Here is a 112,953-nt window from a genome sequence, read left to right on the forward strand (position 1 = left end):
CTGCCCGTCCACGAGCGTGACGTTGTTGATGCCGAAGGAATCTTCCATGGGCGAGTAGCGGTAGAGCTGCTGGAGCACGGCGTTCGGATTGAACCCGTTCTTCAGTTCGATCACCAGGCGCAGGCCGTGCTTGCGGTCGGTGAGGTCAACGATGTCGCTGATTCCCGTGAGCTTCTTGCCGTTGACGGCGTCCTTGATCTTCTCGATCACCTTCTCCGGCCCCACCATGTAGGGGAGTTCGGTGATTACAAGACCGGTCCGCCGGGCAGAGAGCTGTTCCACCTCCACCTTGGCGCGGGTCTTGAATGATCCCCGGCCGATGGCGTAGGCGTCGCGGATGCCGTCCAGGCCGACGATCCGCCCGCCGGTGGGAAGGTCCGGGCCCGGGATGAACTGCATGATGTCATCCAGCGTGGCGTCCGGGTTGGCGATCAGATGCCGGGCTGCCGAGATGACCTCCACCAGGTTGTGCGGGGCCATGTTGGTGGCCATGCCCACCGCAATGCCGGTGGCGCCGTTGACCAGCAGGTTGGGGAACGCGGCCGGCAGGACATCCGGCTGCGTGAGCTGGTTGTCGTAGTTCGGGACAAAGTCGACCACGTCTTCATCGAGGTGGTCGGTCAGCGTGAGGGCAGCCGCTGCGAGCCGGGCCTCCGTATACCGCGGCGCCGCGGGACCGTCGTCGAGCGATCCGAAGTTGCCGTGCCCGTCAATCAGCGGTAGCCGCAGGGAGAAATCCTGGGCCATGCGGACCATCGCATCGTAGATGGCGGTGTCGCCGTGCGGGTGGAGCTTACCCATGACCTCGCCCACCACACGGGCGCTCTTGACATGGCCCCGGTCCGGGCGCAGGCCCATCTCGCTCATCATGTACAGAATGCGCCGTTGCACCGGTTTGAGGCCGTCGCGGGCATCGGGCAGGGCCCGGGAGTAGATGACCGAGTAGGCGTACTCCAGGAAGGAGCCTTCCATCTCGGAAGTGACGTCGATATCTACGATGTTTTCGGTGTAGTCCTGGGCGGATTCCCCTGACGGGGCTGAAGTTTGGCGGCGGGCCATGGGGCTGGTGGATCCTTTTTGGGGTGCACTTCGGGAGTCTTAGCTAGGCTAAGCCTATGGTGGAACAGCCCGCGGACGGCATTTATCCGGAATATTGGGAAGCCGATGTCGTCCTGCGGGATGGCGGGACGGCCCACCTGCGTCCGATTCATCCTACCGATGCGGACGCTGTACAGGCCTTCCACACCGGACAGTCGCAGAACTCAATTTACATGCGGTTCTTCGCATTCAAGGCACGCCTGTCCAACAAGGAGCTCAAGAGGTTCACGGAGGTGGACTACCGCGACCGGGTCGCCTTCGTGATCACCATCGGCGGTGAAATCATCGGGATCGGCCGCTACGACCGGCTGGACGATCCGGCCGAAGCCGAGGTGGCCTTCAACATCGCCGATGCGCACCAGGGCCGCGGCATCGGTTCCATCCTGCTCGAGCATCTTGCTGCAGCCGCCCGCGAAAACGGCATCCGGCGGTTCACCGCCGAGGTCCTGCCGGAAAACCGCAAAATGCTGATGGTCTTTTCCGACGCCGGCTATGACGTCAAACGACATTTCGACGACGGCGTCGTCAGCCTTGAGTTCAACATTGACCCCACCGACAAATCGAGGGCCGTGATGGAAGCCCGGGAACACCGCGCGGAGGCGAGGAGTGTGCAGGACCTGCTGGCGCCGTCGTCGGTTGCGGTGATCGGGGCGAGCCGCAAGTGGGGCACGGTGGGTTACCAGCTTCTCGAACACATCGTCGAGGGCGGCTTCACCGGTCCGGTTTATGCCATCAATCCGGAAGCGCTGGAGCTGGCCGGGATGCTGTCCTTTGGCAGTCTTTCTGAGGTCCCCGGGCCGGTGCAGCTGGCCATCGTGGCAGTGCCCTACGAGGAAGTCCCCACGGTGGTGGACGAGTGCGCGGCGGCGGGCGTCAAGGGGATCCTGGTGGCTTCGGCCGGATTCGCCGAAGACGGTGACCGCGGCCTGGTGCGCCAGCGGGCTTTGGTCCGCCAGGCCAGGGCCAACGGCATGAGGGTGATCGGCCCCGCATCGCTGGGCATGGTGAACACGCATCCCGCAGTGTCGCTGAACGCCTCCATGGCACCGAGCCTGGCCCGGCGCGGGGGACTGGGGCTCTTCAGCCAGTCCGCCGCGATCGGCGTAGCCCTGTATGCCGCATCCAGCCGGCGGCGCATCGGCATTTCCACATTCCTCTCGGCCGGCAACCGCGCCGACGTTTCCGGCAACGACTTGATGCAGTTCTGGGAGGACGACGCCGATACCACCGCCGTGGGTCTCTATCTGGAATCGATCGGCAATCCGCGCAAGTTCTCCCGGCTCGCCCGCCGCCTCGCCCTCAGTAAGCCCGTCATCGTGGCGAAGTCCAACTCCATGGGCTTGCAGCTGCCGCCCGGTCATGCGGTGCGGACAACCCAGGCGCCGGCCGGCGCCCTGGACGCGATGATGCGCCAGGCCGGGGTGATCCGGGTGGAGACAATTGAGCAGCTCATGGACGTCGCCCAGATCGTCTCCGGCCAGCCGCTTCCCAAAGGCGCCGGGGTGGCAGTGTTCAGCAACTCACGGGCGCTGGGAAAGGTGGTGGCGGACAGCGCGGCGGCGCACGGCCTGGGCGTGGAGGAGACCGTGACTGACCTGGACCTGGACGCCGGCATGTCGCAGGCGCTGCCTGCACTGCAGCACCGGCTGCGCGAGGCACTGGCCCAGGCGACCGTTCACGCAGGGGTGGTGGCTTTCCTGCCGGCCAGGGGACTGACAGTCGAGAACATCGCCGCTGCGCTCGCCGACTGCTCGGCGGAAGCCGGCAAACCCGTGGTCGCGGCCTTCACCGGCATCCTGGACCCTTCCGTTTACGTGGAAGGCATGGTGGGGGAGGAAGCCCCCGCACCGCCGGTCCCGTGCTACTCGAATCCGGGAGCCGCCGTCGCCGCGCTCGCCGCGGTGGTGCGTTATGCCGAGTGGGTGAACCGTGACCAGGGGCTCTTCGCAGATCCGGAGGGCTGCGATGCCGATGCCGCCGCCGATGACCTGGAGGTGCTGCTCAAGGACGTCCCGGGCGAGCAGCTGAAGGAACTCGGCCCCGCGGACGCCTCCCGGGTGCTGGGCCACTACGGAATCCAGGTGATGCCCTCCGCCGGTTTCGAGACAGCGGATGAAGCCGTGGCGGCCGCAGACCGGCTGGGCTGGCCCGTGGCCCTGAAGACGACGGACCCGACCCTGCGGCACCGGCTCGACCTCGGCGGTGTGCGGCTGGATATCCAGGATCCGGAATCCCTTCGGCTGAACATCCTGCAGATGCGGCGTGCGCTTGAGCCCTACGGTTCGTCGTCGCTGGAGGTACAGGCCATGGCCCCGGTGGGCCAGGCATGCACTTTCCGCGCGATTGAGGACCCGCTGCTCGGGCCGGTGGTCTCGTTCGGGCTGGCGGGTGACGCTGTGAACCTGCTCGATGACTGGGCGCACCGGGTGCCGCCCCTGTCCGGCGCCGACCTCCGGGATTTCATCCGGAGCCCCCGGGCGTCCCGAAAGCTGTTCGGCTACCAGGGGCTCCCCGCCGTCGACGTTGCCGCGCTCGAAGACCTGGCGGCGCGCCTGGCCCGGCTGAAGGACAGCCATCCGGAAATCGCGCTCGTGGAGTTCAACCCGGTCCTGGCCACGCCCCAGGGCGCGTTCATCCTGGCTGCGGAAGTCCGGATTGGCAACGCCGCCCAGCGCACGGACAGCGCTCGCAGGGCCATGCGCAGTTGACGCCTGGTTAGCATGTGCCAAGACGATCTGTGAAAATGGGGAAATGAGCTCCCAGCCTCCCACCTCGAAGCCTCAAGCGCCCGACCACAGCCCTCACGCTTCCATTCACCACAGCTCACACAATCACACCGCCCAGGGCCAGAGCCTGGACGGCGCCCTTCAGCAGGCCGCCTTCTACCCGCGGCTCGTGGCCGACGTCGTGGATGACGCACTCGACGGCCGGGACTGCGTGGCGCACCTCGTGCACCTCGAAACTCATTTTGACCGGGCCGAAGTCCGGCGCCACATCACCGTCCTGGTGCTGACCGAAGACATGCTGGTGATCACGCACGTGGATGACCAGCAGCTCGACGAGGCCGGCGAACAGATCGTGGCGCAGATTTCCACGGAGTCAGTGCCCGTGGCGCAGATCCGCTCCGTGGTCCTGAGCTACATGTATTCGCAGCCGCAGAACTACAAGCCGTCCGACCCTGTACGCGAGGTCACGCTATCCATCGCCTGGTCCGGCGGCCAGAGGCTCGAGATGGGCCCGGCAAGCTGCGGTGACCCCCAGTGCGAGGCGGACCACGGCTACAGTGGCACCATCGCCCAGGAGGACATCGTCCTGCGCATCAGCGCAGAGGCCGACGGACTGCAGGCGGTCCAGGACGCCAAGCTCTTTGCACGCGCACTGCGCGCCGTCAACACCGGTTCCGCCGCTCCCGTTCTACACGGCGCCCCGGCACAGCAGCCGCGTCCCCGCATGGGCGTTTTCTCGAACCGCCTGAGCCGCGGGCACCAGCGCTGAGATGGGTCCGGAACACGACTTTTCCTTTCCCGCAGCCCCGTCAGCGCCTGCCACGCCGTCAGCTCCTTCTACCCCTTCTACCCAGTCCAACCACTTCACGGCAACCGTGATGCCGCCGGCACCGGCCTATGGACAGCGTTCCATTGCCGAAGTGTTGAGCAGTGCCGCAGCGAGCATCGGAGTTGACGGCTTCGACAACAGGCTCGGTTTGCCGCAGGCCAAACGGATCTGTGTTGTCCTGGCTGACGGCCTGGGACGCAGCCTGCTGAAGCAGAAGTCCGCGCACACGCCCTTCCTTCGCGGCGTCATGCAGCAGGGGCAGGGCGGCGTGCCTGTGTGGCTCGATTCGGCATTCCCCTCCACGACTGCCGCCTCCCTTGCCAGCCTTGGCACAGGCCTCGCACCAGGCCAGCACGGACTCGTGGGCTACGACGTCCTCGATCCGTCCCAGGACAAAGTGGTCAACATGCTGGGTAACTGGGATACCGGCGTTGACCCGTACGACTGGCAGCCTTTCCCGACGGTTTTTGAACGCGCCGCAGAGCACGTTGACGTCACAACCGTCAGCCTTCCCCAATTCACTGATTCGCCCATGACGCGCGCTGCCCTGCGCGGCGGAAACTTCGTGTCCGCGATCACCTCGCACGCCCGGACCGCTGCTGCTGCTGAAGCGATGGCGGGTTCCGACGCGGCCCTGATGTACTTTTACGTGAACGACCTCGACAAGGCCGGTCACCGCTACGGATCCCAGTCGCCGCAGTGGGAACACCAGCTCGAAGAGCTGGACGCCACAGTCAAACGCCTGGACTCATCACTTCCGGCGGGAACCACCGTGCTTGTCACCGCCGATCACGGCATGCTCGATGTGCCCGAGCCGCAGCGGATCGACTACTCCGCCGATCCGGCGCTCGTCGCAGGTGTCCGGCACACCGCCGGTGAGCCCAGGATGCTGCACCTGTACCTTGAGGAGGACCCCCGGGGCGCGGATGGCGCCGCGGCCCGGCAGCGCCTGCTCGACGCCTGGCGGGGCCGGTTCGGTGACCGGATCTGGGCTTTTACCCGGGAACAAGCCATTGATGCCGGCCTCTTCGGGCCGGTTCGACCCGGCGTGGAGCGGCGGGCAGGCGACGTCATGATCGCAGCCCGCGATGCGCTGGCGTTCTACGACACGCGCCGCCAGCGGACCACCGCCATGGAGGTGGTGGGGCAGCACGGCTCCCTCACCAAGGCGGAGCGGGAAGTTCCGCTGCTCTGCTTCCAGGCTGCGGGCAAACCCGCACGACGCAGGGGAGCCCGTGGCTGAGCTCGTCTTTTTCTCGGGCACCATGGATTGCGGGAAGTCGACGCTTGCGCTTCAGATGGACTACAACCACCGTGCCCGCGGGCGCGGCGGAGTCCGCTTCAGCTGCAATGACCGTGCCGGCGGCTACCGGATCTCAAGCCGCCTCGGGCTCGAGACAGACGCCGTAGAGGTCCTGGACACCACTGATTTCTGGGACGAAGTGGTGCACCGGCGCACGCAAGGCATTCGCGTCGACTACCTCATCTGCGACGAAGCCCAGTTCTATTCGCCGGCCCAGGTGGAGCAACTGGCACGGGTCGTGGACGAAATCGATGTTGACGTCTTCGCGTTTGGCATCACGGCGGACTTCCGGACACGCCTGTTTCCCGGTTCGCAGCGGCTCATTGAGTTGGCGGACCGCGTGCAGGTGCTCCAGGTGGAGGCGCTGTGCTGGTGCGGCCGGCGTGCCACGCATAACGCCAGGACTGTGGACGGCGTCATGGTGACGGAGGGCGCCCAAGTTGTGGTGGGGGACGTCGAGATGGCCGGGGATGCGGCTCCAGGCGGCGCCGATTCAGCCGGACATGTGCCCGCTGTGGGCTATGAAACGCTGTGCCGTCGGCACTTCATGCGCCGCGTGACGGCCCACGGCGCAAACATCATGGCCCAGCAGGATCAGTTGCTTCCGTTCGAGGTTGACGCCTGCCTGTGGCAAGGAGCCGGCAGCCGCACCGGTGACGCGGCAGACACGGTTGACACCGAGGGCTAATCGCCCCTGGTGCCGAAGACGATTTCGTCCCAGCTCGGGACGCTGGACCGTTTGGGCCTGGATGGCTGGCGCTCAGGTTCGTCCCGGTCTGGGTCCTGGCGCGCCTGGTCTTGGCGTGACTGGTCCTGGCGCAGGGGTGCTCCCGGGTCCGTTATGGCCCTTCCGGTGTCCGGGCGCCGGCGGGTAGTTCCCCGTCCGAGCAGTTCGTCCAGCCCTGCATTGCCGGCGGCAGGACGGTCGGAACCCTCTGCCGGGCGGTTGACAGGCTTGTCGCCGGCGGCCGGGCCGGCGGTACCCTCCCTGCCCGCATTCCCAACCGGGCGCAGCGGGGACGGGACAATGGTGATTTCCCGCGTGTCTGTGCTGACGCCGTCGTGGAGCTTGAGCGAATCGTCGGCCGGCTCCTGGTGCTGGGGCGCGAGGCTGAGGCGGGACAGCATCGCAGGCCGGCCCTCGCGCCGGCGCATCAGCGGGCCGAACTCGGCAGCAGGGGAATCTGGCGCCTCCGTTTCGGTCGCTTCGTCTTCCGGCTCTTCCGTCTCCGCTTCGGAAGCGGCGGGAACTTCCGCAGGCCGGGGGTGCGCCGCCGGGACACCGTTGGTCAGCAGGAGCGCCAGAGCCTCGTCGCTGTCCTCGTCCAGGCCCAGCCGCTGGCCCCGCCGGGAGCGCAACATATCGAGCAGGCCGTCCGCTTCCTTCTGCTGTTCGGCACCGTGCTGGTCGGCGCCCTTCCGGGCCTTGGCCTCGGCGTCGGTTTCAAAGTCGAAGGGGCGGTCCGAAACGGCCGACAGCCGGCGCGCGGGCACGGGCCCGTCCAAAGGTTCCAGCTCGCTGAGCTGCTGGGCCCAACGGTTGGCATTCTGCAGAGACTTACGCGACGGATTGAACGTCCACATGGCCGGAGGCTCTTCGCCGATGCTGGCGTGGCCGCCGGGCTGGATTTCGAACCTGGCCACAACCGTCCAGGTCCCATCCGGGCGCCGCCAGGAATCCCATTCAAGCGTGGAGGATGCGATGCCGTGGGCGGTCAGGCGGTGGGCCACCATGTCGCCTAGCGTGGCAGGATTGTCGCCGAAAGCGGACCGGTAGATGTCATGGCCGGGGGCAGGAGATGCGACTTCCACTTTTCGAGCCTGCTGGGCCACGTACTCGCGTTCGGCCAGGACCGGGCCCTCATACCGTTCCACCTTTTCCAGCGGCATGCCGGACGCGGCGGCGACCTCGGCGGCCGTCGAGCCGCTGCGGATCCTTGCCTGAATATCGCGCGGCGACATGGCGACTACCGGCGCGGCCGAAGCCCGCACAGCAGGCCGGCTTGCCGCCAGCCGTAAAGCCTCGTTGATCGGCAGCTGGAACATCTCGCCGCCGGTGCCGCTCAACAGGAGATGCTCCCCGTCGTCGTGGACGCCTACAAGCCGTAGATCCTGCATACAATCCTCCACCCTGGCATTACTATCAATCGAAACTCTGCCACCGAAGCCCGACTTTTCGGGTTAGGACGAAGGGCGCGCCGCGAAATTCCGGGACTTTCGGGCGTCTGGACATGATGCCCACCGGCTGGGGCGGGACGTGCCCGTGAAGGTCAAGGCGTTCCTTCCCGCTTGAGCCGGGGCTATGGCTTTTCCTTGCGTCTTAGGGCAAAATGTGCCCCTAATCGGGCACTAACTGACCGGGTTCGGCGTTGTGCACGTTGGATTATCCACGCGAGTCGATGGAGTGAGAGCAGCAGACCATGGCGACAGACTATGACGCCCCGAGGAAGTCGGAAGAGGACCTCAGCGAGGATTCGATCGAGGAACTCAAGACCCGCCGCGCCGAAAAACCGACGGCGGTGATTGAGGAGGACGAAACCGACCTCGCCGAGGGATACGAGCTGCCCGGTGCAGACCTGTCGGGTGAGGAACTGCTGGTCCGCGTTCTGCCTGCCCAGGCCGACGAATTCACGTGTTCCTCCTGCTTCCTGGTCCGGCACCGTTCCCAGATCGCCCGCGAAAAGGACGGCCGACTCTACTGCCGGGACTGCGAAGGCTAAGGCTTATCCGCTGACTACTCCGTGGTGAGCACGGCGACCAGCTCATCCGGACGGCGGCTCGACGTCAGCCAGTACGGTGTGGGATCCGACGGGTCTTTGAGCTCGATGCGGACCACCGGATCGATCCAGCCGCGGATGCAGAGGTAGGCAAGCCCGTTGAGGCGTGTGCCGCGTTCGGCCGTTGCTTCCTTGTCGCGGAAGGCCTCCACCTTGCCGATGAGCCCGCGTTCAATGCTTGCCCGGCCCACCTGGAGTGTCCGGGTGGTGACGGTCACGGCCGGCGTGGACAGGATCAGCAGGGCAGCCTCAACGGCGAAGAGGACGGCCGCGGCCGTGAAGCCGGCCGCCGTACTGATGGGGGCGAACACCAGGATGCCGGCTCCCGCCAGGCCCGCGGCTACCAGCCAGATCCAGAATCCCGGCCACAGTTTTTCGGTGAATAGTACGGTGTCATCCTGTGACGGCTGATGGTGGGCAGGCATGGCTGCGCTTGATTCGGGCATGCACCCAGCTTTCCATCTTTGCCGTGGCATTTCATCCCGGTTGGTTCAGGCCCTGCAGGCCTCCTGCAAGCAGGACTGGGCAATAGGTTTGCACCGCTGCCGGGCGATAGAGTGAGGAACTGTGACTGAGGAAAAAACAGCCCTTAAGCCAACGCTGCAGCCTGCGGCCGCTGGAGCCGCGCCGCCCGCGGCAGAGTATGGAGCGCCAACTGTGCAGGTGCAACTGAAGATGCTCGACGACGGCCTGGAAGCGCCGTCGTACGCCCACCCCGGTGACGCGGGCGCCGATCTGCGCGCCCGCGAGGACGTAGTCCTCGAACCGGGCGAGCGGCGGCTCGTTCCCACGGGCGTCTCGATCGCCCTTCCGGACGGGTTCGTGGCGCTGATCCACCCGCGTTCAGGCCTTGCAACGAAACACGGCCTGACCGTGGTCAACGCCCCGGGAACAGTCGACGCGGGGTACCGCGGCGAAATCGCCGTGACGCTGCTGAATACGGACAGGGACAAGGCCATCGAGCTCCGCCGCGGCGATAGAATTGCACAAATGGTCATCCAGCGCGTGGAGTACGCGCAGTTCGTAGCGGTGGGGGAGCTGAGCGACTCCGTCCGCGGCGCCGGCGGCTTCGGCTCAACCGGCGGCTTTGCCGTTCCGGAGCTTAGGTAGTTACGCGCCCGCCGGGCCGACGCGACAAGATCACAACTAAGGAGACAAACCCCATGGTTTTTGGGCGTGGCAGGAAAGCCAAGAAGCAAGAGGCCGCAGAGCCGGAGGAAATCCGGGAGGGCATCGCGGCCGATTCAGCTGATGGCGCCACGGAAGCATCGGGCCGGAGCGTCACCGGCCCCTTCGACGTCTCCGAGATCAGCAGCAGGGACGGCTACGTGGACCTCGGCGCCCTGCTCATTGCGCCCCGCGACGGTCTTCAGCTTCGGCTTGAGGTCGAGGAGGCAACACAGCGGGTGGTGGCAGTGACCATGGACCTGGACGGGTCCAGCCTGCAACTGCAGGCTTTCGCCGCGCCGCGTTCGGAAGGTCTGTGGGACGAAATCCGCGAGCAGATCGGCCAGTCAGTGGGCAGCCAGGGCGGTCAGGTGGAAGAGATCCAAGGCGGCTTCGGCACAGAGCTCGTGGCCAAACTGCCCTCGGGAGCCAGCGACGGCAGCCAGGGATACCGTGTCGCCCGCTTCATCGGTGTCGACGGTCCGCGCTGGTTCCTCCGTGGCGTGTTCGGCGGGGAGGCGGCGCTGAACCGCGACGCCGCTGCCGGTCTTGAGGAGCTTTTCCGCCGGATCGTGGTGATCCGCGGTGACAACCCCATGCCGCCAAGGGATCTCCTGCAGCTGCGCCTACCCAAGGATGCAGCAGGACCTGCACCGCAGGGGAACCCGGAGTTCCAGCAGCCTGAGCGCGGCCCGGAGATTACGCAGATTGGTTAGTGCCGGCAGTCACCCGAACAACGCGCCGGTACCCATCAGCGGGCTGCCGGAGCGGGGGCGAGTTCTATGCCAGGGCTTCATCGAATCAGTGACTTACGTTCCCGCGAACCAGGTGGCGGCCTTCACCGCCATGGTGGTGGGGCACGACCGCCCGGCGCGGGAGGCGTCAGTCAGCGAGCGGCTGCGCGTTATCTGGCTGGGCCGCCGCCGAGTTCCCGGCATTGACCCGGGAACCGAAGTCCGTCTGGAAGGCATGCTGACGGTGCGGGACGGTGTGCCCACGATGTTCAATCCCCGCTACGAAATACTGTCCCGTCAGGAGCATCTATGACATTGCCTGAAAACCCCGAACCGGGAAGGGAAAAGCCGGAACCCAAGTCCGCCCCGGATGCTCCGGATTTTGCGGGACTCGCGGAGGGCTATGCCTCCAAGGCGGGGCTGCACCGCACGGACGACGGGCGTATTGACGTCCTCAAGAGCGCCGGCGGCTACCAGGGGATCGCCGAGAGCATCCTGCCCGGCCTCGTCTTCCTCGTTTCCTTCACCATCACGGCGGCTTTGACCCCGTCGCTCATCGCAGCGCTGGCCACAGCCGCCGTATTTACCGTGGTGCGGCTTGTCCAGCGCCGGCCCCTGACGCAGGCGCTGGCTGGCGTTGTGGGCGTCGGCATTTCCGCCTGGCTCGCCAACAGCACGGGCAAGGCGGAGGACTTCTACCTTCCCGGCTTCCTGACCAACGCGGCCTACATCATCGCGATGGTCATCTCGATTGCCACCAAGTGGCCCATCGCAGGGCTGCTTTTCGGATTCATCCGCAACGAAGGCCTGGAGTGGCGGCAAAGCCCGGCACGGGTGCGCGCGTATCAGCTGGGCACGTGGATCATCGTCGGCGTCCTGTGCCTTCGCCTTGTCGTGCAGGTGCCGCTGTACCTTATGGGCCCCGACGGCCTCGCCGCGCTGGCCACCACCAGGCTCGTCATGGGCGCGCCGCTGTACATCCTGGGCGTGTGGCTTGCCTGGCTCGTCACCCGGCCGGCAACCGTGCCCCTGGCTCAGCCTTCGAAGCCGTCGTCCTCGGGGGACTGATCCAGCCTCGTCTGCTGAGGGGCAAGCTCTGCCTCCCCCTCGCCCTGGTCTGATTCCTGTGCCGATCCGGGGGACAGCAGCTCCCGCAACTGGTCTTCAGCGGCAATGGTGGTGACGAAGAACAGCTCGTCGCCGCCGTCGATGACGTCGTCCCTGCTGGGGGTGATCGGCGCCTGGTCGCGAAGGATAGCCACCAGCGTTGAGTCCTCCGGCCAGTCGATCCCTCCCACGGTCAGCCCGATGGCATGCGAGTCGTGCGGCACCGTGAACTCGACGAGGGATGACACCCCGGTCTGAAGCGTGAGCAGGCGGACGAGGTCGCCAATCTCCACGGCTTCCTCGACCAGTGCCGTCATGAGCTGCGGCGTGTTGACCGCGACGTCGACGCCCCAGGAGTCATTGAACATCCAGTCATTCTTCGGGTTGTTGACCCGGCCCACCGTGCGCCCGACGCCAAATTCGGTCTTGGCCAGCAGCGAAACGACGAGGTTGACTTTGTCATCGCCGGTGGCCGAGACCACCACATCTGCGTCTTCGAGCTTCGCGTCCTGCAGCGTGCTCAGTTCACACGCGTCGCCGACCAGCCAGTGCGCCCCCCGCAGACCGCTGCGGCCGATGACCTCCGGCTTGAGATCGATGAGCAGGATCTCGTGCTTGTGTGCCAGCAGTTCACGGGCGATCGAGGAACCGACGCTTCCGGCTCCGACGATGACGACTTTCACTTAGGACTCCTTGGCAGGTGCTTTGGCGAGAAGGTGGGCTACTTCGGCGCTGCGGTCCAGATGCATCATGGCGTGGACCGTGTCGCCGTCCTGGTAAGAGGTGCCCGGCGCCGGAAGCATTCCTTCGCCGAACCGTGTGAGGTACGCGATGCGTACGTCGGCGGCCTTTTCGATCGAGGACACCGAGTGACCAATCCAGCCTGGATCGAGGTCGAGTTCGGCGAGGACGAGCCGGCCGGAGGGTTCACGGAAATCTCCCGCGAGGTGCTGTTCGGGGAGGATGCGGCGCAGCACCTGGTCGGCGCTCCAACGCACCGCCGCCACGGTGGGGATGCCCAGGCGCTGGTAGATCTCGGCGCGGCCTGGATCGTAGATGCGGGCCACGACGTGGGGAACGTGGAAGGTCTCCCGTGCGACGCGGGTGGCAAGGATGTTCGAGTTGTCGCCGCTGGAGACTGCGGCGAAGGCGTAGGCCTCGGCGACGCCAGCCTGCATCAGGGTGTCCCGGTCGAAACCGACGCCGGTGACCTTACGGCCCGTGAAGCCGGAGCGGAGCCGGCGGAAGGCCCGGTCGTCCTGGTCGATGATGGCCACCGAATGGCCTGCATCCTCGAGCGTATGAGCGAGGGTAGCCCCGACGCGTCCACAACCCATGATCACGAAGTGCGCCACCCGTGTCTCCTCCAGTTATCGCCTGCTGCTCCGTAAGACTCTACCGCCGGTTACCCGCCATGACATCGCGCGGGAATCAGACTAACTTTGTGTGGTGCTGACAATTCTGAATGCGGTGAAGCGGGTGCTGGTGGGGAGGCCCTTCCGGAACGACCGGCTGCCCCACACGCTCCTGCCGAAGCGGATTGCGCTGCCGGTCTTTGCCTCGGATGCGTTGTCGTCCGTCGCGTATGCGCCGGACGAGATCCTGCTGACGCTCGCATTGGCCGGTGTCAGTGCCGTGGCCTTCTCTCCGCTGGTGGGTCTGGCGGTCATGGTGGTACTGCTGACGGTTGTCGCCTCCTACCGTCAGAACGTCCATGCCTATCCTTCGGGCGGCGGGGACTACGAAATCGCCAACGTCAACCTCGGGAAGCATGCCGGACTGACCGTGGCGTCAGCCCTGCTCGTGGACTACGTCCTCACGGTGGCCGTTTCCATGTCATCCGCGGCCACCTACCTGACCGCCGCGATTCCGTCGCTCCACGGGCAGCAGGCCATGTGGGCCAGCGTGGGCGTCGCGGGGCTGGCCCTGGTGAACCTTCGCGGCATCAAGGAAGCCGGAACAGCCTTTGCCGTTCCCACCTACATCTTCATGGCGTCGATTCTGGGCATGACCGCCGTCGGGATCTTCCAGGCCGCAACGGGCCAGCTCGGCGAGGCGCCGTCAGCCGCCTTCACGATTGTTCCGGCGCCGGGCTTCGATGAAGGCCTGGTGGGCCTGGCCGGTGCATTCCTGCTCCTGCGCGCCTTCTCCTCGGGAGCTGCGGCGCTGACCGGCGTGGAAGCCATCAGCAACGGAGTGCCCAACTTCCAAAAGCCCAAGAGCAAGAACGCAGCCACCACGCTGCTGCTGCTCGGAGTCATTGCCTCGGCCATGCTGGCCGGCATCATCTACCTTGCCAATGCGACAAAAGTGCACATCGTGCTGGATCCCGCCCGGGAGTTCCTCGTGAATGGCCAGCCCCTCCCGGAGGGCTACATCCAGAGCCCGGCCATCAGCCAGATTGCACAGACGATCTTCGGGCCCGGGTCCATCCCGTTTTATCTGGTAGTCGCCGCCACTGGAGTGATCCTGGTCTTCGCCTCCAACACCGCTTTCAACGGCTTCCCGGTTCTCGGCTCCATCCTTGCCCAGGACGGCTACCTGCCCCGCCAGCTGCGTACCCGCGGTGACCGGCTCGCGTTCAGCAACGGCGTGCTGGCGCTGGCCGCCGGCGCACTCGTGCTCATCATTGCCTTCAATGCCGACGTCACCAAGCTCATCCAGCTCTACATTGTTGGCGTCTTCATCTCCTTCACCGCCAGCCAGCTGGGAATGGTGCGGCACTGGGGCCGGGAGCTCAAACTGGCCAGGAACAAGGCCGTGCGCCTCCGGATGATCAAATCCCGCACCATCAACATGATCGGCTTCGGCATGACAGCGCTGGTCCTGGCGATCGTGCTCATCACGAAGTTCGAACAGGGCGCGTGGATCGCGCTCCTGGCAATGTTCGTCCTGTACCTGATCATGTGGAGCATCCGGGCGCACTACGACACCGTGGCCAAGGAACTCGCCGTGGACGAGGACTCCTCGCCGCGGGCGCTGCCCACCAGGGTCCACGCCGTGCTGCTCGTCTCGCACGTCCGCAAGCCCGTCCTCCGTGCCCTGGCATATGCGCGTGCCTCACGGCCATCCCGGTTGGACGCGATCACCGTGGACATCAACGAGGAGGAAACCGCACACACGCTCGCCGACTGGGAAAAACTGGATATCCCGGTGCCGCTGACCGTGCTCGCCAGCCCATACCGCGAGACCGTCACGCCCATCATGGAGTACATCAAGAACATGCGCCGCGATTCTCCCCGCGACCTGATCGTGGTCTACATACCGGAATATGTCGTGGGCAAATGGTGGGAGCAGCTGGTCCACAACCAGACGGCGTTGCGGATCAAGACCAGGCTCCACTTTGAACCCGGCGTCATGGTGGCCAGCGTTCCCTGGCAGCTCAAATCCTCCGAAGAAGCAAAGAAACTGCAGGACATCCAATGAAACCCGACACCCAGGCCACCTCAACCGGAGTTGAACTCGTGGTGGACATCGGCCCCGTCGCCCACGGCGGCCACTGCGTCGCCCGGCATGAGGGCCGAGTTGTTTTCGTCCGCCACGGCATCCCCGGTGAAAAGGCCAGGGTGCGCCTGACGGACGCGGGGGAGTCGGCCAAATTCTGGCGCGGCGATGTCGTCGAGGTCCTGGAACCGTCGCCCGACCGTGTCTCGCACTTCTGGCAGGTGGCTGATTCACTCGCTTCATGGGAGCACGGACGCCCGCCGGTCGGAGGCGCAGAACTGGGGCACATCGCCCTGTCCCGCCAACGGAGCCTCAAGTCCGAGGTGCTGGCCGAACAGCTTAAGCGGCTCGCCGGCGTCGAACTCTCACCGGACGTGGAACCGGTGGGCGCCGTCGCGGCCAGCGCGGAAACGAACGACGGCGGCGCGGGTCTCGCGTGGCGGACGCGGGCCGGATTTGCGGTCACCACCGGCGGCAAGCTGGGCATGCACGCCCACCGTTCGGACCAGGTCATTCCGGTCCGGGAAATGCCGCTGGCAGTCGCGGCAATCAATGATCTGCGCCTGTGGGACATCGACCTGCAGGGCATTGACCGGGTGGAAGTGGCGGCACCGGCCAACGGTTCGCGGCCTCTCGTGCTCCTGGTGCCAACGCCGGGAACCAAGGCCAAACGGCTCAGCGCCATCCTGGCCCAGCTTCCCGCGGACGTATCCGTGGCAAGCTACGATCCCCTGAAAGACGAAACACTGCAGTTGCGGGGCCGCACTTGGGTGCAGGAATCGGCTGCCGGCCACGACTACCGGGTCACCGGCGCCGGATTCTGGCAGATCCACCGCGATGCCCCGGAAACTTTGGTGGGCGCCGTCGCCGGCTTCCTGCACGACGGCGGGTTCCTGGCACAGGGCGCGGCGGTGGCCGATCTCTATGCCGGTGCCGGGCTGTTTACCGCACCGCTTGCCGACGCTGTCGGCGAGACCGGTTCGGTGCTTTCGGTGGAAGGCGCGCCGGGGACAAGCAGGGACGCGCGGAAAAACCTCCATGGCGCACCACAGGTGGAGATCGTCCAGGGCCGGGTGGAGCGGGTGCTGCGCCAGCGGCCGCGGAACTTTGATGCAGTGCTGCTGGACCCGCCCCGCGCCGGCGCCGGCAAGGCCGTCGTCGACCAGCTCATGACCGCCAACCCACGCGCCATCGCCTACGTTTCCTGCGATCCGGCGTCATTTGCCCGGGATGTCGGATACTTCCAGCAGGGCGGCTGGCAACTGGCGAAGCTCAGGGCGTTCGATCTGTACCCGCACACACACCACCTGGAGACGGTGGCCCTGCTGACTCCCCGTGATTGATGCCACTAGGATGGGCTGGTAGTCTCACGTCGCGCATCGTATTCACCGCGGACCCCATGCAATTTGTACAGACTGCAATTTGTACAGTCCTGGACTAGTTAGGCAGGCCTAACTAGTAAGCGGTCTACCGCGCGACAAAGATGAAACTGTTGCGAGAGGAGTCCTGCGATGAGCACTGTGGACAGCTTCGGTTCAAAAGGCAAACTTAATGTAGCCGGAACCGAATACGAAATTTTCCGGTTGAACTCCGTTGAAGGGTCAGAAAACCTTCCGTTCAGCCTCAAGGTATTGCTTGAAAACCTGTTGAGGACCGAGGACGGCGCGAACATCACTGCCGATCACGTTCGCGCCCTGGCAGGCTGGGATCCTAACGCCCAGCCCGACACCGAAATCCAGTTCACGCCCGCACGCGTGATCATGCAGGATTTCACCGGCGTTCCCTGCGTGGTGGACCTTGCCACCATGCGCGAGGCCGTGAAGGAGCTTGGCGGCGATCCGAAGAGGGTGAACCCGCTGGCACCCGCGGAGATGGTCATTGACCACTCCGTGCAGATCGATGCTTTCGGAAACTCCGGCGCGCTGGAGCGCAACATGGAGATTGAATACCAGCGCAATGGTGAGCGCTACCAGTTCCTGCGCTGGGGACAGACTGCCTTCGATGACTTCAAGGTCGTCCCGCCGGGAACCGGCATCGTGCACCAGGTCAACATCGAATACCTCGCCCGCACGGTAATGACCCGTGAAGTCGACGGAGCGCTGCGCGCCTACCCGGACACCTGCGTCGGCACCGACTCGCACACCACCATGGTCAACGGCCTGGGCGTGCTTGGCTGGGGCGTTGGCGGCATCGAAGCCGAAGCGGCCATGCTGGGCCAGCCGGTATCCATGCTTATCCCGCGCGTTGTCGGCTTCAAGCTGACCGGATCCATCCCCGCTGGTGCCACCGCCACGGACGTGGTCCTGACCATCACCGAACAGCTGCGCAAGCACGGCGTTGTGGGCAAGTTCGTTGAATTCTATGGCGAGGGTGTGGCCGAAGTTCCGCTGGCCAACCGCGCCACCATCGGCAACATGAGCCCGGAGTTCGGCTCCACGGCCGCAATGTTCCCGATCGACGACGTCACACTCGAGTACCTGCGCCTCACCGGCCGCTCGGACGAGAACGTGGCCCTGGTTGAGGCGTACGCCAAGGAGCAGGGCCTCTGGCACGATCCCTCCAAGGAGATTAAGTTCTCGGAGTACCTCGAGCTTGACCTGTCCACCGTCGTTCCGTCCATCTCCGGCCCGAAGCGTCCCCAGGACCGCATCGAGCTTACGGACGCCAAGGAGCAGTTCCGCAAGGACATCCACAACTACGTCACGCTCGAAGACGGCAGCGTGGACGAGTCCCTGGACGAGTCCTTCCCCGCGTCGGACGCGCCGTCGTTCACCCACGCCGACTCCCACCCGACTGAGTCGGCACGCGTTGTTTCCGCTGCCAACGGTTCCGAGGGCCGCCCGTCCAGCCCCGTCCACATCGCGATGGAAGACGGCCGGGAGTTCGAGCTGGACCACGGCGCAGTGTCGATCGCTTCGATCACGTCCTGCACCAACACGTCCAACCCCTCGGTGATGCTGGCGGCCGCGCTGCTGGCCCGCAACGCCGTCAACAAGGGCCTTGCCGCCAAGCCGTGGGTCAAGACCTCCGTCGCCCCGGGCTCCAAGGTTGTCACCGACTACTACGAGAAGTCGGGCCTGACCCCCTACCTGGAGAAGCTCGGCTTCTACATCGTGGGTTACGGCTGCGCCACCTGCATCGGCAACTCCGGACCGCTGGACGCTGAAATCTCCGAGGCCATCCAGGCCAACGACCTTTCCGTAACCGCTGTCCTGTCGGGTAACCGCAACTTCGAAGGCCGGATCAACCCGGACGTGAAGATGAACTACCTGGCCTCCCCGCCGCTGGTCATCGCCTACGCCCTCGCCGGTTCCATGGACTTCGACTTCGACACCGATGCCCTCGGCCAGGATGAGGCCGGCAACGACGTCTTCCTGAAGGACATCTGGCCGAACCCGGTCGAGGTCCAGCAGGTCATCGATTCCTCGATCGACAAGGAAATGTTCGCGCGCGGCTACGAGGGTGTCTTCGACGGCGACGACCGCTGGAAGGCCCTTGACACGCCCGCAGGTGACACCTTCGCCTGGGATCCGAACTCGACGTATGTCCGGAAGCCCCCGTACTTCGAGGGCATGAAGGCACAGCCGGAGCCGGTCAAGGACATCACCGGAGCCCGTGTGCTGCTCAAGCTGGGCGATTCGGTCACCACCGACCACATCTCCCCGGCCGGCTCCTTCAAGTCGGACACCCCGGCGGGCCAGTACCTGCTGGCCAACGGTGTGGAGCGCAAGGACTTCAACTCCTACGGCTCGCGCCGTGGTAACCACGAGGTCATGATCCGCGGTACCTTCGCCAACATCCGCATCAAGAACCAGCTGCTGGACGGCGTGGAGGGCGGCTTCACCCGCGACTTCACCCAGGCTGATGGCCCGCAGGCCTTCGTCTACGACGCCGCTCAGAACTACCAGGCTGCCGGCACCCCGCTCGTGGTCCTGGCCGGCAAGGAGTACGGCTCCGGCTCATCCCGTGACTGGGCTGCCAAGGGCACCGCGCTCCTGGGCGTCAAGGCCGTCATCGCAGAGAGCTACGAGCGCATCCACCGCTCCAACCTCATCGGCATGGGTGTCCTTCCGCTGCAGTTCCCGGCCGGCGAGTCCGCTGCCACGCTCGGACTGACAGGGACGGAGACCTTTGCTGTTGAGGGCGTCACCGCCCTGAACGAAGGCACCACGCCCAAGACCCTCAAGGTCACCGCAACCGCCGAAGACGGCACCGCCAAGTCGTTCGATGCCGTACTTCGCATCGACACGCCGGGCGAAGCCGACTACTACCGCAACGGCGGCATCCTGCAGTACGTGCTTCGGCAAATTAGCGGTTCCTGAGCTGATCGGCTCGGACCCCAGAGGATCTGGTCGCTGACTCGCTGCCATCGGCGGTCACACTAGAGTCTCGCACATGCGCCCCGTCAGGCTTCGGCCTGGCGGGGCGCTTGCTGTTTCATATTGATCGAGTAGCCCGGGGGAGAGGGGCTCGCGACCCCAGCCCCACGCGGCACCAACACGAATGAACGCGGCGAAGTTCTTAGTCCGGTGCCGCTCAATGCCAGACCTGGCCGCACCAGCAGCGGCCATCCTTGTGCTCCTAGATGACGAGGATGCGTTCCTTACCGAGCAGGATTTTGTCTTCGTGGCTAGACATGGGTCCAGTGCTGTATCAGCGCGGCTGCCGGTAGGGGCGCTCTCGTCGCCGACTATCGAGCCCTCGCTCCTGCACCCACTGGTGTGGGCCGCTGCTCAGCGACTCTGGAACGACGGCCATCTTCGGCAAGCGGTTGCTGCTTCCGCGGAAGCAGTCAGCGGCCAAATGAAGCAGCTCACGGGCCGGAACAACACAAGCGATACGTCACCGGCCTCCACGACCCGGCCGGCAACCATCGGCTGTTCGGCGCCCTGCGGGATCACCAGCATCGGAACGCCGGCATACATCGCCTCGTTGACGCTGTTCATCCCGCCATGGGTGACGAACAGTGCCGCGCGGGCCAGCACCTCCAGTTGTGGCACGAAGCGGCTGGCCACGACGTTGGCAGGCAACGGTCCCAGCAGTGCGGGATCGGTCTGCCCGGTGGAGACGACCACCGTCCCGCCCAGCGGGGCTAACGCGTTTGCGAAGGTGCGAAGCAGTTGCGGGTCCGCCTTGAAAATCGTGCCCAGTGAGGCGAACAGCACCGGGTCCTGCAGGAGATCGGGCGTGAACAACGGATCGATTGGACGGGCCCCGAGGCTCGGGCGGACGAACCGGTACGACTCGTCGAAGTTCTCGACGTCAGGCTGGAACGCACGGGATGTATAGACGAGATTGAGCGGCTGCCGGATGTTTCCCAGGTCAAACAGCGGTAACCCGCGCGTGTTGAAGCGGCGGAGCAGTCGCCAGCGCGACCAGAGATATCCGATGAGGCGTCCTGGCCGGTTCATCGCCCCGGCCAGCAGTGACCAGGAGCCTCGAGTAGGACTGGGGACATGCCGGTTGAATGCGAACGTGGTGAAGGACGACGCCGCCGGCACGCCGAGTTCGTTGGCGGCCACTGCGCCCCGCAGACAAGCGGAGTCATGGACGATAAGGTCCGGCCGCATGCCTCGAAGATCAGCGAGCACAGCCGGCAGCACGCGGACGGCAGTACGGGCAAGCCCCTCCAACAGCGCGGCTGGAACGGGCGGATCGGGGAGCAGCTGGTCGCCCCCTGGGTAAAGGCGCACCGTCGCACCAGTGGCGGCAATCGCCTCGCTGAACGCGGGCGAGGTGTGATACGTAACGGAGTGACCGCGACGAACAAGCTCGGCCACAATCGGCAGCGTCGGGTCGACGCGTCCGTGCATAGCGATGTTCAGGAATGCGATGGTACTCGGGCCGCCCGATGCGGGATCCGGTGTATCGCCCGGGCCTGCGCCCTGGTCGCCCGTCATGGTCCGACACCTGTCCTGGCCACAAGCAGAGTCGCTCCCGCTGACGCGGAAGCGTCACCATCAGGTTGGCCTCCGGCACGTGACCTCATGATCCACGGTCCCCACCACGTGTTGGAGTGGTTCACTGACGACTCCCCGAGCCGAGCCTCGGCATGCCCGAGGTCAGTTGCGGACATCGTAGTGGCTGGAGATTGCCACCCGGTTGAACGCGTTGATTGTGATGGCCACCCATTCCACTGCGGCTATCTGGTCGTCGTTGAGGGCTGCCACTTCGTCTTGAGGCAGGGTCAGCCGGTCGGAGATCAGGGTGGTGCTCTCGGCGATGGCAAGGGCATGTCGCTCTTCTGGGGTGAAGTACTGGGTATCCCGCCAGGCGGGCAGGACGGCGAGTCGGTCCTGGGTTTCGCCGTGGGAGATGGCGTCGCGGATGTGCATTCTCAGGCAAAACGCGCAGCCGTTGATTTGGGAGCAGCGAATCTTGACGAGCTCGATGAGGAGGGGTTCCAGGCCTGCCACGCCGGCCGCGGTAGAGGACTCGTCGTTAAGAAGCAGCAAGGTCTTGTATGCCGCTGGTACGGCCTGGTTCAAGCGAATGTGATTGCCCATTGCGGTCTGCTTTCAGAAAGTATTGTCTTGCATCGAAAATGCTGGGGAGTGGGGAGCGGAGTGCCCTTCAGCGTCCTCTGTGAAGGGCACCCCGCGCAGCCCGGCTACTGCTGATTCAGCCAGTCTTCGAAGCGGGTGTTATAAATGGTCGCTTCGTTGCCGGGTAGCAGTTCGCGCTCCTGGAGCAGGGCGTTGAAGTAGCGTGCGTTGGGGTCGGTGACGACCTCGCGGGGGTCGCCTTGGAAGCTGAGGCCCTTGCGGATGAGCTCGTCGAGACCGAATTGCTCGGGGCCGGCGACCTCGATGGTGGCATTTTGTGGACTTCCGACGGTGGTACGGGCAACAGCGGTGGCTACGTCCTCAGCGGCCATGGGCTGAATCAGCGCGGGTGACAGACGAACGGTGTTTCCGTCGGTCGCGGCCTGTGCGATGCTCTTGACGAACTCGAAAAACTGCGTCGCATGGACAATGGAGTACGGGACACCTGATTCCTTGATGAGCTTCTCCTGGGCGATTTTCGCCCGGAAGTAGCCGCTCTCGGCCAAACGCTCGGTGCCGACGACCGACAGTGCGACGTGGTGGCCGACGCCGGCTTCCTTCTCTGCGGCGAGCTGGTTGCGGGTGGAGGTGGTAAAGAAGTCCAGCACAGCAGCATCTTCAAACGAGGGCGAGTTCGACACGTCGACTACCGTGTCGGCTCCCTGCAGCACGTCCGCGAGGCCCTCGCCGGTGAGCGTGTTCACCCCCGAGTCAGGCGAAGCGGCCACCGCTTCATGGCCTTGTTTGCCAAGCTTGTTGACCAATTTTGACCCGATGAGTCCGGTTCCGCCGATGACTACGATCTTCATGATCTTTCCTTTCCGTTAGTGGCATTAGGAACGTGGTGATTCCGTACAGCAGCTATGACCCGATACCAACACAATCTGTGACAGCCTGAGGAAGATTGCCTCATCCGCGTCCGGGTACTGCGTCATAGTCGGCGCCGTTGACAGGCTCACAATGGCACGCCATAGGTCAGCTGCCAACCCTTGTGATGCCGGAGAGACGGTCCGGGTTCAATGCGGTGAATTCCAGCCCGCAGTCCTGCGGCCGGGCTAGCCGATGTCCTGGCTATGGCGTCCGGAGCTGGGTAGCGCTGCTGGCGAAATCTCCTATAGTCGCGGAGACGTAGCTAGAGACCGTGCTATGACGTCAGGTTCAGCCAGTCCTTGAGAGAGATGTCCCCGACGCGTGCTTCGCCGAGGGGAACGATGCTCGTCTCTTCAATTGGCATGCCGAAGTACCCCGCCTCGGTATCAATGACCACTGGGCGGGGATCATTGCGGGCCGCGAGAACCCGGGACACGAATTCGTTGATCCCTGCACGCTCAGGGCCTGCCATTTCAAGAACGCCGTTAATCGGCGCCGAGACCGCCGTCTCGGCCACAATGCGGGCAACGTCGGCAGCAGCCAACGGCTGCATCAGGTGACTTGTCACATACACCGACCCGTCGCGTGTTCCGGCGTCAGCGATCATCGGGATGAACTCAAAGAACTGGGTAGCCCGCAGAATGGTGTACGGCACTCCGCCTTCTCTAATTGCCTTCTCCTGGGCAGTTTTTCCGGCAAAGTAGCCGACAGCCCCGATACGGTCGGTTCCAACGACGGACAGAGCCACATGATGTCGCACACCTGCCTTTTTCTCAGCGGCGAGAAGATTGCGGGATGAAGTGGAGAAGAAGGGAACGACTACCTTCTCATCGAAATCGGCAGTGTTTGTCAGGTCGACAACTACGTCCGCCCCCGCCATCGCCTCATCCAATCCCTGGCCGGTCACCGAATCCACCCCGGTGGAAGGGGACGCCGCTTTCGCCTCATGGCCCTGACTGCTCAGGATCTCCACAACCTGCTTGCCGATCAGGCCAGTGCCGCCGATAACAACGATCTTCATGATCTTCCCTTCGATAATGGCTTAGCGGAATGCAGTGACATTCCGTCCACCAGCTATGACCGGGTACCGGATCAATCTGTGACAGCCTTTGGAAAATTGTTCAGCGCCAAAGTTCCTAACTCCGGGGAGCTTGTCTGGGCCACCTTTCGGAACAGCCGAAACGTGGCAGGCGGCAGGATCCGTGATCGATCAGCTTGCTTCCCGCTTGTGTCCGGGCTGCAATACCGTCACCGCGACGACCAGTGCACACACAACCGCGATTCCGCCCACCACTCCGACAACCCCGATCGCACTGACGCTCGCTGGAATCGCGAGCACCGTCGCCACCGCTGGCAATATCACCGACGGACGAATGACTGACCCGGCCGTGAGCGGCGAGTGAATCGCCCACAGCAATCCCATGAAAACAGCGGTCGGAATCGCGACGCAGTATCCGGTGATAAACGCCTGCGCCAGGGGCTGAGGTCCGGTCAGCGGGAGCGTGATCGCAACTTCGAGGCCTGCTCCGAGGGCGGCCAACGCCGCGAAAATGGCGTAGTGCCAGTATCCCCATTGGTACGATTTCTCACGATTTGCCGACAATGCCTCACCCGCCGGAGGTAGGAAGTACAGCCACCACAGGGAGAACAACAGCGCGAGACTGGCGGCCGAGACGGCAATCAGGTACGCGCTCACGCCGCCGGTGGTTAATGCAGTTGCCACGCCATTCGATGCGGCCAGCACGCTCTCGCCCAGCAGAATGATCGCGAACAGGCCATAGCGCTCGGCAATATGATGCGGATGCCAGCTGCTGTGACCCGTTCGTTCGGCCCACAACGGAACGGTGAGCTCCAAAATTGCGAGCATCACGAACGCGACGAGCTGCAGCTGCCCCGGCAACAACCCCGCCTGCTGCAACACCAACCGCAGGACCCACCCCAGTTGAAGGACCGCGAACCCGACTGCGTATCGTAACGCCGTCCGGCGGCTGGCCGGATCCTCAATCGCGGCGCGTAGCCATTGGGCAATCAAACCGACGCGCATCACAATAAAGCCGAGGGTGACCGCCAGATAGTCACCGTCGTTGAAGGCGGCGGGCACACCGGCGCCCAGCAGCAGCACGCCTCCCATCTGCACCATCGTCAGCAGCCGGTAAAGCGCATCGTCCGTGTCGAACGCGGACGCAAACCAGGTGAAGTTCATCCACGCCCACCAGATCGCGAAGAACACCTGCAGAAACGGCAGGACCGACTCGGCTAAATGATTTTCAGCGATGCCGTGTGCCAGTTGCGCTGTAAGGCTGGCGACAGCTACCACGAAAGTGAGATCGAACAGCAGTTCCAGCTGGCTTGCACGGCGGTGCGGTTCGTCCGCCGCACGGGCTCTCATACGTACTCGCGGACCACGCCGGGCCGGGCTGATCTCAGACATTAGCGGCGCCACATGACGGCTCAGGATGAAAGCCAACGGTCAGCCGCCAATCCTCGTCACGCCAGCGAGCTTGTCCGGGTTCATCGTCCACAACAGCCGATCAATACCATCGGAAGTCGCCGTAACCGTCACCACCGCAAACACCACCCCGTCCCGTGTAAGCCGTGCAGAGGGCCGGCCGTTAGCCATGAACGGCTCGGTATCGACACCATCCCAGAAGCGGGTCGCGAAGGCCCGATGGTACTTCGCGACCCGTTCCCGTCCTACTACAGGGAACTTGGAAGCCCGAACCTTACCGCCGCCGTCGGAGTAGCTGACGACGTCAGCGGCGAACAGTTCTTCCAGCGCGGCCAGGTTCCCGGTTCGCGCAGCAGCCAGGAATGCTTCCAGCAGCTGCCGCTGCTCGCTCACGCTCACCGCTGCGCGTTTCTCCTCGGCAAGGTGTTTGCGTGCCCGGCTGACCAACTGACGGGCATTCTCTTGTGTCTGTTGGATGATCTCCGCGATCTCCTCATAGGGGTAGTCAAACGCTTGCCGCAGCACATACGCGGCCCGTTCGGTCGGCGTCAACTTTTCCAGTATCAGCAACACGGCCAGCTCGAGCGCTTCACCACGTACGGCGCCCAGTTCAGGGTCGGCGCTTGTGTCCACAGGCTCCGGCAGCCACGGAGCGACATACGTCTCACGACGGGCATGTGCCGACTGCCCGACATTGATGGCAAGACGGGTGGCGGTGGTCGCCAGGAACCGGCGCATTCCGAACCATGCTGCGATCGCATGTCTGCCATCGAACCCACGTCTCTTGGACGATGTCCTCCGCCTCGCTGACACTGCCGAGCATCCGGTAGGCAATCCCGAACAAGCGAGAACGGACCTCCGCGAATACCGTTGACGCAGTCTCTAATTCGGCGGCAGACCCGCCATCGGCACCCATGTCGCCCATGTTACTGCTCCACCAGGCGGATCGTGCCACGAAAATGTGGCCCGAATACGGCGATGGAACCGTGGATCTCTCCAAAAGGAACGAGTCACGTTCGATTATCCGGTTCTGCGACTGGGCAGCCTGAATATCGTCCAGCATCTCCCGGAGACCCACAACGCCGAGCTCGGACAGGAATGCAGGGCATGGATCTTTCGGCCGAAATCCCTGTGCATCCTCCTCAAGGTATGCAAATTCATGATTAGTTTCCCCAGGTTCCGCAGGTTGTTCCTGGCTGTCCCTCCTCCCCGGCCGCGCCGCCACCGGCGGAGCGAGATGGGCGGGTGTCTTGATTGATGGACCAGACAAACTCATTCGTTCACTCGACCAGTTTGTCCGCGGTTGTGACCGGTCGACGCATAAGCGTCGCAATCTCGTGCGATACAGACGCGATGCCTTCGTGCTCGACGCCACGAGCAGGAGACCAGACAAGATTCACCTGCAAGCTTGAATCAAGATCCGGATAGTCGCTGCGGTTATGACAGCCGCGCGTTTCACGACGTTCACGGGCAGCTTCGAGCGTCGCACGCGCCGCAAGAGCGGCCGCCTTCAGATCGAAGGCGTGTGCAAGATTCTGATATCCGGCGATGTCGGGATGCACCCCCACCTCGGTGATGCGGGCTTCAATCCCGTCGAGTTCGGCGAGGCCCTGCGTAAGACCCTCTTCGTTCCGCACGACACCCGCATGCTCGGTCATGGTGTCACGGATGGCACGCTGCAATACGCGGACGTTCTCGCGGCCATTGGCGTAGAGCAGATCATCTATCTCTTTTCGAGCCTCATCCACCGCTTCCGCTGAGCGTACGTGCGCGGTGAGGGATTCCGAGTACTCGGCGGCGGCGTTGCCGACGATCCTTCCGAAGACGAGCAGTTCGATCAGCGAGTTGCCTCCCAAACGGTTAGCGCCGTGCAGGCCACTTGACGCCTCCCCGATTGCGTAGAGACCCGCGACATCAGTGCTGTGATCGTCGGGACGGACCCAGACGCCGCCCATGGAGTAATGCGCGGTCGGCGCGATTTCTATCGGAGTGGTCGTGATATCGAGCATCTGCAGTTCGAGCATGGTCTGGTACACACGCGGCAGACGACGCATGATGATCTCCCGCGGCAGGTGCGAAACATCCAGCCACACTCCGCCGTTGGGTGTGCCGCGACCCTCTTGAATCTCGGTGTAACAGGCCAGAGCGACCCGATCGCGGGTCGAGAGCTCCATGCGCTCTGCATCGTATTTCGCCATGAACCGCTCACCGAGGGCGTTGGTGAGAATACCGCCCTCGCCGCGTGCCGCTTCCGAGATGAGCGTGCCGGCGGCATTCTCTGGCTCAAGAATGCCTGACGGATGGAACTGGACCAGCTCCGGATCGCGGATGCGGCCGCCCGCGAGCACTGCCAGGCGGAATGAATCACCCGTGTTCTCGTCACGCCGACTGGACGTGCGCCGCCAGATGCGGGTGTGTCCGCCGGCGGCGAGCACCACGGCGTCTGCATGGATCAGATAGCGCGTCCCGTCCGAGAGCCGGAAGCCGTAGGCACCGAAGACCCGACCGTCGGTGACGAGAATGCGGGTGATGTAAACATCGTCCAATATCGGAATTTCGAGCTGGGCGGCGCGATTAACAAGCGTGCGCTGAATTTCAAGCCCCGTGTAGTCGCCGCTGAAAGCGGTCCGGCGGAACGTATGAGCACCGAAGAAACGCTGGCTGATCCGGCCGTCTTCCTCGCGGGCGAACGGCATGCCGTAGCGTTCCAGGTCGCTGATACCCTGTGAGGCCCCTTTTGTGACGATCTCGACGATTTCCGGGTTCGCGAGATGATAGCTTTCGAGGATTGTGTCGGCGGCGTGCTGCTGCCAACTGTCATCGGCATCCATTGTGCCGAGAGCGGCGTTGATGCCGCCCGCCGCGAGAGAGGTATGGGCGTCGCTTCTGGGCCTTTTGCCGACAGCGAGCACATCTACCCCCCGCTCCGCCAGCTCTATAGCAGCCCGGAGGCCGGCGCCTCCGGTGCCAATGACGAGCACGGACGTCGACACCTGCAGTTCTTGAGACTTCATCACTACATTCCATTCACTCGAGATACCTAAATTGAAGATTCCTTGAGGTGCGCCCGTATGTCATCTTGGATTCCATCGGCGCAACTTGTCCTCCGGTCTCGTCACCAACTAAGACCGGACAGCCCTCAAACTTGTGACAGAAGAAACGACATCTCGTTCTGAGAAGTTGATGCCGATGCGGCAAGTAGAAGTGTCCAGCAGGCTGCCGGGCAGAACAACTGCCAACGACGGAATCTGCGGCCGAGAAGTGGCTCGATATCGGTTGCGACGAAGCCTCAATATTCGAACGGCTCGTGCCCAGCACGGCGACATGAACGCGCCGCCGCACCGAGCGGCCTCTCCGAGAAGCAGGACTATGGTGGCGTTGAAGCATTGCCCTCGGATGCGCCACGCCAATGAGGACCGGTTAGGGTTCGATAAGTAGAAGTTCTGGAGGCCACTTTTTCATGCAATACCTTTCGCAGGTCTTTCACCGCAGGCCATCGGGTGACAGCCAGTACATCAAGACTGTAACCGTGAGCCCTCGCCGAAGAATCTCGCGATCGTACAAGGCAGCTATGACTTTGGTTTCCTTGGCCCTCACACTCTATTTCGCGCTCTCGCTCAGCCGAGAGCTGGGCGGGGGAAGCGACGTTTGGCCCATCTACCTGCCAGGTGTCTTGGCCGGGGTAGCCATGACCGTCTTCATCCAGCGAACGAAAACCCGAGAATCAGACGATTCAGGGCCGGAGGAAGGCTAACAGATTGCGAGCTGCAGCAAGCACCGAAGCAATAGTCGTTCGCTCGACTCCGTCAGCAGCGGAGTTGTCACCCGGAGCCCACACGACGACACCGATAACTTCGTCTCCGCCGGCTCCGTCAATCGGCAAAAGCCCCGCATCCTGCCGGCGCTGTCCCTCGCGACAATAAGCAGCATCGGGATGTTCAGGAAAACTTCGACAAATACTGGGCGACGATCTTGGCCAACCAGTCCCACGGGCCGGCTGCCAATCATCTCCCGAACCGCCACAGGGACGTTCCCGCCTGCTCACTCTCTTGCATGGACCGGTGACGGTCCTGATAACCGTCGGCGTCCTCGTCAGCGCGTCCGCCGCACCCTGGTGGGGAACAATCAGCCTTGGCAACCTCCAAGAGCTTTCGCAGCTGCACCGCTCACGGCCGTCACAGACTATCGCCGGCGCGCAGTTCATCTGGCTGGCTGTGCCTACCGGGGCGGTTGATCTGTGACATCAGGGAGCGGTTGACTCTGTGTGCGGCTTGGAGGTCTGACGTTAGTCCCGCAAGTTCTTGCTGCAAACGCCCTGCTTCCTGGGTCGCCTCGCTCGCTTTCCGGGAGAGGGCAATGTTCTGGTCCGTCAATTCCTGAACGCACAGGCTTTGGGTGTGCGCGTCCGTGCCGTCGATCTGGTCCCGAGAAGTTCATAGATGCGATCCTGGCTTCTTCTGATCTCATGGCGGAGCCGCTGGTTCTCCTGGCGCAGGAGGTCACGTTCAACCCGGAGCGACGCATCAGATGAGTCTGGCCCGGATGGTAGAGGTGCCCTGCGAGAGTGCTTTGAGCTTTCCTGACAGCTGTCATCAGGGGCTCCTGCCGCACACGCCAAGGGCTGACACGGGCGCGGCGGGCGACCTCCGCGACCGTGATGGGCGTGCGCGTGCGTTCCATTGCCGCAATAGTGGCGAGGACTGCTTGTCGTTTGGCTTGCTGTCCTTCCTCCGTTGTTGCACCATGGCCGCTGACTTCGGCTCTGAACCGGTGATCATGCGTCGTCCTCGTTTCGCCCGGGTCGGATCCGCAGGGTTCCGACCGGAATGAAGGGCTTTTCCATGGCCGTCGGTATGGCGGTGCGGAGCCGACGCAGCACGGCGGAGGCTTCCCCCAGGAGCCCTGTTCGCTGTCGGGCAGGCCGGCCAGCCGTGACTCCTGCTCCCGGATGAGGGTTGCGAAGGCCGCGATCTCGTTCTTCGTGTCCGTGATCAGCGACGGGCGGAGGTTTTGGGCGATCTGCCATTTCGCTGGTCGCGCGGTCTGATCCCGCGAAGGTGGAAGAGTCGCAGCAACACGCCGGTCGCCACGATGGCTACGGAACACTCGCGTGGCACCCCGCATTTGAGGGGGCTGGGCGTTCCGGCTCCAAGGCTTTTCCAAGGTCGGGTTGGAATCGTTGATAGAGGACTCTTTTTCCAAAACACGGTCTGTTCAGGGTTGAGCATAGGCGCACGTTTATCAACGGGCCGCTGGCAGGGGTGGAAGTTGTCGTGACAAGCAATGGTGGCTGGCGTCTTCTTTTCGTCCTGGCCGCGGCGGCGTCTGTTGGCCTTTCGGGATGCGCGCAGGTCAAGACAGAGGCAACACCCACAGTGGCCGCGGCCACGATGGAGAAGGCCGGTCCCAACCTCAACCGACTGACGCTGACAGATAAAGCGGTAACGAGACTGGGATTGACTACGGCGAAGGTCACCCAGGGCACAGGAAGGTCCTTGGAAATCCCTTACGGGGCATTGGTCTATGAAGCCTCGGGCAAGACCTGGGTCTACACCAACCCGGAGCCCCGGACGTACATCCGGGCTGCCGTAACAGTGGATCGGATCACGGCCAACGTAGTTCATCTCCGGTCCGGCCCTCCGGCAGGCACCGATGTTGTCACAGTAGGTGCCGCGGAACTGTTCGGGGCAGAGTTCGGTACCAAGGGCCACTGACATGCGCTGAGTCTCATGTTCAGACTGAAGCCTCCACTCTTGCCGCGTGCCTGTTCCGTGTCCTTCGGCAGGCGTCGCAGGGCTCCGGATGCCCTGAACCTGTTGTGTTTACGACGTTTTTGTGGCTATAGGCGTCAAATCAGTGTACGTATCTGTGGTCAGGTTCTTGGAGATTTCTTGGCAGCCGCCTTTCACGCTTGGATCAGGCAGGCATGATCGCTGCCGCGGCAACAGAAGGGCTGGCCAGTGGGCAGGGCGGAAACGGTTAGTGAGAGCATGGCGGCGCGCACGCGGTTGGCGAGGTTGCCCGCACTGCGCCACTGGGTCGCGCTGCCGCTGGTCTTCGCCGTGCTGATTGTGGCCGCGGGGCTGACCATGCGATCCGTCCCCGCTTTCACCGACGCTGACTTCTCGGTCGACGCCGCGTTGAGCCACGGCCATATGCCGCCGCTGACCGTGATCGCCCTCTCTATAAACGTGGTGTTCAGTCCTGCGGCCGGCGTGGTGATGATCGCAGGGATCTGCCTGTTCCTGCTGTTGGTGCGCCGGAGCCCTGTGAACGCCGTCGCTACGGGGCTGGTGGCCGCCGGCTCGTGGGTCAGCAGCGAGTTGTTCAAGCTGGTAGTCGCACGGAACCGGCCAGTCTCCACCGCGGTCTTTGACTCCCTCACACCGGAACCCGGCACCGACAGCTTCCCGAGCGGGCATACCGCCCTCGCCGTGGCTCTCGTCATCGCCCTGTTCCTGCTGGCTCGCGGCACCCGCTGGCAGTGGCCCGTCCTGGTCTTGGGAGCGGCGGTGGCCGTTACGGTTGCCCTGTCCCGCGTCTACCTTGGCGTCCACTACCCCACGGACGTGGCGGCGTCGTTCCTTACCTCCCTGACCGGGGCCTCCTTCATCACGGGCCTGTGGAACAAATACGGGCTGGCGGTGCTGGCACGTCTGCCGTTCCTGGCCAGGCTGGGACCGGTTCCGGCCCCGCGACCAACGGCCTACTAACCGCACCTTTAGGAACAGCGCCGCCTCAGCCGTGTTGGGACACAATGGCAGTGAGCGAACCGGAAGAAGCGCGTGTTGCTGGTGTCTTTTCCCGGGCCGGGCTCCTTGGCAAGGTCTTCTCGGCGGCGGATCAACCGGGTGCGGTCGACATTTACGTGCACTACATCCGCCGGAGGGCGGGCCGTGGCATTATCCGAACCGTGCATGGCGCGGGATACCAGTTGGAAGATCTGTTGTGGATCCGTCCGACGCCGACCGGCTGAGTCTGCGGATCGCCGCCCGCAAGGTGAGGGCCCAGATTGCCCTCGTATGCGCGGCGGGGTCGCCGTCGTGATCCTGGCGCTCGTGCTGTTTGCGCTCTACCGCTCCCAGCCGGCCGAATTCGTGCTGCACCCGGCCGGCCAGGGCATCCGCACACGGAATCGACTCCACAGCTCATGAGTGGCGGATACCTGTCCTTGTGCGTGCCCGGCTACTCATCTGCGCAGGTGACACCTCCCGCAGCTCAGCCGTACGCCGTCTACGCTGTTTCCGGACATGAACACCAATACGGCCAGCAAGTCTCCAACGTCGCCGGGTGTCTATACGCTGGGGCTGGTCGCCTGCGCCTCGCAGAAGCTGCATCACCCGGCGCCGGCCCAGGAACTCTACGTCTCCCAGCTGTCATAAGGCTTCGGCGTATGCGGGGCTGACGTGCGACCGGTGGTATGTCCTGTCCGCCAAACACGGGTTTGAGATCCCTATGAGAGGGCTCGGCATCGGACAGCAACTAGGCTGGCTCACCAGGGAACTGGCATCGGCATGACGATCGATCGGGTTGATTCCATGGGGCAACCGACCGCGTGCGGGGACCGCTCTGGCACGAAGAGGGTCGGTCTATGGCGTGAGGGGACCGCGCATGACCCGCTGGGCAAGGTCGATGTCGCCGTGAACGAGGGCGGTGTCTGAAAGCTTGGAGCGTCCCCAGAGGCCAAGGTACATGTCGTGTGGTGATGCGGTGACTGATGCCGCGATGTCCCCGTTGCCGAAAGTCCAGGTCTTGCCGTCGGGCAGGCTGAAGGTCACCGCCTTTCCTGGGTCGGTCACTCGTCGCAGCCGGAGCTGCCGTGGGGCGAACATTGCCAGGGCCTCGTCGATGCCATCGAGCAGGAAATCTTCGGTGAACACGGGATCCGCCAGGCCGGATGCCTGGTGAGCGTCGACGAGGTGGATGGCGTGTTCGTGTGCCTGGCGGCGAAGCCAGAAACCGGCCGTGTGCGGGGGAGGGCCGAAGGTCCAGCACGGCGCCGCGGGGTTCAGGGCGGTCATCGTGGCCAGGAACGCAGTCGTCCCTTCGAGGAACCAGGTTGCTGCCCCGTTCGAGGGCGGGGCCGGTTCCTGGACGTACTTGCCGGCGCGAACCACGGCGGCAGCCCATCGCTCTATCGAACCGAGATGCCCGAAAAGATCACCAAGGGCCCATCCCGGACAGGCCGGAACGGGACGACCCAAGACATTCTCCGACTGGCACGCCAGCTTGCCGAGGGTGCCGAGGGCAAGAGAGAGTTCGGCAAGGTGGCGTTCGGGCAACATAGGTCGAGCATACAGACAGGCTCTGCTTGAATCCGGACAGGCCGTGGAGCGGGTCATCATCGCTCAGGAAGATGACCTGCGGATCGTTCGGGCCCTGTCCATGGCCCGGAACATCCGGTTCATGAAGTACCGCGTTGAATTCCATTTGGAGTCAGTCCCAGGCCTGTGACGTGAAGAGCCGGCGGGCCGGTGGCCGCGTAATGTTCAGTAGCGAGGCGACTTCTCCTTGGAGGCAGCATTGGGACCAGCGGTCTAGCCATGGCCCAGCCGGAACTCGGTCCAGAGGGGGTAGTGGTCGGATATCCGCCAGGAGACTTCATTCTTCGTCAGCCCGGTCAACACGTGGGGATAAAGTCGAAGGAGCCGGCCCGCTGGTTGTAGGCGATGCCGTGTAGGAGCGGGGTGCCGTCGGGTTCGGAGAACCAGGCGATCTGGTCGTAGAAGTGGCTGGCGCCGCTGTCGTCGAAGATGGTCCGTGGCACAGTGTTCAGTTCCGTTGGTGGCCACAGGCCGTGGCGACGAAGGCCTCGTACAGGGGATCTCCGATCCGGTCCAGGTTGAAGTCACCCAGGACCATTAAGTTGTGGTTCCAGTCGTTGGGACGATCCGCCCACGCCCGCATCCATTGGGCGAAGGCGGTCACTTCCGGCAGCCGCTCGACCGCATTCTTGCCCCACAGCACGTGCACCGAGGCGAGGGTGAATTCCGTGCCGGCCCGGCTGAAGCCGGCGAAGTACGGGGTGCGGGCGAACTGCCGGGCCGGATCGTTCCCGATGGGCGGAAGCACGATTTCGCCGACCAGGCCGGAGGGCTGGACCCGGCCGCTGTCGTAGAGGAAGGCAAGGCGTTCCCCAATGCCGGCAGAGCTCTCGGCGACGTCGGAGGCGATGACCCGCCAGTTCGGGCCGAGACGCTCGAGCAGGAAGCGGAGGGCTTTGGTGCTGCGGCGTGCCTCCTGCAGGGCGATGACGTCGAAGCGGGAGATGACCTCGGCGATTCACGCCACGGCGTGCCAGTCGCGTTTGGGCAAGTCACTCGGCCCGGCCGCCCACTTTGCGGTGACATCGCCGAAAGCCCGGAGGTTCCAAGTTGCGACCAGACACATGCCAGGCGCGGGGCGACAGACCGTCAGGATGGCTGGTGACGATCTGCTCGACGCGGTCGCGGCCGGAGGCGAGTAGCCCGGCGCATCGTGGGAATGGCTGCTCGGCCGAGCCGACGCGGCGGGAGGCGCTACGCCACACGGTAGTGCATGTGCGTGACGCCGGGTGCGTCGATTACACGCGTCAGCTCCAGTTCGGCGCGTTCTGCGCCGAACAGTCGCCGTCCCCCACCGAGCAGCACCGGGATCAGATGGATCTCCAGCTCATCGAGCAGGCCCTCGCGGAGAAGGGACTGGGCGAGTCCGGCCCCGTGCACCATCACGTCCCGGTTGCCGGCGGCTGCCTTGGCCTCGCGGATCGCCGTGGCCGGTTCGTGCACGTAGTGGACCCAGCCGCTCTGCGGCTCGGGCAAGGGGCCACGGGTGGGCACGAAGATGGGCACGCCGTGGTGGTCGCCGCCCCAGTGGCCGGCGTAGTCAAAGGTCTTGCGGCCGACGACGACCGCGCCGGTCGCCATTGCCTCGGCGAGGACCTGCCCGCTGATCCCCGGCGGGTCGAAGTGGGGGTAGTCGGAGACGGGCTCGCCCAGCCACTCGTGAAGTCGGAGACCGCCGGTTCCGAGCCCGTTGTCCGGGCCGTCGTCGGGACCTGCGATGTAGCCGTCGAGGGACATCGACATGTACAGGATGGCCTTGCTCATGGTGATTCTCCTCGCGGTGTTCTGTCAGTGATGCCGAGTGGGAAGGTAGAGGAGTTCCTGGGTGCGGCCGTCGAGCGTGCGACTCTCGATCAGCTCCAGGTCGAAGTCGGCGGCACCGGCGAAGATCGGTGCGTCTCCGGTCTGGCCGCTGATCACCGGGAAGATGGTCACCTGGAGCCGGTCGACGAGGCCGGCGGCCATGAGGGTCCGGTTCAGCGAGAGGCTGCCGTGCGAGCGAAGCGGGAGCTCGGATTCATCTTTGAGCCGTGCGACGATATCGGCGGCGTCGCCGCGTGCCAGAGTCGCATCGGGCCAGTCGAGAGGCTCTTCCAGTGTGGACGAGAGCACGGTCGTGGGCTGGTGCTTCATTCTGGTGTTCACGGGGTCGATGGCCTCTGAATCCCGGGTGAGCGTTCCGAGGAACCGCTGGAACATCCGGAAGGTGTTCGCTCCGAGGACCAGCCGCAGTTCCTCGCCGTACTGCGCGGCGCGGCGATCCAGGAACTCGGGACCTTGTTTGCCCCAGTAACCACCCCAGTCGCCGTGGGCGTTGTAGGAGCCGAAGCCGTCGAGCGTGGTGAACACGTCCCAGGTGTAGGTGGCAGTCATGATGGTCTCCTGATTCTCACTTGGTGGGGTCGGAGGCGTACCGGGGGAGTCCGGCGGGCCGGTACGTCTGCAGGATGATTCCCTTCGGGAAGGCCCGCGTCGCTACCAGTTCGAGCGCCAGATCGGGGCCGTGTTCGGGGAACAGCCGCGCGCCCTGGCCGACGATCACGGGGCAGACGAGCAGGGTGAGCTCGTCGACGAGGTCGTTTGCCAGCAGCCAGCGGGCGAGTGCGCCGCTGCCGTGCACCTGCAGTTCGCCGCCGGGCGGGGTCTTGAGCTCGCGGATCGCGCTGGCGAGGTCCCTGGAGAGCACGGTCGTGTTCGCCCAGGCCGGGTCGGTGAGGGTGGTGGATGCAACGTACTTGGGCCTGGTGTTCAAGGCCGTGGAGATCGGGTTGTCGCCCTGGTCGGAGCCCCAGGTGCCGGTTCCCCAGGACCAGGCGAACATCTCGTACGTGCGTCGGCCGAACAGGAACGCGTCGGCGCGCTGGTAGTAGTCGCCGACGTAGGCCAGCGACTCGTCGTCGAACAGCGGCCTGGCCCAGCCGCCTCTCTCCATGCCCGGGTCGAAGTCGGGATGACGTCCGCCGTTGGACTGGTAGACGCCGTCGACGGACACCTGGATGTTGACCTTCAGCTCCATGGCAGTTGTTCCTCGTCTCATGGTGGCGGTCGCGTTGGGATGCGCGCCGGCTGACTGCTCGATGTGTACCTTAAGAAGTGAAGCACGCTTGACCTTAACTGAGTATGCAAGGAACTGCGGCTGACTTGCCGCAAGTAGGCGCTCGTCCTCGAGCCCTCCCTGACCTGATGTGCACCCCTGAGCTAAGAGTTGGTGCGGACTCTGGCTGTCCTCAGGCCGTGCCTATGCATCGCGGGGGAGAGGCGCCCTTGATTCCCGGGGAGTTCTGAAGGAATCATGGCGCTGGTCGCTGGAGGAGCAGGCTACGCCCTGTCGTGGACTCCAATGATGGGATCAAACATCAGAGACTGCGTGTTGCGCCCGATCCTTCCCTCTCTGGGACGCCCATTATCCTGTCCCACCGCACTGGCGTCCTCTCTCCAGCCACGGAGGCCTTCCTGGAAATCGTGACGCCGGGAAATGACGGTAAACGAACCAGCAGCCCCGTCTGTTGTTGAGAATTGCAGCCGAACCCGTGACACCGGCCTGAGACAGGCTGCCAAGTTCAATTTGAGCCCCATAGGAGCATCATCGTGGACACAACAGGTGCGAGCCCTGCGAGCATGCCCTTCGTCTAGCTTGGGACTACAGCCAAACGTTCGAAAGTGACAAACTTCCAGGCCTGCACCCGCACGGGCCAACCTTGGACGGATGACCCGGCGGCGGTCAGAGCCGTAGCGGCCACACTCCGTGAATTCCCGGACACAGACAGCCGGCGGACGACACAGCGGCCCGCGTAGCTGAGGCAGCGGACGGTTGAAGATTGCGCCACCTGGCCGCCGTCGTGGCGTGGCTAGCTGCTCGCCCTCAGTAAACATCCGGTTGCGAAGCAAGGCCGTCGGCAAAGGGACGTTACCGATTCGGCTCGATCCACACCCCATAGGATGGTCCAGTGACAGATCAACCCTTATAGCGCCGCTTCCTGACACTCGAGCAGGCAGCCGAAGAGCTCAACGTGAAGTCGAGCCTTATCCGGGGGCTGATCAGCAGTGGAGAGCTGCGCGCCATCCAGGTTGGTGGCCGCGGCCTGTGGCGCATCGGCCTCCAGGATCTGGAAGATTACATCGCCGCAGCGTACCGGCGCACAGCTGCCCACATCGCTTCCGGCGAGCTCCTGGACGGCGGGGAACAGGACAGCCAGTAGCCATTCGCTGGTGCGGCCTGGCGATCAGGGTGACGATTTGGGGTGCGTTCAGGTCCGGACTGGTGACGTTTCAGGAGATAGTCATACTCGCAGTCTGTTCCTTCCGAGTTGCAGACAGTCGTGACGCAATCCTTTCACTACTCCAGGGCCGTCCCGTCCGATAGCCGGTCCGTTAGGGGAAACGTCCTGCGGGCCCCGCGTGCGAAAATGCTGGCACGCCATCCCCGCAGTCACTAAGCGAAGCTGATCGCCGCCTCGTAGCAACATGGGCGGCGGACTGTGCTGAACGGGTCCTGGTCTTGTTCGAGACGGAGGCTCCGACCGGCGGTCGACCACGTGATGCCATCGCTCGTACTCGGGCGTTTGCTCAAGGTGAACTTGATGCCGCCGGTGAGATTCGGCGGCGCTTCCTTGCTGGTCGGGCGGCGCAGGCAGTGAGCTCACCCGCGGCTGTGGCGGCTGCCCGGGCTGCTGGACAAGCTTCCGGGGTCGCTCACATGGGCGCACACGCTCTTGGCGCAGCCGCCTATGCCGCGAAAGCGGCCGGGCTGGCCGCTCCGGATCAGCCCACGGCCATCTCCGAGGAGATCTCATGGCAACTCGAGCACATGAATGCTGGAGTGAGGGCGGCGCTTCAGCAGTTGCCACCACTTGGTGAGGACTCCGCGGGTCCGCTCGGTTTGGGACTTCTCGCGTCGGGCCTTCTTGGGTCAATCATTCGGAAGATTCAGGCCGCTATGGACAATACCTCGCCACAGGAGGGTGCTCTGTAGGCGATCCGCCTCCGGGCGTTAGAGTTCACGTCGTGGACAGGCCGCGTTGCCTGCGGCGGCCAGGCTGCGCTCTACTGCTTCGTCCATGGCGAGCCTGCCGAATCGACGATGTCGCGCTCACAGTCCCACGCGTCATACTCTCCAATGGTGATCTGCTTCTAATTGCGAGTTGAGCGTCCCCGGTTGTGAGCGCATCTTCGTCGACCACGACGAGCCCAGCCGGATCGCAGATTGCCTCGCTTGGGTCGTATGCCTCGACTACCTCCGCCCCGGCGACGTAGGCTTGGCGCCGTCGCCGGTCGCAGACGCCCTCGGTGGTCCACGGGCGGCATGAGGCCGGCTACAACGTTTGCCTTACGACTATTTGAAGGAGGCTTGAACACGATGTTCACGAAGAAGGGTGCCGCGGCCGTTCTCACCAAACTCAGCGAAGCCCCCGCACAGTACCGGGAGATTGGAGAACGCCTGCATCGCATCATCCGGGAGAGCGGTGAAACTGCTCTTTCCATGGCTACAACACGACCTCGAAGCACCCAACGATGAGAACCCGAAGCTAAGGGTTCGCCCGTAAGATACCGTCTCGCCACCGGTGCCGAACGCGCGCACAATGGAGGGTACCTATCCACCCGGAAGGAGTGCTGATGAGTGCACGGTTCGTGTACTGGATGAACGTCTCCCTCGATCTCATGATCGAGCAGCATGCTGGCGATCACAACAACCTGAGCGGTCCCGACTGGATCCGCCTCGGCGCACCGCTGCACCGGGAGTTCAACGCCCGAGCCCGCGCGATGTCGGCGATGGTCGAGGGTCGTGTGATCTACGAGATGATGGACCCCTTCTGGCCGGATGCTCGTGGCGACGGATCGCTTCCCGATTTTCTACGCGAGTACGCCGAGATCTGGACATCGATGCCTAAGATGCTGGTGTCGCACACACGCACGCTTACACCGGAGCTGGCATCCCACAACACGCGCATCATCGGCGGGGACGACGCGATCGACCAGCTGGCTGCGCTGCGACAGGATGCGGAAGGCGACATCGCCGTAGGCGGCGCCACGCTCGCCACGCAGCTGCTGCGCGCGGGCTTACTCGATGAACTAATGCTGTTCACGCATCCCGTCATCTTGGGCTCGGGACGACGGCTCTTCGATGATCCGCGCCCTCGCGTCAACCTCGACCTGATCGAGGAGCAGACATACGATCAAGGCGTCACGCTTCACCGCTACGCTGTGCGCGGCGTGGTCTGATCAGCACGACCCGTAGAGGATGCTCAAACGGGACAGCAGAGAGCCGTTATAGAGCCGGATCGCAGGCACATCATCGTCGTTCAGGCGCGTGCACAAGTTTTCGCTCATCCTTGTCGCGGAACAGCCCCTTCCTGCGGGATGCTGGCGCCCGGGGCCCTGCAGTAACGCGACTGCGGCACCGCCGCGGCGCGTGCCATCCTTGGGGTATGGCACGAACCTGGTTGTCGCTGACGGTGGAACTGCTTGGCGGTCGTGGCGAGGAGCTGTGGCCGTGGCCCGGGCGCATCTTCGCGGTCGGACCCTCGCACACCTTCATGGATCTCGCCAACGCCATCAACGATGCCTTCGCCCAAAGGAACCGCTCGCACCTGTCAATGTTCACCCTGGCCGACGGCCGGGTAATCGACGAAGAGACGGGAGCCGAGATGGCCGGTCGATCGACGGGCCGATCATCGCACCAATCGACATCGCTGCTGCAAGGTCGCCGGACGCTGGAGCCGGGGGCTGAGTTTCAGTTCACGTTCGACCTCGGTGACGCCTGGACGCACCGATGAGTGGTCGGGGAGGTGAAGTTCGACCCGCTGGAGGTATTGGGTATCCGTCCTGATGCCCCCTGCCGTACTGGGGCTGGGGCAGCATCCCGGACCAGTACGGGCGCCGGTGGGCTACCGACGACGGGGAGAGCCGGGCGCCGGGGAAACCGAGCCGGCCGCACCCGATGCTGCTGCACGCGTGGCCCGCACAGGTGCAGGTGCCTGGGCTCGACCTGTCCGAGCTGCGTGAAGCCATCGCGGCAGGAGATGCGGCTCGCTTCCTGGCAGCGGTGACAGGGCGCGACATCGATGACACTCTGCAACAGGTCGGGGCCGGCATACCGATGGCGCTGGAGCAGAGACGCCAAGAGGCTGAGTCGGTGGCAATGTCGGTCATCAACCGACTGACTTGGCGCGGCGGCGCTGGTGACCGGCTGCTGGCCGAGGACGTGCTGGCGGGTCTGGGCCGCATGCCGCTGACAGGCCGAGTGGTGCCGGTAGACCTCGACATGCTCAGCACCGTGCTGGAAGGGGATCTCGACCTGTCGACCGGTGGCTACGTCGACCTGCGCACCAGGCAGGTGTACGACGACAGCCCCACTGACCCGAGGATGGTCGGGGAGGACGCCGCCGACGTGGAGGAGCCGGACCGTTGGCTTCGGCTCAACCGCACCGGTTCGCGGAACGGCTGGCGGGACATGGCGGCCTTCGCCGAGCGGCAGCACGATGAGGCCCTCCGAGGAGGCCTCGCTGGACCTCGAGATGGATGGCCTGGCCATCGATCAGAAGCGGGGCGGGTTAATCAGAATCTCCGCGCAGCGCGGATGGAGCTGGCCGGGCCGTTCGTCGACTAGTCGCGGTCGCCCGCGGACAGTGCGCCGGAGTGTCCCGGCTACGACCGGATGGTCAAGGACTACGCGGCGGGCCGAAATCCGCGCAGGCCCAGCACTTCATGGCCGACGTCCAGGCCTAGGTCGACGTCCATATCCGACGGAAGAGCAGCGGCCGCAAGTACCGCAATCGAAGCATGTCAACGTAGGTGCTTCATCAACTGCGGGTTAGTGCCCTTTCGCCCCTTCCGGCGCGCCTCTGACCTGGTGTTTTGTGCTGTCGGTGGGGTGGAGCCGAGGGCGAACCTGCGAACAGCGCGGAAAAGAGCCAATGAAGCATGCCTCAGTACGTGCTTCGGCAAATTAGCGGTTCCTGAGCTGATCGGCTCGGACACCAGAGGATCTGGTCGCTGACTCGCTGCCATCGGCGGTCACACTAGAGTCTCGCACAAGTGCCCCGTCAGGCTTCGGCCTGGCGGGGCACTTGCTGTTTCAAGCTGATCGAGTAGTGGCCGGTACGTGTCTCGTCGACGCTGATCCGCCCTTTGCCATGAACTGCCTGGGGCGGGCTCACCGTCTCACGAGGGAGTAGAAGTTGGCTGACTCCTGCGGAAGGTTTGATGGCGTCGCAGGAGGTCTGCGCGATCGTGTTGGGTTCATGCTTCTTCTCGTTCTGCTTTCGTGGATTTGCCCCGTGCGACGGGAGGATTGAGCCAGCGGAACAGCGGATCGACTTCTCGCGCGCCCGGCGCATGCCGTGCGGGGCGTGCGGTCATGGTTGGCGCGTCTATCTGGACTGGCTCGATCGATAGGAGCAGGCGAAGGAGAATTGTATTGAAATTTATATGGGTTTCAAATTAGGACAATATCGCACGTTTCTGCAGGTCAAAGCAGTTCTTAGTACCCATCTCCGCTTAATAGTTAGTGGCCCACCAAAGTTGAGTCTAGATGTGCTCGGTGAACACCGCTGAGACTTCCCCGGCGCGAAATTCTAAGACCACCAGCGGGCCACGGCACTTGCGAGTCGCACCATCGACCTGGCGGCAGACGCCTGCTGATCTGTCTTCCTGCCCGACACATGATGGGTACAGATCACCCCCACGATTTCCCGTAAGGGGGACCGGCCATCGCGGGGAAGGCAATCCGGCGCAGGATGCTCTGCGATGCGTCGGCGAAGGCCGCGTGGCTTGTGGGTAGGAAAATTCTTTCCCATTGTCGGCTTACGCGCCCGGAGGGATTCTTTATACGGGATGCGGAGTCTGCAGTACGAGCCATGGCGTGCCGCTGCCAGTTGGGGCAGCGAGGCTCTCTCCGTATCGCACAAAGTATCGTTCACAAAGGAAAATCTTGAAGCACAAAATTCATTTCGACCGTGACGGCCTAACCCTGGCCGGCGACCTGTTCACCCCCGATGGTTTCAACGAGGACGGGCGCTGGGCCGCGGTCATCGTGCAGGGCTCGTTCACCTCTGTGAAGGAGCAGATGCCTGACGCCTATGCGCAAAAGTTTGCCGATCAGGGCTTCGTCGCCCTCGCGTTCGATTACGCACACTACGGCGAGAGCGCCGGCGAGCCACGTCAGTTCGAGTCCCCGGCCGAGAAACTCGCGGATCTCAGGGCCGCCGTCACCTACCTCAGCGGACAGCAGTACGTGAATGCCGTCGGCATGGTCGGCATCTGCACCTCGGCCAGCAACGGCGCTTACCTCGCCGCAGAAGACCTGCGGATCAAGGGCTTCGCGACGATCGCCGGGTTCCTCACAAACAGAGACACGTTCACGCTCACGTACGGTGAGGACGGCATCGCCCAGCGTCTCGCAGATGCCGCTGCCGCCCGGCGCAAGTCCGAAGAAAAGGGCAAATCGACGACCATCACGGTCTACAGCGAAACCGACGAGCAGGCCGTCAATTACAACCCGACGCCCGGCGCTTATGACTACTACACCAACCCGGAACGCGGAAACGTCCCGGATTACAAAAACGAGTTCGATGTCACGTCCTGGGACACCTGGGTCAGCCTCGACGCCCTCAGCCGCGCTCCGAAGATCACGACGCCGACAATCGTGGTGCACTCTGACGGCTCAGCATTCCCGGACCAGGCGAAGACACTCTACGACAGCGTACAAGGCGAGAAGGAACTCGTGTGGGCTGACGGGAACCACTTCGACTACTACGACTCGCCGGAGCAAATGGACAACGCCGTCGCGAACGTGGCCCGGTTCTTCCGCACCCATCTGGTCTAAGCCCTCGACACAAGCCCCAGCCAGTTCCGATTCACCACCGGTGTGACAATGAAAGACGTGACCGCTAAGAACCCCCATCTGGAGGAACTGGGCCAGTTTCTAAAGGCCCGGCGCAGTGAACTCAGCCCCGCCGCACTTGGCCTGCCTCCGGGGGACCCAGGGACGCGACGCGTCAGCGGCCTGCGACGGGAAGAAGTCGCCGCGCAGGCCGCAATCAGCCACGACTACTACAGCCGCATCGAACAGGGACGTCTTGCGCCCGCCGAACCGGTACTCAACGCCCTCGCCCGCATACTGCGCCTGACACCGGTCCAGCGCACCTACGTCGAAGGGCTCGCAAAACAAGCCGATCGACGCAGACCCCCACGCCGTCGGCCCGCCCCCGTGCGCCCGCAGATCCAGCGGCTCCTGAACCAACTGACCATGACCCCCGCTTTTGTGGTCGGAAAATACCTCGACTTCATCGCTTGGAACCCTCTCGCCGCGGCGCTGCTCCTGGACATCGACAAAATGGCCCCGCACGAACGTAACTACGTCCGTATGCTGTTCGCCGACCCTCGAATGAAGGACTTTTACGACGATTGGGAGGGCATGGCCCGCACGGGCGTCGCGCTACTGCGCATGCAGGCCGTCGACAATCCCAACGACCCACGGCTGGCGGAGCTGGTCGGGGAACTCTCCCTCGGCTTTCCGCTCTTCCGGCAATGGTGGGCGAGCCGACACGTCGCCAGTCAGGACTTCGGCAGTAAGACCATCCACCACCCCGAACTCGGCGAGCTCACCTTCGACTGGGACAGCTTCCACTGGGCCGGAGACCCCGACCAACACATCACCGTCTGGTCACCGGTTCCCGGCTCCCCAAGTGAAGAAAAGCTCCGAATTCTCAGCTCGTGGATCCAACAAACTGCTACAACCCAAGGCGAAACCGCGAAACGACCCGATTAGGGAAAACCCCAAGCCATCTGCCTCAGCGCTCGACAAGAACCACGAGGAACCCCCGCTGCGGGCCCCGGGCAATACATGCGTCAACGAATGATCACAGAGCGCCGTCATCAGGGGATCAAATCCACACTCCGACGGGCGAGGTCGGCGACCCGTTCGACCAGGGGAGTGAGGCGGTCGCGGCCCCTGTCGTACTCCTGCAGCCCCGTGTAGCTGCGAACACCTCGCGCCCGGTGGCCAGCAGGCGATCACGGTTGCGGGCGGCGTCCTTGCGCAGTCTCGGCTCATCCCTGCCGTCATCCCAACAAGCGGATGCGTCGTATCCATATTTCTGATAAACTGTAAATTCGGATGCCAAGTATCCGGTTGGTGCGGTTCGGCTGGCTGCCCTCATACGGCGCGGGTCCAGGCCTAGAAGCGGGGCGCGCGAACGGATGCCTTCCGGGGGTCCGTCTAGAACCGGGCATTCCAAATGTGTGGCAGTCAGTGTTCTGACGCCCAATGCGAAGGCGGCAGTTGTACTGCCGATGAGAAATTGAGGGAAATATGCTGACATCTGAGCAGCGTCGCGATGCCGAATCGGCGATAACACGTTTGATCTACACCTATTGCCACCGCCTGGACGGTGCAGACCTGGCCGGTGCCGCCGCATTGTTCGAGCACGCGCGCTGGCAGCTGTCGCCTGAGGTGATTTGCCAAGGTGCCGCGGAACATCTTGCTGCTCTCGAGGTTATCCGTGTCTACGGTGACCGGCTTGGCACCCGGCATGTAGTGAGCAACCTGATCATCGATGTCGCGGAGGATGGTGCAACCGCTCGAAGTGTTTCGTACGTGGACTCGATCCAGGTGACAGAAGACTTCCCTTTGCAGCTGATCTTCCAGGGACGCTACATCGACTCGTTCGTGTTCGAAGAGGGATCGTGGCGCTTCCACGAGCGTGTTGTCGATGCTGACGGCGTCGGCGACATGCGAGCCCACCACAAGACCGCACCGGCTACCCGGGAGGAAGCCTCCTGAGCTGGGCACCAGCCATCGCGCGGTCATGCAAACCCACAAAGCGCCATTGCCGCAAGGGGGCCCAGGAGCTTCCCGAGGTGACTGGATCCTTGCCGACGGAACCTGCACTCCTTGGACGGTGAACCGATATATGGAAAGAGAAGAGATGTCCTCAACAATCACGTTCAACAACGGCGTCACCATGCCTGCGATCGGCCTGGGGGTGTTCCAGACTCCTCCGGAGGAGACGGTCGCCGCAGTGCAGACCGCGCTGGAGATGGGCTATCGGCACATCGACACCGCTGCCGGCTACTTCAACGAGCGGGAGGTCGGCGAGGGCCTGCGTCGCTCCGGGATTCCGCGAGAAGAAGTCTTTATCGAGACCAAGATCTGGGTCTCCGACTACGGCTACGAAGAGACGCTGCATGCGTTCGAGAAGAGCGCCAAGAAGCTCGGTGTCGAACAGCTGGATCTGCTGCTCCTGCACCAACCGCTGACCACGAACTTCGAGCGGAACGTCCAGGCGTACAAGGCGCTGGAGAAGCTCCTGGCCGACGGAGCGGTCCGAGCCATCGGCGTGAGCAACCTCGTGCCTGCCCGACTTGATGCTCTGCTCGCGGAGACGGATATCGTGCCTGCGGTCAACCAGATCGAGCTGCACCCGTACAACACGCGGGTCGAGTTGCGGGCGAAGCACGCCGCCCATGGCATCCTCACCCAGGCGTGGTCCCCGATTGGCGGCATCAGGAGCTACAACGGCGAGGATGCCAACCCGCTGAACGATCCCATGATCCGCGTCGTCGGAGAGGGTTACGGCAAGTCGAACGCGCAGGTCATCCTGCGCTGGCACCTGCAGCAGGGCCGCTCCGCGATCCCTAAGTCCGTCAACCCCGCACGCATCGCCGAGAACCTCGACGTATTTGACTTCGAGCTGACCGACGATGAGCTGGCGAGGATCGACGCTCTGAACACGGGTGACACCATCGATTTCGAAAGTCTCGACTTCGAGGCCTTCGGCTTCGTCATCGACGAGGCCTGAGGTCTGCCAGACCCTGGGTGGGCCGAATCCGACGGCCCGCCCAGGTCTGCTTGGTTGATCACCGTCAGTGCCGTGCAATTATCAAGAACGGAACTCATGACAATTCTCGCCACCCATAGCATGACGCGCACGCGAACATTCATCTTCGCGATCGCCTGCGCGCTGGCCGTCGGCAACCTGTACTGGGCTCAGCCTCTCATCGAGGAGATCGCCAGCTCGCTCGATGTGTCCTCCTCCGTCGCCGCCTCGCTGGTGACGGTGACTCAGATCGGCTACGCACTGGGGATCTTCCTGGTGGTTCCCCTCGGCGACGTCCTCAACCGCAAGCGAATGATCCCCGTGGTTCTCGGCCTGTCGACGATCGCGCTCCTCGGCGCAGCATTCGCGCCGACCTTCTCTCTGCTGCTCGCTGCACTCGCCGGTGTGGGATTGACGACGGTCTCGGCGCAGCTCCTGGTCCCTCTCGCGAGCGAACTCGCAGCACCCGAGCAGCGCGGCCAAGTCCTGGGCACCATCGCGTCGGGAGCGCTCATCGGCGTGCTCCTCTCCCGCACAATCAGCGGAGCTGTCGCGGAGTTCGCAGGCTGGCGCGCCGTCTACGTCCTCGCGGCGATCCTCACGATCGCCCTCGCCATCGTGCTAGCGTTCCTGATCCCGCAGCTGGAGAAGCGCCCGGCAGTGAACTACTTCCGTCTACTCGGCTCCGTGTTCACTGCCGTCGCCCAGCATCGTGCGGCGGGCCCTACACTCCTTATCAGCGCCGCCGTATTTTCTGTGTTCTCCTTGTTCTGGACCTCGTTGACCTTCCTGCTGTCCGCCCCGCCGTTCTCCTACAGCGTCGGCCAGATCGGCCTGTTCGGGCTTGCGGGCCTCGCGGGCGCGGTAGCGGCACGACGCGCCGGCATGCTTCACGACCGCGGCTGGTCCGTGCCCGCATCCGGCATCGCCCTCGGCCTCCTGGCCGTGTCCTTCGTCGGAGCCTGGCTCGCACAGTCCTCGGTGATCGCACTGATCGTGGTGGTCGTGCTGCTGGATCTCGCCGCCCAGGCCACCCTCGTCTTGGGTCAGACCCGCCTCCTGTCCCTACCAGGCCAGAACCGCAGCCGCCTGAACACCGCCTTCGTCGTCAGCAACTTCATCGGCGGCGCTGTCGGCTCGGCGATCGCGGGGCCACTGTGGAGCGCCGACGGGTGGACCGCGATCACCGGCACCGCACTGGCCATCATCGCGGCCGCCATCGCAGTCTGGGTGGTCGCCCGCCGCGGCGCGTTCATCGACCAGAACTGACAACAGCCTGGATGCAGAAAGGAATCACCGCATGGCCCGCATCTTCATCACCGGCTCCTCCGAAGGACTCGGTCGGAACGCCGCCCTCGACCTCCTCGACGACGGGCACGAGCTTGTTCTCCACGCCCGCAATCCGCGCCGCGCCGACGCCTTGAGCGACCTGGCCGCAAGTGGGGTTCGGATCGTCGTCGGGGATCTCGCCCACCCCGACGAGATTCGTGCTTTAGCGGATCAGGCAAACCGTATCGGCCGCATGGACGCCGTCATCCACAACGCCGGTGTCTCCGACGGGGCACCGATCCTGCCGGTGAACGTCGTCGCCCCCTACCTGCTCACTGCTTTGATCGAGCGCCCGGATCGGCTGGTATACATCAGCAGTGGCATGCACCGCAGTGGCCGGGCCGACCTCATCGGCGCGGACTGGTCCGGGAGCCGGGCTACGAAGTCGTACTCTGACTCGAAGCTGTTCATTACAGCATTCACGATGTTCGTCGGCCGCACCTGGCCCGACACCTTCAGCAACGCCGTCGACCCCGGCTGGGTGCCCACTCGCATGGGTGGGCGCGGAGCGTCGGACGACCTGCGCGAAGGCCACCTCACCCAGGCGTGGCTGGCCGGGAGCGACCACGCGGGAACCGAAGTCACCGGCGGGTACTGGCACCACATGCGCCAGCAGGCACCCCACCCTGCCGCGCTGGAGCAGGGTTTCCAGGACGAACTGGTCGCGCAGCTCGCCGATCAAACCGGCGTCGTCCTGCCGAGTGTTCGCTGACGAACCGGATCGATCCATCCACCCCCTACGAAGGAGAACCCTCATGAATGATCAGCCCAAGCAGATCGGTGGCGGACGCCGCCTGTTCGACGACTTCGCTCCGAAGCTCGCCGCCCTCACCGACGACGTGCTCTTCGAAGACGTCTGGAACCGCCCCGAACTTTCCGCCCGCGACCGCAGCCTGATCACTGTCGCGGTGCTCGCCGCCGGCGGAGACCACCCGCAGCTTGAATTTCACCTCGGACGTGCCGTGGAGAACGGCGTGACTCAGGAAGAACTCATCGAAGCCCTGACCCACCTCACCTTCTACGCGGGTTGGCCCAAGGGCATGGGTGCGATGGGCATCGCAAAGAAGGTGTTCATCAAATAGCGGCGAAGGCCGCGGACGGGTTCCCACGCGGTCAGCGCGTCGCCGAGGCCGGGCAGGACGCGGACTCGGCGTAGGCGCTCTCACCGAGGTCTCACCTCGTGCCGCCGCGCTTTACAGCGCGGCGGCACTCGTTCGATATCACCGTCATCGGGCGCAAACACGCCGCGATTGACAGAATCCGGTCGACTCGTTGCGAGACTTTACCGGCGCTGCGCAGGGCAGCAGATCATGCGACGACCGATCAGGCAGAAGCCTCCTCGCCCTCCGGCGCGAGGGGGGAGCGGAGCAGGGCGTGCGTCTGCTCGGTGGTCAGGGCGGCCACCGGGAGTGGTGCGATGCCTTCACGGTGCGGACGGAGTCCGTCAAGCATGATCCACAAGTACCGCCGGTACAGCTCCTCGACGTCGCTGCGCCCTTCGACGTCGGGCCCGTCCTGCACGACGGTGGCCACGGAGGTGCAGGCGATCTGGATGAACACGAGGTCGGTGCCTGTGATTTCCTCCCGGATCGCACCCGCCAGACGCGCACGGCCCGCGATCTCATTGACCAGGGGAGCGATCCGGTCGCGGCTCGCATCGTACAGCTCGGCGCGGGTGCGCCGGCCGGCCAGGATCTGCGCCATGCCCCTGTCGCTGGTGTTCAGTGCAAGGGCCTTCTCCATGTAGAGGACGAGCCCCTCCCACGGGTCCTCGACAGCCAGGGCTTGGTGGAGGATCTCCTCGATCTCGTCGACCTGCTGGACGCGGATGGCATCGAGCAGTTCCTCCTTATTGGCGAAGCGCCGGTAGGCGGTGCCGACGCCGACACCGGCGTAGTGGGCGACGTCGTTGAGGGTAGCGTCCAGCCCGTGGCGGGCGAATACCTCGCGTCCGGCCTTGAGGAGGAGTTCGCGGTTGCGCGCCGCATCTTTGCGAAGTTTCTGTCCTGCCATGTCTTCACCTTAGCAGAAGCGGTTGCGGCATATCCGCTTAGCTGCTAGCTTTTGTGAGACGGATATCACGTATCCGCTTACAACTTCGGACCCTATCCATCGATGCGCACGGGAGCGCAGCGGGCCTGGATAACCAAAGAAAGGGCAAAGACGCCATGTCTGAACCAGTCGCCCCTGGCGCACCTCAGCCGCCGGTCACAAGTGATTCCGCCGTCGGAACGGCCACCGCGATGCTCCAAGCCATGCCAGTCTCACGCGCCGGAGTTTTCCGATACGGCATCGGATTCGTGGTGTTCGGCTTCCTCTGGATCGCGGGCCTTATGGTCGTCGCCGCTGTCGTGCTCCCTCAACAGCTCACGGACCTGGGAGTGGAGAACCCTGCGGGACTGCTGGGTGCGGTCAACGCGTTTGGAACGGCGTTCGCGCTCGTGTCGAACTTTGTATGGGGCAACCTCTCCGACCGGACGCGCAGCCGCCTTGGCCGCCGGACGCCGTGGATCCTGGCCGGGACGGCGCTCTCCGGCCTGTCGCTGGCGTCGCTTGGATGGCTGCATGAACCAGTCGCCATTATCGCCGCGTTCTGCGTCTTCCAAGTCTCGCTGAACATGCTGCTCGCCCCGGCCGTCGCTGTGCTCTCTGACCGGGTTCCACAGTCGGCGCGGGGTACAGTTTCCGCTGCCTACGGCACCGGCGTCGCCGTTGGCGTCTCGGTAGGCGTGCTGATCGGAGCGCTGTTCATCAGCAACCTGACGGCGGGCTTCCTCGTCGGCGGTGGCCTCGTGCTCATCAGCGGCGTCGTGGCAGTCATCCTCTGGCCCCGGGAACCCTCGGCGCGGGACCTTCCGGCGACAAGCAGGAACCTCAAGGACGTGCTGATCTCCATGGCCCCGCCCCGGAAAGCACCTGACTTCTACTGGGCGTTCGGATCGCGCTTCTTCATGCTCATCAGCTACCAGATGATCATGGCCTACCAGCTGTACATCATCCAGGACTACGTCGGCCAGACGAAGGAGCAATCCGCAGCCACGATTGCCACGATGGCGATCATCACCCTCGTCGCCTCACTCATCGGCTCGACGGTTTCCGGCCCCATCTCCGACCTGATCAAGCGGCGAAAACTCCCGGTGATCCTCTCAAGCCTCCTGTTCGCCGTCGGCATCGCGATGCCGTGGATCATGCCGAACACGATGGGCTTGTACCTCTTCGCGGGTATCGCTGGACTCGGCTATGGCATCTACATGTCCGTGGACCAGGCACTTCTCGTCGATGTGCTGCCCGACAAGGAGAAGGCAGGAAAGGACCTCGCGATCCTGAACATGTCCACGACCGCTGGCCAGACCGTCGGCCCCATCGTGACTTCGATCGTCGTGACGGCTACGGGCGCATACGCCCTGGCCTTCCCGGTTTCAATCGCCGCCGCCGTAGTTGGGCTGTTGCTGGTGACGAAGATCAGGGGAGTCCGCTGATGAGCCAGGACAGTCACCCACACCTCCGTACCATCACGTACGCCGAATACCACACGCCGCAGCCGCAGTGCCAAGCACTGGGAAGGACGTCACCATGACCGACATCAACCAGCTCACCCTCGAAGAGAAGGCCTCACTCACAAGCGGCGGCAGCTTCTGGGCAACCACGGCGATCGAGCGCGCCGACGTCCCCGCGATCACGGTTGTCGACGGCCCGCACGGCGTCCGCAAGCCACGGGGCCAGGGCGATCACCTAGGCCTGACGGGGAGCGTGCCCGCGACCTGCTTCCCTCCGGCCGTCGCCCTGGGTTCCTCCTGGGACGCGGAACTGGCGGAGCGGGTGGGACGTGCCCTCGGAATGGAGGCCGCGCTGCACGACGTGGCCGTGCTGCTGGGCCCGGGCATCAACATCAAGCGGTCCCCGCTGTGCGGGCGCAACTTCGAATACTTCTCGGAGGACCCGATCGTCTCCGGCGTGATGGGAACCGCGATCGTCCGCGGTCTCCAGTCCCAGGGCGTGGGCGCGTCGCTAAAGCACTTCGCCGCCAACAACCAGGAGACAGACCGGCTCCGCGTCTCCAGCGACGTGGACCCGCGCCCGCTGCGGGAGATCTACCTGCGTGCTTTTGAGCGTGTCGTGAAAGACGCGCAGCCCTGGACAGTCATGGCGGCGTACAACGCGATCAACGGCACCTTCTGCTCGCAGAACCACTGGCTGCTCACCGAGGTGCTCCGGGGCGAGTGGGGCTTCAAGGGCCTGGTCGTTTCCGACTGGGGAGCGGTTAACGACCGCGTTGCCGGCGTCGCCGCCGGCATGGACCTCGAGATGCCTGCGAGCGGCGGCCGGACAAACGCGCAGATCGTCCAGGCCGTGCGGGACGGCTCGCTCCACGAGGCAGCGCTTGATGCCGTGGCGCAGCGCGTCCTGGACCTTGTCCGGAAGGCCGGAGAGCGTCCGAGGCAGACCGGCCCGCTCGACGCCGACGCCCATCACGCCCTGGCCCGGGAGGCTGCAGGGCGCAGCATGGTGCTGCTGAAGAACGACGGCGGACTGCTCCCCTTGGCGAAGGACGCGAGGATCGCCGTGATCGGCGAGTTCGCCCGCACACCGCGCTATCAGGGCGGCGGTTCCTCGCAGGTTAACCCCACCCGCGTCGACTGCGCCCTGGACGCGATCCGCGCTGCATCGGACCGGGAGGTTGTCTTCGCCCCCGGATTCGCCTTCGAAGGCTCCAGTGACGAGGCCGGGCTGCGGGAGGAAGCCGTCGCTGCAGCCGCGGCTGCGGAGGTGGCTGTGGTTTTCCTCGGTGTTCCGCTCTCCGAAGAATCCGAGGGCTTCGACCGGACGTCACTTGACTTGCCGCCAGTCCAGAACAAGCTGCTCGACGCCGTGCTTGCGGCGAACCCGCGCACCGTGGTCGTCCTCTCCAACGGCGGCGTCGTGACGCTGCCGTTTGCCGAGGACGCCCCGGCGATCCTGGAGGGCTGGCTGCTCGGTCAGGCCGGCGGCCCCGCCACCGCCGACGTCCTCTTCGGCGCGGTGAATCCGTCCGGGCGCCTGGCTGAGACCATCCCGCTGCGGCTGGAGGACGCTCCCTCGCATGGGAACTTCCCCGGCGAACTGCGCCACGTCCGCTACGGCGAAGGGGTCCTGGTTGGCTACCGCGGCTACGACGCAGCCAACCGCGAAGTCGCCTATCCCTTCGGTCACGGACTCTCCTACACGGCGTTCGCCTACGGGGAACCGACAGCCACGGTCCAAGACGACGGTGACACATTGGTGACGGTCCCGGTGACCAATACCGGTGACGTCGCAGGCCGCGAGGTGGTGCAGGTCTACACCTCGCTCGACTCCTCCGTGGTGCAGCGCGCCCCGCGCGAGCTCAAAGGATTCGCGCTACTGGACCTCGCGCCGGGGGAGACCGCCGCCGCCGAGATCGTGCTGCGCCGCAGTGAGCTGGCGTACTGGGACGTCCGCGTTGATGGCTGGGTCCTTGAGAGCGGCGAATACCTTGTCGAGGCCGGAGCGTCGAGCAGGGACATCCGCTCGTCCACCACAGTCCGGATCGAGGGCCATCCGGTCGAGCTGCCGATCTCCATGGACTCCGGCGTCGACGAGGTCCTCGCGCACCCGGTCGCCGGACCCCTCCTGCTCGATGCTCTCGTCGAGCATGGCCTCGCAGTTGATCCGCAGGCACTGCGCGTGCTCGGCATGTTTCCCATCGGCCGCGTAGACGGCTTCCCACTACCGTATGAAAAGGCCCTGAACATCATTGAGAAGGTAACCTCATGAAGCTCTCGGTGCCGCACTGGGAAGCATCGTGGACCTAAGCAACCCGGAGCGGACTGTCGTGGGGGCTCTGGATGAGTCTGCGCCTTATGGAGCAGCACTCCAGGGAGGTCTGGGACACGGTCCGCAGGAACTCCTGGCCCCTGCCAGTGAGCAGTTCGAGCTATTGCTTGCCAGTTCGGCGGCACGATGATGCCCAGTTATGGGCAGACTTCACCGCCATTCCGGCATCATGAAGGGCAGCGCCGTGACAAGCGAAAATCCCAAGTGGGTTCCTATTGAAAGTAGTCACATGGACGGGCCAGCAGCTCCGGCCGGAGTGCCTGGTGACCCCGACGTCCGCACGACGGAGGCCGGAAAGATTCAGTTCATCCTCAGGGTGACGACAGCTACGCAATCACGGACGTTTGCACTCATCCGGGAATAGGAGCTGGAGCCTCAATGCCACATCAGTACCGTCTTGATACCAGACCGCTCCGCTCCTGACTCCCTCGATTTCGAGGGACGTGGGGCTTCCGCAGCGCGTTGACCCGTCGGCGTTGGATTGCCTCGGCCGGATCTGGGGGTGTCTCGCTGGTTGGCCCGATGGTCGAACCTGCGCCCGCCTCCTGGAGGGCCTCGAGTAGCACTGCAGAGATCGGATGGCTCGGCCTGCGTTTCCGCCAGTGTTCTGGTCGCCGGTGTGCGCTGCGCTTGTACTCGCGTGCGTCCGTATCCAAGGGAGGAGCAGCGGTCGAATACAGCAACCGAAGCATGTGAACTGAGGTGCTTCATCAGCTACGCGGTAGTGCCCTTCGCGCCTCGTGAAGCGCCTCTGACCAGGTGTTTTGTGCTGTCGGTGTGGTGGAGCCGAGGGCGAACCTGCGAACAGCGCGGAAAAGAGCCAATGAAGCATGCCTCAGTACGTACTGCGCCAGATCTCCGCAAACTAGCGGAACCTGCCCCTGGCAGATCAGGCAAGGGAGCCCCGGCCGGCCAATGACCGGCCGGGGCTCTTTTGTTTAGCGCGGGGCTCTTTCGTGTAGCTCCATGGCGCTTTCGCCTTGGCTCGGTGGCGCACGGCCGGGCCGGCCGACTCTGACAACGCGCCCAGTCCGGAGGCGTTAGAGTTAATAGGCATGTCTACCACCCGAAGGAGGGGCCGTTGGGAATCTTGGAGACTATCCGGAATCCGCAGGACCTTAGCAAGTTGTCCGCAGCGCAGCTGGATCAGCTGGCCGCTGAAATCAGGGAATTCCTGATTGGCAACGTCTCCCAGACGGGCGGTCACCTGGGCCCCAACCTCGGGGTCGTCGAGCTCACCATGGCGGTGCACCGGATCTTCGATTCACCCCGGGACAGTATCGTCTTCGACACCGGACACCAGTCCTACGTGCACAAGCTCCTCACCGGTCGCCATGATTTCAGCACCCTCCGGCAGCAGGGCGGCCTGTCCGGATACCCTGACCGCGCTGAGTCCGAGCACGACATCGTCGAAAGTTCGCACGCCTCCTCCTCGTTGTCGTGGGCAGACGGAATCTCCCGGGCCCGGCAGCTGACCGGCGGAGGCGACCGCTATGTCATCGCCGTCGTGGGCGACGGCGCACTGACCGGCGGCATGGCGTGGGAAGCCATCAATAACATTGCGGCCGACAAGAACCGCCGCGTGGTCATTGTCGTCAACGACAATGGCCGGTCCTATGCCCCCACCGTGGGCGGCTTTGCCGATTACCTGGCGTCCCTGCGCCCCACCATCGATTCGCTCCGCACCACCCCCGCCTACGAACGGGCCCTGGACTGGTGGAAGAAGAAGCTCCAGGACGGCGGCCCTGTGGGTCAGTTCACGTACAAGAGCCTGCATGCGATGAAAAAAGGCATCAAGGACTGGTGGGCTCCCCAGGGCATGTTTGAGGACCTGGGCATGAAGTACATCGGTCCGGTGGACGGGCACAATCTGCAGGCAATGGAACACGCCCTCTCCACTGCCAAGAACTACGCCGGCCCCGTCATCGTGCACGCCATGACGGAGAAGGGCCACGGCTACGCACCCGCAAGGGCGCACGAGGCGGACCAGTTCCACGCCGTCGGGATTATCGATCCTGAGACCGGCGAGCCCACCGAAGCGGGCGGCGCGAAGTCCTGGACCTCCGTTTTTGCTGATGAAATTGCCGACATCGCGGACGAGCGCAAGGACATCGTCGGGATTACCGGCGCCATGCTCATCCCTGTGGGGCTGCACAAGTTTGCGGCGCGGCACCCGGACCGCGTGTTCGACGTCGGCATCGCGGAACAACACGCCCTTACCTCGGCGGCCGGCATGGCGTTCGGCGGACTGCACCCTGTCGTCGCCGTCTACGCGACGTTCCTCAACCGGGCCTTCGACCAGCTGCTGATGGATGTGGCGCTGCACAAGGCGGGGGTGACCATTGTTTTGGACCGTGCGGGCGTCACAGGGCCAGACGGCGCCAGTCACCACGGGATGTGGGACATGGCCATGGTTCAGATCATTCCCGGGCTCCATCTGGCGGCCCCGCGGGATGCCTCGAGATTGCGCGAGGAACTGCGTGAAGCCGTGGCCATCGAAGACGCGCCTACGGTGATCCGTTACTCGAAGGGCACGGTCGGCGCCGAGGTCGAAGCCATCGAGCGGCTCAGTGACGGTGTGGACGTGCTGGCCCGCCGTCCGGCAGAGTCCAGCGAAAACGACGTGCTGATCGTAAGTGTCGGTGCAATGTCCGAGCTCGCGCTGAACGTCTCTAACCGGCTCGGCGCGCAAGGCATCAGCTCCACTGTCGTAGATCCGCGCTGGGTCCTCCCGGTCCGGAAATCGATCGTCGCCCTCGCCGCCCGGCACCGCTTGGTGATCTGCATTGAGGACGGCGTGCGGGCTGGGGGCGTCGGGTCGAGGATCCGCCAGGAGATGCGGTCCGCCGGCGTGGACACAGCGTTGAACGAAGTCGGGCTGCCTGTTGAGTTCCTTGACCACGGCACCCGCAGCCAGGTCCTGGAACGCGTTGGCCTCACGGCACAGCAGATCACCCACGACGTGGTCGCCCAGGTCCTGGGAACCAAGGTGCCGTTCGCACGGCCGCTTCCGGGGCAGGCGCATCCCACCACCGGAAGCCTGCCCCAGCTGTGAGTGCTGGCTGTTTTACCAGGCCGTAGAGGCACACCATCCACCGTTCAGCGGCACAGTCCGCGGGCGATCCAGAAAAAGGACGGGCATGAGCGGGATTATCCGTGTTTACAAGCGTGATGCAGAAGGGGCCCTCCAGTTCAGGGAGGCCTGGTTCGATGAGGACTACAGCCAGTTCGTCATGAACCATGGGGCAGTGGGGCACCAGAGCAAAACCGAGGAGACGGACGTCCCGGATGCCGAGGCGGCAGAGCGGCTGATGGATGCGTTTGCGGCTCAGTGCGCGGAGGACGGCTACGCCGAAATTCCGGACGAGGAGCAGTTCTGGGTAGTGGCCCAGTACGCTCTGAAGACCAGGGAAGGCACCAGCCGGGACCGGTATCTCGAGGAAAAGGCCAAGGACGCCCTCATCAGCCACCTTGCCTGGCGGGGCCTGGGAACCGTGGAGCGCTCGGAATTCAGCGACTCCAAACTCAACATCTTCTGCCTGTGCCCCGATGTGAATAAAGCGGTGAACGCCATCAAGGTCTGCATCCGCGGTGAAGACCTGGACTTCACGAAGCTGAGCATCGGCTCCGCACCGTTCACCGATCCGACGGCGCTGAAACTCAAGCACTCACCCAAGCCAGCCACCGGTTTTACCCTCTAACTAAAAGCCCAGCAGCTCAATGGAAGGCAGAGCGCCATGACGCCGAAGTCAGTCCAGCCAGGCCGAACACCTCTTCCGCGGGGTCTTGCCGCGCCTGCCCGCAGAACCCTGGCGCACTCCGGGGTGGAGACACTTGAGCAGCTCGTCCGCCTCGGCCAGCGCAGGGTCACCGAGCTCCCGGGCATGTCTCCCAAGACGCTTGCCCAGTTGCAGGATGCCCTGGATGAGCATGGGCTGGAGTTTCCCGCGAGCTGAGCTGATCCGGGTGCCCGTATAGGGTATTTCCATGACTGAATACCGCCGTCTTGGAAAATCGGGCCTGACCGTCTCCGTTGTGGGACTTGGCTGCAACAACCTGGGCCGCGCCAATACGGTGACGGAATCACAGGAGGGGACTGACGCCGTCGTGCATGCCGCCCTGGACGCCGGTGTGACGTTGTTCGATGTCGCTGACTCCTACGGGCGCGAGCCCGGCCTGAGCGAGACCATGCTCGGCAAGGCGCTGGGCAGCCGGCGTGGCGAGGCCGTGGTGGCGACAAAGTTCGGCATGGACATGCGCGGAACCAACGGCAAGGACTACGGCGCCCGCGGCTCCCGCAAGTACATCATCCGTGCCGCAGAGGCATCCCTGCGGCGGCTGGGCACCGACTGGATCGACCTGTATCAGTTCCACACGCCGGACCCGCTGACGCCCATCGAGGAGACCCTCGACGCGCTTAATGAACTGGTGAGCAGCGGCAAGGTCCGGTACATCGGCCATTCCAACCGCGCCGGCTGGCAGATCGCCGAGGCAGAATTCGTGGCCCGGGCAAGGGGCGGCGCGCGCTTCATCTCGGCGCAGAACCACTACAACCTGCTGGACCGCCGGGCCGAGCTGGAGGTCACCCCGGCGGCCGAGGCGTACGGCATCGGCGTGCTGCCCTACTTCCCCCTCGCCAACGGGCTCCTGACTGGAAAGTATGCGCCGCACCAGGCGCCGGAAGGCTCGCGGCTGAGCCACACAAGAACCTACCTGGTCGACGACGCCGACTGGCAGCAGCTGGAGCAGTTCAGCGCCTTCGCTGCCGCGCGCGACCTCACTGAAGTGCAGGTGGCGTTCTCCTGGCTCGCGGCACAGCCGTCGGTCAGCAGCGTCATTGCGGGGGCGACCAGGCCGGAGCAGGTCCGGCAGAACGCCGAAGCCGTTGCCTGGGTGCCCAGCAAGTCCGAGCTGGCAGAGCTGGACGCGATCTTCCCGCAGACCCCCAAGGTGGCCCTGTTCTGATGCCATCCGTTCTGCTGGACGTCGACACCGGGATCGACGATGCCCTCGCGCTGGTCTACCTGCTGTCCCGGCCCGAGGTGAGGATCCGGGCAATCACCTGCACCGCGGGAAACGTGGGAGCCCGCCAGGTAGCCGTGAACAACCTGGCGCTGCTGGAACTCTGCGGACGCAGCGGGATTGAGGTGGCGATCGGGGCCGACGTGCCCCTGGAGATTCCATTGGTGACCACCGAGGAGACCCATGGTCCGCAGGGAATCGGGTATGCGGAGCTCCCGCCGCCGGCACAGGCCGTATCCGAGCGCCATGCCGTGGACGTCTGGGTTGACACGGTCCGGGCACACCCGGGGGAGATCACCGGTCTCATCACTGGCCCGCTGACCAACTTCGCGCTGGCCCTGCGCCAAGAGCCTGAACTGCCCAGACTGCTCAGGCGACTGGTCATCATGGGCGGGTGCTTCAACTACCAGGGCAACACGACGCCCACCGCGGAATGGAACGTGTCGGTTGACCCGCATGCGGCGCAGGAAGTCTTCGCCGCGTACACCGGTCTTCCCGAGGACAGCCTGCCGGTGGTGTGCGCCCTGGAGACCACGGAACGGATCGAACTGCGGCCGGAGCATCTGCAAAGGCTGGGGGAGGCGGCGGGGGCAAGGGCGCCGGAGCTTGTGCTGCCGGAGCAGCCGGATGGGCAGCGCAGCGCGTCGGACAGTCCGCTTGTGGCCTGCCTTTCCGACGCTATCCGGTTCTACCTGGAATTCCACCGGCTGTATGACCAGGGATATGTCGCCCACATGCACGACGCCTTTGCTGCCGCCGTCGCCATCGGCCGCACGCCCGTGGAGGCCCGGACGGCGACAGTGCATGTGGAAACGCTGTCCCCCCGGCTCATCGGCACCACCGTGGCGGACTTCCGCGGCATCTGGAACGAGCCGCCGAACGCCCGGATCGTCACGACCAACGATCCGGCGCAGTGCCTCGACGAGCTGATCTCGTCAGTGGGCTCGCTTGCCCGCACGCTCGCGCCGCCTGCGCACCGCCTGGACATGTAGCACGGCGGATTTTGCCGTAGCACGGCACGTTTTGCCGTAGCACGGCGCGCCCGCGGATCGGTAGGATGGTAGGCGCGCCGAGGTGACATAGGTGCCCGATTTTGCGTACGCGGAAGATCACGCCAAGGGTGCGGGACCCGCCGTCATCAGCTAAGGATTTGCCATGTCACAGCCGTCGCTCACCCTCCCCACCCCCGGTCAGCAAGCGGGCCGGCGCCGCCGCTTGCTCGAACTTCTTGGCGCCGCCGCGATCACCGCCACCTTCGTCTTCCTGGTGCTGACGCAGCCTGCCGACATCGCCGGCGGACTCGGCAGCGTCTCCGCACTCGTCGCGCTGGGCGGGTTCCTGCTCGGTGCCGTCCTGCTGATCGTCGCAGTGCTGCCCACACTCCCGACCTCGACGGTGGTGCTCATGCCGGTGGCGCTGGTCCTGAACATCGTGCTCGGGCAGCTCATGGGCACCAGCGGCCTGCCCTTCTACTTCGATGCCATCGGCACAGTGCTGATTGCGGTCCTCGCCGGCCCTGCTGCCGGCGCAGCCACCGGTGCCCTGAGCAGTATCGTCTGGTCTTTCATCAACCCCACAGTCCTTCCCTTTGCCGCGGGCGCAGCGCTCATCGGATTCCTCGCCGGCACCGCCGCCCGCTACGGGCTGTTCCGCCGCTTCTACCTCGCCCCCGTCGCTGGCTTCGTCACCGGCATCGTTGCCGGCGTGGTCTCCGCGCCGATCGCTGCCTTCGTTTTCGGCGGAACGTCCGGAGCAGGAACCGGCGCCATCGTCAGCGCCTTCCGTGCCATGGGCGATACGCTGCTTGCCGCCATCACCAAGCAGGCCTTGATTTCGGATCCCATGGACAAGGCCATTGTGTTCGCCATCGCGGCGATGCTGGTTTACGCGCTTCCGCGCCGCACCACCTTCCAGTTCCCGTTCGTGCGCCGCTTCAACGTTCTCGCGGGGAAGGCTCCGGCCCAGCGGGGCGCCTGACAAGGTGACGCCGCGATTCCATCCGCTCACGCTGCTGGCGGCGGCCGCCGCGGTACTGGCCATTACGACGGCGGCATCCAGCTGGCCCGTCTCCCTCATGGTTGCGGCCGGTGCCGTGGCGCTTGCAGCGGCCACGGGCAGCGCGCGCCGTGTCCTCCTCGCCGGCGGCGCCATCCTGGCACCGTTCTGGCTTTCCCTGCTGGTGATCCACGGACTCTTCTACCCCGAGGGCCGTACCGTGCTGCTGGGATTCGGACCTGCCCGGGTCACGGCCGAAGGCATCGGCTTCGCCCTCGACATGGGGCTGCGCACCTCCGCCTTCGTCCTGGTGACGATGCTGTTCTCGTTCAGCGTCAGGGTCCCGGAGCTGGTCGCAGCGCTGAACTCCCGTCGTCTTCCGCCGCAGTTCGGCTACGTGCTGGCATCCACGCTGATGCTGGCTCCCATCATTGCGGCCCGGCTCCAGAAAGTCCGCCAGGCGCAGGAGTCGAGGGGCCTTGTGGTGGAGAAGGGGCTCCGCAGCCGCCTGAATGCAATTCGGCTGCAAATGGTCCCCCTGGTGCTGGGTCTCGTCCACGACGCCGGAACCCGCGCCCAGGCGCTTGATGCCAGGGGATTCCGGCGTCCAGGCCCGCGATCCAGTTACCGGGAAGTCAGCGATTCAATGGGCCAGCGGGGCTTCCGCTTCTGTGCCCTTCTGCTGGCCGCCGCCGCGGTGGTCCTGCGGATTATGGCGTCCTATCCAGGCGGGCAGTCATGAACGGGGACGGAGCCGCCCGGATCACACTGCGTGCAGCCATCGGATCTTTCATTTTCCATGGTGAGTCCACGCCGGCGCTGAGCTGTGTGGAGATCGAGGCAGCACCGGGCCGGCTGACGGCGGTGCTGGGCGGTTCCGGGAGCGGCAAGTCAACCCTGGGACGGTTGCTGGCTGCCTGGCTGGCGGGCGGACGCGACGGTGTCCTCCGGGGAACACTGCACCTGGACGCCGGCGGAGACCCGGAGGACGGCTCCCTGGTGTTCTCTGGTACAGACGACGATCCCCGGATCGACCCTGCGGCCTGGGCCGATCACGTGGGTTACGTGCCGCAGGATGCCCTGGCCATGCTCTCTGGCGTGCGCGGCACCGTGGAGGAGGAGCTCGCCTTCGGGCTGGAGAACCGCGGGGCGGAGCGGGCCGAGATGGTGCGGATTGTGGCTGAAACGGCCCGCCGGACCGGCCTCACGGGGCTGCTGGAACGGGACCCGGCAACCCTGTCCGGGGGAGAGCTGCGTCGGCTTGCGGTTGGGTGCGCGATTATTGACGACCCGGGTGTCCTGATCCTTGATGAACCGCTGGCGTCCCTGGACGCCGCCGGGGCCCGGACGGTGATGGAGCTCATCAGTGACCTGCTGGACCGGGGCGTGGCCGTTGTGGTGCTCAGCCAGCAGGTCGACCAGCTGACCCGGCTGGCGTCGCACTGGCTCGTCCTGAAGGACGGGGGCGTGATGGCTGCCGGCCGCCCGGGCCAACTGCTTGGCGGTGACCTGCTGGCGGGCTCCGGAGTCGTCGTCGGCGGGGCGCAGGGGCCGCGCCCTGTACCCGCAACCTCAGCTCCCACCGCCGCGGCACCTGCCTTGGAGCTCGACGGCGTGTCGTTCGGTTTCGAATCCAGTGGACCGAGGTCTTCACGCCTGCTACAGAACGTGGATTTCAGCGTGGTGCCGGGAGAAGTCGTTGCGGTAACGGGCCCGAACGGCGCGGGGAAGTCGACGTTGTTGCGGCTCTTCAACGGGCTGCTCAGGCCGCTGGACGGGGAAGTCCGCGTGGGCGGTGTGGGAATCGCCGGCGTCCCCACCGGCATTGTCGCGGAGCGTCTGGGGCTGCTGTTCCAGCACCCGCACGACCAGCTGTTCGAACGGACCGCACAGCGGGAAGTGCTGTTTGGCCTGGACCGCCTGTTTGGCGTGGATGCGCCGATGAAGGCCGCCGCGGCGCTGGCGTCCGTGGGACTGGATGGTGCGGAAGACGTCCATCCTCATGAGCTTCCCGGCTCGGGCCAGCGCCTGCTGGCACTGGCAACGGTCCTGGCCCGGGAGCCCGCGGTGCTTGCCCTTGACGAGCCCACGGTTGCGCTGGATGCCCACGGCTTTGAGCGGCTGACCGCCGCCGTGTCAGCGGCCGCCGGCCGCGGCGCCGCCGTCGTCATCGTCACCCATGACCTGGCCTTTGCGCAGGCCCATGCGCACCGGACGATGGAGCTGAAGGACGGCGTCCTCGTGGGCTGTTAGGAGATTCGGGGCGTGGAGGTGGTTTTGCGGACAACGAGGTGCGGTGTTCTGACCACATGGGCGGCTGCCTGTGCTCCTTCCACCCGGTCCGCTGCCCTGTTGACGGCCGCTGCCGCGAGCAACGGAGCATCCTGGCTGACGGATGAGAGCTGCACATAGCTGAGCCGGGCCAGTTGGCTGTCGTCGTAGCCGAGTACCGAGACGTCGGCCGGAACCTGCAGGCCCTCTGCGCGGAAGCTTTCAATCACGCCGAGGGCGGATCTGTCATTGAAGGCCAGAACGGCTGATGGGAGGTTTCCCATCAGCGACCGGGCCGCCCTGAGCCCGTCTTCTTCGTTGAGACCACCTGCCACTACAACAGCCTCCAGGCCGTGGCGCTGCATCTCGGAACGGAAAGCCGCGGTGCGCTGCTCAGCGGAAACGGCTGTTCCGCCGTCTACATGAACGATGTGTCGATGTCCCAGCCCGACCAGATGGTCAACTGCGATGCTGATGCCTGCGTGGTCGTCGCTGCTCACCGAATCGACGGCTTCACCGACGTCGTCGCGCAGGAGGCTGACGACAGGCACCTGGCTGGCGTAGCGGGCAAGGTCATGCGTGCTGAGGGAAGGTGAAATCATGATGAGGGCTTCAGAGCCGAAGTCCAGGAGCGATTCAATGGCCCGGGTTTCGGGTCGGCCGCTGGCGACGGCACTGAGCGCTATTTCATAGCCGCGTGTCTCGGCCTCGGCGTAGGCGGCGTCCACTATTTCGGCGTGGAAAGGCTGGGAGCTGGAGAAACTGAGGCCAAGCAGCCTGGTGCGGCTGCTGCGCAGCAGCCTTGCCCGGCTGTCCGGTCTGTAGCCTAGCTCCTGGGCAGCCTGCAGGACCTTTTGCCTCGTGGGCTCGGCGGCGCCGGGGGCTCCGCGCATCACGATGGAAACAAGCGCCCGTGAAACGCCGGCTGCCTGGGCAACGTCCATCAGAGTGGGGCGCCGCTGCTGTTCCGTCATCCTTCTCCTTGTCCTGAAGCAGTCTATAGAACGATCTAGACAGGAGGCCAGAGAGATGCCACCATTGTCGGACTAGAACGATCTAGAAGGCCTATTCCAGGAGTGATCATGAGTTACCTTCAGCATCCGGTCAGTGAAGACCGGCCAGTCCGAATCGCTGTGGTCGGTGCAGGCTGGATCGGCAGCTTCCACGCCGAGTCTGTTGCCCGGCGGATTCCCAATGCCCGCCTTGAGGCCATCGCGGATCCTGCCCTGCCCGCCGTCGAGGCGCTGGCCAGCAGGCTGGGTGTCAGCAAGATCAGCACCGATCCCGCGGACGTCATCAGCGACCCGGAGGTGGATGCCATCCTGATAGCGGCCCCGGCACGCTTCCATTCCAGCCTCATCGCCGCTGCGGCGCGGGCGGGCAAGGACGTGTTCTGCGAGAAGCCCGGCGGCCGCACGGTTGAGGAACTTGATGATGCCATGGCGGAGGCCGAGGCGGCCGGAGTGATCGTCCAGTTTGGTTTCAATCGGCGGTATGCTGCCGATTTCGCAGCGGCCCGGAAGCTTATTGACGACGGCGTGGTGGGAACCCCCCAGCTGCTGCGGTCACTGACCCGCGATCCGGGCACCGAGGCAGGAATCGCCAATCCGGAGCGCATCCCGCCGAACACCATCTTCCTGGAAACGCTGATCCACGATTTCGATACGCTGAATTGGCTGAATCCCGGGGCAGTTCCCGTCCGCGTCCACGCCGTTGCCGACACGCTGGTTGCGCCGGAGGCGAAGGCCGGAGGGCTGTTGGATACAGCGGTTGTGACTGTCACGTACAGCAACGGCGCCATCGCGGTGGCCGAGGCGAACTTTAACGCTTTGTACGGCTATGACGTGCGCGGTGAAGTATTTGGATCCGGGGGCATGGTGACGGCGGGCGGTCCTCAGGCCACCAGCGCGACGGGCTACACCGCAGGCGGCATGGGCACCGCCACAGTGCGACTGAACGTTGATCTCTTCCACGACGCCTACACCGCGGAAGTGGCGCACTTTGCCGATGCAGTCAAAGCACGCCGTGACGGCGTTGAGGCCAAGGGAACGCCGGGCCCGGGCTGGGCAGATGCACGCAACGCCCTTGCGGTGGCTTTGGCTGCGGCACGCTCTGCCGAAACCGGGCAGCCGGTGGACGTCTCCTCGATTGCGGCTTTGCAGGCAGCCGAGCGGGAACTGCACGCTGTGGGGGAGGGCGCATGAGCTTCCGCCTGGCTGTCTGCGCTGAAATGGTCTACGGCGAGTTGCCCTTGATCGAGCGCGTCCGCCGCATCAGCGGACAGGACTTCGAGGTTGAGCTCTGGGACACGCGGGGACAGGACGTAGCGGCCCTCGCGGCCACCGGGGCCCGGTTTTCGTCGATGAGCGGTTACTTCGGCGGAAGCCTCATCGACCCCGAGGGCGCCGACGAAGTGCTGGCGTCGGCAGAGAAACTCATTCCGACTGCTTTGGAGCTGGGTGTCGAACGGATGGTGGTCCACCCGGCCGAGCTGGGAGAGGGAGGCAAGGCGGTCCGACCGCTGCACCGCTCCACGGGCGGGATGTGGCTGACTGGACTGCGCACGCTTGAGCGCCTCGCGGTCCTCGGTGAGAAGCATGACGTGACGTTTGCGTTGGAAAACCTGAACACCGTAGTGGACCATCCCGGCATACCGTTGGCGCGCGCCAAGGACACCCTGGCTCTTGTCTCGGCGGTTGATCACCCAAACGTGAAGATGATGCTGGACCTCTATCATGCCCAGATCGGGGAGGGGAATCTCATCGAACTGGTGGGAGCCGCCCTGCCTTGGATCGGTGAGATCCAGGTGGCCGACGTTCCGGGCCGGTTCGAACCCGGCACGGGGGAGATCAACTACCGCGCAGTGGCCTCGGCGCTGAAGGATGCGGGATACTCCGGCGTCGTTGGCCTCGAAGCGGGTGCTTCCGGCGGCCAGGGCGCGGAAGCGGGCGATACGGCATTGGCTGCTTTCCGATCAGCCTTCGACGTGTGACTGGGCAGGTTGCGCTCTTGATCTTGTCGTGCGGGCTTAGCTGCGAGGGCATCTGCAATGCTGTCCAGCATGACGATCACTTTTGAATGGCGTGGCGCGGTTAGAAACCAGGAAATTAACCTGCTGCACGCGGAGGGCTTTGAGCACGCATACGTTGAAGAAGATTGGATCGACCTGCTCTCGCGCTTCAGCCTGGGGTGGGTCACGGCGCGCGACGATGAAGGTCTCGTGGGCTTCCTCAACGTGATTTGGGACGGCCAGGTGCATGCATTCATCGAAGACACACTGGTGGCACATCGAGCGCGCCGCCAGGGCGTCGGGAAACGGCTCGTCGCCGTAGCCACGGAACAGTCCAGGGCGGCGGGCTGCGAATGGCTTCATGTGGACTTCGACGATCACCTGAAGAGTTTCTATTTTGATGCGTGCGGCTTCCGTCCAACGAATGCTGGTCTCATCCAGTTGCGATAGCAGCGATGGGCGGTGGGCCGCCCATCGCTAGGAGTATTTCAGGCTCATTATGAGGGCCTTGAGCTGAGCGTACTGCTTGGTGGCCATCCACACTTTCGCCGCTTGTCGATTCGGGAACGCAGACTGGGGGCTCGGGTATACCAACTGGTTGAAGATGACCCCATTCTGTGCGCCGCCGTTTCCCATAGCGAGCAATGTGCAGTGCGACCCGACGTCGCCCTCCTCCAGGTTGCGGGGGTTCATCCTGTGGCCGGTGAGCAGCTCATCGGCATGCTCCTCGTCGACGGGCTGTCACCCCGCGAACGTGAGGTCTGCCATGAAGTGATAGCCGGACATGCGGCAACGCATATTGCCACGCACCTTTCCGTCACCCCGAATACCGTGCAAGACCATGTGAATCGGTGTTTTCCAAGATGGGCGTGCGCAGCCGAGGGGAACTGGCCGCTCGGCTGCAGCCCCACTCCATCGCACCAGACAACTCCTGACAACGCCCTGCCGCGGGCCGCAGCGGTGCCATCCCATCACGCTACGGGCATGACGGGACGGCACCGTCCAGCAGTGCGGCTTCGGCTGATTTATGGCCGGGAGGCAACGCCCGGGGGCAGGAATCGCTTGCCGTTGACCCGCTCGGACGCGCCCACCCGGTCCAGGTAGGGCGTGATGCCGCCCAGGAACATCGGCCAGCCTGCGCCCAGAATCATGCAGAGGTCAATGTCCTCCGGCCCGGCCACCACGCCCTCGTCCAGCATCAGGCCGATTTCCTCGGCGAGGGCATTCTGCGTCCGGCGAAGGACTTCCTCCCCGGTCGACGGCGAGGAACCGAACGACATCAGCGCAAGCGTGGACGCGGGAATCTCCCGGCCACCTTCGGCGGTAGGAACCCAGAGCGATTTCACTCCGTTGTCGATCAGCTTCTGCAGATTCTGCGAAACCCGGAAGCGGTCTCCAAAGGCGGCATGGAGTGACTCCTGCACGTGCTGTGCCACCGGCAGCCCCACCATCGCGCCGAGGGCGAACGGCGTCATGGGCAGACCCATCGGCCGCAGGGCGTTGTCGGCAACGTCCGCGGGCGTGCCCTCATCGAAGGCAGCTGTGACTTCGCCCATGAGCCGCAGGAGGATTCGGTTGACCACGAAGGCCGGGGCATCCTTGACCAGTACGGCGGTCTTCTTCAGCCCCTTGGCGAGCTCAAAGGCGGTGGCCAGCACGGCGTCGTCGGTCTTCGGCGCCCGGACCACCTCCACCAGCGGCATGACAGCCACGGGGTTGAAGAAGTGGAAACCGACCAGCCGCTCAGGGTGCTGCAGGTCCTCCGCCATGGCCGTCACGGACAGCGAGGACGTATTGGTGGCGAGGATGCACTCGGGGGAGACCACCGCCTCCAGTTCGGCGAAGACCTGCTTCTTGACGTTCAGTTCCTCAAAGACCGCCTCGATCACGAAATCAGCATCTGCGAACGGATCCTTGGAGACCGACCCGGTCACGAGCGCCTTGGTCCGGTTCGCGGCATCCTGGCTGATCCGGTTCTTGCCGAGCAGCTTCTCCACTTCTGCGTGGACGTAGCCCACGCCCTTGTCCACGCGGTCCTGGTCGATGTCGGTCATGACGACGGGAACCTTGAGCTGGCGCGCAAACAGCAGGGCCAGCTGGCTGGCCATCAGTCCGGCACCCACCACGCCGACCTTCGTCACGGGGCGTGCAAGCTTGCGGTCTGGTGCTCCTGCGGGACGCTTGGACCTTTTCTGCACGAGGTCCAGGAAAGCGTAGACCGTGGAGCGGAATTCGTCCGTCTGCATGAGACCGGCCAGGGTTTCGCATTCCAGGGCCGCAGAGTCTGCCTGGGACAGGGTCCGGTTGGACTCCATGATGTCCAGCACCTTGGCCGGCGCCGGAGACGCATTGGAGGTTTTGGATTCCACGAAGGCGCGGCCGGCCGCCACTGCCGCCGCCCAGCGGCCGGCAACCTCCGGATCGGACGGGTCGACGGCGTTGGGGCGTTCCGGTGTGACCTCGCCGGAGATGACTTTCGCGGCCCAGGCGACAGACTGCTCGACGAAGTCGGCGGGTTCAAACAAGGCATCGGCGATGCCCAGCTCGTACGCTTCCGGCCCGGACAGCGTGCGGTTGTTACTGAGCGGGTTTTCGATCATCACCTTGACGGCGTTTTCCGGGCCGATGAGCCGCGGAAGCAGGTAGACGCCGCCCCAGCCAGGGACCAGCCCGATGAATGCTTCCGGCAGGGCCAGCGCGCCAGCGCCCTCCGATACCGTGCGGTACGTCGATTGCAAGGCTATTTCCAGCCCGCCGCCCAAGGCCAGGCCGTTGATGAAGGCGAAGCATGGAACGCCGAGGTTGGCCAGCGTGGCATAGACCTCGTGCCCCAACTGCGCCATCCAGAGGCCATGCTCGCGGGTGGCAAGCGATTTCACCGTGGACAGATCGGCGCCGGCCACCAGAAAATGCGGCTTGCCCATTACTCCGGCGCCGACGATCTCGCCCTTTGCCGCGCGGTCGCGAAGACCTTCGAGCACAGTGCCCAGCTCCACGAGGGTGTTGGGTCCCAGTGTGGTGGGCCTGGAATGGTCCAGCCCGTTGTCGAGGGTAATGAGCGCGAATGTGCCTCCGCCTGCCCCGCCTGGGGTTGCCGGCAGTTCGATGTCCTGCACGTAGGAGTGGGTGACGGTCTCGTCGGGGAAAAGATCGGCAAGTTTGCTGAATTCTGCGGCGCTCATGCTACGGCTCCTGCTGTTTCGATGTCGGTACCGCTGTAGTCGGCATGGTGTGGATTTTCCCAGATGACAGTGGCGCCCATGCCGAGGCCGACGCACATGGCCGTGATGCCGTAGCGGACGGTGGGATCCTCCTCGAACTGGCGGGCCAGCTGGGTCATGAGCCGGATTCCCGAGGAGGCGAGGGGGTGCCCCACCGCAATGGCGCCGCCGTAACGGTTGACCCGGGGGTCGTCGTCGGCGATCCCAAAATGGTCCAGGAAGCTCAGGACCTGGACGGCAAACGCCTCGTTGATTTCGAACAGGCCGATGTCGCCGATCGTCAGGCCGGCCTTCGCGAGGGCCTTCTCGGTTGACGGTACGGGTCCGATGCCCATGACTTCAGGTTCTACACCAGCGTAGGCATAACTGACCAGCCTCATCTTGACGGACAGTCCCAGTTCAGCGGCGGTATCGGAGGACGCCAGCAAGGCTGCAGTGGCGCCGTCGTTCAGTCCCGCGGCATTGCCTGCGGTCACGCGGCCGTGGGCACGGAAAGGGGTCTTCAATGCGGCAAGGTCTTCAAGGGTGGTGCCCGGGCGGGGCGGTTCGTCTGCAGTATTGACGGTCCAGCCCTGGCCGGGCTTCATGGTGGCCACAGGAACAAGGTCCCGCTGAATCTCTCCTGTGCCGTAGGCGGCCTGCAGCTTGTGCTGGGAGGCCATCGCGTACGCGTCGGCCCGGTTCTTCGTGATGGCAGGGAATCGGTCGTGCAGGTTTTCGGCCGTGTTGCCCATGTTGAGGGCGGCCGGGTCCACGAGCCGCTCGGACATGAACCGCGGGTTGGGGTCGGCGCCCTCGCCCATCGGGTGGTTGCCCATGTGCTCCACCCCGCCGGCAATGACGACGTCGTAGGCGCCGAAGGCGATGCCGCCGGCCGTCGTGGTGACTGCCGTCATGGCACCGGCACACATGCGGTCTATGGCAAAGCCGGGAACGGTTCGGGGCAGCCCCGCAAGCAGGGCAGCCGTCCGGCCAATGGTCAGGCCCTGGTCACCCGTCTGGGTTGTTGCTGCGACGGCCACTTCATCGATGCGGTCGGCGGGCAGTTCCGGGTTGCGGCGCATTAGTTCGCGGATGCATTTGACCGCCAGGTCATCTGCACGCATGCCGGCGTAGATGCCCTTCTCACCGGCCCGGCCGAAAGGCGTCCGCACGCCGTCCACGAAGACGACGTCGCGGACAGCGCGTTGGTTTCCGCTGCTTCGGTGTTGGCTCACGTGCTGCTCCTCATTGAGACGTTGGTGCCGGATCCTGGTCACAGGTCATCAAGGATCCGGGCGTCAGTGAGCCCAATGTTACTTGCCAGTAACTTAGTGTGCAAGGAGCGGCAGATTCAGGCCTTCGGCTCCTTGGCTTCCTTCGGCGGCAGCGGCTGCGGATTGAGGAACGCCGCTGTAATCAGCGGCGTCACCAGCTCGACCTGCCAGGGCCTCGCTCCCAGCTCCCGGAGTTCTCCAGCGACGGCGGCTTCGGTGATCTCGGCCGGGGGGCGCCAGGCGATCCGCCGCAGGTAGTCCGGCGTCAGCAGGTTCTCCAGCGGAAGATTCAACTCCTCGGCCTTGGCCTGCAGCAGCGGGCGTGCGGTGGACAGCCTTTCCGCGGCAGCAAGGTCGCGGTCAGCCCAGACCCTTGGCGGTGGCGGTGCATTGGTGGCAAGGTGCAGCGGGGGAAGGTCCTCCAGCGCACGGGCGGTGGCGATGCAGCGGAGCCAGCGCGGTGCCTCGCGCTGGGCTGCCCTGCCGTGGAAGCCCTTCGTGCCCAGCAGTTGCGGCACGGTGGCCGGCATTGCCTTGGCGGCAGCTACGAGGGAGGAATCGGGAATGAGGCGGCCCGGCGCGACGTCCCGCTTCTGGGCCAGGGCATCGCGTTCAAGCCACATCTCGCGGACCGCGGCCAGCTGGCGGCGGTCCCGGATCTGGTGGAGCCCCGACGTTTTGCGCCAGGGGTCGATCCTCGGCGGGGCCAGTCCGGCTGCAAGGATGGCAGCGAATTCCTGTTCCGCGAATTCGAGTTTGCCGTCCGCCTCGAGCAGCTCGACGAGTTCCTCGCGCAGCTCCGTCAGGACTTCGACGTCGAGGGCCGCGTAGCGCAGCCAGGGTTCAGGCAGCGGGCGGGTGGACCAGTCGGCTGCCGAATGCTCTTTCGCGAGGCCAAAGCCGAGGAGTTGCTCGATGACCGCCGCAAGTCCCACGCGTGGAAGCCCGGCCAGGCGGGCGGCGAGCTCTGTGTCGAACAGCTTGTCCGGCCACATGCCGAGCTCGGAAAGGCAGGGAAGGTCCTGGCTGGCCGCATGCAGGATCCATTCCACGCCGTCGAGTGCGTCGTTGATGATGCGAAGATCATCAAAGGGCTCAGGATCGATGAGCCAGGTGCCCGATCCTTCGCGCCGAATCTGGACCAGGAAGGCCCGTTGGCCGTACCGGAAACCCGAGGCCCGCTCCGCATCAACTCCCGCCGGGCCGGTTCCGGCCGCAATCGCCGCAGCGCAGCGTTCCAGTCCTGACTGGGTCTCAATGACAAGCGGCACGCCGTCCCGCGGGGAGTCGAGGTCGATGATGACGGGGACGCGGCTGTCGAACCCCTCCACCGAGATATGGGGTGTGGTTTCAGCAGCCGGAGCGCCGGCTGTGGTGTTTTCCGAATTTTGAGGGGTCATGATGACCCTAGTTTACCGGCAGCACGCTGCCGGGCGGAGCCGGCAGCGCCGGGAGCCGCTAGTTCCTGCGCCTGCGGGGGAGGGCGGAGACACCGTCGGGGAGCGGCGGAAGCCCCGCGAACGTGCACACCATGTCGGACCAGGCCTCAAGGTGGGCCTGCACGTCGGCGCCCGCCGGGGTCCACGACGCCCGGAGTTCAATATCGATCGATCCCGGCCTGTCGGACAGGGTGCCGAAACTTTCGGAGAGCACGCGGGTCGCGGTGCCGCCCGCGGCCCGGTACGGCGCCCGGTGCGTTTCGAGGGCTTCCACAAGCCACGTCCAGGCGACCGAACCGAGCATTTCGTCGTTGCCCATCTCCGCTTCCAGCTGGGCCCGGATGTAGGTCACGATCCGGAACTCACCGTCCCAGACGGCGGAGCCGTCGGGGTCGTGCAGCAGGATGAAGCGGCCAGTGGCGAGTTCGTCGCCGTCGGTGTCGTTCCCGGCAGTGGAGTGGGCAAGGGCCATGGCCGCCGGACCGTGCAGGGCTGGATACCCGCTGCTGCGGCTGCTCGCACCGATGACCTCGGCGCCGAGCGCCACGGCGAACGGCGCCAGCCGTGAGGGCGCCGGGATCTCGTTCAGGCGCAGCTCGCTGCGGCATCGTGCTTTCCGGAGCGTTCCCAAGGCGTAAAGAAAATCCGCGGGAACCTGGGCAAGTGCGTTCACAATCGCATGGTACGCAATGGGACCGGCCAAATGCCGCAGGCTCGCCGTCGGTCCGTGGAATCCGGCCCCCGCAATCCGGTCCGGTTTCCGGAAGCTGACTGCGTCATCCGGCAGAACCTAGCCAGCGGCCAATTCCCTTTTGATGGCCGCGACGAACGCGTCCACGTCCTCCTCACTGGTGTCAAAGGAACACATCCAGCGGACTTCGCGGGCGGCTTCGTTCCAGTCATAGAAGCGAAAGGACTTCCGCAGCCTGTCTGCCACGCCTTCGGGCAGGATGGCAAAAACGCCGTTGGATTCGGTCTTCTGGCTCAGTTCGATGCCCGGAATGGACTCGACACCGGCGCGAAGCCTGGCGGCCATCGCATTCGCATGCGCGGCGGAACGCAGCCACAGGTCGCCTTCCAGCAGGGCAATGAACTGGGCGGACAGGAAGCGCATCTTGGAGGCCAACTGCATGTTCATTTTCCGCAGGAAGAGGAGGCCGTGGGCGGCTTCCGGATTCAGTGCAACCACCACTTCGCCAAACAGCAGCCCGTTCTTGGTGCCACCGAAGGAGAGGATATCCACGCCGGCCTCACGGGTGAAGGTTCGCAGCGGAACGCCCAGGTGCGCTGCGGCATTGGCGAGCCGCGCGCCGTCCATGTGCAGTTTCATGCCCTTGGCATGGACATGTTCGGCAATGGCGCGCACCTCCTCCGGCGTGTAGCACGTGCCCAGCTCGGTGGTCTGGGTGATGGAGACGGCAAGCGGCTGGGCACGGTGCTCGTCACCCCAGCCCCAGGCTTCGCTGTCGATGAGTTCCGGAGTCAGCTTGCCGTGCGGCGTGGGCACCTGAAGCAGCTTGATGCCGCCGATGCGCTCCGGGGCGCCGTTTTCGTCCATGTTGATATGGGCCGTTGATGCACAGATCACCGCGCCCCAGCGGGGGAGCAGTGACTGCAGCGACAGCACGTTGGCGCCGGTTCCGTTGAACACCGGGAAGCACTCGATGCCTGCACCGAAGTGCTGCTCCATCAGCTCCTGGAGCCGGGCGGTGTATTCGTCTTCGCCATAGGACACCTGGTGGCCCTCGTTGGCGGCCGCCAGGGCAGCCAGCACCTCGGGATGCACGCCGGAGTAGTTGTCGGAGGCGAAGCCCCGGACAGACGCGTCGTGCAGCCTGGGCATGGTGCCGTTGCCGGCCGTTTCAACAGTGGTAGTCATCGGTTTGGTCACGCTTTCAGTCTAGGGAGTTCGGGCCGGGCATGCCTGCGGTCATTGGGTCAGCAGCATCCGCTGGCCGTTCAGTTCAGCGGCGGGTTTTCCGAACAGGCCGACGACGACGGCGGCCAGGTCTTCGACGTCGGTGTAGCCGGGGAACGTGCGTTCCGGATGGCGGCTTCGCTTGTCGGCGTCCACGAGCGCCTTGGCCACGAGGACGACGGCGGCGCTGTGCTGCTCGGCGGACTGGTCCCGCCGGAAGCCGTCCGCGACCGCCATGGTCCAGGCCTCGGCAGCGGCCTTTGCCGCTGCATAGCTGGCAACGGCGGCGGAGGGTGCGGCGACCGCCGTCGAGGACACCATGGCGAACCGGCCGTTTTCGGAGGCCGCGAGGTCGTCGTAGAACACGCGGGTCACGTTCCGCAGAGTCGTTACGGCGGTGCGCTCCAGGAAATCCCAGTCCTCGTCGCTTTGGTCGGTAATGCCCGAGGCCCCGCGCCAGCCGCCCACCAGGTGGATGACGCCGTCGATCCTGCCCGCCGTCCGGGCGAGGGCTTCGTGGAGTTCGCGGACGGCAGGCAGGTTGGCGAGATCGCAGGTGAACGGCGTGACGCCGGTGCCGGCCTTCGCCGCTGCTGCCTCGATCCGGTCCCTGTCCGACCCCACGGTGTAGACCGCGAAGCCAGCCTGCGCCAGGGCATGCGCCACCGCGATGCCCGACGGGCCGCTCCCGCCGGTGACCAGGACGTTGGGGATGCTGCGTTCGGTCATCCGGCGGTCATCCTTGTGGCGGCAGGGCCGGGGCGGGCCGAGTCCGATGATCCGGTGATGCCGGCGGTCGACTCGATCACGGCCCGCATCTTCTTTTCCAGCGCCTCATAGAACATGGACAACGGGAACTCGTCATCCAGCACCTGGTCCGTCAGGCCGCGGGGCGGCCCGTCCAGGGGGAGAGCTCCCGGTCCCTTGGCCCATGCCGAGGCCGGGTTGGGCGTGAGCGTTCCCGCGATGAGTTCGTAGGCGGCCAGCCAGTGGGCGGTTTTGGGCCGGTCGATCGAACGCCAGTACAGCTCATCGATCCGGTCTCCCAGCTCAATGACGACGCCGGCAACCTCGTCCCAGTCGATGCTGAGGCGGCTGTCGGTCCAGTGCAGCACCCGGTGCTGGTGCAGCCAGGCAAAGAGCAGCTGACCGCCGAGTCCGTCGTAGTTGCGCACCCGGCTGCCCGTGATGGCGAAACGGAAAATGCGGTCGAAGATCACGGCGTACTGGACCAGTTTCGCGTGCCGGCGGGCTTCCGGATCGGCATCTTCGTCCTTTTCAATTTTCACGGACTCCCGGAAGGCCGTGAGGTCGCACCGCAGTTCTTCGAGGGAGTACAGGAAGAACGGCATGCGCTGTTTGATCATGAAGGGATCGAACGGGAGGTCGCCGCGCATGTGGGTGCGGTCGTGGATCAGGTCCCACATCACAAAGGTTTCCTGCGTGAGCTTCTGGTCCTCGAGGAGCTGGGCGGCCTCGGCGGGCAGCTCAAGGGCGGTGATGTCGGCGGCGGCGCGAAGGACGCGGCGGAAGCGTGCGGCCTCACGGTCGGCGAAGATTGCGCCCCAGGTGAACTTCGGAGTTTCACGGACGGCCACGGTCTCCGGGAAGAGCACCGCGGAGTTGGTGTCGTACCCCGGGGTGAAGTCGAGGAAACGGATGGGAACGAACAGCTTGTTGGAGTACTGGCCCTCTTCGAGTCCGGCAATGAATTCGGGCCAGATCACGTCGATCAGGACAGCTTCCACCAGGCGGCTGCTGCTGCCGTTCTGGGTGTACATGGGAAAGACCACCACGTGCTGGAGCCCGTTTTCGCGGTGTTCCTGGGGCCGGAAGGCCAGCAGCGAGTCCAGGAAGTCCGGAACGCCGAACCCCGCCTCCATCCAGCGGGTGAAGTCGCGGCCGAGGAGATCAAGGTAGCGGGCGTCGTGCGGGAAGGACGGCGCGAGGGCTTCGAGCGCGTCGATGATGGCGAGGACATGGCCGGCGGCAGCAGCGTGGTCCGTCTGTTCCGGTACGGAGCCGTCCTGGATCTGCAGGCTCCGCAGAGCCGTGGTTGAGGCCTTGAGCCGCAGCCATTCCGGGTGGTCTGCGGAGATCCTGGCAGGGGCGGTGGTAACGGTAATGGTCATGTTCGGCGTCGCCTTTCTGGTTGCCTGAGCTTTCTACGCCGAGCGTAGCAAGCCGCCAGATTCGCTAATCCATTTTAGGACCAAGCATAAGAAAGTGTGGGGCTCGAGGGCTGCTTTGCTCAGACCAGATGTAGCGGCAGGCAGCCTCAGGATTCCGGCGTGCTGTCTGCGCTGTCAGCCGTGACCAGTTTCAGCGAGACGGAGTTGATGCAGTAGCGCTGGTCCGTGGGCGTTCCATACCCTTCACCCTCAAAAACGTGCCCGAGGTGGGAATCACAGTTTGCGCACCGCACTTCGATGCGGTCCATTCCGAGGGTCCGGTCATGTATGTAGCGGACCCTCTCCTCTGCCAGCGGCGCCCAGAAGGACGGCCAGCCGCAGTGGGAATCGAACTTCTCGTTGCTCGTGAACAGCTCGGCCCCGCAAGCCCGGCAATGGTAGACGCCCGCTGTATGGGTATCCCAGTATTCACCTGTGTAGGGGCGTTCAGTTCCGGCCTGGCGCAGCACGTGGTATTCCTCCGGGGTGAGTTCCCGGCGCCATTCGTCCTCGCTCCGGACGACCGGTGCGGCTGCGTTATTTTCAGCTTTTTCTGGAGTGCTCATAGCGTCATCAACGTTCAGGAGTCCCCGATAAATCCCGAGCCGGCATACAGGTGCAGCACGGGAAGGCCCAGACGGTCCTGGGCCTTGTTGGCCCAGTCGGTGTGGAAGGTGTCTGCCACCGCATGCGGCCGCGTGACGACGACGGCCTGCGCAGCGCCCAGTTCCTTAACCTTGGCTACAAGACCATTAACGGCTTCGCCATCCACCATTTCGCCTGAAACACCGCCGCCGACACCCTCGAGGGCGCTGAGCGAAACGGACAGCGTCTCCGCCGCCTCAGCACGTTGCTTCTCCGGATCCGGCGCGTGGGACGTCAGCTCCCGGAAGGCCTTGGCGATGTCCAGCATGGAAAGATTCTCGAGGAAGTCCACGAGCAGATGCCGTTCCGTGTTGGCAGGAACCAGTACGACCAGGGGCATGTCACCCCCGTCCACCAGTCGTTCGATGTTGATGCGGTCGTCCGCACCCAGCGGCTCTTCTGTGAGAATGACGATTGGATCGCTCATGCCATCAGCCTAGCCCGGCGGACCCGCGCCTGCATGCATTTGTCCCCGGATGTGCCTCCGGCTCCTACTCCGGTAAGAATGGAGCCATGGACTCCTCCTCCCGGGCCGGCGCGAAGCTGCAGCGAAACCAGCTTTCCGGCGCCGCCAAGCAGCTGGCAGCAGACCTTCTGAACAGCACTGCCCTGGGCAGCAAGAAGGCCCTGAACAGCAGTGCCCTGTTCAGTAAGAAAGCCCTGAACAGCAGTGCTGTGAACAGCAACACCCAGCAGGACAGCACGATGAGTCTGAGGGCCAAATGGACCCTGGGTGGAATTATTGCTGGCAGTGCGGCCGCCGGACTCCTGGGGGCCGGGTCGTCGGCACTGGCGCTCTACTTTGCCCGGCGCGTGCTGACTCCCGCACGTGTGCGCACGGCGGACCAGGAAGTGCTGGCGGTGATCAGGGACGGCGGGGGACTGCAGGTCATCCTTGCCGCCACGCCGGACACAACCGTGAACGGCGTCTACAGTCTTTTCTTCGACGGCGGAAACGGCCACGCCCGGATCGGCAGGATCGTGTCCTACTCGCCGGCTGAGCGCACGGTGCTGCGCGAGGTGGAGGCCGTGTACCAGGGAAACCTTGAAACCGCCCGCCGCGGCTGGTGGAGCGGTGCTGTTTATCCCGATCCGTCCGGCGTCGGGCTTGCCTTTGAGGACGTCGGTATTGGGGTCGAGGGCGGAACGGCCCCCGCCTGGCTGATCCCGGCCGAGCCCGGCGCTGAAACCTGGGCGATCATGGTCCACGGCCGCGGCGCCACCCGGCAGGAAGGGCTCCGGGCGGCCCGGGTCGCGCACGAACTGGGGCTCCCCAGCCTCGTGGTTTCGTACCGCAATGACGGACTGGCACCTTCGGCACCGGATGGCAGGTATGGCCTCGGATCCACTGAGTGGCGGGACATCGACTCCGCCATCGCTTTCGCCCTGGCCGGCGGAGCCAGGGAAGTCGTGCTGTTCGGCTGGTCCATGGGCGGCGCCATCTGCCTGCAGACCGCCGATCTCTCGAAGCACCGGCATGTCATCCGGGCCATGGTCCTCGACGCTCCCGTCATCGACTGGGTCAACGTATTGGCACACCACGCCGAATTGAACAGGATTCCGTCCGCCGTGGGCAGGTACGGCCAGCTGATGATGGGCCACCGCCTCGGGCGCCGCCTCACCGGGCTGGCTGCGCCGGTGGACCTGAAGTCAATGGACTGGGTGTCCAGGGCCGTGGAGCTACGGACCCCCACCCTGATTCTGCACAGCGTCGACGACGAATACGTGCCGTACCGGCCGTCCGCCCTGCTCGCTGAGAAGAACCCGGAAATGGTCACGTTCGAGGCGTTCGAGCAGGCAAGGCACACCAAGGAGTGGAATGTTGATCCAGTCCGCTGGGAGAGCCTGGTCAAGGCCTGGCTGCAGCAGCAGCTTGCGCCGCGGCTTAATCCGGGTCAGTCGAGTCCAGGACAGGCGGGTCCGGGCCAGTCGAATCCGGGAACGGAACCCCGTCAGAAGCCGGGAGCGGAACAGGAACCCCTGGACTAAGCGGTCCCGCTCTTTGTCCTGGGACTGGTTGTGCTATTCGAGCTGATCGGTGCGGTAATGGCCTTCGTGAGGCGGATCAGGTCCCGGGGATCGAGTTCGACGTCGAGACCCCGCCGGCCGCCGGAGACAAGGATGCTCGTCACGGCGAGGGCGCTTTCGTCTACAACAGTGGGGGAGGACTGCCGCTGGCCCAGGGGCGAGATGCCGCCCAGGACGTAGCCGGTGCGCCGTTCAGCCGCGGCCGGGTCCGCCATCGCTGCCTTCTTGCTTCCCAGCGCCGCCGCAATGGCCTTCAGGTCCAGGCTGCCGCTCACGGGAACGACGCCGACGGCAAGCCTGCCGTCCACCTCGACCATGAGTGTCTTGAAGACCCGTCCCGGATCGATCCCCAGGGCCTCGGCGGCTTCCAGCCCGTAACTGGCTGCAGAGGGATCGTGGCTGTAGGGGTGCAGGGTGAACGAAACGCCTGCCGCAGCCAGTGCGGCTGTGGCAGGCGTTCCCTGTGACGTGTTCTTGCGCGCCATTGGACCTGTGGCCCGACGTCCTCAGTCGTGGAGCCTGGCGGAGGCGGCAACCTTGCGTTTGATCCGCCCCAGCATGGCTGTCATCCCGCGCATGCGCAGGGGAGTGATGGCCCGGGTCAGACCCAGCAGTTCCGGCATGTCGTCCGGCACGGCCAGGATTTCCTCAGCTGTGAGGCCGTCCAGCCCTTCATGGAGCACTCCCGCGAAGCCCCGCGTGGTGGGGGCCTCCGGAGGCGCCTTGAAAAACAGCCGGTAGGCGGGCGAACCGCCGTCGTTCTTCTCCGTCTCAATGGTGAGGAACAGCGGCGACTGGCACTCGACAACCTGCTCCAGAAGTTCCGGGTGGTCCCTTAGCCGCTCAGGCAGTTCGGGCAGGCCGCGGGAAAACTCCAGCAGCAGCTGGAGCCTTTCGGGCTCGCTCAGGGCCTGGAAGTCATCGACTATTTCCGCCAGCGCGGTGGGCAGTGCATAAGTACTCATCTCTTCAAGCTTACGCAGCTTTGCCCCGTCCGGTCCCTTTCTTACGTGGCTTACCTGACGCCTGCAGGGACTGAACCGCGCTCGGCACCCTTGACGATCGGCACACGCACTGCGTTGCCCCATTCCGTCCAGGAGCCATCGTAGTTCCGCACGGTTTCGAAGCCGAGAAGGTACTTGAGGGCGAACCAGGTGTGGCTGGAACGCTCGCCGATGCGGCAGTAGGCCACCACGTCGTCGCCTTCCGCCAACCCGGCTTCGCCCAGATACAGGGCCTCAAGCTCCGGCCGGGTCCGGTAGGTGCCGTCTTCCGCGGCAGCCCGCGCCCACGGGATGGACGCGGCGGTGGGGATGTGGCCGCCGCGGAGGGCGCCTTCCTCCGGGTAAGCCGGCATGTGGGTGCGCTGGCCGGTGTACTCCTCGGTGGAGCGCACGTCGATCAGCGGCTTGCCGAGGTGTGCCAGGACGTCTTCCTTGAACGCACGGATCGGAGCGTCGTTGCGTTCGACGACGGGGTAGTCAGCTGCAGCAGGGGACGGCACGTCGGTGGTCAGCGCTCGGCCTTCCGCGATCCACTTGTCGCGGCCACCGTCAAGCAGGCGGACATCCTCGTGCCCGAAGAGCGTGAAGACCCACAGGGCGTAGGCCGCCCACCAGTTGGACTTATCGCCGTAAATCACCACGGTGGTGTCGCGCGAGATGCCCTTGGCTGATGCCAGGGCGGCAAAGGCCTCGCCGTCAACGTAGTCGCGGGTCACGTCATCATTCAGGTCCGTATGCCAGTCAATTTTGACCGCTCCGGGGATGTGCCCGGTCTCGTACAGCAGGACGTCTTCGTCGGACTCCACCACGACGAGCTTGCCGTTGTTGAGGGCCCCGCCCTCGATGGCGGCAGCGAGCCACTTCGTGGAGACCAGCCGCTCCGGATTGGCGTATTCGGCGAACTTTTCGTTCTGTTCAACTGGGTAGGACATTCGTATGGCCTTTCACTGAAACGGTCACGTCAGACCGCCGAAGGAACCGGTCGGTCACTGCTCCAACACTAGCCACGGGCCGCGGCGAAAGCTTCCCTTCGTTAACAGGACGAAATGTGTGCTTCCTCACGGCTTCCGGGCAGGTGCCTACCCGACACATAGTCGGCGGCGCCGTTGCCGGTATCCTTTCTGGGGATAAGTCACCAGCAGAACGGACCACCTTGGTACAGATTGAAAAGCTTGCCACCCGCACACCGGCGGTGTCGGTGGATGAGCTCCTCAAAGGTTTCTACCCGTCGCCCAGGTTTGGGCAGGTGTCCTTCGCCAGCTACCGGCCCGATCCTTCGCAGCCGAGCCAGTCGGCCGCTGTCCGCGCGCTGGAGGGATTCGCCGGCGGCGTGGGGGCCGGTGACGGAGCGGGACTTTTCAAAAGGCTCTTCGCCAAGAAGGACGCGTCCAAGGCGGGCATCTACCTCGACGGCGGCTTCGGTGTCGGCAAGACACACCTGCTCGCGTCTCTGTGGCACGCTTCGCCCGGACCCAAGGCCTTCGGCACCTTCGTGGAGTACACCAACCTCGTGGGGGCGCTGTCTTTTAGGAAAACCGTGGAAGCGCTGAGTGCCTACAAGCTGGTGTGCATCGATGAGTTCGAGCTGGATGATCCGGGCGACACCGTCCTGATGTCCCGGCTCATGCGCGAGCTCGCTGACGCCGGGGTCAAACTGGCTGCCACTTCCAACACCCTGCCTGGTTCCCTGGGCGACGGCCGCTTTGCAGCGGTCGACTTCCAGCGGGAGATTCAGGTGCTGGCGGACCAGTTCGACGTAATCAGGATCGACGGCGAAGACTTCCGGCACCGCGGCCTTCCGGCAGCGCCGTCTCCTCTGCGCAACAGCGAACTGCACTCACATATGAAAGCCGAGTTCGACGGCAGGACGGTTGCCGAGGACGACTTCAAGACCCTTATTGCGCATCTGGCGGGTGTCCACCCGAGCCGCTACCGCAAGCTCATCGACGGAGTGGACGGCGTTGTCTGGCGCGATGTGGAAACCATCACGGAACAGGCCGTTGCGCTGCGGTTCGTGGTGCTCGCCGACCGGCTGTACGACAAGGATGTTCCGATCCTGGCCAGCGGGGTCCCCTTCGACAAGCTGTTCACGGAGGAAATGATGACCGGCGGCTATATGAAAAAGTACTTCCGGGCCGTCTCGCGCCTCACTGCCCTGGCACGTGAAGGCCAGAACCACGAGCCTTCCTAGCGCCAAGGCACGCCAAGTGACATAGCCCCCTTACAGCGCCACGCATCGTAAACACGACGGCCCCTCATTCGCCGGGTGATTTCAATGTCGGTGCATTAAACGCCAAAGGCGCCGGTGCCGCCTCTCGGCGGGACCGGCGCCTCCGTTGACGCTCAGGGCAAAGCCTGGCAAATCCTTATTACGGAGCCTTCTCGACCGGCGGCACTACCTCGCCTGCCGGTTTCTCGTTTGGCGTTCCGTTTGCGTTATCAACGAAGGTGGAAGCACCATCCTGGACCTTATCTACGTGGCCGGCGTATTTGCCGCCCGTCTTCGAGTCGACAAAGTCGCCCGTTTTTTCGATGCCGTCCTTGATGGCCTGCTCGTTGCCGCGGATCAGACCTTGAGCTTTGACCTTTAGATCGTCAATTAGTCCCACGAGCACCTCCCTTCAATCGCGGAGCCAGGTCGCTCCTCCGCATTCGATCCTAGCCCGCCGTTGGTCTTATGCCAAGGAGCGTGTGACAAACTTGTCAAACTGATTGTGGGCAAGAAAAAAGCAGCTCCGGAGAGCTGCTTATTTTGTGGCAGATGCCATGTGGTGGGCGATACTGGGATCGAACCAGTGACCTCTTCCGTGTCAGGGAAGCGCGCTACCGCTGCGCCAATCGCCCGGAACCGGACAACCGGCTAAATCCTGGGTGCGGATCCACAAAGATCCTCGGATAAAGAAAACAGAGAGCGGACGACGAGATTCGAACTCGCGACATCCACCTTGGCAAGGTGGTGCTCTACCAGCTGAGCTACGTCCGCGCATGAAGTACGTTCCGGCCGGAGCCGGACGTTCATCAACAAGCAAGTTTCCTTGCTCTGGTGGGCGATACTGGGATCGAACCAGTGACCTCTTCCGTGTCAGGGAAGCGCGCTACCGCTGCGCCAATCGCCCATTGAATCCGGTCAGACCGGAAACCATGGTTTTCACCGAGGTGGGTACGGGATTCGAACCCGTGTATACGGCTTTGCAGGCCGCTGCCTCGCCTCTCGGCCAACCCACCGTGTAAGCGTCGGTTCCTGGGAACCTTGCCGTGACAGTGTCCTGCGAGCGGACGACGAGATTCGAACTCGCGACATCCACCTTGGCAAGGTGGTGCTCTACCAGCTGAGCTACGTCCGCATTTCGGAGCGGCGATTCTTTGCCGTGATCGGCATTTCCTCGCGTTCCAACGAGTAAAAACTCTATAGGAGGTTCAGGGAATCTCCAAATCGGCCCCGTCGCGACCCGCGGGAACCCCTCTACTTCGTTGAATTCTAGGGAAATTGTTGAATTACAGGACTGTAATTCGACGCTGGCTGGGGGACCCCGGGTGGGCCGCCACGCGACCCATTTCCGGGGACGGCCATCCGATTTCCGTAAACCCCGCATGGTGAGCTAGCATTCAAATGCATCGGGGCGATTGGCGCAGTGGTAGCGCGCTTCGTTCACACCGAAGAGGTCACTGGTTCGAACCCAGTATCGCCCACCGATGAATGGTCCGTTCCGCCCAGGGGAATCAATCTGGCGCGGGGCGGACCTTTCTGTTTTCGGACATAACTGTCAGCCCCCTGTGAAAGAGTCTCGCCATGACTGATCCACTGCTCGCCCACGCAACGGAATACGGCCGGATGTATGCGCGCTCCACCACCGAAGCGTTCTCGGTTCCTTCCATCACCACGGTCATCGGTCAGCAGCCCCACGGGTTGGACGGCTGGTTTGGCTATATGGGAGCCAGCAGCCTGGCCAAGGATCCTTCGCTTCCCGAGATTTTGGGCAGTCCCGCAAAGGTGCGGCAGGCGGTGAACCGCGCGGCCAAGGCTGCGGAGACCTACCGTGACGAGGCAGCCCAGCGGGGCGACCGCGTCCACAACTACTGCGAACAGGTGGCGCTGCGTGCCCTGGGCAAGCCCCACCGGATGCAGGAAAGCCGTGAGGCGCTGGCCTCCAACGGCGAAGAGGCGTTCGCTGCCCGCTTTGATGAATGGTGGGAACTGTTCCGCGTGGAGCCTGTGGCGCCGGAAATCACGGTATGGAACAAGACAGTTGGATACGCCGGAACCCTGGACCTCGTGGCCAAAATCAATGGGCGGACCTGCCTCATTGACTACAAGACCAAGGGAACTAACCGGGACGGCCAGGTTAAGCCGCTGGATGACAAGGTCGTGATGCAGCTCGTTGCCGGAATGAAGGCGGAGGAAAGCCTGGTGGATGCTGTGGCGGGGGAGTGGGAGCCGTGGCGGCATGGCGAAGCTCCGGTGCTGCTGGCAGTCGCGATCGGTGAAACAGAGGTGCGCCCAGTGCGGGCAAACCCCGACGTGCTGCGGCACCACTGGTGGAAGTTCTGCGCACTCCGCCGTGTCTGGGAAATGTCGGCGGACACTCTCAGCGCCGGGCCTGCTCTACTGCCCGTGGCGCCGCCCGTGTACGCCTGAGCAACTAAACTGGTTGGGATCCGTTACCGTCCACCGTGAGGAAATGACTGCAGATGGCGATTCTGAATATCCGTATCATCGGCGATCCCGTGCTGCGCACGGTTGCCGACCCTGTCACGGAATTCGGGCCGGAGCTGGCCAGACTCGTTGCCGACATGACCGAAACCATGGAGGACGTGGAAGGTGCCGGCCTCGCGGCACCGCAGGTCGGGGTCAGCCTCAGGGTCTTTACCTACCGGATCGGCGGGACCGAGGGCCACATCATCAACCCGGTGCTGGAAAACAGTGATGATTTTCAGCCCGACGAAGTGGAAGGCTGCCTCTCCATCCCCGGACTGGGCTTCCCCGTCCGCCGCTTCCGTGCCACCCGGGTCACCGGCCTGGATGTCAATGGAAACCCCGTTTCAGTAGACGCGGAAGGGATGCTCGCCCGCTGTTTCCAGCACGAGACCGATCACCTCGACGGCATTCTGTTCACCGACCGCCTTGAAGGCGAGGACCGCAAGGCCGCCCTTCGCTCCATCCGCAACGCCAACTACGATTCCGTCACTGAACGGACGACGGCGAAGCGCGCCAAAACTGTCGGCTCCAGTTTCGGAGGCGGCAGCTTCGGTACCGGCACCGCAGGGACCAGCACCAAAGGGACGGGCGCCTCGGCGCCTGGCACTTCAGCGAATGGGACGCCCGGTGCCGGCAGCGTGGGCGCTGCCGGATGAGGGTCCTCTTCGCGGGAACACCGGCAGTAGCCGTACCGTCACTGAATGCGCTGGCGGAGGCTGGCTTCGACGTCGTCGCAGTGCTGACCCGCCCGGATGCGCCGGTCGGCCGCAAACGGGTGCTCACGCCGTCGCCCGTTGCCGCCCGGGCCGCCGAGCTGGGCATTGAGGTCATCCATGCAGCGAAGGTTAACGCCGAAGTCACCGCACGGATCGCCGCCACCGCCCCCGACGTTGCCGCCATCGTGGCATACGGCGGCCTAGTGCCGCGTGCCGCCCTGGACATTCCCCGCTATGGCTGGATCAACCTCCATTTCTCCCTGCTGCCGGCCTGGCGGGGCGCTGCACCCGTGCAGCGGTCAGTCATCGCGGGGGACGACATCACCGGGGCCGTCACTTTCCGCCTGGAGGAGGGGCTGGACACCGGACCCGTGCTCGGAACGCTGACCGAAGCGGTCCGTCCCGGCGACACTTCTGGCGCCCTGCTGGAGCGGCTGTCCCACAGCGGTGCCGTGCTACTGGCCCAGACACTGTCTGCAGTGGAAGCCGGAAAATCCGTGGCCGTGCCGCAGCAGGGCGAGGTTTCCCTGGCGCCCAAGTTGACCATCGACGACGGCCGGCTGGACTGGCAGCAGCCGGCCCTCGCGATCGGGCGGCGGGCCCGGGGAGTCACGCCGGAACCTGGCGCCTGGACCACCTTGGACGGCCAGCGGCTGAAACTTGAACCGGTGCTGCTGCGCCCCGACGCTCCGGCGCTGGCGCCGGGGACACTCGCGCTGGCCGGGAAGAGCGTGCTGGTGGGGACGGGCTCGCACCCTGTTGAACTGACGCGGGTCCAGCCCGCAGGCAAGAAAATGATGGCCGCGGCCGATTGGGCGCGCGGACAGGCTTCCCTTGAAAGCGTGGTGTTCGAATGAGTGAGTCCGGAACGGGCGGCAGCGGCCGTGGACGGGGGCCCCAGCGTTCGGGCCAGGGCAATTCCGGGCAGGGTAATTCCGGGCAGGGCGGCCAGCGCCGGGACGGCAGCCGGCGGAATGCACAGGGCCGGGAGCGAAACCGGGCCCCGCGGCGCAGCTTCACCGAGAGTGCGCCTTCCCAGCGCACCCGGCGCGCCGATCCGGCCCGTCTGGTCGCCTTCGAAGTGCTGCGTGCGGTCGCCTCTGAGGACGCCTATGCCAACCTGGTCCTGCCCGCGAGGATCCGGCACCACGGGCTGGACAAGCGTGACGCCGGCTTTGCCACCGAACTGAGCTACGGCGCCCTCCGGGGCCAGGGCACGTACGACGCCGTGCTGGAACGCTGCGTGGATCGGCCCCTGGACCAGCTGGATCCCGCAGTCCTCGATGCCCTGCGCATCGGAACGCACCAGCTGCTCGCCATGCGCGTCCCCGCCCATGCGGCGCTCGACCAGACGGTGGGACTTGCGCGCGCCGTGATCGGAGCGGGGCCTTCCGCTTTGATCAATGCGGTGTTGCGCAAGGTCTCCGCGCGCACACTCGATGAGTGGCTGGAACTGCTGCTCAGCGATGAGCAGGATCCGACCAAGGTGGCCTCCGTCCGGTACGCCCATCCGGAGTGGATTGTTCGTGCATTCAGGCAGTCGCTCGTAGCCCACGGCCGGCCGGTCACCGAAATCAATGACCTCCTGGAAGCGGACAATGCCGCGCCGGTGGTCAACCTCGTGGCACTGCCGGGCCTCGGAAAGCTGGATGAAGCCCTCGAAAGCGGCGCCGCCGCCGGCGAACTCGTCGAAGGCTCGGCGCTGTCCAGCGGCGGCGATCTCGGCCGGCTTTCTTCAGTCCGGGAGGGAACAACACGCGTCCAGGACGTCGGGTCGCAGCTGGTCGCACGCGCCCTTGCAGCGGTGGATCTTGGCCAGACCGCGGATGACGGCGAGGCCTGGCTGGACCTGTGTGCAGGCCCCGGCGGCAAGGCCGCACTGCTCGGCGCCCTTGCCAACCAGCGGGGCGCCACCCTCCTTGCCAACGAACCCGCACCCCACCGCGCCAAACTGGTCCGCAAGGCCCTGGCCGCCGTCCCCAGAGATGCCTGGCAGGTCCGGACCGGAGACGGCCGGGACGTCGGCACCGAGCAAGCGGAGCGCTTTGACCGTGTGCTCGTCGACGTCCCCTGCACCGGGCTCGGTGCGCTGCGGCGCAGGCCCGAATCCCGGTGGCGGCGAACGCCCAAGGACCTCGCGGACCTGGGGCCCCTGCAGCGGGCGCTGCTGAAGTCGGCACTGGACGCGGTAAAGCCCGGAGGGGTGGTGGCGTACGTGACCTGCTCACCCCACCCCGCCGAGACCACTGCCGTTGTCAGCGATGCCCTGCGTAAGCGTGATGACCTCGAACTTTGGGATGCCGGCAGCGCGCTCGACGCTGTCAGCCTGACCGGGAACCTTGGCGCCGGCCACGAACTCACAGCCCAGCTGTGGCCCCACATCCACAGCACGGATGCGATGTTCCTTGCCCTCATCCATAAGAAGCCCTGAGTCCCCAGAAGACCTGACTCCCCAGCAGCCCTGACTCCTAAGAATCGCTGACTTCCTCCCCGCGAAAGGACCCGCATGCCGCAGTGCTGCATCAACCCCAGCATCCTCTCTGCAGACTTCGTGAACCTCGAAGCCGAGCTGCAAAAAATCAATAACGCAGACTCGGTGCATGTGGACGTGATGGACAACCACTTTGTCCCCAATCTGACCCTTGGGCTGCCTGTTGTGCAGCGGATCCAGGCCGTCAGCCCGATTCCTTTGGACGCGCACTTGATGATTTCCGACGCCGACCGTTGGGCACCGGAATATGCTGACGCCGGCATTGCGTCCGTGACCTTCCATGCCGAGGCATCCATTGCGCCGGTGAAGCTGGCGCGGGAGCTGCGGGCCCGTGGATCGAAGGCCGGCATGGCACTGCGGCCCGCTACTGCCGTGGAACCGTACCTGGACATGCTTCCGGAACTGGACCTGCTGCTGATCATGACCGTGGAACCCGGCTTCGGCGGCCAGGCTTTCCTCGACCTCACCCTGCCCAAGATCCGGCGCGCCCGGGCAGCCATCGACGGCTCCGGCATCGGGGTTGCGCTTCAGGTGGACGGCGGCATCACAGAGGAAACCATCCTCCGCGCCGCGGAGGCTGGGGCCAACGTGTTCGTCGCGGGCTCGGCCGTCTATGGCGCAGCAGATCCGGCAGGGGCCATCGACCGCCTGCGCAAGGCTGGCTCGCTGTAGCCCCCGCTCCTCTGCAGCGTTCTCCTCCCGAACGCGGCCTTCGTTACGCATTCCTTACGCATTGCGTGACGCTGCATGGCAGGGAATACCCGGAGCATGTCCCGGGTTGTGGCAGAATAGCAAGACACAATACGTGCTCCGGGGTCGGTGTAAGTCCGAACCGGCGGTGACAGTCCGCGACCCGCGAGCCGGTGTTTTCCTCGGAAAACCCGGCGGACGGTTGAACTGGTGAAATTCCGGTACCGACAGTTAAAGTCTGGATGAGAGAAGCACGTACGGCTGTATCTGTGGCGTCTACTGACGTCGCAGCATTGCACTGTCGTATACCCCCGGAGCCATCGCGGTTCTAGAGGGAAGGAACGACACATACGCATGGACACTCGAACCGTGCGGCCGGATCCGGCGGTCACCACGTGAGCAGCCGGCCGATCCACGCTTTCACTGCCGCTGAAACCGCCGCAATGGACCACGCCCTTGAAGCTGCCCTGCAGGGCCCTCGAGGCGCCAATCCCCTGGTGGGTGCCGTCGTCGTCGGCCCTGACGGCCGCCATCTGGTGACGGGCTACCACCGCGGCGCCGGAACGGCGCATGCCGAAGCCGATGCGATAGTGGCTGCAATCAGCGCCGGCGTGGACCTCAGTGGCTCCACCATGGTGGTCACTCTGGAACCCTGCAACCACGTGGGACGCACCGGGCCCTGCGCGCAGGCGATCATCGATGCCGGAATAGCCAACGTCGTGTACGCCGTCGACGACCCCCACGACCCTGCAGCCGGCGGTGCCGCCACCCTGCGCGCCGCCGGAGTCACCGTGCGGAGCGGACTGGCTGCGGAACGCGCGCTGGAACTGAACCGGCGCTGGTTCCAGGCAGTCGAGGCCAAGCGCCCCTTCGTGACCCTGCACATTGCGCAGACGCTGGACAGCCGGATCGCCGCCGAAGATGGTACGAGCCAGTGGATCTCCAGCCCGGAATCGCTGGCGGACAACCACGCCATCCGGCGCCGGATCGACGCCATCCTCGTGGGCACCCAGACGGTCTTGGTGGACAATCCGAGGCTCACCGCGAGGGATGCCAACGGCGAGGCCTCGGGCGAACAGCCGCTGCGGGCCGTCATGGGTCTCCGTGACATTCCGGAAGACGCCGCCGTGCGCGGTGACGATGGCAGGACTCTCCATCTGCCCACCCGTGACCCTCACGAGGCGCTGTCCCTGCTGTTCTCCGCGGGCGTACGCCACGTCATGGTGGAGGGCGGGTCCAGGATCCTGAGCGCCTTCCTGGCCGAAGGGCTCGTTGATGAACTGATCGTCTATCTGGCGCCGACGCTGCTGGGATCCGGAACCCCTGCACTCAACGGGCTGGGCATCGGCACCCTCGCCGCTGCCCAGCGCTGGGAATGGGATGCCGCCTCGGGCGGAGCGGTCCAGATGCTGGGCAGGGACCTTCGGCTCCACCTGCTGCCCGAACGGCCGGACGCACCGCATGAAACTTACGCCGCTGCGCCAGCCGCGGCAGAAGAAACCTCAACTGATTCACTACCCGCCCGCGAAGCAGCGGGCACAGCCATGGGAGGCCACTGATGTTCACCGGAATTATTGCCGAGCAGGGGAAGGTCCTGTCCGTGGACCGCAACGGGGACACGAGCGCAACGCTGCGCCTGCACGCCCCCGGCACGGCCGAGGGACTGTCCCTGGGCGGCTCGATCGCCGTCAACGGTGTCTGCCTGACGGCGACCGCGATTGACGGCAAGGACTTCAGCGTCGATGTCATGGGGGAGACCCTTGTCCGCAGCACCGTGGGCGACCTTGCCGCAGGCGACGCCGTCAACCTGGAACGCTGTGTGCCGGCGGGCGGACGGCTCGACGGCCACGTGGTCCAGGGGCACGTGGACGGAGTGGGCGAACTGCTCGAACGCGAAGCCCAGGGCAACTGGGAGCGGCTCCGTTTCGGCGTGCCACAGCGGCTTGCGCGCTACATCGCCGAAAAGGGATCCATCGCGATCGACGGCGTCTCCCTCACTGTCACCGCGGTGAGCCCGGCCGCGGAATCCGCCCCCTGGTTCGAGGTGGGCCTCATCCCGACCACCCTGGCCGACACCGGACTGGGCGCGAAGCCCACTGGCGGACGCGTGAATCTCGAGGTGGACGTGCTGGCAAAGTACACGGAGCGGCTCCTTGCTTTCAGCGGCACCACGGCCAAGACGGAGGACCAGAAATGAGCACGGCAAGACTCGACCCGGCCATCACCGGCACCCTGACGCTCGACCCGATCGAGGAAGCCGTCCGGGCCATGGCGGCAGGCCGGCCAGTGCTGGTGGTTGACAACGAGGACCGCGAAAATGAAGGGGACATCATCTTTGCGGCCCAGCACGCCACCCCTGCCCTGATGGGATGGACCATCCGCTACAGTTCGGGCGTCATCTGTGTTCCGCTCGACGGTCCCCGCGCGGACGCGCTGGACTTGCCGCCCATGGTGGAGGTCAACCAGGACGCAAAGGGCACCGCCTACACTGTCTCCTGCGACGCCGCCACGGGTGTGAGCACCGGAATCTCGGCGACTGACCGGGCGCTGACGGCCAGGGTCCTCGCCGATCCCCGCAGCGAGCCGGCCGCCCTGACCCGGCCCGGGCATATTTTCCCGCTGCGCGCCGTTAAGGGGGGAGTGCGTGAACGCCCCGGCCACACCGAGGCCGCCGTGGACCTGTGCCGGCTTGCCGGCCTGGAACCGGTGGGCGTGATCGCTGAAGTTGTGTACGACGACGGTGAAATGATGCGGTTGGACGGCCTTCGGGTTTTCGCCGCGGAGCACGGTTGCCCCTTGATTTCCATCGAGGATCTCGTGGCCTACCTCGGCACGAACGACCATGTATCTTCACAGGACAACAGTCCGGAAGCGAGTCCGGCTGGAGAAGGGGAAAGACGATGACCGCATCTCAGACAGCGGAGCCCAGCAGCAACGGCAGGGGGCCGCATCCGGTAAGCGGCGGCCCCGTGGTCCAGCTGCCTGGCGCATTTGGGAACTTCGTGACACAGGCGTGGACCGATCTCATCACCGGAGCCGAGCACCTCGCTGTCAGCTCGCCCAACCCTCCCAAGGACGGTAAGGCCCCCCTCGTCCGGCTGCACTCCGAATGCCTCACCGGCGATGTCTTCGGGTCCTACCGCTGCGACTGCGGCGAGCAGCTCGCCTACGCGCTGGAACTGATCGAGGAATACGGCGGAACCCTCCTGTACCTGCGTGGCCAGGAGGGGCGCGGCATTGGCCTCGCCAACAAGATCCGGGCGTATGCCCTCCAGGAAGCCGGTTTTGACACCGTTGAGGCCAACGAACAGCTCGGGCTGCCCGTGGATGCCCGCTGCTACAACGCCGCGGCGCAGATCCTGGCCGAAATGGGACTGCACGAGATCCGGCTGTTGAGCAATAATCCGGACAAGCAGGACCGGCTGGCCAAGGCAGGCGTCAGGGTCGTGGAAATGGTTCCCACCGAGGTGCCCTCCCGGGAACAGAACATCCGCTACCTACAGACCAAGAAGGACCGCATGGACCATCTGCTGACCCTGGATGCCCAGCCGGCAACGGTGCCCGGCAGGGGCACAGACACTTTTGACCACGAACAAGACTGAACGGATCAGGACCACCCTATGAGCGGACACGGCGCACCCCAGATCGACCTCACCACCCTCAACCCGGCAGAGACGTCCCAACTGCGTCTGGCAATTGTGGCAGCAAGCTGGCACACGCAGATCATGGACGGGCTCCTGGACGGCGCACTCCGCGCCGCCAAGGATGCCGGCATCAGCGACCCCACGGTGCTGCGGGTACCCGGGAGCTTCGAGCTGCCGGTTGCCGCTGCTCGGCTGGCTCCGCACTTTGACGCCGTCGTGGCGCTCGGCGTCGTCATCCGTGGTGGCACGCCGCACTTCGACTATGTCTGCCAGGCCGCCACCTCGGGGCTCACAGACGTCAGCGTCAACACCGGCATTCCGGTCGGTTTCGGCGTGCTGACCTGCGATACCGAGCAGCAGGGCCTGGACCGGGCGGGACTGCCCGGCTCATCCGAGGACAAGGGCCACGAAGCGGTCACCGCTGCCCTGGCCACCGCGGTCCTTCTCAAGCAGTACTGATTCGGACGGCTTTTCCGACGACTCGCGATGGGGGCGGGCACACACAGTGTGTGTGCCCGCTCACATACTTGTCGTCATGCAACGGCCCGACAGGCGGCGCCCCCCAGGAGCAAGTAGGCTGTAGGGCGTGAAGAATTTCGAGACGCTGTTCGCAGAACTGAGTGAGAAGGCAGCCACCCGCCCGGAAGGCTCCCGCACCGTCGCCGAATTGGAGTCCGGAATCCACGGCATCGGCAAGAAAGTCGTGGAGGAAGCCGCCGAGGTTTGGATGGCGGCAGAGTACGAATCCGACGAGGCCGCTGCCGAAGAAATCTCGCAGCTCCTGTACCACCTGCAGGTCCTTATGCTGGCCAAGGGACTTACCCTTGAGGACGTCTACAAGCATCTGTAGCCGCGTCCGCGTGGCCCGTTTGCCTGAACTGAAGACTTCCAACCCAGAAAGACCTCCAATGCTGCGAGTAGCTGTACCGAATAAGGGATCCCTGTCCGAAGCCGCCTCCGCGATGCTCGCCGAGGCTGGCTACCACCAGCGCCGCGACACCCGCGAACTGGTCATGGTGGACCCCGACAACGACATCGAGTTCTTCTTCCTCCGGCCGCGCGACATTGCCGTTTACGTGGGGCAGGGAACGCTCGACGTCGGCATCACCGGCCGCGACCTTCTGCTGGACGCCGAGGTGGAAGCAGAGGAACTGCTGCCGCTCGGTTTTGCGGCCTCCACCTTCCGCTTTGCCGGCCCCGTGGGGGATTTCAGCAAGGTCGAAGAGCTCGAGGGCAAGCGCCTCGCCACCAGCTATGACGGGCTGCTCCGGGGCTACCTCGCCGAGCGGGGCATCCAGGCCAAAGTGGTCCGCCTCGACGGCGCAGTCGAGTCCTCCGTCCGCCTCGGTGTGGCCGATGCCATCGCCGACGTCGTCGAAACCGGCAGCACCCTCAAGGCCGCCGGCATGGAGATTTTTGGCGATCCCATCCTCAAGTCAGAAGCCGTTCTGATCCGGCGCACCGGCCGGGGCGGTGCTGCGAACGGCACCGCAAAGGAGATCGAGGTCCTCATCCGCCGGCTGCAGGGCGTCCTTGTGGCGCGCCAGTACGTCCTCATGGATTACGACATCCGCAAGGAGCTCGTGGAACAGGCCGCGGCACTCACCCCCGGGCTGGAGTCACCCACCGTCTCGCCCCTGCGCGATTCGGACTGGGTAGCCGTCCGCTCCATGGTGCCGAAGAAGGAGACCAACCGGATCATGGACGAGCTGTACGACCTCGGGGCCCGGGCCATCCTGGTCAGCAGCATTCACGCCTGCCGGATCTGAGCCGCCTCCCTTCCGGAGGCCCCTTCATTCACGCATTCCGCAGGACAACAGGAGAAGTCATGGCTGTAGCCGTACGCGTTATTCCGTGCCTGGACGTTGACGCCGGCCGGGTGGTCAAGGGCATCAACTTCGAAGGGCTCCGCGACGCCGGGGATCCCGTCGAGCTGGCCCACCGCTACGACAACGCCGGAGCGGACGAGCTCACGTTCCTGGACGTCACCGCCTCTTCGGGCAACAGGGAGACGACGTTCGACGTCGTGCGCCGCACCGCCGAGGAAGTGTTCATCCCGCTGACCGTAGGGGGCGGCGTCCGGGGCGTCGCCGAAGTGGACAAGCTGCTCCGTTACGGCGCGGACAAGGCATCCATCAACACAGCCGCCGTGGCGCGTCCCGACGTCATCGACGAGATCACCCGGCACTTCGGCTCACAGGTGCTCGTGCTGTCCGTGGACGCGCGCCGCACCCGCCCCGGATCTGAACCGACGGCGTCGGGCTTTGAGGTCACCACCCATGGCGGACGCCAAGGCACCGGAATCGATGCCGTGGCCTGGGCGAAGGAAGCTGCCGACCGGGGAGTCGGGGAAATCCTGCTCAACTCGATCGACGCCGACGGCACCAAGGACGGCTTCGACCTGGAGTTGATCCGGCTGGTCCGGGCCGCCGTGCAGGTTCCGATCATCGCCTCCGGCGGTGCCGGCGAGCCGGCACACTTCCCGCCCGCCGTCGCTGCCGGCGCGGACGCCGTGCTGGCCGCCTCCATCTTCCACTGGGGCCCGGACGACATGATGTCGCAGGTTAAAACCGCGATCCGCGAAGCAGGCTTCGAGGTCCGCTGACGGGGTAACTGCTGGTTGAGCAAGACCGGCTGGTTGAGCCGGGCCCACGCTGGTTGAGCTGGTCGAAACCTGATTTCGACAGGCTCAATCAGCGGTAATGCGGCTGCTCAATCAGCGGTAAATGCTAGAGGCCGACTTCGGCGGACTGGAGAAGCGCGACGGCGTCCGGCTGGCCTTCGAAGGTCACGAGGGCATGGCGCGTGCGGCCGTGGGCGTGCATCAGCAGTTCGCCCGGCTCACCCACGATCGCGACAGAAACCGGTGCGCGCTTTGCAACGTGCCGGGGACCTGAGGGGCAAACAAGGACGATGCCGAGGTCCACACCCCGGTAAAGGATGGCTGCACGCTTGATCAATTCGTCCCACAGGGCATCCGAGTATTCTTCGTCGAGGGCCCGGGGTGCCCAACGGTCCACAGCACGCCGGATATCCTCCGTGTGGACGAAGTACTCGATCAGGTTTGAGGTCTGGTCCAGAGCCTTGATCTTCATCGGCGACAGCGCCGGCGGTCCCGCGCGGAAGACATTCACGAGTTTGGTGTAATCCTCGGTTGTCTTGAGTTTCGAAGCCAACCGGGCCGTTGCTTTATCCGAGGCCTTGGACAGGCCCTTGATGATCAGCCCGAGGCCTACGGCTGCCTTACGCTCGCGCAGGTAGAGGTGTGCTGCCAGATCCCTGGTTTTCCAGCCGCGGCAGAGCGTGGGGGAGTCAGGACCGGCCGCCAACAGGGTTTCGGCCAGGACTTCTCGGGACGGATCGACGAAATGCATCACTTGTGAAACTAGCACGTCGCCGGGGGAGTTGCGCAGTGTGTCCGCGCGTCATTTTGTTCCGTTCTTCACACTGATCCAGACACCATGGCGGACTCCCTACTCCAGTGGGCGCCGAGCTCAGGAGAACGCCTTTAACACTGCCGTGAGGAGGCGGCCTGGGTCGCCCAGGCTCCGGTGGATGCCGTGGGAGGCCATCAGTTCCCCGCCAATGACGACGTCGGTCACGTCGCTGGCTGTGGCACTGAACGGGAATTGCTGGGGCACGGACCCTGCGGTGCGCGCGGAGCCGGGGGCCACGGTCATCAGGTCGCAAACAGCACCGATGCGCAAGGCCGCCGACGCGACAGGTGTGGCCATGGAAGACGCCGCCCCGGATGTGGCGGCACGCAGGAGCTCTCCGGGGGAGAACCGGCCCCGTTCACCTGAAACCAGACGCTGTCCGTGTTCCAAGGCCCGCATTTCAACCCACGGATCGATGACGGCGTGTTGGTCTGTGCCCAGGGCGATCGTTGCGCCGGCGTCGGACAGCGCACGGGCCGGGCCGATCCCGTCGGCCAGATCGGCCTCCGTGGTTGGACACATTACGACGGTGGCGCCTGCAGCGCCGAGTAGATGGACGTCCTCCGGTGTCAGGTGAGTGGCGTGGACAACGGAGAGCTGCCTGGTGAGCAATCCGTGCCTGGCCAACAGGCCTGTCGGGGTCACGCCATACGCCTGAAGGCAGGCTTGGTTTTCTGCCGGCTGCTCGCTCACATGGATATGGAGGGGCAAATCGGCGGGAAGCTGCTTGGCGACGATTGCCAAGTCCGGTTCCGGGACACTGCGGACGGAATGCAGGGCAGCCCCCACGCTCACCATATCGGGGGCGAAGTTCTGTGCAATTTCGGCCCTGAGGGAGGCGAGTCTTTCCAGCCAGGCACGGGCATCGGCATCGCCGAACCGCGCCTGTTCCGGGCTGAGCGGCGTATGGATTCCTCCGGCCAGGTAGAGCGTGTCCAAAAGTGTCAGCCGGATCCCCGCGGCGGTCGCGGCCCGGGCCAGCGCCAGTTCCATCGCGTGGCGTTCGGCGTACGGCTTTCCGCCTGGCTCGTGGTGCACATAATGGAACTCGGCGACTGCGCTGTAGCCGGCTACCACCATTTCCGTGAATACAGCCGTAGCAAGCTGTTCATACGTTTCCGGCGTCAGCTCGCCGGCGCTCTTGTACATCTGCTCGCGCCACACCCAAAAATCACCACGGTTGTCATGCGTTCGTCCGCGCAGGATCCGGTGAAAGGCATGGGAGTGGGCATTGGCGGCGGCGGGAAAAGCGACACCCCTGAGCACGTGGCCCCCAGGCCGGGGATCGGTGCCAGCAGAGATGCCGACAATGAGGCCGTTCCGGGTCTCCAATTGCACACGTTCCGCCACGGCCGCAGATTCGCCGTCGACGTTTATCAGGGCCGCGTCGCACCAGAACGCGGTCATAGCGGGCCCTCCGGGACGCCGGCGTGATCAAGCCAAGCAGTACTCCCAAGAACGACAAGTTTCATACCGACATGGAAGCAAAGAACCGGCATTGAACATAGGCATATCCTGCAGAGCGGAGGGTTTGCGCCAGGGTCCGGAGATGGGCACTAGACTTGACCTGATGTCTGAGCAGCCCGCCCCCAGCCCCACTCCCGGTTCGACCCCCGGCACCGCAGCCGGGACCGCCGTCGGCACTGCCGGCAGTGACCCCGTTTCAGGAAGTCCCCTTCCCGCCGAGATCGCCGCCGCGCTGAAGCGGGACAGCGCGGGGCTTGTGGCCGCAATCGTGCAGCAGCACGACACCCACGAGGTGCTCATGCTTGGCTGGATGGACGATGAAGCCCTCAATCGCACCATGACCACCGGCCGGGTGACCTTTTTCTCGCGGTCCCGCCAGGAATACTGGCGCAAGGGGGACACCTCGGGCCATGTGCAGTGGGTCAAATCGGTAGCGCTCGACTGCGACGGCGACGCCCTCCTCGTGCGCGTCGACCAGGTCGGCGCGGCCTGCCACACGGGAACGCGCACGTGTTTCGACGGCCGCAGCCTGGACGTCGTGACCGGAACCGCCGGATAGCAAACGATCCGCTGACCAGGTCCACCGAACCCAGGCCGATCGAAGCAGACTTTATCGAACCAGGCACCACCCAAGAACAGACGGAGAACCAATAGCCATGCAGGACCTCGGAATCATCAGCCCGAGCCTGGAAGAATTCCGGGAACTCGCCGGCCACAGCCGGGTCATCCCCGTCCGGCTCAAAGTGCTGGCCGACGCGGAAACGCCTATCGGCCTCTACCGGAAACTGGCACAGGGCCAGCCGGGCACCTTCCTGATGGAATCGGCGGCAGTCGGCGGCGCCTGGTCCCGGTACTCCTTCATCGGCTCAAAATCCCGCGCCACGCTGACCACCAAGGACGGCCAGGCACACTGGCTCGGCCAGCCACCCGCCGGGGTTCCAGTCGACGGCAATCCGGTGGACGCCATCCGGGACACCGTCGATGCCCTGCGCACGGACCGGTTCGACGGCCTTCCTCCATTCACCTCCGGGCTCGTGGGCTTCCTCGGCTGGGAAACCGTGCGTCACTGGGAGCGGCTGACCAGCCCTCCCGAGGACGATCTGCAGCTGCCCGAAATGGCGCTGAACCTCGTCACGGACATGGCCGTCCACGACAACATGGACGGGACCGTGCTGCTGATCGCCAACGCGATCAACTTCGACAACACCCCCGACCGCGTGGACGAAGCCTGGCAGGACGCCGTCAGCCGCGTGAAGGAACTGCTCGCGCGCATCAGCACTCCGGTGACCCAGCCGGTCTCAGTGTTGGAGCCCGCGGCCCTCGATTTCGCATCGAGTGTCCAGGAACGCTGGGACGAGCCTGCCTACCTCGCCGCCCTCGACCGCGGCAAGGAAGCGATCGTGGACGGGGAAGTCTTCCAGGTGGTGATTTCCCGCCGCTTCGAAATGGAGTGCGGCGCCTCCCCTCTGGACGTCTACCGGGTGCTCCGCAACACGAACCCGAGCCCGTACATGTACATCTTCAGTCTCGAGGACGCCGACGGCCGGGAATACTCGATCGTCGGGTCGTCGCCTGAGGCATTGGTGACAGTCACCGGCGACGACGTCATCACGCACCCCATTGCCGGATCCCGTCCGCGCGGCAAGACCGTGGATGCAGACAAGGCCCTGGCCGAGGAACTCCTTGCCGACCAGAAGGAACGCGCCGAGCACCTGATGCTGGTGGACCTTTCCCGCAACGATCTCTCCAAGGTCTGCGTTGCCGGTTCAGTGGACGTCACGCAGTTCATGGAGGTGGAGCGGTTCAGCCACATCATGCACCTCGTCTCAACAGTCGTCGGTCGGCTCTCTCCCACGGCTAAGGCGTACGACGTCCTGAGAGCAACCTTCCCTGCGGGAACACTTTCCGGCGCGCCGAAGCCCCGCGCCCTGCGCCTCCTTGATGAGCTGGAGCCGCACCGGCGCGGAATCTACGGCGGCGTGGTGGGCTACCTCGACTTCGCCGGCGACATGGACATGGCCATCGCTATCCGCTCGGCGCTGCTGCGCGAAGGCCGGGCCTACGTCCAGGCGGGCGGCGGCATCGTCGCGGACTCCGTCAACCCGACGGAGGCGCTGGAAACGGTGAACAAGGCCGCCGCTCCGCTCCGCGCCGTCCATACCGCGGGCTCGCTCCACAACATCACGCCGGAATCAGTCGCCGCGGCGAATGCCGCAGGCAATAGATCAGGCACTAATCCAGGCACTAAATCCGCCGCGCAATCCGGACCAGAAGCCGGGGCAGAATCCTGATGGCGGTTCCGGCCGGTTCCGCCGCCCAGGCGGCGGCCCGCAGCGGCACTCCCGCGTGGGCGCGGAAGTCCACGCTTGTCCTGCTCATTACCGTGCTGGCCATGGCGGTGTTCGGCGCGACAACCCAGACCTGGCTGACCGTCCACCTGGACCCGCAGCAGCTGGGACAGCCCGGCGCCGCCCAGGACGGACTCCAGGTCCAGGGCAGCAAGGCCGCCACAACCGTGACTGCACTTGCGCTAGTCGCGCTGGCAGGGGGGCTTGCAGCTTCCATCGCCGGCAGGATCGCGCGCTGGATCATCACGGCCATCATCGTTCTTGCGGCCGTCGGGATCATCACCGCCGCCGCGACAGTCCTCGCCGACCCCCTGGCCGCGGCGCAGGGCTCAATTGCGGCCGCCACCGGCGTTGCCGGGAGCACCGCCGAGGTGAGCGTTACGGCGTTCCCGGTCCTCGCCGTCGTCGCCGGTTCACTTCTGGCACTGGGCGGACTGCTGGTCATTCCGGCGGGGCGGCACTGGAAGACGCGGACCAAGTACGACGCCGCGGCAGCCGGAAGCCCTGCCGCCCAGGCCGGCCCGGTGGATGAAATCGACAGCTGGGACCGGCTCTCGCGCGGCGACGATCCGACCTGAGTCTGATGGCGCGAGTTTGAGCAAAACGGCCCGGTAGAACGGCCAGGGGCATGCGGCTGAGCCGCGGATGCCAAAGGCTGCGCCAAAAAATGGCAGAATGTAAGCAGTATTGATCCTGAGGAGATTCACATGAGCAAAGCCACTGTTTCCGGTACCCAGCCCACGGCCGGAAAGACACACCACGGCATCGATCACAGCATTGACCTGGGCCACGGCAACAGCCCGGCTGCCTGGACCTGCGTGATTGTCATGCTGATCGGCGCCCTCATCGCCTCCATCGCGTTTGTCATCGCCAACAGCCCCATCTTCTGGGCGGGCATTGCTGTAATGTTCGTCGGTCTGCTGGCCGGCTTCGTCATGCGCAAGGCCGGCTACGGCGTGGGCGGCAGCAAGCTGAAGAACACCGGCCACTAACCGTGACGGTTCTCGATGACATCAATGCAGGTGTCAGGGAGGACATGGAGGCGCGGAAGCGCCTCGTGTCCCTCACCGAACTGAAGGACCGCGCCCAGGCCGCGGCTCCGGCCCGCGACGCCTGGGCAGCCCTCGGCGGCCCGTCCCCGGACCGGGACCAGCTCAAGGTCATCGCGGAGATCAAGCGCCGCAGCCCCTCCAAGGGCGACCTTGCGGACATCGTGGACCCCGCCGCCCTGGCGGAGCAGTATGCCGACGGCGGCGCCGCCGTGATCAGCGTCCTCACCGAACAGCGCCGCTTCAACGGCTCGCTCGCCGACCTGGATGCGGTCCGGGCGCGCGTGGACGTTCCGTTGCTCCGCAAGGACTTCACCTTGGACGAGTACCAGATCTGGGAAGCCCGTGCCCACGGTGCGGACCTCATCCTTCTGATCGTGGCAGCCCTGTCGGATCAGCAGCTCCGTGAATTCACTGCCCTCAGCCGCGAGCTCGGCATGAACGTGCTGGTGGAGACGCACACCCCGGAGGAGATCGAGCGCGCCGTCGCTGCCGATGCCCGGATCATCGGCGTCAACGTACGCAACCTCAAGACCCTCGACGTCGACCGGTCCCTTTTCGCCTCGCTGGCCGGAAGCATTCCGGCAGGTGCCGTCGTCGTGGCGGAATCGGGCGTGCGGGGAGCCGACGACGTCGCGCACTACGCGGCACACGGCGCCAACGCCATCCTCGTGGGAGAGGCGCTCGTCAGTGACGCCACACCGCGCGAACGCATTGCGGAGTTCACCGCCGCCGGCGCAGCGGCAATCGCTGCCCGCGTCTGAGCACCGCCTTAACCCTTGGCACCATCCCGGCCGGAAGCAGTTGCCGCAGGGCAGCTGCGGACGGGATGCGCCTGACATCAATGAGTGAAAAGTGAACAGGATGGTGAGACTGATGGCCGAAGCGCCGACAGCCGGCTCTGACGAAGGCTCGGTGGATGCATTCCTGCAGGGAGGCCCATCGCTGCGCCACGCCCCGGGACCCTACTTCGGCTCCTATGGGGGCCGATGGATGCCTGAATCACTGATCGCAGCCCTGGATGAACTCGAGGACACGTTCGAGAAGGCCAAGGCCGACCCCGAATTCACCGCCCAGATCGCCGATCTGAACAAGAACTACTCCGGCCGGCCCTCGCTCCTGACCGAGGCCAAGCGGTTCGCCGAGCACGCCGGGGGAGTACGGATCTTCCTCAAGCGCGAGGACTTGAACCACACCGGCTCGCACAAGATCAACAACGTGCTTGGCCAAGCGCTGCTTGCCAAGCGGATGGGCAAGACCCGCGTCATCGCCGAGACCGGTGCCGGCCAGCATGGCGTGGCCAGCGCGACGGCCGCCGCCCTGCTGGGCCTCGAATGCGTTGTCTACATGGGCGCCGAGGACTGCCGCCGCCAGGCCCTGAACGTGGCCCGGATGGAGCTCCTGGGTGCCACCGTGATCCCGGTGACCAACGGCTCGCAGACCCTCAAGGACGCCATCAACGAGGCGCTCCGCGACTGGGTCGCCAATGTCGGTAATACTCACTACCTGCTGGGCACGGCCGCCGGCGCGCACCCGTTCCCGGCCATGGTCCGCTACTTCCATGAGGTCATCGGCGAGGAGGCCCGCGCGCAGATCCTCGAGCAGACCGGGCGCCTGCCGGATGCCGTCTGTGCATGCATCGGCGGCGGTTCCAACGCCATTGGCATCTTCCACGGCTTCCTCGATGACCCGTCCGTGAAGATTTACGGCTTCGAAGCCGGCGGCGACGGCGTGGAGACGGGCCGCCACGCAGCCACCATCACGCTCGGCAGGCCCGGCGTGCTGCACGGTGCCCGCTCGTACCTCATGCAGGACGACGACGGCCAAACTATTGAATCGCACTCCATCTCCGCCGGGCTGGACTACCCCGGCGTTGGCCCGGAGCACTCCTACCTCGCCGACATCGGCCGCGTGAGCTACGAGCCCATCACGGACAGCGAAGCCATGGAAGCCTTCCGGCTCCTGTGCCGCACCGAGGGCATCATTCCCGCCATCGAGTCCTCGCATGCCCTCGCCGGTGCCATCAAGGTGGGCCAGCGGCTGGCCGCTGAAGAAGGAACCGGCTCAGGCGAAGTATCGGACAAGATCGTGATCGTGAACCTGTCCGGCCGGGGCGACAAGGATGTGGCTACAGCAGCCGAGTGGTTCGACCTCCTGGACAAAGATTCCGCAGAGGCCACCATCGGCAAGGAAGGGGAGCAGCTGTGAGCACCGCGCAGATGACCAGCAAATCGGCAATCGCCATCGATAAGGCCCGTGCAGAAGGACGGGCGGCCCTGATCGGTTACCTGCCCGCCGGGTATCCCAGCGTCGAGGAAACCATCGCCGCCGGCATCGCCCTCGCACGCAACGGTGCGGACCTCATCGAGATCGGCATTCCCTACTCCGATCCCGTGATGGACGGTCCGGTCATCCAGGCCGCCACCACGGAAGCGCTGGCAAAGGGCTTCACCGTCCGCCAGGTCTTCGAGGTCGTGGCCGGCATCACTGGCCAAACCGACGCTGCCGTCCTGGTCATGACCTACTGGAACCCCGTGATGAGGATGGGCGTGGACGAGTTTTCCCGCCGTCTGGCCGAAGCCGGGGGAGCCGGCCTGATCACACCCGACCTCATTCCGGATGAAGCAGCGGAATGGATGGAAGCCTCCGACAAGTACGGGCTGGACCGGGTGTTCCTGGTGGCGCCGTCGTCGTCCACCGAGCGCATGCGGCGCACCGTCGAGGCCAGCCGGGGCTTCGTGTACGCCGTCTCCATCATGGGCGTCACCGGTGCCCGGTCCTCGGTGAGCGCGGCTGCCAAGGGCGTGGTGGCTGCTGCCAAGGACGCCGGCGCAGAGCGTGTGTGCGTGGGCCTTGGGGTTTCGAACGCCGACCAGGTGGCGGAAATCGCTGCCTACGCCGACGGCGTGATCGTGGGAACAGCCCTCGTCTCCGCCATCCGCGACGGCGGCGTGGACGCCGTGGCCAACCTCACCAAAGACCTCAGTGCCGGACTGACCAGGAAGTAGCCCTCCATCATGCAGATGTTCCACTCCGCGGCCGCGATGGTTCCGGCCAGCATCCCGAGTCCGGACTGGTCCGGCTTCGACATTCCGCTGCCGTGGGGTTCGCTGCGCATCCATGCCTACGCCCTGTGCATCCTTGCGGGCATCATCGTCGGCCTGTGGCTGACGTCCAGGCGGTGGGCAAAGCGCGGAGCGCCCGAGGGCAGCGTGTGGGACATCGTCATCTGGGCCATTCCGTTCGGCATCATCGGTGGCCGGCTTTACCACGTTGTTTCCTCTCCGGACGCCTACTTCGGCCCCGGATTCGACGGAACAGGCGACCTCTCCCTGATCCCGCAGATCCAGCGCGGCGGCCTCGGGATCTGGGGTGCCGTGGTGCTGGGCGTTTTCGGCGCCTGGATCGGCTGCCGCCGTGCCGGCGTCAAGCTGCCGGCGTTCCTGGACGCCGCCGCGCCCGGACTGCTGCTCGCACAGGCCGTGGGCCGCTGGGGGAACTACTTCAACCAGGAGCTTTTCGGCGGACCCACGACACTGCCCTGGGGGCTTCAGGTTGACGCCGACAACCCCAACTTCCCGTCCGGGTTCGCGGCGGACACGCTGTTCCACCCGACGTTCCTGTACGAGTCACTCTGGAACCTCGCGGGCGTGCTCATCCTCCTGGCGCTCGACCGGCGGTTCCACTTCCGCCGCGGCCGGCTCTTCTGGCTCTACGCGATGTACTACACGCTGGGCCGGGTGTGGATTGAAGCCATGCGCATCGATGATGCCGAACAGATCAGCCTCTTCGGCATCACCACGCGCCTCAACGTCTGGACCAGCATCTTCGTGTTCGTCGCAGCCCTGGCAGTTTTCATCGTGCTGGGACAGGGCAAAAAGCGCGATGCGGACAGCATCTACCTTCCCGGCCGCGAGCCCGCCGCTGAATCCGCAGGCATCGAGGCCGCCGTCGACACGGTCGGTGACAAAGCCGCCGTCGACACGGTCGCTAACAAAGTGGCCGTCGAACCGGGCGGCCACAAAGCCGCCGAACCGGCCGGTAACAAAACTGCCGTCGACACGCCCGCTAACGAAGCCGCCGTCGAACCGGCCGGCAACGAAACAGCCGTCGAGACGGCTGCGGGAGTTGAAAAAACGGACGACGTCGGGCCCTCGCCGAAGTCGGCAAGCGGCCGCCGCTCCGCTGTTGACCCCGTCCGTGATCCGGACCCGGCTGTCTCAGATAGTGAGTCGCGTGGTAATCTCCCTGATAACCAAAACGGTCCAGGCCGCTCTTCTGCCCCAACGGAAGCAGTGCCGGCGCCAAGTGGCGACAACACGTCTGCCACGGACTCGCCGGACACCGGAAAATCCGGTGCAGCAGCCACCGGAACCGCGCCGAAAGCTGACGGCACCCGCTAGTTCAGCAAAGGCAACCAGGGCAGCCAGAGCCACCGCTTGGAGCGCCCAAGACCACAATGTCGTGGTATCAGGGCCCTGCCGGTCAGCATAGAGCTGCTAGCCGGTCAAGCCCGGGCCGGGAGCCTGCGTAACTGTTAGTCCAGCAGTCCTCCCTGCCCTACAATTTCCAGTAATTAACACTTTGTTGTGCCCGTCACACCGGCGCTCTGAGTGGGGCCAACGTTGTCCCTTCCATACGCACGATCAGGAGGAAGGACGTCTCCCATGACCCAAACTCTTCACAGCCCCAGCTGGTCTGAACCGAACCAGCCGGACGCCGCCATGTCGCCGTTCAAGCGATTCGCGGCGCTCCCAGAGGCAGCCGGGCTCTACAACCCTGAGCAGGAGAAGGACGCCTGCGGTCTTGCGATCATTGCCACTCTGCGGGGCGAACCCGGTTATGACATCGTCGACGCCGCGCTGACAGCCCTGCGCAACCTTGAGCACCGGGGTGCCGTGGGTGCCGACGAGGGAACGGGCGACGGCGCCGGCCTGCTGATGCAGGTACCGGACGAGTTCTTCCGTGCCGTCACCGAGTTCGAGCTCCCGGCGCCCGGACAGTACGTGGTGGGCACCGCCTTCCTCCCAGCCGAGCAGCGCGAGGCCGATGCCGCCAAGGCAGGCATCGAAGGCCTCGCTGCCGACGAGGGCCTTACGGTCCTCGGCTGGCGCGAAGTACCGATCGTGGCCGACCTCGTCGGCGCCATGGCCCGCGCCTGCATGCCGTACTTCTCGCAGCCATTCTTCGCCTCCTCCACGGGGGAGCAGCTGGACCGCAATGAACTCGATTCCCGTGCCTGGCGTATCCGCAAGCGCGCCCAGAACAAGTTCGGCGTCTACTTCCCCTCGCTGTCCTCCCGGACCATCGTCTACAAGGGCATGCTGACCACCGCGCAGCTGGAGCCGTTCTACCCGGACCTTTCGGACAAGCGCTTCAAGACCAAGCTGGCGATCGTCCACTCGCGCTTCTCCACCAACACGTTCCCGTCCTGGCCGCTGGCGCAGCCGTTCCGCACCATCGCCCACAACGGTGAAATCAACACCGTCAAGGGCAACCGGAACTGGATGCGTGCCCGCCAGTCCCAGCTGGCCAACCCGCTGCTGGGCGATTCCCCCGAAGAACTGTTCCCGATCTGCACCCCCGGTGCGTCAGACTCGGCGTCCTTCGATGAAGTGGCTGAACTGCTGTGGCTTTCCGGCCGCCCTATCACGCATTCGATCATGATGATGATCCCCGAGGCCTGGGAAAACCACGCGTCGATGGATCCGGCACGCCGCGCGTTCTACGAGTACCACTCCCTGCTGATGGAACCGTGGGACGGACCGGCCGCCGTGTCGTTCACCGACGGCAATCTCGTCGGCGCCACGCTGGACCGCAACGGTCTGCGCCCGGGGCGGTACTGGATCACTGAAGACGGCCTCGTCGTCTTCGCCTCCGAGGTGGGCGTCATCGACGTCGAAGCCTCCAAGGTGGTCAAGAAGGGCCGCGTTTCGCCGGGCAAGATGTTCCTGGTGGACACCGAGTCGGGGCGGATCATCGACGATGAAGAGGTCAAGGCCGAGGTCGCTGCGGCGAACCCCTGGGCCGAATGGGTCAAGGACAACCTGATCGACCTCAACGAGCTTCCCGAGCGCGAGCACGTGGTGCACACGGCCGCGTCCGTGAACATCCGCCAGCGAACCTTCGGCTACACCACTGAAGAGCTCAGGATCCTGCTCGGCCCCATGGCGCGCACCGGTGCCGAGCCGCTCGGGGCCATGGGCTCCGACACGCCCGTTGCTGTGCTGTCCAAGCGTCCCCGGCTGCTGTTCGACTACTTCGTGCAGTCCTTCGCACAGGTCACCAACCCGCCGCTGGACGCCATCCGTGAAGAGCTGGTCACGTCCCTGACGTGCGCCATCGGCCCCAACGGCAACCTGCTGGACACCAAGCAGGTCCGCCAGCCGCAGGTATCGCTGCCGTTCCCGGTCATCAACAATGACCAGCTGGCGAAGATCGCCAACATCGAGGACGCCGACGGCAACAGGGTTGCCATGAAGGTCCGCGGGCTCTACCGGCCCGAAGGCGGCGAGAACGCCCTCCGCGCCCGGCTCACCGAGATCTGCGAGCAGGTTTCCGGCGCGATCAACCGCGGCGTGCAGTACGTGGTGCTGTCCGACCGTGACTCCAACGCCCAGTGGGCGCCCATTCCTTCGCTGCTGCTGGTCAGCGCCGTGCACCACCACCTGCTGCGCAGCGCCAACCGGACCAAGACGGCCCTCGTGGTTGAGGCGGGCGACGTCCGCGAGACGCACCACGTGGCCGTGCTGGTGGGCTACGGCGCCTCCGCCGTCAACCCGTACCTGGCCATGGAATCCGTGGAGCAGCTCATCGCTGCCGGCGACGTCGTCGGCGTCACCCCGCAGGACGGCGTCTACAACCTCATCAAGGGCCTCGGCAAGGGCGTCCTGAAGATCATGTCCAAGATGGGCATCTCCACTGTGGCCTCCTACACCGGTGCGCAGACCTTCGAAGCGCTCGGCCTGGGCCAGGAGCTTGTGGACGAATTCTTCGCCGGCACGCACTCCCAGCTGGGCGGCGTGGGCCTGGATGTCATCGCGGCCGAAGTCTCGGCACGGCACCAGATGGCGTACCCCGAAGGCGGCATCGAGCTCCCGCACCGCCCCCTGCTGGGCGGCGGCGAGTACCAGTGGCGCCGCGACGGCGAGCCGCACCTCTTCAACCCGGAGACCGTCTTCCGGCTGCAGCATGCCACGCGTGAGCGCCGCTACGACATCTTCAAGGCCTACACCAAGGGTGTGGACGACCAGTCCGAGAACCTGATGACCCTGCGCGGGCTCCTCAGGTTCAAGGACGGACTGCGTCCAGCCGTGCCGCTTGAGGAAGTGGAGCCGGTCTCCAGCATTGTCAAGCGGTTCTCCACGGGCGCCATGAGCTACGGCTCCATCTCCAAGGAAGCCCACGAGACCCTCGCGATCGCCATGAACCGGCTGGGCGGCAAGTCCAACACCGGTGAAGGCGGCGAGGACGTGGACCGCCTGCTGGACCCCGAGCGCCGCTCTGCCGTGAAGCAGATCGCCTCGGGCCGGTTCGGCGTGACCAGCCTCTACCTGACCAACGCGGACGACATCCAGATCAAGATGGCCCAAGGCGCCAAGCCCGGCGAGGGCGGCCAGCTGATGGCGCAGAAGGTCTACCCCTGGGTTGCCCGCACGCGCCACTCGACCCCCGGCGTCGGGCTGATCTCCCCGCCCCCGCACCACGACATCTACTCGATCGAGGACCTCGCGCAGCTCATCTACGATGCGAAGCGCGCCAACCCCTCGGCCCGCGTGCACGTCAAGCTCGTCTCCGAGGTGGGCATCGGCACAGTTGCCGCCGGTGTGACAAAGGCGAAGGCCGACGTCGTACTGGTTTCCGGCCACGACGGCGGAACCGGCGCCTCGCCGCTGAACTCGCTCAAGCACGCCGGTGTCCCGTGGGAACTGGGGCTCGCAGAGACCCAGCAGACCCTCATGCTCAACGGCCTGCGCGACCGCGTCGTCGTGCAGGTGGACGGCCAGCTCAAAACCGGCCGCGACGTCGTGATTGCTGCCCTGCTCGGCGGCGAGGAATTCGGTTTCGCGACGGCCCCGCTGGTGGTTGAAGGCTGCATCATGATGCGCGTCTGCCACCTCGACACCTGCCCGGTGGGCGTTGCCACGCAGAACCCCGAGCTGCGCGCACGTTTCACCGGCAAGCCCGAGTTCGTGGTCAACTTCTTCGAATTCCTAGCCGAGGAAGTCCGCGAGATCCTCGCGGAGCTCGGCTTCCGGAGCATCGAGGAAGCGATCGGCCATGCGGAAATGCTGGACACCCGTGAGGCGATCGACCACTGGAAGGCCGAGGGCCTGGATCTGGATCCGATCCTGCACGGGCTCGAGTTCGACGACGACGCCCCGCTGCGGAACCTGACCGGCCAGAACCACGAGCTGGACAAGCACTTCGACCAGCGGCTCATCGCCATGGCCGCGGAAGCCCTGAGCGACCGCGCCCCGGTGAAGATCGCCGTCGACGTCATCAACACCGACCGTTCGGTGGGCACCATGCTCGGCCACGTGGTCACCAAGACGTTCGGCACGGACACTCTGGCCACCGACACGATCGACATCACGCTGACCGGCACCGCCGGGCAGTCGCTGGGCGCCTTCCTGCCGGCCGGCATCACGCTGCGGATGTACGGCGACTCCAACGACTACGTGGGCAAGGGCCTCTCCGGCGGCCGGATCATTGTCCGGCCGGACCGCACCAATGTGTTCAAGGCGGAGAACAACGTGATCGCCGGGAACGTGATCGGCTACGGCGCCACGAGCGGCGAGATGTTCCTGCGCGGCCAGGTGGGCGAACGCTTCCTGGTCCGGAACTCCGGTGCCACGGCGGTTGTCGAAGGCATCGGCGACCACGGCTGCGAGTACATGACGGGCGGCCAGACGCTCATCATCGGCCGGACCGGGCGCAACTTTGGCGCCGGCATGTCCGGCGGCACGGCCTACGTCCTGGACCTGGATGCGGCGCGCGTGAACAAGCAGGCGCTGGAAGCCGGCGAACTCCAGCTCCGCGATCTGGATGCCGAAGACCGCGACATCGTGCACGGGCTCCTCGTCAAGCACGTCGAGGAAACGGACTCCCAGCTGGCGGCGCGTCTGCTCGAGAACTTCGACGACACCGCTGCCCGCATTACCAAGGTGCTGCCGCGCGACTACGCGGCTGTGCTGCAAACCCGTCTTGATGCCATCGAAGAGGGCCTGGACCCCGACGGCGAAGAAGTTTGGTCTCGAATCCTGGAGGTGACCGGTGGCTGACCCACGCGGATTTCTGAAAGTACGCCAGCGTGAAACCCAGCCACGCCGCCCCGTTCCCGTCCGCATCATGGACTGGAAGGAAGTTTACGAGGCCCAGGAAAAGGGCGTCCTGAAGAGCCAGGCCGGCCGCTGCATGGACTGCGGCATCCCGTTCTGCCACCAGGGATGCCCGCTCGGGAACCTGATTCCCGAGTGGAATGACCTCGTGTGGCGGGACAAGGGCGAGGAAGCGATTGAGCGGCTGCACGCCACCAACAACTTCCCCGAGTTCACCGGCCGCCTGTGCCCGGCGCCCTGCGAGGCCTCCTGCGTGCTGGGCATCAACCAGCCCGCCGTGACCATCAAGCAGGTCGAGGTGTCCATCATCGATGAGGCCTTCGACAACGGCTGGGTCAACCCGCTGCCGCCGGCGCGTCTGACCGGCAAGACGGTCGCCGTCGTCGGTTCCGGCCCTGCCGGCCTGGCGGTTGCCCAGCAGCTGACCCGCGTGGGCCACACCGTTGCCGTGTACGAACGCGACGACAAGATCGGCGGCCTGCTGCGCTACGGCATCCCCGACTTCAAGATGGAAAAAGAGCAGGTGGACCGCCGGCTCGAGCAGATGAAGTCCGAAGGCACCCGTTTCCGCACCGGGGTCGCCGTCGGTACCGACGTGACGTGGGAGCAGCTGCGCCGCCGTTACGACGCCGTGGTCATCGCCACCGGCGCCACCGTGCCGCGTGACCTGGACATCCCGGGCCGCGAGCTGGACGGCGTCCACTTCGCCATGGACTACCTGGTTCCGGCCAACCGCGTGGTGGCGGGGGAGTCCGTGGAAAACCAGATCCATGCCAAGGGCAAGCATGTGGTGATCCTCGGCGGCGGCGACACCGGCGCCGACTGCCTCGGCACGGCCCACCGGCACGGAGCAGCATCCGTGACCACCTTGGCCATCGGCAAGCAGCCTCCGGCCGAGCGTGCCGGTCACCAGCCGTGGCCTACCTTCCCCACGCTCTTCGAGGTGGCCAGTGCCCACGAAGAAGGCGGTGAGCGCACCTACCTCGCCTCCACCGTGGAGTTTGTCGGCGAAAACGGCAAGCTGACCGGCGTCAAAGTGGCCGAAACCGAATTCGTTGACGGCAAGAGGCTCCCCAAGGCCGGCACCGAGCGGATCATCCCCGCCGACCTGGTGTTCCTATCCCTGGGCTTCACGGGTGCCGAACCGGCCGGAATCACCGACCAGGTCCACGCGGAGTTCGACGGCCGCGGAAATGTATCCCGCGACGGCTACTACATGACCAACACCGAGGGCGTGTTCGTGGCCGGAGACGCCGGACGCGGCCAGTCCCTGATCGTGTGGGCTATTGCCGAAGGGCGCGCCGCTGCTGCAGCGGTGGACAAGTTCCTCATGGGGAGCACGATTCTTCCCGCTCCCGTTGCACCGACGGACCGCGCCATCGCCGTCCTCTAGTTATGCCTCGGAGGGGAATGTTCACCTCCACGACAACTTAACCAATGCAAGAGACCAATAGGGTAGGTATATGAGACGCGCAAAAATTGTGGCCACCTTCGGACCGGCCATTGCCAGCTATGAAAACACCCTCGCGGTGCTGGAAGCCGGCGTTGACGTAGCCCGCATGAACATGAGCCACGGTGATTACTCCGTGCATGACAACACCTACGAGAACGTCCGTAAGGCAGCGACGGATCTTGGTAAGGCCGTCGCCATCATGGCCGACCTCCAGGGCCCGAAGATCCGTCTTGGCCGTTTTGTGGACGGCCCGCACGAGCTCGCCGTCGGTGACATCTTCACGATCACCACCGAAGACGTGCCCGGCACCAAGGAGATCTGCTCCACCACGCTCAAGAGCCTCACCGAGGACGTCAACGTGGGCGATGCCCTCCTGATCGACGATGGCAAGGTTGCACTGCGCGCTGTTGAGGTGGACGACGTCAAGGTCGTCGCCGAGGTGACCGTCGGCGGCATGGTGTCCAACAACAAGGGCATCAACCTGCCGGGCGTGGCCGTGAACGTCCCCGCGCTGAGCGAGAAGGATGAGGATGACCTCCGGTGGGCCATCCGCCGCGGCGTGGACCTGGTTGCGCTCTCCTTCGTCCGTGACGCCAGCGACATCAAGCGGGTCCACGAGATCATGGACGAGGAAGGCCGCCGCGTTCCGGTGATCGCGAAGATCGAGAAGCCGCAGGCCGTGGACCAGCTCCACGAAATCATCGACGCGTTCGACGCCATCATGGTGGCCCGTGGCGACCTCGGTGTGGAGCTTCCCCTGGAGGAGGTGCCGATCGTGCAGAAGCGTGCCATTGAACTGGCACGCCGCTGGGCCAAGCCCGTCATCGTGGCCACGCAGGTCCTCGAATCGATGATCGACAACCCGCGCCCCACCCGTGCGGAGGCTTCGGACTGCGCCAACGCCGTGCTCGACGGCGCGGATGCAGTCATGCTTTCCGGCGAGACCAGCGTGGGCAAGTACCCGATCGAAACGGTCAAGGTCATGGCCCGGATCATCGAGTCCACCGAGGAGCACGGCCTGGAGCGCGTCCCCCCGCTGGGCACCAAGCCCAAGACCCGCGGCGGCGCGATCACCCGTGCCGCCGTCGAAATCGCCGACCAGCTGGACGCGAAGTACATCTGTACTTTCACGCAGTCCGGTGACTCTGCCCGCCGCCTGTCCCGCCTCCGCCCGATCAAGCCGGTCTTCGCGTTCACTCCGGTGGAGCAGGTGTGGAACCAGCTGGCATTGACCTGGGGCATCCAGCCGCAGCTCGTTGCCATGGTGGGCCACACCGACGAAATGACGGCCCAGGTGGACCGCAGCCTGCTGGACATGGGGCTCGTGGAAGACGGCGACCTGGTGGTTATCGCTGCCGGTTCCCCTCCCGGAAAAGCCGGTTCGACGAACTCGCTGAAGGTCCACAAGGTAGGCGACCTCGCCGACACCCCGAACCTCGGCGAAGGTACGACCAGGGAAAAGCTTGGCCCGTGGCCGGAAAAGAAGAAGAAGTAGGCTTCAGCCGCTGCTGAGTAGCTGAGCGAAGAGGGAGCATCGCCGCCGATTGGCGGGAATGCTCCCTTTTTGTTTGCTGTGTTGCTGGCAAAAAAGGAGGATCCCCGCCGTCTGGCGGGGATCCTCCTATTTGGTTTGGTCCGAGCGTCAGTTGACCTGGTTGATGATGGTCTCTGCCACTTCGCGCATGCTCAGGCGGCGGTCCATGGAGGTCTTCTGGATCCACCGGAAGGCTTCCGGTTCCGTCAGGCCCATCTTGGTGGTCAGAAGGCTCTTGGCGCGCTCTACGAGCTTGCGGGTCGCGAACTGCTCCTGGAGGTCGGTGACCTCGCTTTCGAGGGCCTTGATCTCCTCGTGGCGGGAGAGTGCGATCTCCAGGGCGGGGATGAGGTCCGCCGGAGTGAAGGGCTTGACGACGTAGGCCATGGCGCCGGCGTCGCGGGCGCGCTCCACAAGTTCCTTCTGGCTGAAGGCGGTCAGCAGCACCACGGGGGCGATGCGTGCCTTAACGATCTTCTCGGCCGCGGAGATGCCGTCCATGACGGGCATCTTGACGTCCATCAGGACGAGGTCGGGCTTGAGCTCCTCGGCCAGTTGCACGGCCTTCTCGCCGTTGTCGGCCTCGCCAATGACGTCATAGCCCTCGCCGCGGAGGATCTCGATGATGTCCAGGCGGATGAGGGTTTCGTCTTCGGCGACAATTACGCGGCGCGCCGGCTGGGACGTGCTGTTTGACTCCGTCGGTTCTGACACGGGATCTCCTTGAAAAGGTACGGCGGGACTATGACTATCTT

Annotated in this window: 107 protein-coding genes, 6 tRNA genes, 1 pseudogene and 1 riboswitch (1 of these 115 running past the window's edge); of the genes and pseudogenes, 72 read left to right on the plus strand and 42 right to left on the minus strand. The window is 65.1% G+C overall.

The features are described from left to right. Positions 1–1,059, minus strand: partial view of a DNA topoisomerase (ATP-hydrolyzing) subunit A gene (locus J7E80_RS12095; protein WP_215051840.1) — the beginning only. 1,452 nt of this gene lie to the left of the window's left edge; only the first 1,059 of its 2,511 coding nucleotides appear in the window; its start codon is at positions 1,057–1,059; the stop codon falls past the left edge of the window. 56 nt (positions 1,060–1,115) lie between these two features. Between J7E80_RS12095 and J7E80_RS12100 the strand changes: the two genes are divergently transcribed. The 4 genes from J7E80_RS12100 (at position 1,116) to J7E80_RS12115 (ending at position 6,644) form a co-directional block, all read left to right on the plus strand. Continuing rightward, positions 1,116–3,806 carry a GNAT family N-acetyltransferase gene (locus J7E80_RS12100; RefSeq protein ID WP_215051841.1) on the plus strand — a complete coding sequence of 897 codons (2,691 nt, stop codon included), beginning with the start codon at positions 1,116–1,118 and terminating at the stop codon, positions 3,804–3,806. A 43-nt stretch (positions 3,807–3,849) separates the two neighbouring features. Further along, a complete protein-coding gene (locus tag J7E80_RS12105) occupies positions 3,850–4,593 on the plus strand; it encodes a DUF5998 family protein (protein ID WP_215051843.1) in 744 nt (247 codons plus the stop codon). A 109-nt stretch (positions 4,594–4,702) separates the two neighbouring features. Continuing rightward, positions 4,703–5,896 (plus strand): alkaline phosphatase family protein, encoded by a 1,194-nt coding sequence (locus tag J7E80_RS12110; protein WP_215051845.1) that lies wholly within the window; start codon positions 4,703–4,705, stop codon positions 5,894–5,896. After that, on the plus strand, positions 5,889–6,644 hold the full coding sequence (locus tag J7E80_RS12115; protein WP_215051847.1) for a thymidine kinase: 756 nt from the start codon (positions 5,889–5,891) through the stop codon (positions 6,642–6,644). The genes J7E80_RS12110 and J7E80_RS12115 overlap by 8 nt, the downstream gene beginning before the upstream one ends. On the opposite strand, the gene sepH is transcribed toward J7E80_RS12115, so the two are convergent. Beyond that, on the minus strand, positions 6,641–8,074 hold the full coding sequence (gene sepH, locus J7E80_RS12120; protein ID WP_215051849.1) for a septation protein SepH: 1,434 nt from the start codon (positions 8,072–8,074) through the stop codon (positions 6,641–6,643). The genes J7E80_RS12115 and sepH overlap by 4 nt on opposite strands. A gap of 302 nt (positions 8,075–8,376) precedes the next feature. On the opposite strand from sepH, the gene J7E80_RS12125 reads away from it, so the two are divergent. Further along, positions 8,377–8,676 carry a DUF4193 domain-containing protein gene (locus tag J7E80_RS12125; protein WP_215051851.1) on the plus strand — a complete coding sequence of 100 codons (300 nt, stop codon included), beginning with the start codon at positions 8,377–8,379 and terminating at the stop codon, positions 8,674–8,676. Between the two features lie 14 nt (positions 8,677–8,690). On the opposite strand, the gene J7E80_RS12130 is transcribed toward J7E80_RS12125, so the two are convergent. Beyond that, on the minus strand, positions 8,691–9,179 hold the full coding sequence (locus tag J7E80_RS12130; RefSeq protein ID WP_215051853.1) for a DUF3093 domain-containing protein: 489 nt from the start codon (positions 9,177–9,179) through the stop codon (positions 8,691–8,693). Positions 9,180–9,300: 121 nt separating this feature from the next. Here J7E80_RS12130 and dut point away from each other — a divergent pair, with 121 nt between their 5' ends. The 4 genes from dut to J7E80_RS12150 all read left to right on the plus strand — a co-directional run bounded on the left by dut (position 9,301) and on the right by J7E80_RS12150 (position 11,702). Beyond that, positions 9,301–9,843, plus strand: a complete 543-nt coding sequence (gene dut, locus J7E80_RS12135; RefSeq protein WP_396020765.1) for a dUTP diphosphatase — start codon at positions 9,301–9,303, stop codon at positions 9,841–9,843. Between the two features lie 53 nt (positions 9,844–9,896). Beyond that, entirely contained in the window at positions 9,897–10,616 is a 720-nt protein-coding gene (locus J7E80_RS12140; protein WP_215051855.1) for a DUF3710 domain-containing protein, read from the plus strand. Between the two features lie 88 nt (positions 10,617–10,704). Continuing rightward, positions 10,705–10,947, plus strand: a complete 243-nt coding sequence (locus J7E80_RS12145) for a hypothetical protein (protein WP_311380814.1) — start codon at positions 10,705–10,707, stop codon at positions 10,945–10,947. Beyond that, the gene (locus J7E80_RS12150; protein WP_215051859.1) at positions 10,944–11,702 is read left to right on the plus strand and encodes a DUF3159 domain-containing protein; all 759 of its coding nucleotides are present in this window, start codon (positions 10,944–10,946) and stop codon (positions 11,700–11,702) included. The genes J7E80_RS12145 and J7E80_RS12150 overlap by 4 nt, the downstream gene beginning before the upstream one ends. On the opposite strand, the gene J7E80_RS12155 is transcribed toward J7E80_RS12150, so the two are convergent. Beyond that, complete coding sequence (locus tag J7E80_RS12155; protein WP_215051860.1) at positions 11,669–12,424, minus strand: TrkA family potassium uptake protein; 756 nt, start codon at positions 12,422–12,424, stop codon at positions 11,669–11,671. The genes J7E80_RS12150 and J7E80_RS12155 overlap by 34 nt on opposite strands. Continuing rightward, positions 12,425–13,096 (minus strand): TrkA family potassium uptake protein, encoded by a 672-nt coding sequence (locus J7E80_RS12160; protein ID WP_215051862.1) that lies wholly within the window; start codon positions 13,094–13,096, stop codon positions 12,425–12,427. A 94-nt stretch (positions 13,097–13,190) separates the two neighbouring features. Here J7E80_RS12160 and J7E80_RS12165 point away from each other — a divergent pair, with 94 nt between their 5' ends. The 3 genes from J7E80_RS12165 (at position 13,191) to acnA (ending at position 19,507) form a co-directional block, all read left to right on the plus strand. After that, positions 13,191–15,167 carry an APC family permease gene (locus J7E80_RS12165; protein WP_215051864.1) on the plus strand — a complete coding sequence of 659 codons (1,977 nt, stop codon included), beginning with the start codon at positions 13,191–13,193 and terminating at the stop codon, positions 15,165–15,167. Beyond that, entirely contained in the window at positions 15,164–16,528 is a 1,365-nt protein-coding gene (locus J7E80_RS12170) for a class I SAM-dependent RNA methyltransferase (protein WP_215051871.1), read from the plus strand. The genes J7E80_RS12165 and J7E80_RS12170 overlap by 4 nt, the downstream gene beginning before the upstream one ends. 168 nt (positions 16,529–16,696) lie before the next feature. Continuing rightward, the gene (acnA, locus tag J7E80_RS12175; protein WP_215051872.1) at positions 16,697–19,507 is read left to right on the plus strand and encodes an aconitate hydratase AcnA; all 2,811 of its coding nucleotides are present in this window, start codon (positions 16,697–16,699) and stop codon (positions 19,505–19,507) included. 411 nt (positions 19,508–19,918) lie between these two features. Here acnA and J7E80_RS12180 read toward each other — a convergent pair whose 3' ends face one another. From J7E80_RS12180 to J7E80_RS12210, 8 genes are all read right to left on the minus strand, one after another. Then, the gene (locus J7E80_RS12180) at positions 19,919–21,085 is read right to left on the minus strand and encodes a macrolide family glycosyltransferase (protein ID WP_215051874.1); all 1,167 of its coding nucleotides are present in this window, start codon (positions 21,083–21,085) and stop codon (positions 19,919–19,921) included. Between the two features lie 162 nt (positions 21,086–21,247). After that, entirely contained in the window at positions 21,248–21,691 is a 444-nt protein-coding gene (locus J7E80_RS12185; RefSeq protein WP_215051875.1) for a carboxymuconolactone decarboxylase family protein, read from the minus strand. Between the two features lie 104 nt (positions 21,692–21,795). Next, positions 21,796–22,539: an SDR family oxidoreductase gene (locus tag J7E80_RS12190; RefSeq protein WP_215051877.1), complete on the minus strand. Its 744-nt coding sequence runs from the start codon at positions 22,537–22,539 to the stop codon at positions 21,796–21,798. 335 nt (positions 22,540–22,874) lie between these two features. Continuing rightward, a complete protein-coding gene (locus J7E80_RS12195; RefSeq protein ID WP_215051879.1) occupies positions 22,875–23,621 on the minus strand; it encodes an SDR family oxidoreductase in 747 nt (248 codons plus the stop codon). A 189-nt stretch (positions 23,622–23,810) separates the two neighbouring features. Then, positions 23,811–25,031, minus strand: a complete 1,221-nt coding sequence (locus J7E80_RS12200) for a low temperature requirement protein A (RefSeq protein ID WP_215051881.1) — start codon at positions 25,029–25,031, stop codon at positions 23,811–23,813. 39 nt (positions 25,032–25,070) lie between these two features. Next, positions 25,071–25,787, minus strand: a complete 717-nt coding sequence (locus J7E80_RS12205; RefSeq protein WP_251036777.1) for a sigma factor-like helix-turn-helix DNA-binding protein — start codon at positions 25,785–25,787, stop codon at positions 25,071–25,073. Continuing rightward, positions 25,714–26,325: a sigma factor gene (locus J7E80_RS24410; protein ID WP_311380815.1), complete on the minus strand. Its 612-nt coding sequence runs from the start codon at positions 26,323–26,325 to the stop codon at positions 25,714–25,716. Before J7E80_RS24410 ends, J7E80_RS12205 begins: the two co-directional genes overlap by 74 nt. Positions 26,326–26,329: 4 nt before the next feature. Beyond that, positions 26,330–28,063 (minus strand): L-aspartate oxidase, encoded by a 1,734-nt coding sequence (locus J7E80_RS12210; protein WP_215051883.1) that lies wholly within the window; start codon positions 28,061–28,063, stop codon positions 26,330–26,332. 1,047 nt (positions 28,064–29,110) lie between these two features. On the opposite strand from J7E80_RS12210, the gene J7E80_RS12215 reads away from it, so the two are divergent. The 6 genes from J7E80_RS12215 (at position 29,111) to J7E80_RS24290 (ending at position 32,431) form a co-directional block, all read left to right on the plus strand. Then, positions 29,111–29,290, plus strand: coding sequence for a hypothetical protein (locus J7E80_RS12215; RefSeq protein ID WP_215051885.1), 180 nt, complete (start codon positions 29,111–29,113; stop codon positions 29,288–29,290). A 1,032-nt stretch (positions 29,291–30,322) separates the two neighbouring features. Then, a complete protein-coding gene (locus J7E80_RS12220; RefSeq protein ID WP_311380816.1) occupies positions 30,323–30,763 on the plus strand; it encodes a hypothetical protein in 441 nt (146 codons plus the stop codon). A gap of 276 nt (positions 30,764–31,039) precedes the next feature. Then, positions 31,040–31,762: a phosphatase PAP2 family protein gene (locus tag J7E80_RS12225; protein ID WP_251036778.1), complete on the plus strand. Its 723-nt coding sequence runs from the start codon at positions 31,040–31,042 to the stop codon at positions 31,760–31,762. A 50-nt stretch (positions 31,763–31,812) separates the two neighbouring features. Then, positions 31,813–32,025, plus strand: a complete 213-nt coding sequence (locus tag J7E80_RS12230; protein ID WP_215051888.1) for a hypothetical protein — start codon at positions 31,813–31,815, stop codon at positions 32,023–32,025. A 46-nt stretch (positions 32,026–32,071) separates the two neighbouring features. Continuing rightward, positions 32,072–32,203 carry a hypothetical protein gene (locus J7E80_RS24285; RefSeq protein WP_285291843.1) on the plus strand — a complete coding sequence of 44 codons (132 nt, stop codon included), beginning with the start codon at positions 32,072–32,074 and terminating at the stop codon, positions 32,201–32,203. Positions 32,204–32,299: 96 nt separating this feature from the next. Beyond that, positions 32,300–32,431: a hypothetical protein gene (locus tag J7E80_RS24290; protein WP_285291844.1), complete on the plus strand. Its 132-nt coding sequence runs from the start codon at positions 32,300–32,302 to the stop codon at positions 32,429–32,431. Between the two features lie 207 nt (positions 32,432–32,638). Here J7E80_RS24290 and J7E80_RS12235 read toward each other — a convergent pair whose 3' ends face one another. The 6 genes from J7E80_RS12235 to J7E80_RS12260 form a co-directional block, all read right to left on the minus strand. Continuing rightward, positions 32,639–33,334, minus strand: a complete 696-nt coding sequence (locus J7E80_RS12235; protein WP_215051890.1) for a maleylpyruvate isomerase family mycothiol-dependent enzyme — start codon at positions 33,332–33,334, stop codon at positions 32,639–32,641. A 335-nt stretch (positions 33,335–33,669) separates the two neighbouring features. After that, the gene (locus tag J7E80_RS12240; protein ID WP_215051892.1) at positions 33,670–33,816 is read right to left on the minus strand and encodes a hypothetical protein; all 147 of its coding nucleotides are present in this window, start codon (positions 33,814–33,816) and stop codon (positions 33,670–33,672) included. Positions 33,817–33,821: 5 nt separating this feature from the next. Continuing rightward, a complete protein-coding gene (locus J7E80_RS12245; protein WP_215051894.1) occupies positions 33,822–34,121 on the minus strand; it encodes a hypothetical protein in 300 nt (99 codons plus the stop codon). A gap of 446 nt (positions 34,122–34,567) precedes the next feature. Beyond that, positions 34,568–35,137, minus strand: coding sequence for a dihydrofolate reductase family protein (locus tag J7E80_RS12250; protein ID WP_215051896.1), 570 nt, complete (start codon positions 35,135–35,137; stop codon positions 34,568–34,570). A 24-nt stretch (positions 35,138–35,161) separates the two neighbouring features. After that, positions 35,162–35,746, minus strand: coding sequence for a dihydrofolate reductase family protein (locus J7E80_RS12255; RefSeq protein ID WP_215051897.1), 585 nt, complete (start codon positions 35,744–35,746; stop codon positions 35,162–35,164). A 16-nt stretch (positions 35,747–35,762) separates the two neighbouring features. Further along, a complete protein-coding gene (locus J7E80_RS12260) occupies positions 35,763–36,389 on the minus strand; it encodes a dihydrofolate reductase family protein (protein WP_215051899.1) in 627 nt (208 codons plus the stop codon). 961 nt (positions 36,390–37,350) lie between these two features. On the opposite strand from J7E80_RS12260, the gene J7E80_RS12265 reads away from it, so the two are divergent. From J7E80_RS12265 to J7E80_RS12315, 12 genes and pseudogenes are all read left to right on the plus strand, one after another. Further along, positions 37,351–37,572, plus strand: a complete 222-nt coding sequence (locus J7E80_RS12265) for a helix-turn-helix domain-containing protein (protein WP_215052159.1) — start codon at positions 37,351–37,353, stop codon at positions 37,570–37,572. Positions 37,573–37,814: 242 nt separating this feature from the next. Beyond that, positions 37,815–38,345, plus strand: a pseudogene (locus J7E80_RS24620) (putative immunity protein); the annotation flags it as partial. A gap of 641 nt (positions 38,346–38,986) precedes the next feature. Next, positions 38,987–39,592 carry a dihydrofolate reductase family protein gene (locus tag J7E80_RS12270; RefSeq protein WP_215051901.1) on the plus strand — a complete coding sequence of 202 codons (606 nt, stop codon included), beginning with the start codon at positions 38,987–38,989 and terminating at the stop codon, positions 39,590–39,592. A gap of 206 nt (positions 39,593–39,798) precedes the next feature. Then, on the plus strand, positions 39,799–40,146 hold the full coding sequence (locus J7E80_RS12275) for a plasmid pRiA4b ORF-3 family protein (protein WP_215051903.1): 348 nt from the start codon (positions 39,799–39,801) through the stop codon (positions 40,144–40,146). 197 nt (positions 40,147–40,343) lie between these two features. After that, positions 40,344–40,979, plus strand: a complete 636-nt coding sequence (locus tag J7E80_RS12280; protein ID WP_215051905.1) for a hypothetical protein — start codon at positions 40,344–40,346, stop codon at positions 40,977–40,979. Positions 40,980–42,302: 1,323 nt separating this feature from the next. Continuing rightward, positions 42,303–43,196: an alpha/beta hydrolase gene (locus J7E80_RS12285; RefSeq protein ID WP_215051907.1), complete on the plus strand. Its 894-nt coding sequence runs from the start codon at positions 42,303–42,305 to the stop codon at positions 43,194–43,196. Between the two features lie 57 nt (positions 43,197–43,253). Continuing rightward, positions 43,254–44,141: a helix-turn-helix transcriptional regulator gene (locus tag J7E80_RS12290; protein WP_311380817.1), complete on the plus strand. Its 888-nt coding sequence runs from the start codon at positions 43,254–43,256 to the stop codon at positions 44,139–44,141. 543 nt (positions 44,142–44,684) lie between these two features. Next, complete coding sequence (locus J7E80_RS12295) at positions 44,685–45,155, plus strand: nuclear transport factor 2 family protein (RefSeq protein WP_215051911.1); 471 nt, start codon at positions 44,685–44,687, stop codon at positions 45,153–45,155. Positions 45,156–45,300: 145 nt separating this feature from the next. Then, complete coding sequence (locus J7E80_RS12300; protein ID WP_215051913.1) at positions 45,301–46,173, plus strand: aldo/keto reductase; 873 nt, start codon at positions 45,301–45,303, stop codon at positions 46,171–46,173. Between the two features lie 96 nt (positions 46,174–46,269). After that, the gene (locus tag J7E80_RS12305; protein WP_251036779.1) at positions 46,270–47,460 is read left to right on the plus strand and encodes an MFS transporter; all 1,191 of its coding nucleotides are present in this window, start codon (positions 46,270–46,272) and stop codon (positions 47,458–47,460) included. Between the two features lie 31 nt (positions 47,461–47,491). Continuing rightward, positions 47,492–48,232 carry an SDR family NAD(P)-dependent oxidoreductase gene (locus tag J7E80_RS12310; protein ID WP_215051915.1) on the plus strand — a complete coding sequence of 247 codons (741 nt, stop codon included), beginning with the start codon at positions 47,492–47,494 and terminating at the stop codon, positions 48,230–48,232. A 43-nt stretch (positions 48,233–48,275) separates the two neighbouring features. After that, on the plus strand, positions 48,276–48,602 hold the full coding sequence (locus tag J7E80_RS12315) for a carboxymuconolactone decarboxylase family protein (RefSeq protein WP_215051917.1): 327 nt from the start codon (positions 48,276–48,278) through the stop codon (positions 48,600–48,602). Positions 48,603–48,843: 241 nt separating this feature from the next. Here the strand turns inward: J7E80_RS12315 and J7E80_RS12320 are convergent, their stop codons facing one another. Then, a complete protein-coding gene (locus J7E80_RS12320; RefSeq protein WP_215051919.1) occupies positions 48,844–49,533 on the minus strand; it encodes a TetR/AcrR family transcriptional regulator in 690 nt (229 codons plus the stop codon). 155 nt (positions 49,534–49,688) lie between these two features. Here J7E80_RS12320 and J7E80_RS12325 point away from each other — a divergent pair, with 155 nt between their 5' ends. The 11 genes from J7E80_RS12325 to J7E80_RS12370 all read left to right on the plus strand — a co-directional run bounded on the left by J7E80_RS12325 (position 49,689) and on the right by J7E80_RS12370 (position 62,622). Continuing rightward, positions 49,689–50,999 (plus strand): MFS transporter, encoded by a 1,311-nt coding sequence (locus tag J7E80_RS12325; protein ID WP_215051921.1) that lies wholly within the window; start codon positions 49,689–49,691, stop codon positions 50,997–50,999. Positions 51,000–51,093: 94 nt separating this feature from the next. After that, positions 51,094–53,292, plus strand: a complete 2,199-nt coding sequence (locus J7E80_RS12330; RefSeq protein WP_215051923.1) for a glycoside hydrolase family 3 C-terminal domain-containing protein — start codon at positions 51,094–51,096, stop codon at positions 53,290–53,292. Positions 53,293–53,581: 289 nt separating this feature from the next. Further along, positions 53,582–53,716 carry a hypothetical protein gene (locus tag J7E80_RS24295; RefSeq protein ID WP_285291845.1) on the plus strand — a complete coding sequence of 45 codons (135 nt, stop codon included), beginning with the start codon at positions 53,582–53,584 and terminating at the stop codon, positions 53,714–53,716. Positions 53,717–54,433: 717 nt separating this feature from the next. Then, on the plus strand, positions 54,434–56,407 hold the full coding sequence (gene dxs / locus J7E80_RS12335) for a 1-deoxy-D-xylulose-5-phosphate synthase (protein ID WP_215051924.1): 1,974 nt from the start codon (positions 54,434–54,436) through the stop codon (positions 56,405–56,407). An 85-nt stretch (positions 56,408–56,492) separates the two neighbouring features. Then, a complete protein-coding gene (locus J7E80_RS12340; RefSeq protein WP_215051926.1) occupies positions 56,493–57,053 on the plus strand; it encodes a hypothetical protein in 561 nt (186 codons plus the stop codon). A 36-nt stretch (positions 57,054–57,089) separates the two neighbouring features. Continuing rightward, the gene (locus J7E80_RS12345; RefSeq protein ID WP_215051928.1) at positions 57,090–57,308 is read left to right on the plus strand and encodes a helix-hairpin-helix domain-containing protein; all 219 of its coding nucleotides are present in this window, start codon (positions 57,090–57,092) and stop codon (positions 57,306–57,308) included. 31 nt (positions 57,309–57,339) lie between these two features. Then, a complete protein-coding gene (locus J7E80_RS12350) occupies positions 57,340–58,317 on the plus strand; it encodes an aldo/keto reductase (RefSeq protein ID WP_215051930.1) in 978 nt (325 codons plus the stop codon). Continuing rightward, the gene (locus J7E80_RS12355; protein WP_215051932.1) at positions 58,317–59,366 is read left to right on the plus strand and encodes a nucleoside hydrolase; all 1,050 of its coding nucleotides are present in this window, start codon (positions 58,317–58,319) and stop codon (positions 59,364–59,366) included. The genes J7E80_RS12350 and J7E80_RS12355 overlap by 1 nt, the downstream gene beginning before the upstream one ends. 163 nt (positions 59,367–59,529) lie before the next feature. After that, the gene (locus tag J7E80_RS12360) at positions 59,530–60,351 is read left to right on the plus strand and encodes an ECF transporter S component (protein ID WP_215051934.1); all 822 of its coding nucleotides are present in this window, start codon (positions 59,530–59,532) and stop codon (positions 60,349–60,351) included. A 4-nt stretch (positions 60,352–60,355) separates the two neighbouring features. Then, complete coding sequence (locus J7E80_RS12365; protein WP_215051935.1) at positions 60,356–61,111, plus strand: energy-coupling factor transporter transmembrane component T; 756 nt, start codon at positions 60,356–60,358, stop codon at positions 61,109–61,111. Then, entirely contained in the window at positions 61,108–62,622 is a 1,515-nt protein-coding gene (locus tag J7E80_RS12370) for an ABC transporter ATP-binding protein (RefSeq protein ID WP_215051936.1), read from the plus strand. The genes J7E80_RS12365 and J7E80_RS12370 overlap by 4 nt, the downstream gene beginning before the upstream one ends. Here the strand turns inward: J7E80_RS12370 and J7E80_RS12375 are convergent. Further along, on the minus strand, positions 62,619–63,614 hold the full coding sequence (locus J7E80_RS12375) for a LacI family DNA-binding transcriptional regulator (RefSeq protein WP_215051937.1): 996 nt from the start codon (positions 63,612–63,614) through the stop codon (positions 62,619–62,621). The genes J7E80_RS12370 and J7E80_RS12375 overlap by 4 nt on opposite strands. A gap of 108 nt (positions 63,615–63,722) precedes the next feature. On the opposite strand from J7E80_RS12375, the gene J7E80_RS12380 reads away from it, so the two are divergent. From J7E80_RS12380 to J7E80_RS24625, 4 genes are all read left to right on the plus strand, one after another. Further along, on the plus strand, positions 63,723–64,844 hold the full coding sequence (locus tag J7E80_RS12380) for a Gfo/Idh/MocA family oxidoreductase (protein ID WP_215051938.1): 1,122 nt from the start codon (positions 63,723–63,725) through the stop codon (positions 64,842–64,844). After that, on the plus strand, positions 64,841–65,632 hold the full coding sequence (locus J7E80_RS12385; protein WP_215051939.1) for a TIM barrel protein: 792 nt from the start codon (positions 64,841–64,843) through the stop codon (positions 65,630–65,632). Before J7E80_RS12380 ends, J7E80_RS12385 begins: the two co-directional genes overlap by 4 nt. Positions 65,633–65,701: 69 nt before the next feature. After that, complete coding sequence (locus J7E80_RS12390; protein ID WP_215051940.1) at positions 65,702–66,100, plus strand: GNAT family N-acetyltransferase; 399 nt, start codon at positions 65,702–65,704, stop codon at positions 66,098–66,100. A 270-nt stretch (positions 66,101–66,370) separates the two neighbouring features. Further along, positions 66,371–66,754 (plus strand): LuxR C-terminal-related transcriptional regulator, encoded by a 384-nt coding sequence (locus J7E80_RS24625; protein WP_396020770.1) that lies wholly within the window; start codon positions 66,371–66,373, stop codon positions 66,752–66,754. Here J7E80_RS24625 and J7E80_RS12400 read toward each other — a convergent pair. The 9 genes from J7E80_RS12400 to J7E80_RS12440 form a co-directional block, all read right to left on the minus strand. Beyond that, entirely contained in the window at positions 66,676–68,832 is a 2,157-nt protein-coding gene (locus J7E80_RS12400; protein ID WP_215051944.1) for a 3-hydroxyacyl-CoA dehydrogenase NAD-binding domain-containing protein, read from the minus strand. The genes J7E80_RS24625 and J7E80_RS12400 overlap by 79 nt on opposite strands. Beyond that, positions 68,829–70,088, minus strand: coding sequence for an acetyl-CoA C-acyltransferase (locus J7E80_RS12405; protein ID WP_215051945.1), 1,260 nt, complete (start codon positions 70,086–70,088; stop codon positions 68,829–68,831). The genes J7E80_RS12400 and J7E80_RS12405 overlap by 4 nt, the downstream gene beginning before the upstream one ends. A gap of 116 nt (positions 70,089–70,204) precedes the next feature. After that, positions 70,205–71,527 carry an HRDC domain-containing protein gene (locus J7E80_RS12410; RefSeq protein WP_215051952.1) on the minus strand — a complete coding sequence of 441 codons (1,323 nt, stop codon included), beginning with the start codon at positions 71,525–71,527 and terminating at the stop codon, positions 70,205–70,207. Positions 71,528–71,585: 58 nt separating this feature from the next. Continuing rightward, the gene (locus J7E80_RS12415; protein ID WP_215052163.1) at positions 71,586–72,242 is read right to left on the minus strand and encodes a DUF3000 domain-containing protein; all 657 of its coding nucleotides are present in this window, start codon (positions 72,240–72,242) and stop codon (positions 71,586–71,588) included. Positions 72,243–72,356: 114 nt separating this feature from the next. Further along, entirely contained in the window at positions 72,357–73,445 is a 1,089-nt protein-coding gene (locus J7E80_RS12420) for a low specificity L-threonine aldolase (RefSeq protein ID WP_215052165.1), read from the minus strand. A 51-nt stretch (positions 73,446–73,496) separates the two neighbouring features. After that, the gene (locus J7E80_RS12425) at positions 73,497–74,213 is read right to left on the minus strand and encodes an SDR family oxidoreductase (RefSeq protein ID WP_215051953.1); all 717 of its coding nucleotides are present in this window, start codon (positions 74,211–74,213) and stop codon (positions 73,497–73,499) included. Continuing rightward, positions 74,210–75,616, minus strand: coding sequence for a DUF6421 family protein (locus tag J7E80_RS12430; RefSeq protein WP_215051955.1), 1,407 nt, complete (start codon positions 75,614–75,616; stop codon positions 74,210–74,212). Before J7E80_RS12430 ends, J7E80_RS12425 begins: the two co-directional genes overlap by 4 nt. A 146-nt stretch (positions 75,617–75,762) precedes the next feature. Continuing rightward, a complete protein-coding gene (gene msrB / locus J7E80_RS12435; RefSeq protein WP_215051956.1) occupies positions 75,763–76,221 on the minus strand; it encodes a peptide-methionine (R)-S-oxide reductase MsrB in 459 nt (152 codons plus the stop codon). Positions 76,222–76,235: 14 nt separating this feature from the next. Further along, a complete protein-coding gene (locus J7E80_RS12440; RefSeq protein WP_215051958.1) occupies positions 76,236–76,727 on the minus strand; it encodes a hypothetical protein in 492 nt (163 codons plus the stop codon). A 278-nt stretch (positions 76,728–77,005) separates the two neighbouring features. Here J7E80_RS12440 and J7E80_RS12445 point away from each other — a divergent pair, with 278 nt between their 5' ends. After that, positions 77,006–78,289: a S9 family peptidase gene (locus tag J7E80_RS12445; protein WP_215052167.1), complete on the plus strand. Its 1,284-nt coding sequence runs from the start codon at positions 77,006–77,008 to the stop codon at positions 78,287–78,289. On the opposite strand, the gene ybaK is transcribed toward J7E80_RS12445, so the two are convergent. From ybaK to J7E80_RS12460, 3 genes are read right to left on the minus strand one after another with little or no spacing between them, the layout of a single operon-like run. Beyond that, the gene (gene ybaK / locus J7E80_RS12450) at positions 78,286–78,813 is read right to left on the minus strand and encodes a Cys-tRNA(Pro) deacylase (RefSeq protein ID WP_215051960.1); all 528 of its coding nucleotides are present in this window, start codon (positions 78,811–78,813) and stop codon (positions 78,286–78,288) included. The genes J7E80_RS12445 and ybaK overlap by 4 nt on opposite strands. A 21-nt stretch (positions 78,814–78,834) precedes the next feature. Next, positions 78,835–79,293 (minus strand): SufE family protein, encoded by a 459-nt coding sequence (locus tag J7E80_RS12455; protein ID WP_215051962.1) that lies wholly within the window; start codon positions 79,291–79,293, stop codon positions 78,835–78,837. A gap of 50 nt (positions 79,294–79,343) precedes the next feature. Further along, positions 79,344–80,264: a sulfurtransferase gene (locus tag J7E80_RS12460; RefSeq protein WP_215051963.1), complete on the minus strand. Its 921-nt coding sequence runs from the start codon at positions 80,262–80,264 to the stop codon at positions 79,344–79,346. A gap of 221 nt (positions 80,265–80,485) precedes the next feature. On the opposite strand from J7E80_RS12460, the gene zapE reads away from it, so the two are divergent. Further along, positions 80,486–81,523, plus strand: coding sequence for a cell division protein ZapE (gene zapE / locus J7E80_RS12465; RefSeq protein ID WP_215051965.1), 1,038 nt, complete (start codon positions 80,486–80,488; stop codon positions 81,521–81,523). Positions 81,524–81,701: 178 nt separating this feature from the next. Here zapE and J7E80_RS12470 read toward each other — a convergent pair whose 3' ends face one another. The 6 genes from J7E80_RS12470 to J7E80_RS12495 all read right to left on the minus strand — a co-directional run bounded on the left by J7E80_RS12470 (position 81,702) and on the right by J7E80_RS12495 (position 82,676). After that, a complete protein-coding gene (locus tag J7E80_RS12470) occupies positions 81,702–81,941 on the minus strand; it encodes an antitoxin (RefSeq protein WP_215051967.1) in 240 nt (79 codons plus the stop codon). 160 nt (positions 81,942–82,101) lie between these two features. Continuing rightward, a tRNA-Val gene (locus J7E80_RS12475) sits at positions 82,102–82,176 on the minus strand. A gap of 66 nt (positions 82,177–82,242) precedes the next feature. Next, a tRNA-Gly gene (locus J7E80_RS12480) sits at positions 82,243–82,315 on the minus strand. Between the two features lie 58 nt (positions 82,316–82,373). After that, positions 82,374–82,448, minus strand: a tRNA-Val gene (locus tag J7E80_RS12485). 38 nt (positions 82,449–82,486) lie between these two features. Further along, a tRNA-Cys gene (locus J7E80_RS12490) sits at positions 82,487–82,557 on the minus strand. Positions 82,558–82,603: 46 nt separating this feature from the next. After that, positions 82,604–82,676: transfer RNA gene (locus J7E80_RS12495), tRNA-Gly, on the minus strand. A gap of 274 nt (positions 82,677–82,950) precedes the next feature. On the opposite strand from J7E80_RS12495, the gene J7E80_RS12500 reads away from it, so the two are divergent. The 14 genes from J7E80_RS12500 (at position 82,951) to hisF (ending at position 94,174) form a co-directional block, all read left to right on the plus strand. Further along, positions 82,951–83,022 (plus strand) — tRNA-Val (locus J7E80_RS12500). A 100-nt stretch (positions 83,023–83,122) separates the two neighbouring features. Beyond that, complete coding sequence (locus tag J7E80_RS12505; RefSeq protein ID WP_215051969.1) at positions 83,123–83,968, plus strand: cytochrome; 846 nt, start codon at positions 83,123–83,125, stop codon at positions 83,966–83,968. A gap of 53 nt (positions 83,969–84,021) precedes the next feature. Further along, positions 84,022–84,684, plus strand: a complete 663-nt coding sequence (gene def, locus J7E80_RS12510; protein ID WP_251036780.1) for a peptide deformylase — start codon at positions 84,022–84,024, stop codon at positions 84,682–84,684. Continuing rightward, complete coding sequence (gene fmt, locus J7E80_RS12515; protein WP_215051971.1) at positions 84,681–85,601, plus strand: methionyl-tRNA formyltransferase; 921 nt, start codon at positions 84,681–84,683, stop codon at positions 85,599–85,601. The genes def and fmt overlap by 4 nt, the downstream gene beginning before the upstream one ends. After that, positions 85,598–87,175, plus strand: coding sequence for an RsmB/NOP family class I SAM-dependent RNA methyltransferase (locus tag J7E80_RS12520; protein ID WP_215051972.1), 1,578 nt, complete (start codon positions 85,598–85,600; stop codon positions 87,173–87,175). Before fmt ends, J7E80_RS12520 begins: the two co-directional genes overlap by 4 nt. A gap of 75 nt (positions 87,176–87,250) precedes the next feature. Then, positions 87,251–87,907 carry a ribulose-phosphate 3-epimerase gene (rpe, locus tag J7E80_RS12525; protein ID WP_215051974.1) on the plus strand — a complete coding sequence of 219 codons (657 nt, stop codon included), beginning with the start codon at positions 87,251–87,253 and terminating at the stop codon, positions 87,905–87,907. Between the two features lie 129 nt (positions 87,908–88,036). Continuing rightward, positions 88,037–88,184: riboswitch (FMN riboswitch) on the plus strand. 184 nt (positions 88,185–88,368) lie between these two features. Continuing rightward, positions 88,369–89,484, plus strand: a complete 1,116-nt coding sequence (ribD, locus tag J7E80_RS12530; protein WP_215052169.1) for a bifunctional diaminohydroxyphosphoribosylaminopyrimidine deaminase/5-amino-6-(5-phosphoribosylamino)uracil reductase RibD — start codon at positions 88,369–88,371, stop codon at positions 89,482–89,484. Beyond that, positions 89,484–90,122: a riboflavin synthase gene (locus J7E80_RS12535; protein WP_215051976.1), complete on the plus strand. Its 639-nt coding sequence runs from the start codon at positions 89,484–89,486 to the stop codon at positions 90,120–90,122. Before ribD ends, J7E80_RS12535 begins: the two co-directional genes overlap by 1 nt. Beyond that, positions 90,119–90,829 carry a 3,4-dihydroxy-2-butanone-4-phosphate synthase gene (gene ribB / locus J7E80_RS12540; RefSeq protein WP_215051978.1) on the plus strand — a complete coding sequence of 237 codons (711 nt, stop codon included), beginning with the start codon at positions 90,119–90,121 and terminating at the stop codon, positions 90,827–90,829. Before J7E80_RS12535 ends, ribB begins: the two co-directional genes overlap by 4 nt. Next, the gene (gene ribA / locus J7E80_RS12545) at positions 90,826–91,527 is read left to right on the plus strand and encodes a GTP cyclohydrolase II (RefSeq protein ID WP_215051980.1); all 702 of its coding nucleotides are present in this window, start codon (positions 90,826–90,828) and stop codon (positions 91,525–91,527) included. The genes ribB and ribA overlap by 4 nt, the downstream gene beginning before the upstream one ends. A gap of 18 nt (positions 91,528–91,545) precedes the next feature. Beyond that, a complete protein-coding gene (gene ribH, locus J7E80_RS12550; RefSeq protein WP_215051982.1) occupies positions 91,546–92,028 on the plus strand; it encodes a 6,7-dimethyl-8-ribityllumazine synthase in 483 nt (160 codons plus the stop codon). A 127-nt stretch (positions 92,029–92,155) separates the two neighbouring features. Continuing rightward, positions 92,156–92,419: a phosphoribosyl-ATP diphosphatase gene (locus J7E80_RS12555; protein ID WP_215051983.1), complete on the plus strand. Its 264-nt coding sequence runs from the start codon at positions 92,156–92,158 to the stop codon at positions 92,417–92,419. 58 nt (positions 92,420–92,477) lie between these two features. Continuing rightward, entirely contained in the window at positions 92,478–93,338 is an 861-nt protein-coding gene (gene hisG / locus J7E80_RS12560; protein ID WP_215051985.1) for an ATP phosphoribosyltransferase, read from the plus strand. Between the two features lie 59 nt (positions 93,339–93,397). Further along, complete coding sequence (hisF, locus tag J7E80_RS12565) at positions 93,398–94,174, plus strand: imidazole glycerol phosphate synthase subunit HisF (protein WP_215051987.1); 777 nt, start codon at positions 93,398–93,400, stop codon at positions 94,172–94,174. Positions 94,175–94,298: 124 nt separating this feature from the next. On the opposite strand, the gene J7E80_RS12570 is transcribed toward hisF, so the two are convergent. Both J7E80_RS12570 and J7E80_RS12575 read right to left on the minus strand, forming a co-directional pair. Further along, positions 94,299–94,943, minus strand: a complete 645-nt coding sequence (locus J7E80_RS12570) for a TIGR03085 family metal-binding protein (protein WP_215051989.1) — start codon at positions 94,941–94,943, stop codon at positions 94,299–94,301. Positions 94,944–95,063: 120 nt separating this feature from the next. After that, on the minus strand, positions 95,064–96,413 hold the full coding sequence (locus J7E80_RS12575) for a formimidoylglutamate deiminase (RefSeq protein WP_215051991.1): 1,350 nt from the start codon (positions 96,411–96,413) through the stop codon (positions 95,064–95,066). A 163-nt stretch (positions 96,414–96,576) separates the two neighbouring features. Between J7E80_RS12575 and hisI the strand changes: the two genes are divergently transcribed. The 11 genes from hisI (at position 96,577) to pyk (ending at position 112,159) form a co-directional block, all read left to right on the plus strand. Beyond that, complete coding sequence (gene hisI / locus J7E80_RS12580) at positions 96,577–97,032, plus strand: phosphoribosyl-AMP cyclohydrolase (RefSeq protein ID WP_215051993.1); 456 nt, start codon at positions 96,577–96,579, stop codon at positions 97,030–97,032. A gap of 97 nt (positions 97,033–97,129) precedes the next feature. After that, entirely contained in the window at positions 97,130–98,764 is a 1,635-nt protein-coding gene (locus J7E80_RS12585; protein WP_215051995.1) for an anthranilate synthase component I, read from the plus strand. After that, a complete protein-coding gene (locus J7E80_RS12590) occupies positions 98,764–99,399 on the plus strand; it encodes a Trp biosynthesis-associated membrane protein (protein ID WP_215051997.1) in 636 nt (211 codons plus the stop codon). Before J7E80_RS12585 ends, J7E80_RS12590 begins: the two co-directional genes overlap by 1 nt. A gap of 129 nt (positions 99,400–99,528) precedes the next feature. Then, the gene (locus tag J7E80_RS12595) at positions 99,529–99,813 is read left to right on the plus strand and encodes an HGxxPAAW family protein (RefSeq protein WP_215051999.1); all 285 of its coding nucleotides are present in this window, start codon (positions 99,529–99,531) and stop codon (positions 99,811–99,813) included. A gap of 2 nt (positions 99,814–99,815) precedes the next feature. Next, positions 99,816–100,634 carry an indole-3-glycerol phosphate synthase TrpC gene (gene trpC / locus J7E80_RS12600; RefSeq protein ID WP_215052000.1) on the plus strand — a complete coding sequence of 273 codons (819 nt, stop codon included), beginning with the start codon at positions 99,816–99,818 and terminating at the stop codon, positions 100,632–100,634. A 112-nt stretch (positions 100,635–100,746) separates the two neighbouring features. Next, positions 100,747–102,078 (plus strand): tryptophan synthase subunit beta, encoded by a 1,332-nt coding sequence (gene trpB, locus J7E80_RS12605; protein ID WP_215052002.1) that lies wholly within the window; start codon positions 100,747–100,749, stop codon positions 102,076–102,078. 11 nt (positions 102,079–102,089) lie between these two features. Beyond that, entirely contained in the window at positions 102,090–102,878 is a 789-nt protein-coding gene (trpA, locus tag J7E80_RS12610; protein ID WP_215052170.1) for a tryptophan synthase subunit alpha, read from the plus strand. A 9-nt stretch (positions 102,879–102,887) separates the two neighbouring features. Beyond that, on the plus strand, positions 102,888–104,273 hold the full coding sequence (gene lgt, locus J7E80_RS12615; RefSeq protein WP_215052005.1) for a prolipoprotein diacylglyceryl transferase: 1,386 nt from the start codon (positions 102,888–102,890) through the stop codon (positions 104,271–104,273). Between the two features lie 264 nt (positions 104,274–104,537). Further along, positions 104,538–109,154 carry a glutamate synthase large subunit gene (gene gltB, locus J7E80_RS12620; protein ID WP_215052007.1) on the plus strand — a complete coding sequence of 1,539 codons (4,617 nt, stop codon included), beginning with the start codon at positions 104,538–104,540 and terminating at the stop codon, positions 109,152–109,154. Continuing rightward, positions 109,147–110,604, plus strand: coding sequence for a glutamate synthase subunit beta (locus J7E80_RS12625; protein WP_215052009.1), 1,458 nt, complete (start codon positions 109,147–109,149; stop codon positions 110,602–110,604). Before gltB ends, J7E80_RS12625 begins: the two co-directional genes overlap by 8 nt. A gap of 70 nt (positions 110,605–110,674) precedes the next feature. Next, positions 110,675–112,159 carry a pyruvate kinase gene (pyk, locus tag J7E80_RS12630; RefSeq protein ID WP_215052011.1) on the plus strand — a complete coding sequence of 495 codons (1,485 nt, stop codon included), beginning with the start codon at positions 110,675–110,677 and terminating at the stop codon, positions 112,157–112,159. Positions 112,160–112,306: 147 nt separating this feature from the next. Here the strand turns inward: pyk and J7E80_RS12635 are convergent, their stop codons facing one another. Further along, complete coding sequence (locus tag J7E80_RS12635) at positions 112,307–112,912, minus strand: ANTAR domain-containing response regulator (protein WP_215052013.1); 606 nt, start codon at positions 112,910–112,912, stop codon at positions 112,307–112,309. Positions 112,913–112,953 lie beyond the last annotated feature (41 nt).

The organism is Arthrobacter sp. ISL-28, assembly GCF_018613875.1.
Classification (GTDB): Bacteria; Actinomycetota; Actinomycetes; order Actinomycetales; family Micrococcaceae; genus Arthrobacter.

What these genes read in the sequence shown, in the direction of transcription:
- J7E80_RS12100 (WP_215051841.1), top strand. Translation starts at nt 1,116, where the DNA reads ATGGTGGAACAGCCCGCGGACGGCATTTATCCGGAATATTGGGAAGCC.
- J7E80_RS12105 (WP_215051843.1), top strand. Translation starts at nt 3,850, where the DNA reads ATGAGCTCCCAGCCTCCCACCTCGAAGCCTCAAGCGCCCGACCACAGC.
- J7E80_RS12110 (WP_215051845.1), top strand. Translation starts at nt 4,703, where the DNA reads ATGCCGCCGGCACCGGCCTATGGACAGCGTTCCATTGCCGAAGTGTTG.
- sepH (WP_215051849.1), bottom strand. Translation starts at nt 8,074, where the DNA reads ATGCAGGATCTACGGCTTGTAGGCGTCCACGACGACGGGGAGCATCTC.
- J7E80_RS12125 (WP_215051851.1), top strand. Translation starts at nt 8,377, where the DNA reads ATGGCGACAGACTATGACGCCCCGAGGAAGTCGGAAGAGGACCTCAGC.
- J7E80_RS12130 (WP_215051853.1), bottom strand. Translation starts at nt 9,179, where the DNA reads ATGCCCGAATCAAGCGCAGCCATGCCTGCCCACCATCAGCCGTCACAG.
- J7E80_RS12140 (WP_215051855.1), top strand. Translation starts at nt 9,897, where the DNA reads ATGGTTTTTGGGCGTGGCAGGAAAGCCAAGAAGCAAGAGGCCGCAGAG.
- J7E80_RS12150 (WP_215051859.1), top strand. Translation starts at nt 10,944, where the DNA reads ATGACATTGCCTGAAAACCCCGAACCGGGAAGGGAAAAGCCGGAACCC.
- J7E80_RS12170 (WP_215051871.1), top strand. Translation starts at nt 15,164, where the DNA reads ATGAAACCCGACACCCAGGCCACCTCAACCGGAGTTGAACTCGTGGTG.
- acnA (WP_215051872.1), top strand. Translation starts at nt 16,697, where the DNA reads ATGAGCACTGTGGACAGCTTCGGTTCAAAAGGCAAACTTAATGTAGCC.
- J7E80_RS12180 (WP_215051874.1), bottom strand. Translation starts at nt 21,085, where the DNA reads ATGACGGGCGACCAGGGCGCAGGCCCGGGCGATACACCGGATCCCGCA.
- J7E80_RS12185 (WP_215051875.1), bottom strand. Translation starts at nt 21,691, where the DNA reads ATGGGCAATCACATTCGCTTGAACCAGGCCGTACCAGCGGCATACAAG.
- J7E80_RS12190 (WP_215051877.1), bottom strand. Translation starts at nt 22,539, where the DNA reads ATGAAGATCGTAGTCATCGGCGGAACCGGACTCATCGGGTCAAAATTG.
- J7E80_RS12195 (WP_215051879.1), bottom strand. Translation starts at nt 23,621, where the DNA reads ATGAAGATCGTTGTTATCGGCGGCACTGGCCTGATCGGCAAGCAGGTT.
- J7E80_RS12200 (WP_215051881.1), bottom strand. Translation starts at nt 25,031, where the DNA reads ATGTCTGAGATCAGCCCGGCCCGGCGTGGTCCGCGAGTACGTATGAGA.
- J7E80_RS12205 (WP_251036777.1), bottom strand. Translation starts at nt 25,787, where the DNA reads ATGCGCCGGTTCCTGGCGACCACCGCCACCCGTCTTGCCATCAATGTC.
- J7E80_RS24410 (WP_311380815.1), bottom strand. Translation starts at nt 26,325, where the DNA reads ATGAGTTTGTCTGGTCCATCAATCAAGACACCCGCCCATCTCGCTCCG.
- J7E80_RS12210 (WP_215051883.1), bottom strand. Translation starts at nt 28,063, where the DNA reads ATGAAGTCTCAAGAACTGCAGGTGTCGACGTCCGTGCTCGTCATTGGC.
- J7E80_RS12225 (WP_251036778.1), top strand. Translation starts at nt 31,040, where the DNA reads ATGGCGGCGCGCACGCGGTTGGCGAGGTTGCCCGCACTGCGCCACTGG.
- J7E80_RS24285 (WP_285291843.1), top strand. Translation starts at nt 32,072, where the DNA reads ATGCGCGGCGGGGTCGCCGTCGTGATCCTGGCGCTCGTGCTGTTTGCG.
- J7E80_RS24290 (WP_285291844.1), top strand. Translation starts at nt 32,300, where the DNA reads ATGAACACCAATACGGCCAGCAAGTCTCCAACGTCGCCGGGTGTCTAT.
- J7E80_RS12235 (WP_215051890.1), bottom strand. Translation starts at nt 33,334, where the DNA reads ATGTTGCCCGAACGCCACCTTGCCGAACTCTCTCTTGCCCTCGGCACC.
- J7E80_RS12250 (WP_215051896.1), bottom strand. Translation starts at nt 35,137, where the DNA reads ATGAGCAAGGCCATCCTGTACATGTCGATGTCCCTCGACGGCTACATC.
- J7E80_RS12255 (WP_215051897.1), bottom strand. Translation starts at nt 35,746, where the DNA reads ATGACTGCCACCTACACCTGGGACGTGTTCACCACGCTCGACGGCTTC.
- J7E80_RS12260 (WP_215051899.1), bottom strand. Translation starts at nt 36,389, where the DNA reads ATGGAGCTGAAGGTCAACATCCAGGTGTCCGTCGACGGCGTCTACCAG.
- J7E80_RS12270 (WP_215051901.1), top strand. Translation starts at nt 38,987, where the DNA reads ATGAGTGCACGGTTCGTGTACTGGATGAACGTCTCCCTCGATCTCATG.
- J7E80_RS12275 (WP_215051903.1), top strand. Translation starts at nt 39,799, where the DNA reads ATGGCACGAACCTGGTTGTCGCTGACGGTGGAACTGCTTGGCGGTCGT.
- J7E80_RS12295 (WP_215051911.1), top strand. Translation starts at nt 44,685, where the DNA reads ATGCTGACATCTGAGCAGCGTCGCGATGCCGAATCGGCGATAACACGT.
- J7E80_RS12300 (WP_215051913.1), top strand. Translation starts at nt 45,301, where the DNA reads ATGTCCTCAACAATCACGTTCAACAACGGCGTCACCATGCCTGCGATC.
- J7E80_RS12305 (WP_251036779.1), top strand. Translation starts at nt 46,270, where the DNA reads ATGACAATTCTCGCCACCCATAGCATGACGCGCACGCGAACATTCATC.
- J7E80_RS12310 (WP_215051915.1), top strand. Translation starts at nt 47,492, where the DNA reads ATGGCCCGCATCTTCATCACCGGCTCCTCCGAAGGACTCGGTCGGAAC.
- J7E80_RS12315 (WP_215051917.1), top strand. Translation starts at nt 48,276, where the DNA reads ATGAATGATCAGCCCAAGCAGATCGGTGGCGGACGCCGCCTGTTCGAC.
- J7E80_RS12320 (WP_215051919.1), bottom strand. Translation starts at nt 49,533, where the DNA reads ATGGCAGGACAGAAACTTCGCAAAGATGCGGCGCGCAACCGCGAACTC.
- J7E80_RS12325 (WP_215051921.1), top strand. Translation starts at nt 49,689, where the DNA reads ATGTCTGAACCAGTCGCCCCTGGCGCACCTCAGCCGCCGGTCACAAGT.
- J7E80_RS12330 (WP_215051923.1), top strand. Translation starts at nt 51,094, where the DNA reads ATGACCGACATCAACCAGCTCACCCTCGAAGAGAAGGCCTCACTCACA.
- J7E80_RS24295 (WP_285291845.1), top strand. Translation starts at nt 53,582, where the DNA reads ATGGACGGGCCAGCAGCTCCGGCCGGAGTGCCTGGTGACCCCGACGTC.
- J7E80_RS12340 (WP_215051926.1), top strand. Translation starts at nt 56,493, where the DNA reads ATGAGCGGGATTATCCGTGTTTACAAGCGTGATGCAGAAGGGGCCCTC.
- J7E80_RS12345 (WP_215051928.1), top strand. Translation starts at nt 57,090, where the DNA reads ATGACGCCGAAGTCAGTCCAGCCAGGCCGAACACCTCTTCCGCGGGGT.
- J7E80_RS12350 (WP_215051930.1), top strand. Translation starts at nt 57,340, where the DNA reads ATGACTGAATACCGCCGTCTTGGAAAATCGGGCCTGACCGTCTCCGTT.
- J7E80_RS12355 (WP_215051932.1), top strand. Translation starts at nt 58,317, where the DNA reads ATGCCATCCGTTCTGCTGGACGTCGACACCGGGATCGACGATGCCCTC.
- J7E80_RS12360 (WP_215051934.1), top strand. Translation starts at nt 59,530, where the DNA reads ATGTCACAGCCGTCGCTCACCCTCCCCACCCCCGGTCAGCAAGCGGGC.
- J7E80_RS12370 (WP_215051936.1), top strand. Translation starts at nt 61,108, where the DNA reads ATGAACGGGGACGGAGCCGCCCGGATCACACTGCGTGCAGCCATCGGA.
- J7E80_RS12375 (WP_215051937.1), bottom strand. Translation starts at nt 63,614, where the DNA reads ATGACGGAACAGCAGCGGCGCCCCACTCTGATGGACGTTGCCCAGGCA.
- J7E80_RS12380 (WP_215051938.1), top strand. Translation starts at nt 63,723, where the DNA reads ATGAGTTACCTTCAGCATCCGGTCAGTGAAGACCGGCCAGTCCGAATC.
- J7E80_RS12385 (WP_215051939.1), top strand. Translation starts at nt 64,841, where the DNA reads ATGAGCTTCCGCCTGGCTGTCTGCGCTGAAATGGTCTACGGCGAGTTG.
- J7E80_RS12390 (WP_215051940.1), top strand. Translation starts at nt 65,702, where the DNA reads ATGACGATCACTTTTGAATGGCGTGGCGCGGTTAGAAACCAGGAAATT.
- J7E80_RS24625 (WP_396020770.1), top strand. Translation starts at nt 66,371, where the DNA reads ATGCTCCTCGTCGACGGGCTGTCACCCCGCGAACGTGAGGTCTGCCAT.
- J7E80_RS12400 (WP_215051944.1), bottom strand. Translation starts at nt 68,832, where the DNA reads ATGAGCGCCGCAGAATTCAGCAAACTTGCCGATCTTTTCCCCGACGAG.
- J7E80_RS12410 (WP_215051952.1), bottom strand. Translation starts at nt 71,527, where the DNA reads ATGACCCCTCAAAATTCGGAAAACACCACAGCCGGCGCTCCGGCTGCT.
- J7E80_RS12420 (WP_215052165.1), bottom strand. Translation starts at nt 73,445, where the DNA reads ATGACTACCACTGTTGAAACGGCCGGCAACGGCACCATGCCCAGGCTG.
- J7E80_RS12425 (WP_215051953.1), bottom strand. Translation starts at nt 74,213, where the DNA reads ATGACCGAACGCAGCATCCCCAACGTCCTGGTCACCGGCGGGAGCGGC.
- J7E80_RS12430 (WP_215051955.1), bottom strand. Translation starts at nt 75,616, where the DNA reads ATGACCATTACCGTTACCACCGCCCCTGCCAGGATCTCCGCAGACCAC.
- msrB (WP_215051956.1), bottom strand. Translation starts at nt 76,221, where the DNA reads ATGAGCACTCCAGAAAAAGCTGAAAATAACGCAGCCGCACCGGTCGTC.
- J7E80_RS12440 (WP_215051958.1), bottom strand. Translation starts at nt 76,727, where the DNA reads ATGAGCGATCCAATCGTCATTCTCACAGAAGAGCCGCTGGGTGCGGAC.
- J7E80_RS12445 (WP_215052167.1), top strand. Translation starts at nt 77,006, where the DNA reads ATGAGTCTGAGGGCCAAATGGACCCTGGGTGGAATTATTGCTGGCAGT.
- ybaK (WP_215051960.1), bottom strand. Translation starts at nt 78,813, where the DNA reads ATGGCGCGCAAGAACACGTCACAGGGAACGCCTGCCACAGCCGCACTG.
- J7E80_RS12455 (WP_215051962.1), bottom strand. Translation starts at nt 79,293, where the DNA reads ATGAGTACTTATGCACTGCCCACCGCGCTGGCGGAAATAGTCGATGAC.
- J7E80_RS12460 (WP_215051963.1), bottom strand. Translation starts at nt 80,264, where the DNA reads ATGTCCTACCCAGTTGAACAGAACGAAAAGTTCGCCGAATACGCCAAT.
- J7E80_RS12505 (WP_215051969.1), top strand. Translation starts at nt 83,123, where the DNA reads ATGACTGATCCACTGCTCGCCCACGCAACGGAATACGGCCGGATGTAT.
- def (WP_251036780.1), top strand. Translation starts at nt 84,022, where the DNA reads ATGGCGATTCTGAATATCCGTATCATCGGCGATCCCGTGCTGCGCACG.
- fmt (WP_215051971.1), top strand. Translation starts at nt 84,681, where the DNA reads ATGAGGGTCCTCTTCGCGGGAACACCGGCAGTAGCCGTACCGTCACTG.
- J7E80_RS12520 (WP_215051972.1), top strand. Translation starts at nt 85,598, where the DNA reads ATGAGTGAGTCCGGAACGGGCGGCAGCGGCCGTGGACGGGGGCCCCAG.
- rpe (WP_215051974.1), top strand. Translation starts at nt 87,251, where the DNA reads ATGCCGCAGTGCTGCATCAACCCCAGCATCCTCTCTGCAGACTTCGTG.
- ribD (WP_215052169.1), top strand. Translation starts at nt 88,369, where the DNA reads ATGGACCACGCCCTTGAAGCTGCCCTGCAGGGCCCTCGAGGCGCCAAT.
- J7E80_RS12535 (WP_215051976.1), top strand. Translation starts at nt 89,484, where the DNA reads ATGTTCACCGGAATTATTGCCGAGCAGGGGAAGGTCCTGTCCGTGGAC.
- ribB (WP_215051978.1), top strand. Translation starts at nt 90,119, where the DNA reads ATGAGCACGGCAAGACTCGACCCGGCCATCACCGGCACCCTGACGCTC.
- ribA (WP_215051980.1), top strand. Translation starts at nt 90,826, where the DNA reads ATGACCGCATCTCAGACAGCGGAGCCCAGCAGCAACGGCAGGGGGCCG.
- ribH (WP_215051982.1), top strand. Translation starts at nt 91,546, where the DNA reads ATGAGCGGACACGGCGCACCCCAGATCGACCTCACCACCCTCAACCCG.
- hisG (WP_215051985.1), top strand. Translation starts at nt 92,478, where the DNA reads ATGCTGCGAGTAGCTGTACCGAATAAGGGATCCCTGTCCGAAGCCGCC.
- hisF (WP_215051987.1), top strand. Translation starts at nt 93,398, where the DNA reads ATGGCTGTAGCCGTACGCGTTATTCCGTGCCTGGACGTTGACGCCGGC.
- J7E80_RS12570 (WP_215051989.1), bottom strand. Translation starts at nt 94,943, where the DNA reads ATGCATTTCGTCGATCCGTCCCGAGAAGTCCTGGCCGAAACCCTGTTG.
- J7E80_RS12575 (WP_215051991.1), bottom strand. Translation starts at nt 96,413, where the DNA reads ATGACCGCGTTCTGGTGCGACGCGGCCCTGATAAACGTCGACGGCGAA.
- hisI (WP_215051993.1), top strand. Translation starts at nt 96,577, where the DNA reads ATGTCTGAGCAGCCCGCCCCCAGCCCCACTCCCGGTTCGACCCCCGGC.
- J7E80_RS12585 (WP_215051995.1), top strand. Translation starts at nt 97,130, where the DNA reads ATGCAGGACCTCGGAATCATCAGCCCGAGCCTGGAAGAATTCCGGGAA.
- J7E80_RS12590 (WP_215051997.1), top strand. Translation starts at nt 98,764, where the DNA reads ATGGCGGTTCCGGCCGGTTCCGCCGCCCAGGCGGCGGCCCGCAGCGGC.
- J7E80_RS12595 (WP_215051999.1), top strand. Translation starts at nt 99,529, where the DNA reads ATGAGCAAAGCCACTGTTTCCGGTACCCAGCCCACGGCCGGAAAGACA.
- trpB (WP_215052002.1), top strand. Translation starts at nt 100,747, where the DNA reads ATGGCCGAAGCGCCGACAGCCGGCTCTGACGAAGGCTCGGTGGATGCA.
- trpA (WP_215052170.1), top strand. Translation starts at nt 102,090, where the DNA reads ATGACCAGCAAATCGGCAATCGCCATCGATAAGGCCCGTGCAGAAGGA.
- lgt (WP_215052005.1), top strand. Translation starts at nt 102,888, where the DNA reads ATGCAGATGTTCCACTCCGCGGCCGCGATGGTTCCGGCCAGCATCCCG.
- gltB (WP_215052007.1), top strand. Translation starts at nt 104,538, where the DNA reads ATGACCCAAACTCTTCACAGCCCCAGCTGGTCTGAACCGAACCAGCCG.
- pyk (WP_215052011.1), top strand. Translation starts at nt 110,675, where the DNA reads ATGAGACGCGCAAAAATTGTGGCCACCTTCGGACCGGCCATTGCCAGC.